At 62.8% G+C, this 113730-nt stretch carries 107 protein-coding genes, 1 tRNA gene and 4 pseudogenes (1 of these 112 cut by a window edge); 65 read left to right on the forward strand and 47 right to left on the reverse strand.

The genetic code is table 11. From position 1 onward, the window contains the following. Together CQ14_RS46195 and CQ14_RS13705 are read right to left on the reverse strand one after the other, a co-directional pair. A partial coding sequence (locus CQ14_RS46195; protein ID WP_245320343.1) for a transporter occupies positions 1-613 on the reverse strand: 613 nt, incomplete at its 3' end. A gap of 388 nt (positions 614-1001) precedes the next feature. Beyond that, positions 1002-2459: a DUF1254 domain-containing protein gene (locus CQ14_RS13705; RefSeq protein ID WP_057858531.1), complete on the reverse strand. Its 1458-nt coding sequence runs from the start codon at positions 2457-2459 to the stop codon at positions 1002-1004. Between the two features lie 488 nt (positions 2460-2947). On the opposite strand from CQ14_RS13705, the gene CQ14_RS13710 reads away from it, so the two are divergent. Continuing rightward, complete coding sequence (locus tag CQ14_RS13710; protein ID WP_057858401.1) at positions 2948-3286, forward strand: hypothetical protein; 339 nt, start codon at positions 2948-2950, stop codon at positions 3284-3286. 12 nt (positions 3287-3298) lie between these two features. On the opposite strand, the gene CQ14_RS13715 is transcribed toward CQ14_RS13710, so the two are convergent. The 3 genes from CQ14_RS13715 to CQ14_RS13725 all read right to left on the reverse strand — a co-directional run bounded on the left by CQ14_RS13715 (position 3299) and on the right by CQ14_RS13725 (position 5000). Then, positions 3299-3832 (reverse strand): cupin domain-containing protein, encoded by a 534-nt coding sequence (locus tag CQ14_RS13715; RefSeq protein WP_057858402.1) that lies wholly within the window; start codon positions 3830-3832, stop codon positions 3299-3301. Positions 3833-3981: 149 nt separating this feature from the next. Continuing rightward, positions 3982-4479: a PaaI family thioesterase gene (locus CQ14_RS13720; protein WP_057858403.1), complete on the reverse strand. Its 498-nt coding sequence runs from the start codon at positions 4477-4479 to the stop codon at positions 3982-3984. 113 nt (positions 4480-4592) lie between these two features. Then, positions 4593-5000, reverse strand: a complete 408-nt coding sequence (locus CQ14_RS13725) for a tautomerase family protein (protein ID WP_057858404.1) — start codon at positions 4998-5000, stop codon at positions 4593-4595. A gap of 114 nt (positions 5001-5114) precedes the next feature. Here CQ14_RS13725 and CQ14_RS13730 point away from each other — a divergent pair, with 114 nt between their 5' ends. Further along, positions 5115-6071: an AraC family transcriptional regulator gene (locus CQ14_RS13730; RefSeq protein ID WP_057858405.1), complete on the forward strand. Its 957-nt coding sequence runs from the start codon at positions 5115-5117 to the stop codon at positions 6069-6071. Here CQ14_RS13730 and carA read toward each other — a convergent pair. Continuing rightward, the gene (gene carA, locus CQ14_RS13735) at positions 6028-7218 is read right to left on the reverse strand and encodes a glutamine-hydrolyzing carbamoyl-phosphate synthase small subunit (protein WP_057858406.1); all 1191 of its coding nucleotides are present in this window, start codon (positions 7216-7218) and stop codon (positions 6028-6030) included. The genes CQ14_RS13730 and carA overlap by 44 nt on opposite strands. A gap of 306 nt (positions 7219-7524) precedes the next feature. On the opposite strand from carA, the gene CQ14_RS13740 reads away from it, so the two are divergent. The 9 genes from CQ14_RS13740 to CQ14_RS13785 all read left to right on the forward strand — a co-directional run bounded on the left by CQ14_RS13740 (position 7525) and on the right by CQ14_RS13785 (position 15852). Continuing rightward, complete coding sequence (locus tag CQ14_RS13740) at positions 7525-7980, forward strand: GatB/YqeY domain-containing protein (RefSeq protein ID WP_057858407.1); 456 nt, start codon at positions 7525-7527, stop codon at positions 7978-7980. Positions 7981-8125: 145 nt separating this feature from the next. Continuing rightward, positions 8126-8551 carry a hypothetical protein gene (locus tag CQ14_RS13745; protein WP_199805525.1) on the forward strand — a complete coding sequence of 142 codons (426 nt, stop codon included), beginning with the start codon at positions 8126-8128 and terminating at the stop codon, positions 8549-8551. 874 nt (positions 8552-9425) lie between these two features. Continuing rightward, positions 9426-10043, forward strand: coding sequence for a GTP cyclohydrolase I FolE (gene folE / locus CQ14_RS13755; protein WP_057858532.1), 618 nt, complete (start codon positions 9426-9428; stop codon positions 10041-10043). A 22-nt stretch (positions 10044-10065) separates the two neighbouring features. Next, positions 10066-11592 carry an FAD-dependent oxidoreductase gene (locus CQ14_RS13760; protein ID WP_057858409.1) on the forward strand — a complete coding sequence of 509 codons (1527 nt, stop codon included), beginning with the start codon at positions 10066-10068 and terminating at the stop codon, positions 11590-11592. Between the two features lie 330 nt (positions 11593-11922). Next, positions 11923-13533: an acyl-CoA synthetase gene (locus tag CQ14_RS13765; RefSeq protein WP_057858533.1), complete on the forward strand. Its 1611-nt coding sequence runs from the start codon at positions 11923-11925 to the stop codon at positions 13531-13533. A gap of 31 nt (positions 13534-13564) precedes the next feature. Then, the gene (locus CQ14_RS13770) at positions 13565-14035 is read left to right on the forward strand and encodes a MarR family winged helix-turn-helix transcriptional regulator (protein ID WP_057858410.1); all 471 of its coding nucleotides are present in this window, start codon (positions 13565-13567) and stop codon (positions 14033-14035) included. A gap of 84 nt (positions 14036-14119) precedes the next feature. Further along, on the forward strand, positions 14120-14488 hold the full coding sequence (locus CQ14_RS13775; RefSeq protein ID WP_057858411.1) for a Cif family virulence factor: 369 nt from the start codon (positions 14120-14122) through the stop codon (positions 14486-14488). 2 nt (positions 14489-14490) lie between these two features. Continuing rightward, entirely contained in the window at positions 14491-14934 is a 444-nt protein-coding gene (locus CQ14_RS13780; RefSeq protein ID WP_057858412.1) for a hypothetical protein, read from the forward strand. A gap of 141 nt (positions 14935-15075) precedes the next feature. After that, on the forward strand, positions 15076-15852 hold the full coding sequence (locus CQ14_RS13785) for a DUF2189 domain-containing protein (protein WP_057858413.1): 777 nt from the start codon (positions 15076-15078) through the stop codon (positions 15850-15852). A gap of 8 nt (positions 15853-15860) precedes the next feature. Here the strand turns inward: CQ14_RS13785 and CQ14_RS13790 are convergent, their stop codons facing one another. From CQ14_RS13790 to CQ14_RS13805, 4 genes are all read right to left on the reverse strand, one after another. Continuing rightward, on the reverse strand, positions 15861-18089 hold the full coding sequence (locus tag CQ14_RS13790) for an ATP-binding protein (protein WP_057858414.1): 2229 nt from the start codon (positions 18087-18089) through the stop codon (positions 15861-15863). A 295-nt stretch (positions 18090-18384) separates the two neighbouring features. Continuing rightward, positions 18385-18897, reverse strand: a complete 513-nt coding sequence (locus CQ14_RS13795; RefSeq protein WP_057858534.1) for an SRPBCC family protein — start codon at positions 18895-18897, stop codon at positions 18385-18387. Between the two features lie 26 nt (positions 18898-18923). Next, positions 18924-19394, reverse strand: a complete 471-nt coding sequence (locus CQ14_RS13800) for an SRPBCC family protein (protein WP_057858415.1) — start codon at positions 19392-19394, stop codon at positions 18924-18926. Continuing rightward, positions 19387-19701 (reverse strand): ArsR/SmtB family transcription factor, encoded by a 315-nt coding sequence (locus tag CQ14_RS13805; RefSeq protein ID WP_057858416.1) that lies wholly within the window; start codon positions 19699-19701, stop codon positions 19387-19389. Before CQ14_RS13805 ends, CQ14_RS13800 begins: the two co-directional genes overlap by 8 nt. Before the next feature lie 168 nt (positions 19702-19869). On the opposite strand from CQ14_RS13805, the pseudogene CQ14_RS47820 reads away from it, so the two are divergent. The 4 genes and pseudogenes from CQ14_RS47820 to CQ14_RS13825 all read left to right on the forward strand — a co-directional run. Next, a pseudogene (locus CQ14_RS47820) lies at positions 19870-21266 on the forward strand (LVIVD repeat-containing protein); the annotation flags it as partial. A gap of 12 nt (positions 21267-21278) precedes the next feature. Then, positions 21279-21821: a hypothetical protein gene (locus tag CQ14_RS13815; RefSeq protein WP_057858417.1), complete on the forward strand. Its 543-nt coding sequence runs from the start codon at positions 21279-21281 to the stop codon at positions 21819-21821. Positions 21822-22094: 273 nt separating this feature from the next. Further along, on the forward strand, positions 22095-22712 hold the full coding sequence (locus tag CQ14_RS13820) for a LysE family translocator (protein WP_057858418.1): 618 nt from the start codon (positions 22095-22097) through the stop codon (positions 22710-22712). Between the two features lie 69 nt (positions 22713-22781). Continuing rightward, the gene (locus tag CQ14_RS13825) at positions 22782-23759 is read left to right on the forward strand and encodes a DUF3592 domain-containing protein (protein WP_057858419.1); all 978 of its coding nucleotides are present in this window, start codon (positions 22782-22784) and stop codon (positions 23757-23759) included. Positions 23760-23788: 29 nt separating this feature from the next. On the opposite strand, the gene CQ14_RS42210 is transcribed toward CQ14_RS13825, so the two are convergent. Together CQ14_RS42210 and CQ14_RS13830 are read right to left on the reverse strand one after the other, a co-directional pair. Next, positions 23789-24010 (reverse strand): DUF3551 domain-containing protein, encoded by a 222-nt coding sequence (locus CQ14_RS42210; protein WP_245320333.1) that lies wholly within the window; start codon positions 24008-24010, stop codon positions 23789-23791. An 827-nt stretch (positions 24011-24837) separates the two neighbouring features. Beyond that, entirely contained in the window at positions 24838-25635 is a 798-nt protein-coding gene (locus CQ14_RS13830) for an N-formylglutamate amidohydrolase (RefSeq protein WP_057858420.1), read from the reverse strand. Positions 25636-25737: 102 nt separating this feature from the next. Between CQ14_RS13830 and CQ14_RS13835 the strand changes: the two genes are divergently transcribed. From CQ14_RS13835 to CQ14_RS13845, 3 genes are all read left to right on the forward strand, one after another. Beyond that, positions 25738-26658 carry a transglutaminase family protein gene (locus CQ14_RS13835; protein WP_057858421.1) on the forward strand — a complete coding sequence of 307 codons (921 nt, stop codon included), beginning with the start codon at positions 25738-25740 and terminating at the stop codon, positions 26656-26658. 3 nt (positions 26659-26661) lie between these two features. After that, entirely contained in the window at positions 26662-27474 is an 813-nt protein-coding gene (locus CQ14_RS13840; RefSeq protein ID WP_057858422.1) for a transglutaminase-like domain-containing protein, read from the forward strand. A 130-nt stretch (positions 27475-27604) separates the two neighbouring features. Beyond that, positions 27605-28003 (forward strand): gamma-glutamylcyclotransferase family protein, encoded by a 399-nt coding sequence (locus CQ14_RS13845; RefSeq protein ID WP_057858423.1) that lies wholly within the window; start codon positions 27605-27607, stop codon positions 28001-28003. Between the two features lie 170 nt (positions 28004-28173). Here CQ14_RS13845 and CQ14_RS13850 read toward each other — a convergent pair whose 3' ends face one another. Continuing rightward, a complete protein-coding gene (locus CQ14_RS13850) occupies positions 28174-28740 on the reverse strand; it encodes a chlorite dismutase family protein (RefSeq protein WP_057858536.1) in 567 nt (188 codons plus the stop codon). Between the two features lie 252 nt (positions 28741-28992). Here CQ14_RS13850 and dnaG point away from each other — a divergent pair, with 252 nt between their 5' ends. Further along, positions 28993-30993: a DNA primase gene (gene dnaG / locus CQ14_RS13855; protein WP_057858424.1), complete on the forward strand. Its 2001-nt coding sequence runs from the start codon at positions 28993-28995 to the stop codon at positions 30991-30993. 341 nt (positions 30994-31334) lie between these two features. Then, positions 31335-33443, forward strand: a complete 2109-nt coding sequence (rpoD, locus tag CQ14_RS13860; protein ID WP_057858425.1) for an RNA polymerase sigma factor RpoD — start codon at positions 31335-31337, stop codon at positions 33441-33443. Between the two features lie 175 nt (positions 33444-33618). Here the strand turns inward: rpoD and CQ14_RS13865 are convergent, their stop codons facing one another. Continuing rightward, on the reverse strand, positions 33619-33855 hold the full coding sequence (locus tag CQ14_RS13865) for a hypothetical protein (RefSeq protein ID WP_057858426.1): 237 nt from the start codon (positions 33853-33855) through the stop codon (positions 33619-33621). Between the two features lie 162 nt (positions 33856-34017). Between CQ14_RS13865 and CQ14_RS13870 the strand changes: the two genes are divergently transcribed. From CQ14_RS13870 to CQ14_RS13885, 4 genes are all read left to right on the forward strand, one after another. After that, entirely contained in the window at positions 34018-34398 is a 381-nt protein-coding gene (locus CQ14_RS13870; RefSeq protein WP_057858427.1) for a thiol-disulfide oxidoreductase DCC family protein, read from the forward strand. After that, the gene (locus tag CQ14_RS13875) at positions 34398-35744 is read left to right on the forward strand and encodes an MFS transporter (protein WP_057858428.1); all 1347 of its coding nucleotides are present in this window, start codon (positions 34398-34400) and stop codon (positions 35742-35744) included. The genes CQ14_RS13870 and CQ14_RS13875 overlap by 1 nt, the downstream gene beginning before the upstream one ends. 75 nt (positions 35745-35819) lie before the next feature. Next, positions 35820-36791 (forward strand): DUF817 domain-containing protein, encoded by a 972-nt coding sequence (locus CQ14_RS13880; RefSeq protein ID WP_245320334.1) that lies wholly within the window; start codon positions 35820-35822, stop codon positions 36789-36791. 245 nt (positions 36792-37036) lie between these two features. Beyond that, on the forward strand, positions 37037-37345 hold the full coding sequence (locus CQ14_RS13885; RefSeq protein ID WP_156434957.1) for a hypothetical protein: 309 nt from the start codon (positions 37037-37039) through the stop codon (positions 37343-37345). A 71-nt stretch (positions 37346-37416) separates the two neighbouring features. On the opposite strand, the gene CQ14_RS13890 is transcribed toward CQ14_RS13885, so the two are convergent. Then, positions 37417-39000 (reverse strand): glycosyl hydrolase family 79 N-terminal domain-containing protein, encoded by a 1584-nt coding sequence (locus tag CQ14_RS13890; protein ID WP_245320335.1) that lies wholly within the window; start codon positions 38998-39000, stop codon positions 37417-37419. 42 nt (positions 39001-39042) lie between these two features. Next, entirely contained in the window at positions 39043-39987 is a 945-nt protein-coding gene (locus CQ14_RS13895) for an OmpA family protein (RefSeq protein WP_057858431.1), read from the reverse strand. Positions 39988-40245: 258 nt separating this feature from the next. On the opposite strand from CQ14_RS13895, the gene CQ14_RS13900 reads away from it, so the two are divergent. Beyond that, complete coding sequence (locus tag CQ14_RS13900; RefSeq protein WP_245320344.1) at positions 40246-40998, forward strand: lytic murein transglycosylase; 753 nt, start codon at positions 40246-40248, stop codon at positions 40996-40998. Positions 40999-41050: 52 nt separating this feature from the next. Here the strand turns inward: CQ14_RS13900 and CQ14_RS13905 are convergent, their stop codons facing one another. The 3 genes from CQ14_RS13905 to CQ14_RS43560 are packed head-to-tail and all read right to left on the reverse strand — an operon-like array spanning position 41051 to position 44413. Beyond that, a complete protein-coding gene (locus CQ14_RS13905) occupies positions 41051-42895 on the reverse strand; it encodes an antitoxin Xre/MbcA/ParS toxin-binding domain-containing protein (protein WP_199805526.1) in 1845 nt (614 codons plus the stop codon). A gap of 19 nt (positions 42896-42914) precedes the next feature. Continuing rightward, the gene (grrM, locus tag CQ14_RS13910) at positions 42915-44066 is read right to left on the reverse strand and encodes a cyclophane-forming radical SAM/SPASM peptide maturase GrrM/OscB (RefSeq protein WP_199805527.1); all 1152 of its coding nucleotides are present in this window, start codon (positions 44064-44066) and stop codon (positions 42915-42917) included. Positions 44067-44077: 11 nt separating this feature from the next. Beyond that, positions 44078-44413 carry a hypothetical protein gene (locus CQ14_RS43560; protein ID WP_156434959.1) on the reverse strand — a complete coding sequence of 112 codons (336 nt, stop codon included), beginning with the start codon at positions 44411-44413 and terminating at the stop codon, positions 44078-44080. 140 nt (positions 44414-44553) lie between these two features. Between CQ14_RS43560 and CQ14_RS13915 the strand changes: the two genes are divergently transcribed. Beyond that, on the forward strand, positions 44554-45375 hold the full coding sequence (locus tag CQ14_RS13915) for a lytic murein transglycosylase (protein WP_057858435.1): 822 nt from the start codon (positions 44554-44556) through the stop codon (positions 45373-45375). Between the two features lie 129 nt (positions 45376-45504). On the opposite strand, the gene CQ14_RS13920 is transcribed toward CQ14_RS13915, so the two are convergent. From CQ14_RS13920 to CQ14_RS13930, 3 genes are all read right to left on the reverse strand, one after another. Continuing rightward, positions 45505-46428, reverse strand: a complete 924-nt coding sequence (locus CQ14_RS13920; protein WP_057858436.1) for a YwqG family protein — start codon at positions 46426-46428, stop codon at positions 45505-45507. 320 nt (positions 46429-46748) lie between these two features. Then, the gene (locus tag CQ14_RS13925; RefSeq protein ID WP_245320336.1) at positions 46749-47177 is read right to left on the reverse strand and encodes a hypothetical protein; all 429 of its coding nucleotides are present in this window, start codon (positions 47175-47177) and stop codon (positions 46749-46751) included. A 1077-nt stretch (positions 47178-48254) separates the two neighbouring features. Continuing rightward, positions 48255-49106: an SDR family NAD(P)-dependent oxidoreductase gene (locus tag CQ14_RS13930; RefSeq protein ID WP_057858438.1), complete on the reverse strand. Its 852-nt coding sequence runs from the start codon at positions 49104-49106 to the stop codon at positions 48255-48257. 149 nt (positions 49107-49255) lie between these two features. On the opposite strand from CQ14_RS13930, the gene CQ14_RS13935 reads away from it, so the two are divergent. From CQ14_RS13935 to CQ14_RS13950, 5 genes are all read left to right on the forward strand, one after another. Further along, positions 49256-49678, forward strand: a complete 423-nt coding sequence (locus tag CQ14_RS13935) for a response regulator (protein ID WP_057858439.1) — start codon at positions 49256-49258, stop codon at positions 49676-49678. 51 nt (positions 49679-49729) lie between these two features. Next, complete coding sequence (locus CQ14_RS13940) at positions 49730-50347, forward strand: LysE family translocator (RefSeq protein ID WP_057858440.1); 618 nt, start codon at positions 49730-49732, stop codon at positions 50345-50347. 357 nt (positions 50348-50704) lie between these two features. Beyond that, the gene (locus tag CQ14_RS43565) at positions 50705-50974 is read left to right on the forward strand and encodes a hypothetical protein (protein WP_156434962.1); all 270 of its coding nucleotides are present in this window, start codon (positions 50705-50707) and stop codon (positions 50972-50974) included. A gap of 50 nt (positions 50975-51024) precedes the next feature. Further along, positions 51025-52248, forward strand: a complete 1224-nt coding sequence (locus CQ14_RS13945) for a GGDEF domain-containing protein (protein WP_057858441.1) — start codon at positions 51025-51027, stop codon at positions 52246-52248. A 37-nt stretch (positions 52249-52285) separates the two neighbouring features. Then, positions 52286-52909, forward strand: coding sequence for a peptidoglycan recognition protein family protein (locus CQ14_RS13950; RefSeq protein WP_057858442.1), 624 nt, complete (start codon positions 52286-52288; stop codon positions 52907-52909). Between the two features lie 231 nt (positions 52910-53140). Here the strand turns inward: CQ14_RS13950 and rpoH are convergent, their stop codons facing one another. Next, positions 53141-54037 carry an RNA polymerase sigma factor RpoH gene (gene rpoH / locus CQ14_RS13955; protein WP_057858443.1) on the reverse strand — a complete coding sequence of 299 codons (897 nt, stop codon included), beginning with the start codon at positions 54035-54037 and terminating at the stop codon, positions 53141-53143. A gap of 214 nt (positions 54038-54251) precedes the next feature. Further along, entirely contained in the window at positions 54252-55265 is a 1014-nt protein-coding gene (locus CQ14_RS13960) for an RluA family pseudouridine synthase (RefSeq protein WP_057858537.1), read from the reverse strand. Between the two features lie 70 nt (positions 55266-55335). On the opposite strand from CQ14_RS13960, the gene CQ14_RS13965 reads away from it, so the two are divergent. From CQ14_RS13965 to CQ14_RS14000, 9 genes and pseudogenes are all read left to right on the forward strand, one after another. Further along, complete coding sequence (locus tag CQ14_RS13965) at positions 55336-55674, forward strand: hypothetical protein (RefSeq protein ID WP_057858444.1); 339 nt, start codon at positions 55336-55338, stop codon at positions 55672-55674. A gap of 127 nt (positions 55675-55801) precedes the next feature. Further along, a tRNA-Glu gene (locus CQ14_RS13970) sits at positions 55802-55876 on the forward strand. 14 nt (positions 55877-55890) lie between these two features. Continuing rightward, positions 55891-56703 (forward strand): class I SAM-dependent methyltransferase, encoded by an 813-nt coding sequence (locus CQ14_RS13975; RefSeq protein WP_245320337.1) that lies wholly within the window; start codon positions 55891-55893, stop codon positions 56701-56703. 209 nt (positions 56704-56912) lie between these two features. Next, positions 56913-57206 (forward strand): annotated as a pseudogene (locus CQ14_RS13980) (GtrA family protein); the annotation flags it as partial. Then, positions 57203-57406, forward strand: a pseudogene (locus tag CQ14_RS47825) (class I SAM-dependent methyltransferase); the annotation flags it as partial. The pseudogenes CQ14_RS13980 and CQ14_RS47825, both read left to right, overlap by 4 nt. Beyond that, positions 57330-57830 (forward strand): methyltransferase, encoded by a 501-nt coding sequence (locus CQ14_RS13985; protein ID WP_347337131.1) that lies wholly within the window; start codon positions 57330-57332, stop codon positions 57828-57830. The pseudogene CQ14_RS47825 and the gene CQ14_RS13985, both read left to right, overlap by 77 nt. Before the next feature lie 69 nt (positions 57831-57899). Further along, on the forward strand, positions 57900-60032 hold the full coding sequence (locus CQ14_RS13990; RefSeq protein ID WP_156434963.1) for a hypothetical protein: 2133 nt from the start codon (positions 57900-57902) through the stop codon (positions 60030-60032). 589 nt (positions 60033-60621) lie between these two features. Beyond that, positions 60622-61635 (forward strand): glycosyltransferase, encoded by a 1014-nt coding sequence (locus CQ14_RS13995; RefSeq protein ID WP_057858447.1) that lies wholly within the window; start codon positions 60622-60624, stop codon positions 61633-61635. Further along, on the forward strand, positions 61632-62594 hold the full coding sequence (locus CQ14_RS14000; protein ID WP_057858448.1) for an NAD-dependent epimerase/dehydratase family protein: 963 nt from the start codon (positions 61632-61634) through the stop codon (positions 62592-62594). Before CQ14_RS13995 ends, CQ14_RS14000 begins: the two co-directional genes overlap by 4 nt. Before the next feature lie 79 nt (positions 62595-62673). On the opposite strand, the gene CQ14_RS14005 is transcribed toward CQ14_RS14000, so the two are convergent. The 6 genes from CQ14_RS14005 to CQ14_RS14030 all read right to left on the reverse strand — a co-directional run bounded on the left by CQ14_RS14005 (position 62674) and on the right by CQ14_RS14030 (position 67237). Further along, positions 62674-62940, reverse strand: coding sequence for an HGGxSTG domain-containing protein (locus CQ14_RS14005; protein WP_057858449.1), 267 nt, complete (start codon positions 62938-62940; stop codon positions 62674-62676). After that, positions 62937-63284: a hypothetical protein gene (locus tag CQ14_RS14010; protein WP_199805528.1), complete on the reverse strand. Its 348-nt coding sequence runs from the start codon at positions 63282-63284 to the stop codon at positions 62937-62939. Before CQ14_RS14010 ends, CQ14_RS14005 begins: the two co-directional genes overlap by 4 nt. A 300-nt stretch (positions 63285-63584) precedes the next feature. After that, the gene (locus tag CQ14_RS14015) at positions 63585-64448 is read right to left on the reverse strand and encodes a hypothetical protein (RefSeq protein ID WP_156434965.1); all 864 of its coding nucleotides are present in this window, start codon (positions 64446-64448) and stop codon (positions 63585-63587) included. Positions 64449-65149: 701 nt separating this feature from the next. Beyond that, positions 65150-66115 (reverse strand): hypothetical protein, encoded by a 966-nt coding sequence (locus CQ14_RS14020; protein WP_057858450.1) that lies wholly within the window; start codon positions 66113-66115, stop codon positions 65150-65152. Between the two features lie 196 nt (positions 66116-66311). Continuing rightward, positions 66312-66578, reverse strand: a complete 267-nt coding sequence (locus CQ14_RS14025; RefSeq protein ID WP_057858451.1) for an HGGxSTG domain-containing protein — start codon at positions 66576-66578, stop codon at positions 66312-66314. After that, positions 66575-67237: a hypothetical protein gene (locus CQ14_RS14030; protein WP_057858452.1), complete on the reverse strand. Its 663-nt coding sequence runs from the start codon at positions 67235-67237 to the stop codon at positions 66575-66577. Before CQ14_RS14030 ends, CQ14_RS14025 begins: the two co-directional genes overlap by 4 nt. A gap of 421 nt (positions 67238-67658) precedes the next feature. Here CQ14_RS14030 and CQ14_RS14035 point away from each other — a divergent pair, with 421 nt between their 5' ends. Continuing rightward, positions 67659-68762: a mandelate racemase/muconate lactonizing enzyme family protein gene (locus CQ14_RS14035; protein ID WP_057858453.1), complete on the forward strand. Its 1104-nt coding sequence runs from the start codon at positions 67659-67661 to the stop codon at positions 68760-68762. Positions 68763-68833: 71 nt separating this feature from the next. Here the strand turns inward: CQ14_RS14035 and CQ14_RS14040 are convergent, their stop codons facing one another. Further along, entirely contained in the window at positions 68834-71050 is a 2217-nt protein-coding gene (locus tag CQ14_RS14040) for a bifunctional class I SAM-dependent methyltransferase/NUDIX hydrolase (RefSeq protein ID WP_057858454.1), read from the reverse strand. An 11-nt stretch (positions 71051-71061) separates the two neighbouring features. Continuing rightward, positions 71062-71721 (reverse strand): NUDIX hydrolase, encoded by a 660-nt coding sequence (locus CQ14_RS14045; protein WP_347337132.1) that lies wholly within the window; start codon positions 71719-71721, stop codon positions 71062-71064. Between the two features lie 155 nt (positions 71722-71876). On the opposite strand from CQ14_RS14045, the gene CQ14_RS14050 reads away from it, so the two are divergent. Both CQ14_RS14050 and CQ14_RS14055 read left to right on the forward strand, forming a co-directional pair. Next, the gene (locus tag CQ14_RS14050) at positions 71877-72896 is read left to right on the forward strand and encodes an SPFH domain-containing protein (protein WP_057858456.1); all 1020 of its coding nucleotides are present in this window, start codon (positions 71877-71879) and stop codon (positions 72894-72896) included. A gap of 2 nt (positions 72897-72898) precedes the next feature. Further along, on the forward strand, positions 72899-73837 hold the full coding sequence (locus CQ14_RS14055) for a diacylglycerol kinase catalytic domain-containing protein (protein ID WP_057858457.1): 939 nt from the start codon (positions 72899-72901) through the stop codon (positions 73835-73837). Between the two features lie 117 nt (positions 73838-73954). On the opposite strand, the gene CQ14_RS14060 is transcribed toward CQ14_RS14055, so the two are convergent. Then, entirely contained in the window at positions 73955-74863 is a 909-nt protein-coding gene (locus CQ14_RS14060; protein WP_057858458.1) for a PaaI family thioesterase, read from the reverse strand. 863 nt (positions 74864-75726) lie between these two features. On the opposite strand from CQ14_RS14060, the gene CQ14_RS14065 reads away from it, so the two are divergent. Continuing rightward, the gene (locus CQ14_RS14065) at positions 75727-77217 is read left to right on the forward strand and encodes an amidohydrolase family protein (RefSeq protein ID WP_057858459.1); all 1491 of its coding nucleotides are present in this window, start codon (positions 75727-75729) and stop codon (positions 77215-77217) included. Between the two features lie 2 nt (positions 77218-77219). Beyond that, complete coding sequence (locus CQ14_RS14070; protein WP_057858460.1) at positions 77220-78155, forward strand: CobW family GTP-binding protein; 936 nt, start codon at positions 77220-77222, stop codon at positions 78153-78155. Positions 78156-78181: 26 nt separating this feature from the next. On the opposite strand, the gene CQ14_RS14075 is transcribed toward CQ14_RS14070, so the two are convergent. Then, positions 78182-78961 carry a DNA-binding transcriptional regulator gene (locus CQ14_RS14075; protein WP_057858461.1) on the reverse strand — a complete coding sequence of 260 codons (780 nt, stop codon included), beginning with the start codon at positions 78959-78961 and terminating at the stop codon, positions 78182-78184. Between the two features lie 139 nt (positions 78962-79100). On the opposite strand from CQ14_RS14075, the gene CQ14_RS14080 reads away from it, so the two are divergent. The 7 genes and pseudogenes from CQ14_RS14080 (at position 79101) to CQ14_RS14110 (ending at position 86217) form a co-directional block, all read left to right on the forward strand. Beyond that, positions 79101-79919: an HpcH/HpaI aldolase family protein gene (locus CQ14_RS14080; protein ID WP_245320338.1), complete on the forward strand. Its 819-nt coding sequence runs from the start codon at positions 79101-79103 to the stop codon at positions 79917-79919. Beyond that, positions 79903-80832 (forward strand): cupin domain-containing protein, encoded by a 930-nt coding sequence (locus CQ14_RS14085; RefSeq protein WP_057858462.1) that lies wholly within the window; start codon positions 79903-79905, stop codon positions 80830-80832. The genes CQ14_RS14080 and CQ14_RS14085 overlap by 17 nt, the downstream gene beginning before the upstream one ends. A 29-nt stretch (positions 80833-80861) precedes the next feature. Next, on the forward strand, positions 80862-81833 hold the full coding sequence (locus CQ14_RS14090) for a DUF6282 family protein (protein WP_057858463.1): 972 nt from the start codon (positions 80862-80864) through the stop codon (positions 81831-81833). A 57-nt stretch (positions 81834-81890) separates the two neighbouring features. Next, positions 81891-82130, forward strand: a pseudogene (locus CQ14_RS45270) (hypothetical protein); the annotation flags it as partial. A gap of 888 nt (positions 82131-83018) precedes the next feature. After that, entirely contained in the window at positions 83019-83990 is a 972-nt protein-coding gene (locus tag CQ14_RS14100) for a Bug family tripartite tricarboxylate transporter substrate binding protein (protein WP_057858465.1), read from the forward strand. A gap of 16 nt (positions 83991-84006) precedes the next feature. Then, positions 84007-84768: an SDR family NAD(P)-dependent oxidoreductase gene (locus CQ14_RS14105; RefSeq protein ID WP_057858466.1), complete on the forward strand. Its 762-nt coding sequence runs from the start codon at positions 84007-84009 to the stop codon at positions 84766-84768. A gap of 30 nt (positions 84769-84798) precedes the next feature. Beyond that, positions 84799-86217: an aldehyde dehydrogenase family protein gene (locus CQ14_RS14110; protein WP_057858467.1), complete on the forward strand. Its 1419-nt coding sequence runs from the start codon at positions 84799-84801 to the stop codon at positions 86215-86217. A gap of 2 nt (positions 86218-86219) precedes the next feature. Here CQ14_RS14110 and CQ14_RS14115 read toward each other — a convergent pair whose 3' ends face one another. Then, positions 86220-87149 (reverse strand): GlxA family transcriptional regulator, encoded by a 930-nt coding sequence (locus CQ14_RS14115; protein ID WP_057858468.1) that lies wholly within the window; start codon positions 87147-87149, stop codon positions 86220-86222. Between the two features lie 104 nt (positions 87150-87253). Between CQ14_RS14115 and CQ14_RS14120 the strand changes: the two genes are divergently transcribed. After that, a complete protein-coding gene (locus tag CQ14_RS14120; protein WP_057858469.1) occupies positions 87254-88093 on the forward strand; it encodes a dienelactone hydrolase family protein in 840 nt (279 codons plus the stop codon). Between the two features lie 1456 nt (positions 88094-89549). Here the strand turns inward: CQ14_RS14120 and CQ14_RS14130 are convergent. Beyond that, positions 89550-90296: a helix-turn-helix transcriptional regulator gene (locus tag CQ14_RS14130; protein ID WP_057858471.1), complete on the reverse strand. Its 747-nt coding sequence runs from the start codon at positions 90294-90296 to the stop codon at positions 89550-89552. 229 nt (positions 90297-90525) lie between these two features. Here CQ14_RS14130 and CQ14_RS14140 point away from each other — a divergent pair, with 229 nt between their 5' ends. After that, positions 90526-91572, forward strand: coding sequence for an alpha/beta hydrolase (locus tag CQ14_RS14140; RefSeq protein WP_057858473.1), 1047 nt, complete (start codon positions 90526-90528; stop codon positions 91570-91572). A 26-nt stretch (positions 91573-91598) separates the two neighbouring features. Here the strand turns inward: CQ14_RS14140 and CQ14_RS14145 are convergent, their stop codons facing one another. From CQ14_RS14145 to CQ14_RS14175, 7 genes are read right to left on the reverse strand one after another with little or no spacing between them, the layout of a single operon-like run. After that, a complete protein-coding gene (locus tag CQ14_RS14145) occupies positions 91599-92126 on the reverse strand; it encodes a MarR family winged helix-turn-helix transcriptional regulator (protein WP_082649849.1) in 528 nt (175 codons plus the stop codon). A gap of 18 nt (positions 92127-92144) precedes the next feature. Next, positions 92145-92879, reverse strand: a complete 735-nt coding sequence (locus CQ14_RS14150; RefSeq protein ID WP_057858475.1) for an SDR family NAD(P)-dependent oxidoreductase — start codon at positions 92877-92879, stop codon at positions 92145-92147. A 6-nt stretch (positions 92880-92885) separates the two neighbouring features. After that, positions 92886-93398: an aromatic-ring-hydroxylating dioxygenase subunit beta gene (locus CQ14_RS14155; RefSeq protein ID WP_082649850.1), complete on the reverse strand. Its 513-nt coding sequence runs from the start codon at positions 93396-93398 to the stop codon at positions 92886-92888. Position 93399: 1 nt separating this feature from the next. Next, positions 93400-94713 carry an aromatic ring-hydroxylating dioxygenase subunit alpha gene (locus CQ14_RS14160; protein WP_057858542.1) on the reverse strand — a complete coding sequence of 438 codons (1314 nt, stop codon included), beginning with the start codon at positions 94711-94713 and terminating at the stop codon, positions 93400-93402. Positions 94714-94724: 11 nt separating this feature from the next. Beyond that, entirely contained in the window at positions 94725-95687 is a 963-nt protein-coding gene (locus CQ14_RS14165) for a PDR/VanB family oxidoreductase (RefSeq protein WP_057858476.1), read from the reverse strand. A 2-nt stretch (positions 95688-95689) separates the two neighbouring features. Further along, positions 95690-97234, reverse strand: a complete 1545-nt coding sequence (locus tag CQ14_RS14170; RefSeq protein ID WP_057858477.1) for an indolepyruvate oxidoreductase subunit beta family protein — start codon at positions 97232-97234, stop codon at positions 95690-95692. Continuing rightward, entirely contained in the window at positions 97231-99393 is a 2163-nt protein-coding gene (locus CQ14_RS14175; RefSeq protein WP_057858543.1) for a thiamine pyrophosphate-dependent enzyme, read from the reverse strand. Before CQ14_RS14175 ends, CQ14_RS14170 begins: the two co-directional genes overlap by 4 nt. A gap of 281 nt (positions 99394-99674) precedes the next feature. Here CQ14_RS14175 and CQ14_RS14180 point away from each other — a divergent pair, with 281 nt between their 5' ends. The 7 genes from CQ14_RS14180 to CQ14_RS14210 all read left to right on the forward strand — a co-directional run bounded on the left by CQ14_RS14180 (position 99675) and on the right by CQ14_RS14210 (position 106179). Beyond that, a complete protein-coding gene (locus tag CQ14_RS14180; protein ID WP_057858478.1) occupies positions 99675-100850 on the forward strand; it encodes an acyl-CoA dehydrogenase family protein in 1176 nt (391 codons plus the stop codon). Between the two features lie 41 nt (positions 100851-100891). After that, positions 100892-101287, forward strand: coding sequence for a RidA family protein (locus CQ14_RS14185; protein WP_057858479.1), 396 nt, complete (start codon positions 100892-100894; stop codon positions 101285-101287). Positions 101288-101336: 49 nt separating this feature from the next. After that, on the forward strand, positions 101337-102464 hold the full coding sequence (locus tag CQ14_RS14190) for a cupin domain-containing protein (protein WP_057858480.1): 1128 nt from the start codon (positions 101337-101339) through the stop codon (positions 102462-102464). Between the two features lie 10 nt (positions 102465-102474). Continuing rightward, positions 102475-103386 carry a fumarylacetoacetate hydrolase family protein gene (locus CQ14_RS14195; protein WP_057858481.1) on the forward strand — a complete coding sequence of 304 codons (912 nt, stop codon included), beginning with the start codon at positions 102475-102477 and terminating at the stop codon, positions 103384-103386. 9 nt (positions 103387-103395) lie between these two features. Continuing rightward, entirely contained in the window at positions 103396-104043 is a 648-nt protein-coding gene (locus tag CQ14_RS14200; protein WP_057858482.1) for a flavin reductase family protein, read from the forward strand. Between the two features lie 70 nt (positions 104044-104113). Beyond that, positions 104114-105205 carry an NAD/NADP-dependent octopine/nopaline dehydrogenase family protein gene (locus CQ14_RS14205; protein ID WP_057858483.1) on the forward strand — a complete coding sequence of 364 codons (1092 nt, stop codon included), beginning with the start codon at positions 104114-104116 and terminating at the stop codon, positions 105203-105205. Further along, positions 105202-106179: a 3-hydroxybutyryl-CoA dehydrogenase gene (locus CQ14_RS14210; RefSeq protein ID WP_082649851.1), complete on the forward strand. Its 978-nt coding sequence runs from the start codon at positions 105202-105204 to the stop codon at positions 106177-106179. Before CQ14_RS14205 ends, CQ14_RS14210 begins: the two co-directional genes overlap by 4 nt. 108 nt (positions 106180-106287) lie before the next feature. Here the strand turns inward: CQ14_RS14210 and CQ14_RS14215 are convergent, their stop codons facing one another. The 4 genes from CQ14_RS14215 to CQ14_RS14230 are packed head-to-tail and all read right to left on the reverse strand — an operon-like array spanning position 106288 to position 110994. Further along, positions 106288-107001 (reverse strand): ABC transporter ATP-binding protein, encoded by a 714-nt coding sequence (locus tag CQ14_RS14215; protein WP_156434967.1) that lies wholly within the window; start codon positions 106999-107001, stop codon positions 106288-106290. Continuing rightward, a complete protein-coding gene (locus CQ14_RS14220; RefSeq protein ID WP_057858484.1) occupies positions 106998-108767 on the reverse strand; it encodes a branched-chain amino acid ABC transporter ATP-binding protein/permease in 1770 nt (589 codons plus the stop codon). The genes CQ14_RS14215 and CQ14_RS14220 overlap by 4 nt, the downstream gene beginning before the upstream one ends. Beyond that, on the reverse strand, positions 108764-109807 hold the full coding sequence (locus CQ14_RS14225) for a branched-chain amino acid ABC transporter permease (protein ID WP_057858485.1): 1044 nt from the start codon (positions 109805-109807) through the stop codon (positions 108764-108766). The genes CQ14_RS14220 and CQ14_RS14225 overlap by 4 nt, the downstream gene beginning before the upstream one ends. Positions 109808-109845: 38 nt before the next feature. After that, positions 109846-110994, reverse strand: coding sequence for an ABC transporter substrate-binding protein (locus tag CQ14_RS14230; protein ID WP_057858486.1), 1149 nt, complete (start codon positions 110992-110994; stop codon positions 109846-109848). Positions 110995-111136: 142 nt separating this feature from the next. Here CQ14_RS14230 and CQ14_RS14235 point away from each other — a divergent pair, with 142 nt between their 5' ends. The 4 genes from CQ14_RS14235 to CQ14_RS14250 form a co-directional block, all read left to right on the forward strand. Then, a complete protein-coding gene (locus CQ14_RS14235; protein WP_057858487.1) occupies positions 111137-111958 on the forward strand; it encodes an alpha/beta fold hydrolase in 822 nt (273 codons plus the stop codon). 510 nt (positions 111959-112468) lie between these two features. Further along, positions 112469-113266: an aspartate/glutamate racemase family protein gene (locus CQ14_RS14240; RefSeq protein WP_057858488.1), complete on the forward strand. Its 798-nt coding sequence runs from the start codon at positions 112469-112471 to the stop codon at positions 113264-113266. Positions 113267-113269: 3 nt separating this feature from the next. Next, on the forward strand, positions 113270-113698 hold the full coding sequence (locus tag CQ14_RS14245) for an organic hydroperoxide resistance protein (RefSeq protein WP_156434969.1): 429 nt from the start codon (positions 113270-113272) through the stop codon (positions 113696-113698). Positions 113699-113723: 25 nt separating this feature from the next. After that, positions 113724-113730: the 5' portion of a thiolase family protein gene (locus CQ14_RS14250; RefSeq protein WP_057858489.1), read on the forward strand. Its footprint extends 1172 nt past the window's final position; the window shows 7 of its 1179 coding nt (coding positions 1-7); it begins with the start codon at positions 113724-113726; the stop codon falls past the right edge of the window.

Raw genomic sequence — 113730 nt, forward strand, 5'->3', positions numbered from 1 at the left:
TTGGATCGAAATAGGTGTAGCCGCCGCCGGCGTCGATTACCCAATGTCCGAGCCCCATATTTGCAAGACGATCCGACTGATACGCCCCGACCGGGATGTCCCCGGTGATGTAGGTCATGTAGTTGTGCACACCGGCATTCCATTTGAGCTGGAACATCGGGAGCAGATCGCCAAATGCAATGATCGAGCTGTCGATGCTGTCGAAGCGCGAGAATGGGAATACTCCGCCGCCTGGTCCCGTCAGTGTCCCCACCAGCGATCCCGCCAGCGACGTGGAGTTGGCGCCGTAGGACGCTAACAGGCTAGCAGAGGCCTGGCCGCCCAGCACGGGTGTCGCAAAGGTGTAGGTCCCGGCAACAAGGCCAAGAGGCACATTCGCATGAACGTTCGCGTTCACGTTGACGTTCAGATTCGCGGGAATGCGACCGAGCGTGATCTCTCGTGCCCGCGCCACGTCGGCGCCGGCGGAAACCGAGGTGTGATAAAAAAACGAGGTCACCGACCAGCCCGGCGCCTGCGCGGGGACGGCGGCGAGGCTGCCAAAGAAGCCGGGTACCCAAAAGCTGACACCGCCTTCATCGGCGTGTGCCACGCCGGTAAGGGCGGACAGCATCGCAATCGACAGGCCGGCACCTGTATATTTGAGAAGGGCGTTGAGTCCTCGATCGGTTGGTTTGTACGCCATCTGCTCGCTCCCAATACTGGAGATCACAGTGATCAATTCGAGATTGACATAGATTGAATGTCTCGTCGTAGGCGATCGGCGTGGGAAAACCATGCAAGTCGAAAATCCGTCGCGGCTGTTGCGCCAATGCCNACGAGACAACGTCTGCTATGCACTTCAACGGGCATTGCGAGGGTGTCGAGGGNAGTTTGCACCACGAGGGACGACGCATGGAGCGCGGTGACGCTGCACAGGCCGCACCGCGCGGCAGGTTCATACCGACAGGTTCATACCGACAGGCTACGCCGGCGCTGAGGCGCCGGCATGCCGTCAACGTTCATTGCGCCGACAAGCCGACCGTTGTTTGCGACTTCGTGACCGGCGGCGGATTCCATTTGCCGGTCAGCGCGTCGGACTTCGGTGCGTACAGGCGCATCGTCAGATTGAATGGCCCTTTCGGCGCGGGAAGCCAGTTGGCTTCGAGCTCCTTGCCGGGGCTGGCGTTCTGGAAATAAAGGTCGAGCGAGCCGTCCGCATTGTATTTGAACGGCATCCAGCTGCTCACCGCAAAGCGGTTCAGCACGTTGCCGACCTGGAAGCCTTCCTGATCGTAGAGCGTGATCGACCAGAACGCGTTGACCGGCGGGGCTGCGCCTTTCTCGAAGGTGATGGTGTATTTGTTCGCGCCATCGAGCGGCTTGCCGGATTCGTCGGCGAGGTTGAGCGGATAGATGGCGTCCTCGGGCAGGTTAGCGCCGAGCCCGACCTGCGAGACGATCGCCCGCTTCAAATAGTAGTTGCCGTAGACGCCCATCGTGTCGGTGTTCATCGACCAGCCATTGGCGACGCGGGCCAGCGTCGGCACTTTCCAGGCCATCAGCTTCTGTCCGTCCTGTGGTGCGGTCTCCATGGCTCGCTGCACCACCGGATCGAGTTTGCCGATGTCAAAGCTCTTGCCGGGCTCGATACCGATTTTCTTCATCTGCGCGATGATCGGCTCGTCGGTGATATGAGGCGGGTGAAGCTTGAGCAACTCGGCGGCATTGGCGAAATACACGCCTGCCGTCATGCTGTCGACCTGCACCTTCGGCGGCGTCTTCATGTCGACGCTTGGGTCCGGCTTGAATTCAACCGACCTGGGCGTCTTGCCATATTCGGAAAGCAGGGCGATCTTGTAGCCGGCCTGGATTTTGCGGACCGCATCGTAGTCCGGCGGGCCATCGGTCTTGGTCCGGCCGATCACCCAGACGTAAGACGTTGGCGCTTCGATCCGTTGGGTGTCTTTCGGAAGCTTGAACTCCTCCGCAAACCTGTCGCGCAGGTCCGGCCGCCAGCCGGGCGGCGTGATCAGGAACGTGCCGGCCTTGGTGCCCGTCGTTCGCCAACCGGGAGAAGCAAACACGTCGGTCCACATATCGAGCATCGGCAGCAGATAATAGCGTCCATCTGTATCTGGCGCGGATATCACCACGGGCTCTTTCGACATGTCCAGCCATGCGCTGGAGTATAAAGTGTCGAAGTTCGAACGAACGACACCCCTGAAATCCGCGGGTGGATATTCGGGTACGTTGTTGAACATGTTCATCGGTCCCTTCCCCATTTCCTTGTCTGGACCGATGTTGGAAAATTGCTTTCGTGTGATTTCCATCGACAGCAGCGGATAGAAATAAACGTAGGCATCGACGGCGATGGCGTGCGCTTCCTGTTCGGTAATGGGCGCCGCCGTTTGCGCTAGTGCAACGGGCGCAGCGCACAGGCAAAGAGACAAAGTCAGGGGCAGGATTCGTCTAAACATGTCGAACCTCGTTTTCTGATATCGCTTGTTGCTTGAAATTTCGCATGGCTTGACGCTCAGGCATCTGGCGCGGTCAGTGCTGATGATCTGCATTGCTTTCGCAGAAGTGCAGCAGGGACGGAGGTGCCATGCTATCGGCAACAGAAAGCGCCGCAGCGAATGTTGATGTAAGTCAATGTCTTTGAGGAAGTGATGCCAGAACGCCTAAACCTCAAGGTGTTGAGCTACCGCTACGTGTGCGTGCTTGAACAGTCAGGAAGAGATGGCGAGTCGCGGTCAGGCCGAATGATCAGCCCTCGCGCCCGCTCTTTGCTAAAATGCGCATGAACGTCGCGCGCAAAAATGGCGTGCTGCTGCAAGATTCCGATAATCAATTTAAGCGAGCCTGGGCAGGATCGGCCCTATGTTTCCAAAGCAGCCGGCAATTGGAATGTGCGGCTTTGTAAATGCAACTTTAAAGAGCAATTTATAAAGTTTGGAATCAAGCGATGCAGAAAATTATCGATTTCCCTGATGTGGCATCGTCCGGCCGTGCTACCGGCCGGCCCGCTCTGCCGGTCGGCAACTTGCCAGGCTACCCATCACAGCCGCCGTCGATCGAGCCGATCTATGCGGTGGTCGATTCACTGTCGCGCACGCTGGAATCCATCAAGGCGATGTGCGCGACCACTCCGAACGGGCCGATCCGCGAGAAGCTGGAGATCGAGCGAACCAATCTCGTCATCGGGTTATTCGTCGCGCGGATTGCGTCGATGCGCGTTTCGTCAAATGACTCCGCGTCGGCTGTTTTGGCCGAGCCGGAATTCCCGCTCGCCAGGCGCGGATGACGGCGTCCCGTCTTATCGCGCGCCGCGCCTCCACAGCCTGACCAGCGGCCCGTCTGCGCCGCGCACCGGATCGGTCTTCGGCAGTTTCACCTCGGGGATCGTCTTCAACGCCTTGGCGTGGTTCTCCGGCGTCGGCCGCGTGATCTGCATCGGCGGTCCCGGCGGATAGGCGCCGACCACGCAGAAATCGGGGCTCGCGAACACACATTGATGCCCGGTGCCGGCGGGCAGGATGGCGACGTCGCCGGGCGTGATCTCGAGCTCCTGGCCGCTATTGCCGCCGAAGCGGACGCGCGCGCGGCCACGGGCGACGCCGAGCGCCTCGTGCACGGTGGCGTGGTAATGCACATAGTCATAGACGCCGTTGCGCCACATCGCGCCCCAGCCATTGGCGCCGAACAATCCCTCGATGGTCTTTTCCGGATGATCGTTCGCGACATCGATCGCGCCCTTGTAGACCAGGAATGGCAGCGGACTGTTGGGCACGAGGCCGTCATCGTCGAAGATGAAGGTGAGCGGCTCGATATCGGCGCTGACAACGGACATGGTTGTTCTCCGCTATTAAACCCTCATGGTGAGGAGGCGCATAGCGCCGAGCCACGAGGCCCCGCTGGTGCCATTCATCCTTCGAGACGCGGCTAACGCCGCTCCTCAGGATGAGGTCTGATACTACACTTCAATACATTATCCGCGTCTCACGTTCCCTTTGAAATCTCGAAAACCAGGCACGTCGTCGTCGCATGCGCGAGCAGCTTGCCATTGGCATCGGTGATGCGCGCTTCCGCCGTCGCGGCGCGGCGGCCGACATTGAGCGTCTTGCCCTCGGTGCGGACCGGGCCGGTATCCTTGCTCATGCCCTTGATGAAGGAAATCTTGAACTCCAGCGTGGTGTAGCCGTTGCCGGCGGGAAGCGCGGTTTGCACCGCAAGTCCCATCGCGGAATCCAAGAGGATCGCGGCATAGCCGCCATGCACCGAGCCGATTGGATTATAGTGCCGGAAGCCCGGCACGCTGTGAAACACGACATGGCCCTTCTCGGCGGTGGAATCGAACGGCTCGACATTCTGCATGATCGGCGGCGAGGGCAGCTTGCCCTCGAACATGGCGCGGACGAAGTCGAGGCCCGACATCGAAGCCATCACATGCGTCGGGGTCACGCCGTATTCGACGGTGGCGGTGGCTTTATCGTCCATGGCAATCCCTTTGTCCAATTATGATCATCATATTATGTGATATGAGGGAACGCCAGTGGGACAACTTGCTTGCATGGCCGGGCTTGACCCGGCCATGACCAATGCAGCGGCGTCTACGCTGCCGGACTGGCGCGGTCGTCGATCCCGCTGGCGTTGACGTTCCGCGCGAATGCCCACCAGTTCTCGGGTGCCACTTCGACGATACCGATTAAAATATCCTCCTGCCGAAGGCCGGGAGCATTGCCGAGATTCTTGACGACGAATTCGTAGAAGCTCACCTTCTGCTCGACGGGACGATGGTTGACCACGATTTGTAGGAAGATCGATTTGTCGCTGCGTTCGATCCCGAAGAACGTGCGATCTTGAATCATATGCTCGGGTGAATGTTCCCAAATCAGGATGAACCGATCATCGGCAGGAATTCGGAATGCGTCCATCATGGCTTGGTGGACTCCGTCCGCGATGGCGCGGCGATAGTCTGGTGTCGTGCCTTCACGAAGTGAGATGTTGACGAGGGGCATCGGTTTTCCTGCTCTGAATGTTGACGACCGTCTGACGATGCCGGGCCTTGCCTGGACTATCCATGTCGTAATATCCAATTAAATTGATAGATCGTCCAAACCGGAGCGTCGTCGATGACGGACGTGTTGACTGACCTGCTGGACACCATGCGGCTTGGGACGTTGGTCTACGGTCGTCTCGAGCTGGGAGCGCCATGGGGTTTCCAGCTTCCGGATCGCGGTGCCGCACACATTGTCGTTGTCGGCCGTGGAAGCGCTCGGCTGGAAGTGGATGGACGCCGGGCACCACTCAATCTTTCCGCGGGCGACGTCGTTTTCGTTCCCCGCGGCGGATCGCATATTCTGCGCGACTCCAAGGGAAGCGCGCTATTTGCATTCGGCGAGTCCGAATGCCGTAGTTTCCGCGATACCCGATCGGTCAAATTGAGCAGGGGCGGCCTGCAGACGGTGCTTGTTGTGTGTGCCTTCCAGTTTCGTGCCGCTCATAGCACGTTCTCCATGCAAAGGCTTGCGCGGTCAATTCATGTGCCCGCCACGCATGCAGCGCGGCCGCCATGGTTCGCTTCCACCGTTGAGCAATTCGTAGCGGAGAGTTCTTCGCAGGAGCCGGGAGCCATGGTGGTCATGAGTCGGCTGGCGGACGTCCTGCTGGTGCAGACGATCCGCTTCTATATTGCCGGCAACGAATGCGCGGCGCACGGCTTGCGTGCTCTTTCGGACCGGTCGATCGCAAGGGCGCTGGCGCTGATCCATGAACGACCGGCCGATGGTTGGACCGTCGAGAAACTGGCGCAGTCTGCCGGACTGTCCCGTTCCGGCTTTGCCGAACGCTTCCGCGCGCTGGTTGGCGATCCTCCGTTGGAGTATCTCGCCCGCTGGCGCATGACCAAGGCAGCCGAACTGCTTCGCGACAGTGATCTTGCAATGATCGACGTCGCCGAACGTGTCGGTTACCGAAGCGAAGCGTCGTTCCACCGGGCGTTCAAGCGTCTTGAAGGGGTGACGCCGGGGGCATTCCGACGCAGGTTTACCCGTGCTTCTTCTCCCGCATCAGGTCCGCGAACCGCTTGAACAAATAATGCGAGTCGCGCGGGCCGGGCGAGGCTTCCGGGTGGTACTGCACCGAGAATACCGGCTTGTCCTTGAGCTCGATGCCGCAATTGGAGCCGTCGAACAGCGAGATATGGGTCTGCGTGGCGCCCTCGGGCAGGGTGTCCTGATCCACCGCAAAGCCGTGGTTCATGGAGGTGATCTCCACCTTGCCCGTGGTCTCGTCCTTCACCGGATGATTGGCGCCGTGGTGGCCCTGATGCATCTTCTTGGTCTTGGCGCCGACGGCCAGTCCCAGCATCTGGTGGCCGAGGCAGATGCCGAAGGTCGGCGTGCCCGACGCGATCACCTCGCGGATCACGGGTACCGCATATTTGCCGGTGGCCGCCGGGTCGCCCGGGCCGTTCGACAGGAACACGCCGTCAGGCTTCATCGCCAGAATGTCTTCGGCCGATGTCGTCGCCGGCACCACCGTGACCTTGCAGCCTTCACCGGCCAAGAGCCGCAGAATGTTGCGCTTGATGCCGTAGTCGATCGCGACCACGTTGAATTCCGGCTTGGTCTGCTGGCCAAAACCCTGCTGCCAAGCCCACGGCGTCTCGTCCCAGGTGAAGCGCTGGCCCGAGGTGACCATGGGCACCAGGTCCATGCCTTCGAGGCCGGGCCATTCCCGCGCCTCTTCCTTCAGCCCGTGCAGGTCGAACGTGCCGCTCTTCGAATGCGCGATCACCGCGTTCGGCATGCCCTTGGAGCGGATCAGCGCGGTCAGCGCGCGGGTGTCGATGCCGGACAACCCGATGATGCCGCGGGCGCGCAGCCACTGATCGAGATGTTTGGTGGCGCGGTAGTTCGAGGGATCGGTAATCGCCGAGCGCAGGATCACGCCGCGCGCGCCGGGCGTTGCCGCCATGTTCACCGTCTCGATATCCTCGTCGTTGGTGCCGACATTGCCGATATGCGGGAAAGTGAAGGTGATGAGCTGGCCGGCATAGGAGGGATCGGTGAGGATCTCCTCATAGCCGGTCATCGCGGTGTTGAAGCAGACTTCGCCGACAGCGTGGCCTTCCGCGCCGAGGCCAAAACCCTCCAGCACGGTACCGTCGGCAAGCACGAGGAGCGCGGTCGGTTTGTGGTCCGGCCAAGCTGAGGAATTATCGGATGTTGTCATGAGCGCACTTCATAGTCGCAAGCGCCCCCGCGCGTCAAAGCCGGAAGGCAAGAAAACAGCGGGATTCACATGCGTTTGCTGCATATTTGACCGCCAGTTCCGTCGGTCCCGCAGCTTTTGGGCCAAATCCGCCTGAAACGGACCGCTTGGGCTTAACCAATTCGAGCCGATTCCGCTCGTTCCCGTCCCGCCGGCCGGCCCGCAGGCCACCCCCACAGTGGCGCGGCTCGCCCAGCCCCTATATAGACGCGGAATCATCAGATAGACCCAAGGCCCTTCCAGCGGCGCTATTTTCAGTGAGGCACCATGCTGCGCGACGACATCAACAATGCGGTCAAGGAGGCCATGAAGGCGAAGGAGGAGCGCAAGCTCTCCACCCTGCGCATGGTCAATTCGGCGATCAAGAACGCCGATATCGACGCGCGCGGGCAGGGAAAGCCGCCGCTCTCCGATGCCGACCTGCTCGGCCTCCTGCAGAAGATGATCAAGCAGCGCCAGGAATCGGTCGAGCTCTACGACAAGGGCGGCCGCGCCGAGCTCGCCGCGCAGGAGCGCGAGGAGATCGCGGTCATTTCCGCCTATCTGCCCAAGCAGATGTCGGACGACGAGGTGAAGGCCGCGATCTCGGCCGCCATCGCCGAGACGGGCGCCGCCGGCATGAAGGACATGGGCAAGGTGATCGGCGTGCTGCGCGCCAAGTTCGCCGGACAAATGGATTTCGGCAAGGCCAGCGGCATGGTGAAGGCGGCGCTGGCCGGATAGTTTTGGCCAGGGCATGTACTCAAAAATGGCCGGATGGGAGTCCGCTTTCCGGGGGCGCAGCAGACCGATTGTGCTCAACGTGAGCCCCTCGGATTTTGACCCAAAGCGGGAGTCGTGAAAGTTCGACGGCTAAAGCTCTCCCAATTTGGCTGATGTTTTCGCCATCTCTTTAAGGTTGAGACAATCAATTTACGCTATTTCCTCGCCTGTTGCCCTCAAGATGGCGATGGTTGATCAAGGAAAACGTCTAATGTTCCTCACGGCCTGTCTGATTATGTTGGTCTTGAGCGCCGTAGTGTCGTTTCGTCGATCCAGGCTTCTATCACGCAACTTTCAGGGGCGGCTCGCGGCGGTCTGGCCCTCTCTCTGCGCAGGCATTTGCGCGTTGGGGCTAATCGGATTTGATCGCATTCAAGACAAGCAAGAATTTGCCCCCTCCACCACGATCCATCTCATGATGCTCATTGGTGCTTTCGCTGTCGGTTGGTTTGCTGGCGTCTTTGCCGAACAATACGTTCAAGAGCAGGCTTCCCCGCGCGGAAATTCTGCACGGATTGTCGGGCCAGATTGAGGGCGCTGCGATCAATGCAAAGCTAAAAAGCGCATAGGACTAAGACAGCCGACAAGCTGCCATTACTCTGGCATCGTCCTGTTGATGTCTGGTGTGGCGCCCCTGGCGGACCCTATACGCCATCGTCGCCGAGGCCAGCTTTTACCCAAAGCAGTCGTCAAGTGGCAATGTCAATTGCTGGCATTCGACTTATGCGCCCGGAGTTAGGATAGCAGCAATGACAAAGGCTCGCGCGATTCTCGTATGAGTTTGAACCATCTGCCTCGTGTTCACAACCAAGGGGGAGCGCTATCATAGAAAGCCAATCGGGCAGAGATCATGTTCGACGTTGTGGTAAACCTCTTGGTCATTCTGTCTTTCGGCTTTCCCGCCATGCCATGGTTCTTTGGTGCGCGATGGGGGGCGAGAGGAGTTTGGCTCAGTTCAGGATTTGCCGTAGTCATCCTGCTATGTTTTTTTCCAATAGTGTTTTGGGTTGCATGCGGTGCCTGTGGGCAAGGCGTGCTAGCCATCTTCTTGCTGGGGCCGATCTGGCTTGCTTCGGCATTGCTTACGGTCGCTTCGGCGGCGTTCGCTTACTACAAATTTGCGCGTTAATTTCCGCAAGATAGCGAAGGTGCTGGGGGTAACGATACCGCCCACACTGGGCATCGCAGACGAAGTGATTGAGTAAAGCATCAGCGATGCCGGCTTTTGGGCCCGTAGCCGACCTTCCGGCATTTCTGCTTCTGAGCCACAACTGGGGCACAAGCGGACATCAAACGCCGGCCGACTTCTCTCAGTGCGCGCCCTGGTTTTTCTCGGGAACCTTTCCTCCGACGCGGCATCCAACCGGCACAAGCTCCGTTGGCAAGCGTCGTGGAAAGGCATCTCGATGAATCCGAATGTACAGGCACTTAATCGCGCAAGAGCATCGCTGTCAGATATCCAGAGGCCCGGTCGAGCCGAGGTCGAGGCGGCTGTTCGCACCATCATTCGGTGGACGGGTGAAGACCCTGACCGGGACGGCCTGCGCGAGACGCCGGCGCGGGTGACGCGCGCGTTCGAGGAGTTCTTCTCAGGCTACGGTCAGGACCCCGTCGAAATCCTGAGGAAGACCTTCGAAGAGATCGAAGGCTATGACGAGATGATCGTGCTGCGCGGCATCCGCTTCGAGAGCCATTGCGAGCACCATATGGCGCCGATCGTCGGCCAGGCCTGGGTGGCCTACATTCCGAATGGCCGCGTGGTCGGCATCAGCAAGCTGGCGCGCGTCGTCGACGTCTATGCCAGGCGTCTGCAGATCCAGGAAAAGATGACCGCGCAGATCGCCAACACCATCAATGACGTCCTGGAACCGCAAGGCGTCGGCGTCATTATCAAGGCGTCGCATCACTGCATGACGACGCGCGGCGTGCACAAGCCGGACTCCGATCTCGTGACCAGCCGCATGCTCGGCTGCTTTCGCGACAACGCGCTGACCCGTCAGGAATTTTTGGGAATGGCGACCTGACGCAACCCAAGCGGAGGACGACATGGCCGATCAGCAAGCTCCGCCCGCCGGTCCCGATCTGTCAAAGGGCATCCTGTTGTCCGAATTCGCGGGCGAGACCTTGCTTGGCTATGTCGGCGACGAAGAAGTCGTGCTGGTGCGGCGGGAAGCGGAGATTTTCGCGGTCGGCGCCCATTGCACCCATTATCACGGGCCGCTCGCGGAGGGCCTGGTGACCGGCGGGGGCATCCGTTGTCCCTGGCATCACGCCTGTTTCGACCTGCGCACTGGCGAAGCCACAAGGGCGCCGGCGCTCAGTCCGATCGCGGTCTGGAAGGTCGAGCAGCAAGACGGTCGCATCTTCGTTCGGGAGAAGCGTGAACAGCCCAAGCCGCAGGTGATTGGTATCACCGATGCGCCCGGCCGGATCGTTATCATAGGCGGTGGCGCGGCAGGCTTTGCCACAGCCGAGATGCTGCGGCGGCAGGAGTATCCCGGCAGCATCGTGATGCTGAGCCATGAGGCGGCAGCCCCGGTAGACCGGCCCAATTTGTCCAAGGATTATCTCGCCGGCAGCGCGCCGGAGGACTGGGTGCCGTTGCGGCCGGATGATTTCTACGCCGAAGCGAAGATCGACCTGCGCCTCAACACCGAGGTCACGGCCATCGACACCGACGCGCGCCATGTCGTCACATCAGGCGGGGAGACCATCCCCTACGACCGGTTGCTGCTGGCGACCGGCGCCGAGCCGGTGCGCCTGCCGATACCGGGCATGGATCAGCCCCATGTCCACGTGCTGCGCTCGCTCGTCGATTCCCGCGCGATCATTGCACTGGCCGACGGCGCGCGGCGTGCGGTCGTGATCGGCGCGAGCTTCATCGGGCTGGAAGCCGCGGCCTCGTTGCGCGCCAGAAATGTCGAGGTCCATGTCGTAGGCCTCGAGCAGCGGCCGATGGAGCGCGTGCTGGGGCCCGAATTGGGCGACTTCGTCCGCGCCCTTCATGAAGAGCACGGCGTCATCTTCCATCTCGGCGACACCGTAACCGCGATCGAGGGCAAGCGCGCCACGCTAAAGAGCGGCGGCGCGATCGAGGCCGATGTCGTGGTGGTCGGCGTCGGCGTGCGTCCGCGCCTTGAATTGGCCCAGAAGGCGGGGCTGGCGATCGACCGCGGCGTCACCGTCAATGCCTATCTGGAAACCAGCATCCCCGGCATCTACGCCGCGGGCGATATTGCGCGCTGGCCCGATCCGCATTCCCTTCAGACCATCCGCGTCGAGCATTGGGTGGTAGCCCAGCGTCAGGGCCAGACGGCCGCGCGAAACATGCTTGGGCAGCGCGAGCCGTTCCATGCGGTGCCGTTTTTCTGGAGCCAGCACTACGATGTGCCGATCAACTATGTCGGTCACGCCGAGAAATGGGACGAGATCACCGTCGACGGCGACATCTCCGGCAAGGATTGCCTGCTGCAGTACAAGAGCAATGGCCGCGTGCTGGCCGTCGCCTCGATCTATCGGGACATCGCAAGCCTCGAGGCAGAGCTGGCGATGGAGCGAGCGCGGGCGCCTTAACTCCAGTGCGTCATAAGCCCCTCATGGTGAGGAGCGCGAAGCGCGTCTCGAACCATGAGGCCCGCGGCCCATCCTTCGAGACGGCGCTTCGCGCCTCCTCAGGATGAGGGTTTGAACGGATGTAACGCAGCAAGTAAGATTAAGTCGCGGCTACAAAACGCCGCTCCACGTCATGCCCGGGCTTGTCCCGGGCATCCACGTCTCTAAAACTAGTAGCAAGAAAGACGTGGATGGCCGGGAGCGCAGACAAGTGTACGTAGTCTGCGCAAAAACAGACTACTATGCCCGGCCATGACGGAAGGAAAGACGGAAACGACCAAGGCCGCCACCATGCTTACCGAAGCCTCAACCTACGACGAGCTCTACCGCAACTTCCGCTGGGACGTCCCGGATCGCTTCAACATGGCGACGGCGTGTTGCGATCGACATGCTGACGGCAGCAACCGGCTGGCGCTGATTTATGTCGACGAGGACGGCGTCACCACGCGCACCTCGTTCGACGAGGTCGCGGAGATGTCGCGCCGGTTTGCCAACGTGTTGAAGGGCGACGGCCTCTCGCGCGGCGACCGCATCGCCGTGTTCCTGTCGCAATCCCTTGAATTGCCGATTGCGCATCTCGCGGCGTTCCGTTCCGGCATGATTTCGCTTCCGCTGTTCGCGCTGTTCGGTGAGGACGCGCTGGAATTCCGGCTGTCGAATTCCGGCGCACGGGCCATCATTACCGACGAAAGCGGATGGGAGAAGCTCTCGAAGATCCGCGACCGGCTGCCCTATCTTCAGGCTATCTATGTCACGACCAGCATCGCGCACGCTGGCGCCAAGCCGTTCTGGCCGGCGATCGAGGAGGCGGACGATGTATTCCCTACCGTTGATACCTCGGCGGACGATCCGGCTCTAATCATCTACACGTCAGGCACCACGGGGAATCCGAAAGGCGCATTGCATGCGCATCGCGTCGTGCTCGGCCATCTCCCCAATGTCGAGATGTGCCATAACTTCCTGCCGCGGCCGGGCGACCTGATGTGGACGCCGGCGGACTGGGCCTGGATCGGCGGGCTGATCAATTGCCTCTTTGCGTTCTGGTATCACGGCATTCCGCTCGTTGGCCATCGCGCGCGCAAATTCGAGCCGCAGGCGGCGATGACGATGATGGCCGAGCTTGGCATCCGCAACACCTTCCTGCCGCCGACCGCGCTGAAACTGATGCGGCAGGCCGGCGTGAAGAATCCCGGCCTGAACCTGCGCAGCATCTTCACCGGCGGTGAATCGCTTGGCGGCGAATTGCACGGCTGGGTGCGCGAAACCTTTGGCATCGACGCGCATGAAGTATTCGGCCAGACCGAATGCAATCTCGTGATCGGCAGTAATTCGAACCTGTTTCCGATCCGTCCCGGCTCGATGGGCAAGGCGACGCCGGGCTTCGACGTCCGCATCGTCAACGACAGGGGCGAGGAATTGCCGCGGGGCGCGCGCGGCATCATCGGCGTGCGCCAGCCGTGCCCCTGCACGATGATCGAGTACTGGAAGAACCCGGAAGCGACCGCGAAGAAATATGCCGGAGAGTTCCTGCTGACCGGCGATCTCGGCGTGCAGGATGAGGACGGCTATTTCTGGTACGTCAGCCGCGAGGACGACGTCATCACCACCGCCGGCTATCGCGTCGGCCCGGCAGAGATTGAGCATACCCTGATGAAGCATCCGGCAGTCGCGATGTCGGCGGTGGTCGGCATTCCCGATCCGATCCGCACCGAATCCATCAAGGCCTGGATCGTGCTGCGCCCCGGCTTTACGGCGAGCGACGCACTGGCGCGCGAGATCCAGGAGTTCGTAAAAGTTCAGCTGGCCGCCCACGAATACCCGCGCTTCGTGCAGTTTGCCGAGACGCTGCCGATGACGGCGACGGGGAAGGTGCTGCGGCGGGAACTGCGGGCGCTGGGTTAGGGCTCTTCGGTCAATTCGACGCGGTACAAAAATGCAAAAGAAAACGTCTCACGCCGCGGGCCTGCACCGCGCCTCGCTCAAGAAGCTCCATGATTTGGACGCTGCGCTGGAGCTCATGTATTACGGCTGGCGCGGCATGACGCTTTCGGCCGACGAGTATCTCGCCACGCTTGGCCTGTCGCGCCCGCATCACCGCATTCTCTATGTGGTTGCGCGGCAGCCAGACATCTCGATCGGGTCGCTGATCGAGATCCTCGGCATATCCAAGCAAGCCGTGAACCGGCCGCTTGGCCTGTTGCTGGAGCGTAAGCTGCTGATTTCGAAGCGATCGCCCGAGCAGCATCGCTCCAAATTGCTGCGGCTGACGGAAGCCGGTCAGCGCATCGAGCAGCGGGCATCTGGCTACGAGCGCAAGGTCCTGCGCGAGGCGTTTGATCGTGTCGGTCCGCCCGGCGCCGCTGCCTGGATGGCGGTCATGGGGGCCATTGCAGACAGCAACTGACCGCTTTTTCATGTCAACATAGTTGACGTTAGGATTGCCCCGTGTCATCTCTTCCTGGCAGTTGCACCGAGGGAGGGCGCGAGCATGAGCGAACAGATAATGGATCGCGCGGCGGCCGGACGCTTTGTCGAGGCGTGGTGCGTGAACTGGTGCAAGGTCGATATCGACGCCGTCGTTTCGCACTTTGCCGAAAACGCCGAGATGCGCAGCCCATTGGCGCTCAAATTGACGGAGTCCCCCGTCGTTGCAGGCGCCGAGAACATCCGTGCCTACTGGCAGAAGGCCTACGGCCACATCGAGAGCGCGGACCTGAAGATCCTGAACTGGAGCTGGGACGACACGATCGCGCGCCTGACGGTGTGGTGGCAGCTGGGCGACGCGCGCGCCAGCGAGTTCATGGACTTCGACGGTGCTGGCCGTGTGGTGCGCAGCGAGGCCTTCTACGGAAAGTAGCCATGCGATTTTCGGACATTGTTCTGCTTCTCAATACGCTCTGGTTCGGCGGCGCGTTCATCCAGTTCAGCATTGCCCAGGGCAATACGCTGAAGATACTGGTCCCTCGGGAGGAGCGCGGAAATCCGATCGCGCCGACCTTGTCGGCCAGCGTGGCGTTTCTGGGCGGGATGAATCTGCCGATCGGCCTCCTGTCGCTGTATCTCCTGTTGTTCCGGCCACCCTTCTTTCAGACGTATGACGCGCAGCTCGCGTTGTTCCTGTTTTTCTCTGCGTGTCACTTCAGCCAGTTCGCCTACAACCTTCCGGTCCTGATGCGCGGCGGACGGGTCGGGGTGGCGTATTGGCCCGTGTTGAAGGGGCCGATGCTCCGGATTTTCGTGATCGATGCGGCGCTGTTTGTCGCGAACCTCGTTGTGGCACTCCTGCTGCTGCCCCGTTCCTGACAAGCGTTGTTCGCGTTTCCAGCCGCCGAAGCGGTGAGGGCAGCCCTCGGGCGGCAATGCCGGCGCCCGAAGGTTTGACGAAGATCAATATGCGTCGGCGTGGATCGGCTCCAATACCTCCGATCATGGAGGAGGAGCACGATGTCGATCTCCGGCAAGGCCGATCCGGTGGTGCGGCCGATTACGGCGGCCGACATCGCGGAGGCGCTGAGCCAGGGCTTGCGGGATTTTCAGGCGATGCCGCTCTACGGGCTCGCCTTCGGCGCGTTTTATGCCGCCGGCGGGATCGCGATCCTGCTCTGCTTGACGGCGTTCGGCATGGTCTATCTGGTTTATCCGCTCGCCGCGGGCTTTGCGATGCTCGGCCCGTTCGTCGCCATCGGGCTCTACGAGGTGAGCCGGCGGCGCGAAGCCGGGCAGGCGGTTTCGTTCGGCGCGATCTGGGCCACGATAAGGTCACGCAGCGAGATCGGCTGGATGGCCTTCGTCACGCTGTTCGTGTTCGTGATCTGGATGTACCAGGTCCGGCTCTTGATCGCTCTGCTGCTCGGGCTCAACGCCTCGTTCGCCAGCCTGCGCGAATTCATTACGGTGGTGCTCACCACCAATGAGGGGCTGCTGTTCCTCGCCATCGGCAATGCGGTCGGCGCCGCGCTGTCGCTGATCCTGTTTTCGCTGACCGTGGTGTCGTTTCCGCTGCTGCTCGACCGCGACGTCGATTTCGTCACCGCGATGATCACGAGCGTCCGTGCGGTGGTGACGAGTCCGCTGCCGATGATCGGCTGGGCGGCGCTGATCGTGATCCTGCTCGCGGTTTCGGCGATGCCCTACTTCCTCGGCCTGTTGGTGACGCTGCCGGTGCTTGGCCACACCACCTGGCACCTCTACCGCCGGATCATCGCGCCGGTGGCGGCGTAGACCGGCGGTCAATTCGCCTTCAGGACCGCGCGCAGCATCGATGCCAGATCATGCCGGCGGTAGGGCTTGTTCAGGATCCGCACGTCGCGGCCGGCCCCGTCGATCGCCTCGGCGGGATGCTCGGTATGGCCGGAGGTGAGGAGAATCTTCAACTGAGGCCGCAGCCGGGCGGCTTGCTTCGCGAGCTCGGTCCCGAACATGCCGCCGGGCATCGCGACGTCCGTGAACAGGAGATGGATGTTCTCGGGGCCGCGCAGAATTTCGAGCGCCGCTGATGCGTTGGGCGTGACGATGACCCGATAGCCGAGCGCTCTCAATTCGCCTTCGACATAGCCGCGCACCATGTCGTCGTCCTCGACAACGAGAATGGTTTCGCTGCCAGTTGGGGTGGCCGGCTGATCGCTGGACGGCGCGGCGCTTGGCTGAGATGTTCCGACGCGGGGAAAGAAAAGCCTGACGGCGGTGCCATGTCCCGGTTCGGAACGGATCTGCATCGCTCCGCCGGATTGCTGGGCGAAGCCGTAGACCATGCTCAGGCCGAGGCCGGTGCCTTTGCCGACCTCCTTGGTGGTGAAAAACGGCTCGAAGGCGCGGCCGGCGACCTCGGCCGTCATGCCGGTGCCGGTATCGGTCACGGCGACCATGACATAGTCGCCGGGCCGCGCTTCGCCGTTGACGTCGACGTCGGTTTCACCGAGCGACGTATTCTTCACCTCGACCGTCAGCTTGCCTCCTGATGGCATGGCGTCCCGTGCATTCAGCACCAGGTTGAGCAGTGCCGAGGCCAGTTGGCCGGGATCGACGCTTGCCTGCCACAAGTCCTGATCGAGGTGGAATTCACATTCGACATGTTCGCCGAGCGTCCGGCGCAGCAATTGCTCCATGCCGAGAATTTTCTGGCCGATGTCGATGCGCTTCGGCATCAAGGGCTGCTTGCGCGCGAACGCGAGCAGGCTTCGGGTCAGATCCGAGCCACGCTCGGCGGCGGTCGCGATGCTCTCGGCGATGTTGCTCAGCTCCTTGTGCGGCGCCAGCCGTTCGGCGAGGTGCTCGGCATTGCCGAGAATCACAGTCAGCAGATTGTTGAAATCATGCGCCACGCCGCCGGTGAGCTGACCCATCGCCTCCATTTTCTGGGATTGGGTGAGCTTCTGGTTGAGCTCGTCAATGGCGGAGCGCTGACGCTCGAGCGATTCAGCGGTGCTGTTGAACTGTGTCATCAGCCCGCCGAGCTCGCCGCCCGGATGGGGTTGGGCAATTCGTGCGCTCAGGTCGCCCAGCCCGAGCTTCGTCGCCATCGCGGCCAAACGTCCGACCTGACGTCCGATGCTCATCGTCGCCAGAAGCCAGACGCCCGCGAGCAGCAGCAGCGAGGCCACCGCAAGGATCGCCAGGTCCTCGTAAAGCCGGCGGTTGGCCGCGGCCACCAGGCTGTCCTTGGGCCGCCCGACCATGATGTGAAGCCCGGCATCGCGTGCCGAGGGCGAGCGAGCCGCAGCCCAGACACGGGTTCGGCCCTCGCGCCCGGCCGCTTCATGGAATGGCTCGCGGTTCGGCGAGGCCGCAAACCGGAACAACTCCGCATTTGCAATCGATGCGCCGGCCGGCTCAGTCCAGTCCTTGCTGTCGGGCGCGACGAGAACCGTGCCCTTCCTGTCAACAAGCAGAATCTCGCTGTCGTCAGACAGGCGCCTGTCATGGTCCTCGGCGAATTTCTTCAGATTGAACGAGGCGAGCAGGATGAATTTCAATTCGCCGGTATCGGCGCGAACGGGATAGGCGATCTGCAGCACGGAGATTCCCGTCAGCCGGCCGAACACGGGCTCGAGCGTGACGATGCCGTGGGCTGTCAGCGCCTGCTTGAAATATTCGCGGTCTCTCAGATCCAGCGTCCGGTTGGTTCTAAGCGAGTCGCAGAACAGGCTGCCGTCCGGATTGATGGTCAGAATGCCGGTGTAGCGCGTGTATTCCTCGCGCACGGCGGACAGGAACGCCGAACAGGCCGCCTTGTCGCTGGTATGGAGATCGCGGGCGCGGGCGAGGCCGTAGTGAAGCTGGGCCGTGCCCTGAATTTTCTCGTCGAGATCGGCGAGAATGTCGTTGGCCGCGGCCGACAGGCCGGCCAGCGCCGCGTCGATATCGCTGGTGCGGTTCTGGATAAAGCGCAATCCCACAAGGATGGCCGGCACCAGCATCGCGGCAATAACAAGAATTAATAGCCGGGTACGCAGGCTCATCGGTGCGTGGTTCCGCGCTCAAATCAACGGTTTTGTTGTAAATTAGAGTGACGTCGGCCTCTACCCGCGAGGCAGCCATCTCATCTACTGATGCTGGAATATCCCCTAGACCGGCCTAAGTCCACTTGTGCGCGACGCTTCCAGCGCGTCGTTCCCGCTTTTTCATCCGTCATCACCCGCCTTGTGCGCAATTGCGCACTGGGGCGGGTGATCCAGTATNGCAGTGATGAATCGAGAAGTTCCGGCCCCGCTTTCGCGGGGATGACAGCGGTGGCTGTGTCGCGAAGGACGCCGCCTACGGCGTCCCGATCCCCATTTCCTTCAGCGCGGCCAGCATCCGTTCCGGCGGCTGCATCTTGATGGCCAGTGCGTTGCCGGTCTCCAGGAGGCTCTTCAGGCTGGACAGGATCGCGGGCCAGCCGGCACGGCCGCCGGACAGGATGTCGTCGCTGATGTCGCGGTCGTGCGACTGCAGCATCGTCAGCTTCACCGCGTCGCCGGCCTGCTCGATCTCGTAAGTGACGAGCGTCGGCCCGAGCTTCTCCACCAGCGCGGGCCAGTTCACGTTCCAGGTGACGGTCAGCTTTTTCGGCGGATCGCATTCGATCACCTCGCCGTCGATATGGACCGAGCCGTCGGGCGCGCGGGAGATGAAGGCGCCGCCTGGTTTCAGATCGGCCTCGATCGCAAAGCCGAAAAAATATTTGCGGCTGAACTCGGCCGTGGTCAGCGCTTCCCACACCTTCTCGGGCGTGGAGGCGATATAGATCGTGTAGACGATCGCCGGCTTGAACTGCTCGATCTTCATGTCGGGTCTGGTCCTTCGATAGATCTTCATGACCGGGTGAGTTCTTCCTTGCCGAGCGCCGCCCGCGGGATCGCAAGCGGCCTTCCGGTTTCAAGCATGCTCTTCAGGCCGGACAGGATCGCCGGCCATCCGGTCGAGATGGCGCCGATCAGCTTGCTGCCCTCGACGAAGCCTTCATGCGTCACCGTCAGCTTCACGAGATTGCCATAAGGCTCGATCGTGAAGGCGACCTTCGTCGCGGGCTCGCGCATGGTCTCGTACAGCTCATGCTTGAACGTGTAGGACAGTCGTCGCGGGCGATCGACTTCGAGGATCGTACCGGTATCGGTGGTCTTGCCGTCGGTGACCAGCGCAAAGGGCGAACCGACCTTCCAGTCCGACCTTACTTCAGTGCCAAACCAGTAGCTCTTGGAGAACTCGCTGGACGTCAGTGCCTCCCACAATTTCTCCGGCGTGGTCTCGATATAGGTGACGTAGACGAATTCCGGCTTACTCATCACGCTTCTCCAACTGCCGTTTCAACTCGCTGAGCGCGGCAAGTTTCCCGCGCTCGAATTTCTTGATCCAGCGTTCGCCGATCTGATGGATCGGGACGGGATTGATGTAGTGCAGCTTCTCGCGGCCATGCCGGAGCGTGGTGACGAGGTTGGCTGCTTCGAGAATGCCAAGATGCTTGGTCACGGCCTGCCGCGTCATGTCGAGGCCGTCGCAAAGCTCGTTCAGCGTCTGTCCGTTGTTGGCGTGAAGCCGATCCAGCAGCGAGCGCCGCGACGCGTCGGCGAGCGCTTTGAAGACTTCATCCATGCCGGAGATAATAGGCAACCAAAAGGTTGCATGTCAAGGGCGTGTGTTGGGCGCAGCCGAAGGCTGTGTTACGTTGCGCTCAGCCAACGCAGATTGGCCTTGAACAGTCAGGGGNTGGAACATGGGCGATCGCCTCAAACTCGCAGCCTGGTGCGCGATCTATTTCCNTCGCATGCTCGGCCGCTTGCGCGCAGCAACAGGTGATTGGCGCGCCACCCGAAGCTTCAAACATGAAGCTGGTGGGAACCAGCGACCTGCAGGCGCGCAGCAGCTACCAGCCGACCATCCACCATCAAGGCGACCGCTGGATCGCCTATATCGGCCATCACGGCGGCAGCGACGAGATTCCGGCGCCGGTCAATCCGCAGACCGGCAAGGCGGAGCCGAACGGCACCTCGATCGTCGACGTCACCAATCCCTCGCAGCCGAAATATCTCCGGCACCTGCCGGGACAGGAAGGCAAATATGAAGCGGGCGGCGCGCAGATGGTGCGGATCTGTGACGGCAAGGCGCTGCCGAAGGGCGATCGCAACGCGGTCTATATGCTCAGGACGTTCGGCGGCGAGGCGCATGAGATCTGGAACGTCGCCGATCCCGCCAATCCCGTGCTGATCACGCGGATCGCGGGCTTGAAGGACACGCACAAGAACTGGTGGGAGTGCGACACCGGCATTGCCTTCCTGGTGTCGGGCGCGCCGGACTGGCGAACCCGCCGCATGACGCAGGTCTATGATCTGTCCGATCCGGCGCATCCGCAAAAAATCCGCGATTTCGGCCTTCCCGGCCAGGAGCCCGGCTCGACCGGCGCGGTGCCGACCGAACTGCATGGGCCGATCTCGACGGGGCCATCCGGCAACCGGGTCTATTTCGGCTACGGGACCAACAAGGGCGGCATTCTGCAGATCGTCGATCGCGACAAACTGCTCAACGGTCCGAAGGAGCCGACCGCGGACAATCTGCGGCTCCCGGAAATTGCGCGGCTGCCGATGTCGGCCTTCAACGGCGCGCACACGACCTTTCCGATGTTGGGCATGCCGATTGCGGAATTCGCGCGCGACAAGGACGGCAAGACCCGCGACATCGTCATGATCGTCGATGAGGCGATCCTCAACGAATGCAACGAGCCGCGGCAGATGGTGTGGTTCGCCGACGTTACCGTCGAAAACCGTCCCATGATGATCTCGAGCTACACTGTGCCGGAAGCGAGCGGCACGTTCTGCGAGCGGGGCGGGCGGTTCGGCGCGCATTCCTCCAACGAGAGCATGGCGCCGGTGTTCTACAAGAAGATGGCGTTCATCGCCTTCTTCAATGCCGGCGTCCGCGCGCTCGATATTCGCGATCCCTTTCATCCCGTCGAGGTCGGCTATTTCATTCCGGCGATCACGGCGGCGACCGACAAGCGCTGCGTCAAGATCGACGACAAGAACCGCTGCAAGGTCGCGATCCAGACCAATAACGTCGAAACCGACGAGCGCGGCTATGTCTACATCGTCGACCGCGCCAATACCGGCCTGCACATTCTGGAACTGACCGGCCCGGCGCGCGCCGTCGCCGGCCTGCCGTAGGGTGCGCCGACGATGCGCCGCTGGCCGCTCATTGCGTTCGGCATCACGCTGCTTGGCGCGCTGTCGGGCGCGGCGGCCTACCAGCAAGCAGGACCGCGCCAGGGCGAACAGAGAACATGGCGAGAAATCGCCTGGCCGTTCCCGCGCGATGGCTGGCCTGCCGGCAAGGCGTTTCGCTGCGATGGATGCGGCAGCGATGTCGCGATCTCTGTGCGGCCGAAGATCGGTTTCTGCAATTGCGACCGTGGCGTCGCCGACGACGATGAGGTCGATCGTGTCGCCGATGTCGATTTGATGAGCGAGCATTTCGTGCCGCTCGCGCCGGGTGAAGTCGTCCGGGTAGCCGATATGGTCGGGCGGATCAGGACGTACGAGTTGCCGCCGGCTGCCGGCGCAAGACATGCGGTAGGTATTGCCGTTTCGCGCCGCTGCGATCTACTCGTTGCGGTCGCGCACGGTAATGGCGACGCATCGGAGATACGGCGCGCCGCGCTGGCGTTCTTGGCGACCAGTGAAATGACGCGTTGGACGATGGCCGCGATGGACGGACGGTGACGCGTGCTTCTTAACCTCGCCCCGCCTGCGGGGAGAGGTCGGATCGCATCGAAGATGCGATCCGGGTGAAGGGGTACAGGTCCTTCGGCGAACACCGCCTCGTGGAGAGAGCCCCTCACCCCGACCCTCTCAGAGCAAGCTTCGCTTGTCCTCAGAGCAAGCTTCGCTTGTCTCGACCCCGTGAAGGACGGGGAGTGGGAGGTAGAGCGTGGCTTCCATCCGCGGCCTCCACATGCATAATGTCCTAACCGCCCTCACAGCCGGAACCTCCACATGTCCCTTCAGGTCTATCTCGCCTTTGTCGCCGCCTGCATCGCGCTCGCGCTGTTGCCGGGTCCTGTCGTCACGCTGTTGATCGCGAACGGTTTGCGATACGGGACGAAGGCGGCGATGATCAATTGCGCCGGGGTGCAGACCGCGATGGCGATCGTGATCGGCACCGTCGCGATCGGTCTGACCTCGCTGATGGCGACCATGGGCTACTGGTTCGACTGGGTGCGTTTCGCCGGCGCGGCCTACCTGATCTGGCTCGGCATCAAGCTGATCCGCGAGCCGGTGGAGGGCGTCAACGCCGACGAGCCGCCGCCACCGCCGCGCGGCGGCTTCTTCCTGCAGGGCTTTGTGGTGCTGCTCTCCAACCCGAAGGTGCTGATCTTCTTCGGCGCGTTCATTCCGCAATTCATGGACATGGAGAAGCCGCATCTGCCGCAGGTGGCACTGCTCGGCATCACCTTCATGGTGATCGCCGCCTCGACGGATGCGATCTATGCGCTGCTCGCCGGCCGTGCGCGAAAGTTCTTCTCCAAGCAGCGGACGCGGCTGGTCTCACGTGTCTCCGGCGGCGTCATGATCGGCGGCGGCATCTGGCTGGCGCTGACAAGGGCGCGGTAGGCCGCACGCGTTGAACCCAAGGCGGCGGCATCGCGTATAATCGCAAGGCCGCCTCTGGGGGAACAAGCCGTGCTGCCCGACCTGCCCTGGTTCGTCTATCTGATACTGCTGGGCCCGCTCGGGCTGCTGCTCGGCGCCGCCGTCTACAAAACGCTGGAGGTGCGCGCCGCGCGCGAATGGCCGTCCACCGCCGGCAACGTGGTGGTCTCGGCAGCCGAACTGCGCGAGGTCAAGGTCATCGACAGCGAGCGCGAAGACGGCTTCCGCATGGAGCAGCGCAACTTCGCCAATGTGGTTTACGAATATTCCGTGGCCGGCAAGAAGCTGCGCAACAACCGCGTCAGCATCGGCGAGGACCGCGGCGATTTCGAGATCGCCGAAACGCTTGCGAAATATCCGGCCGGCGCCATCGTCACCGTCTACTACAACCCGCGGCATCCGAACCAGGCGGTGCTGGAGCGTGACCTGCCGAAGGGCCTGTGGGGTTGTCTCGGCATCGGCACCGCCATCGTGCTGGCGATCGTGTTCGGCTCGGCGATCGGGCTGCACAAGATCACCGAATATGTCTCGACGCAGATTCCTGCCTCCGGCAATCCGGCGGCGGCCGTCGCCTTCGCCACCTTCGGTACGGCGGTGGCGCTGTTCGCGCTCATGCTGCACCGGCAGGCATCGCTGGCGATGAAATGGCCCGTCGTGACGGGCACGATAAAACTGTCCGACATCGAGCAATATCGCGCCGCGCCGACGGACGGACGCTCGCGCGGCCAGACCATGTATCAGCGCCGGGTGTCCTATACCTACAAGTACAACGATCTCACCTACACCAACACGCATGCGACGCTCGCAAGCAGCGTCGCGTCCACCTCGAGCTGGCTGGTGCGCAAATCGACGACCGATTACAGGAACGGCGCCAGCGTGAAGGTATGGGTCAACCCCGGCAATCCGGCGCAGGCCACCCTCGAGCCGCGCGCGCATTTTGTGTGGGTGCTATGGCTTGCCGCCGCGGCGATCTGGGGCGTTGCGTATTACGCCGCGGTGCATGGCTGACCTGACCGGCCGCGCTCGCTTCGAGCGCATCAGCGACGCCGCTTCCCGTAGTACGGGTTGGTAATGCATTGCGCCGAGCGGCCGGATGCGACCGCCTTGCACTGCGCCATCGACCCAAAGCGGCATGAAATGCTGCCTTGAGGCCCGTACGACTGCAGGCAAACCGGGTAAGCCGGATCATACATCTGGGCTCGCGCCGGCAGCGCCGTCAGACCCAGAACCAGCACGACTGAAATGGTCAATGCGCGCACCTTAACTCTCCCTTGTGTGCGTGAGGGGCGCCAGCGGAGCGATCTGCGCATGGCGAGAGCTTATCGGACAAACCGCGCTAAAGCGTGATGACTTTTCTTCGAATCGTCATCTCGCTTTATCTTTTTGTTTGAGCATGATCTCNAGCGCAAACGCGTTCGCGTTTGTCGCGAGGGAAAACCGCTAAGCACTTTTCCGCAGGATCATGCTCTGGCGCCCAGATTTTCGATTAGGGCAACGCTGCTGTTTGATCTAGATCAACCACAGGTGGCTCATGCATGCAATTACACGCTGACGATCGGTAAGGTGGAATGACCGAATACTGCACGTTGGATCAATAGCGAACGCTGTCCATTTCGCGCTTCGATGCGATTGCGACCGCAGCTTGCCGGCACCCACCCGCCAAGCGTGCTTGTGCGCCGACGAGACCCCGGGGGCTCACCCCTCAAACGGCCAAGGCGGTCTTGCCGACAGGTCGCATTTGTGTGGGCAAAAAAGGGGCATCCCTTGGAGACGATACATCCGGACTGTCCGAGATGCGGACGGAAAATGATCCTGGTCACAACGCGCGACGGCAAGAGCCCCGCGGTCTTGCAATGTCCGACATGCGACCGTCCCGACCCGCTGGAATCCGAAAGCCTCAAGAGCTGGATCAGCTCGCTTCGGCCGCCTGCGTAGCCCGCAGCTCGCCGCTGCATTCCGTATCACGCCTCGGTGCATGGCCAAAGCTGCTGAGATGAGTAGCGCCGGCTTGCCGGCACGGGCAGCGCGCTGCCTTCCCGCAAGGGAGGGACGCATCCATCCGCGGCGAGCCTCGCGCCGACCAAATTCAAATCAGCCGCTGCGCCCGCAACACCACTTCGGCCTCGCCCAGGATCCGCGCCAGCCGGTCCGCCCAGGCCGTCTCGCCGGCTACATCGCTGATCAGATCCTGCCGGATCTCGATCCCCGTGTTCATCAGCCCGCGCGCCTCGCCGTGGACGGGGATCGTGTAGTCGGTCTCGTCGCTGACCGCATAGGGCTCGTTGTCGCCGACCACGAGATCGCCCTCGGCGCGCAGCAGCTTTAACAAAAGCGGCGGCAGATGCGTGTCGCGGTGGTAGAGCGTGCCGATATGCCAGGGCCGCGCGATCCCGGCATAGACGGGAGTAAAGCTGTGCAGTGATACCAGCACCGTCGGCAGGCCTGCGCTGCCGCGCTGGTCGATGATCTCGCCGATGCGGCGATGGTAGGGATCGAAGATCTGCGCGCGCCGGATCGCGGCGGCCTCGCGCGAAAGACCTTCATTGCCGGGTATCGTGGTCGCCTCGCTGATGCGCGGGATCGAGCTTGCGACATGGGGCGGGCGGTTGCAGTCGATCACCAGCCGCGAGTAGCGCTGCACGATCAGATGCGCATCGAGATGCGCCGACAGCGCTTCCGCGACGCCGGCAATGCCGATATCCCAGGCGATATGGCGCGTCAGTTCGCTCTCGCTCACGCCGAGATCGCCGAGCAGGCGCGGAATCAGCCTGCCGTAATGGTCACATGTGAGCAGAAACGGCGAGCGGCCCGCCGCATTATATTCATGGACCGGAGGAACATCCTCGGCGCTGAGGAGTAGGGCTGTGCTTGCGGAGTCGTTCAAATCACTTTCCTTACGCCGGTGCCTATCGAAGCGGCAGCCCGATCTACAATTGAGCAGGATTCGGCCTAGATGAGACCTACCAGAATCGACGATTGTTTGACGATGCCGCTCCTGACCATCAATCACAAGACCGTTTATCGCTATACGCGCCCGGTCGCGTTCGGCGAACACCGCATCATGCTGCAGCCCTTGCCGGGGCATGACCTGCGCATCCGCGCCAGCCAGCTCGAGATCGAACCGAAGCCGATGCAGCTCCGCTGGATCCACGACGTGTTCGGCAACAGCGTGGCGATCGCGACCTTCGATGAACGCGCCGACACGCTGTCGTTCACGGCGACCGCGACCGTCGAGCACAGTCCGGCGGAAGAGTTCGCGCTGACGCCGGACGATCCGGCCTATTTCTATCCGTTCCTCTACGACGACGAGGAATTTCCGGACCTGTCGCAGTTCGTCACGCCGCAATATGGCGATCCCAACGGGGAGCTGTCGGCCTGGGCGCGACAATTTCTCGACGCCGAGGCGCCGACGCCGACGTTCAAGATCCTCAGCGGCATGACGCACGGCATCCGCAAGGCCTTCGCCTATCGCAAGCGCCATGAGCAGGGCACCCAGCATCCGCTCGATACGCTGCAGACCGGCTCGGGCACCTGCCGCGACTATGCGCTGTTCATGATCGAGGCGCTGCGCCGGCTCGGCATCGCCGCGCGTTTCGTCTCCGGCTACATCTTCATTCCCGGCGACGGCGCGCATGGTTATGTCGGCGGCGGTTCGACCCATGCCTGGGTGCAAGTCTACCTGCCGAGCGCGGGCTGGATCGAGTTCGATCCGACCAACGGCATCGTCGGTACCCGCGATCTCATCCGCGTCGCGGTGGCCCGCGATCCGCGCCAGGCGATCCCGCTGCACGGGACGTATTTGGGCTCAGCGGATGCATTCGCCGGCATGGAGGTCGATATCAGCGTCGTCGCGGCCGGCGAAGAAGTGGAAGTACGGGACGAGGCCCAGCAGACGGAAGAGGTCTGATCCATGGAGATCAAGGTCGGCTTCGAGATTTCCTATGCGGCCGCGCAGCCGACGCCGATGGTGGTCATGCTCTCGATTCATCCGTCGCGCTTTGCCGACATCGTCGGCACCGAGCGCATCGTCGCCGAGCCCGATGTGCCGATCGGCTTCTACCGCGACAGTTTTGGCAATGTCTGCGGCCGCCTCACAGCTCCCGCTGGCGGCGTCACGCTGCGCGGCGAGGCGCTGGTGCGCGATTCCGGTCTGCCCGATGCGGTAGTGCCGACCGCGCAGCAGGTGCCGATCGATCAATTGCCCGATGATGTGCTGCTCTATCTGATGCCGAGCCGCTATTGCGAGACCGACAAGCTGACCGACATCGCCTGGTCGCTGTTCGGAAATTCGCCGACCGGGTGGCAGCGGGTGCAGGCGATCGTCGACTTCGTGCACAACCACGTCACCTTCGGTTACGAGCATGCCCACCACATGAAGTCGGCGCATGACGTCTACGAGCAGGGCGCCGGCGTGTGCCGCGATTTCGCGCATCTGGCGCTGACCTTCTGCCGCTGCATGAACATCCCGGCGCGCTATTGCACCGGCTATCTCGGCGACATCGGTGTGCCCCGCAACCCCGCGCCGATGGATTTCTCCGGCTGGTTCCAGGTCTATCTCTCCGGCCAGTGGTACACCTTCGACGCCCGCCACAACGTCCCCCGCATCGGCCGCGTCCTGATGGGCACCGGCCGCGATGCCGCCGACGTCGCGCTGACCACGAGCTTCGGCCGGATGGATCTGGTGAAGTTTTTCGTCGTCAGCGACGAGGTGGTGGCGGCTTGAGGCCTGGCTCCGTCATTGCGAGCGAAGCGAACCAATCCATTGCTCCGCGAGTCGGAAAGGAAGTATGGATTGCTTCGTCGCTTCAGCGCAAAATTGCTTTGCAATTTTGTCGCGANCAAGTGCATACCACATGATTTCAGATTGTCTCTTCGTCTACGGCACGCTGATGCGCGGTTTCGACCATCCGATGGCGCAGCTCCTGTCGCGCAGCGCGGATTTCTTGGGCACCGCCACCTGCCGCGGCCGGCTCTATCGCATCAAGCATTATCCGGGGCTGGTGCTGTCGGACGATCCTGCCGACATCGTGTTCGGCGAATTGTACCGCCTGCGCGACCGCGATGCCTTGCTCGGCGAACTCGACATGTATGAAGCCTGCGGCGAGGGCTTTCCGGAGCCGACCGAATACATCCGCCGCATGCTGCCGCTGTCGCTCGAAGACGGCGCCGCGGGTGAGGCATGGACCTACATCTACAACTGGCCCGTCACCGGCCTGCCGCTGATCGCCTCGGGGAAGTTTCTGGGGGATTAGTTCTACTGTGTCACACCCGTTCAAACCCTCATCCTGAGGAGCCCGCAAAAGCGGGCGTCTCGAAGGATGTAGGCCACAGGCGGGGCCTCACGGTTCTCCGAGCGATGCGAAGCATCGTCCGGAGACGCGCTTCGCGCTCCTCACCATGAGGGACTTATGACGCAGTAGGATCAACCCGCATCCAGCCGTTCGCGCTCCATCCTGATATCGATCTCGCGATCGACATATTTCCATTCCTCGGTGGCGCGCAGGGTGCGGACCAGTTCCTCGAATTGGTCCGCATGCGCCGGGGCGTATTCGAACCAGGTCAGGAAGTCGAAGGGCTCGTCGAGATCGCGGCTGTGAAAGAGCTGGCGGGCGATATCAGGCAGGTATTTCAGGCTGCCTGCGATGTGTCGGGATTTGTCCTCAAAAATCTGCCGCCGCTCCTCCTGCGTCAGCTCCCACCACGCCGCCGATTTCTTGATCGGGATCAGCGCGGCATAGGTCGCCTCGGGGCGGCCGATCTCGGCCCGCACGGCATCGAGCTCTGTCTTCTCGGCACGCTCGGTATAGCGCAGATGGCTGGCGACGCCGGCGAGCCGCCAGGCGGTCGGCGAGGGCATGATCGGCAGCGTGATCGAAAGCGAATGCACGACGGACACCGAAGGCGTCGGCGCCAACGACGCTCCCTTGACGGATGCGAACCGCGTCACCCGCCACGCCCCGCTCCTGCCGCCCCGGAAGATCGTGAACATGAACGGGATGGAAGCGCGGAACGGGCAGGGATTCAAGCCGACTCGGCCCCACATTCGCCGTCATGTCCGGACCGGACCCGGGCATCCACGTCTTTCTTAATTCTGGCAGGCCATGACGGCGAGGGACTGTGCCCACTTCCGTCCTGTGAATAGCGGCGAGAAGCCTGATAAACATCGCTTTCGGGGCCCGCCTCCCTATATCCATGCTCGATTGGCAATCGCCCAGGAATGGCCCAGGCAAAAGCTTAACTTATGCGCTTCACCCCCCAATTCCTCGAAGAGCTGCGCGCCCGGCTACCGGTTTCGGAAGTCGTGGGCCGGCGCGTGAAGCTGAAGAAGGCGGGAAGGGAGTTCAAGGGGCTGTCGCCGTTCCAGCAGGAGAAGACGCCCTCGTTCACGGTCAACGACCAGAAGCAGTTTTACCACGACTTCTCGACCGGCAAGCACGGCAACATCTTCGACTTCGTCATGGAGACGGAAGGCGTTTCCTTCCCCGAGGCCGTCGAACGCCTCGCTTCCATGGCCGGCCTGCCCCTGCCGGCGGCGACCCCGGACGCCGCGCGTCATGAGCAGCGCCGCAAGACGTTGCACGACGTGATGGAACTCGCAGCCAAATTCTTTGCCGATACGCTCGCCTCCCGCAACGGCGCCAAGGCCCGCGGCTATCTCGGCGACCGCGCCATTACGCCGGGGACGCAACTGCAATTCCGCCTGGGTTACGCGCCGGCGGATCGCTTTGCGCTGAAGGAGCATCTGGGCGCGCAGGGCATTTCCACCGAGGACATGGTGGAAGCCGGGCTCTTGGTCGGCGGTGACGACATCCCCGTTCCCTACGATCGCTTCCGCGACCGAGTGATGTTTCCGATCACCGATGCCAGAGGCCGCGTCATCGCCTTCGGCGGCCGCGCGCTGGAGAAGGACGTTCCGGCAAAATACCTGAACTCGCCGGAGACACCGCTCTTCCACAAGGGCGACAATCTCTACAACCTCGCTACCGCGCGGCAGGCAACCCATAACGGCGCGCCGCTGATCGTGGTTGAAGGCTATGTCGACGTCATCGCCATGGTCACTGCGGGTTTCGGCGGCGCCGTCGCCCCGCTCGGCACCGCCTTGACCGAAAACCAGCTCGCGTTGTTGTGGCGGATGGCGGACGAGCCGATCCTCTGCTTCGACGGCGACCGCGCGGGGCAGAAGGCCGCCTACCGCGCCGCCGACCTCGCAATGCCCAATCTCGCCCCCGGCAAGAGCCTGCGCTTTGCGCTACTCCCCGAGGGGCAGGACCCTGACGATCTCGCCCGCACCGGCGGACGTGTTGCGATCGAAGAGGTGATTTCTGCGGCGCGCCCGCTCGCCGACATGATTTGGTCGCGCGAGATCGAGGGCGGGACGTTCGCGACGCCGGAACGGCGCGCCGCGCTGGAAGCGCGCATCAACGAACTCAGTAACGGCATCCGCGACGAGGTCGTGCGCCGCTACTATCGCCAGGATCTCGCCGAGCGCCTGCAGCGCACCTTCGCCCCGCAGGGCGGGGGCGGCGGCTACGGAAGGGGTAATTTCCGGTCCGGCCGCAGCGAATCACCCCGCGCGTTTGCCCCGCGCGGAGCGGCTCCGGCCGGCCGATTCGCCCCCCGCGGCGGCCGCCCCGGGGCAGCCCCGGGGATCGCGCCCGGCCCCTACCAGGCGGCCAGCCCCCAGTTGGCGACCAGCCCGATCATGCGGGGACAGCGCAGCGCGATGTCCCGCCGCGAGGCCCTGATCCTGCAATCCCTGATTAACCACCCCTGGCTGTTGCACGATCATCTGGAGGAGGTGGCCGCCCTGGAACTGGCCCATCCCGAGGCCAACAAGCTCCGCGCCGGTATTATCGCAGCCTTTGCCAACGACCATCACCATTCTCCTGACGTCGAGGAGCAGGCCGAGAAAATGCGCGCCGATCTCGATGCGCGTGGATTAAGCGAGGTTCTTCAACGGGTTGAGCGGGCGATCACGACCGCGGCGGTGTGGGCCGCAAGGCCCGGCGCGGCTCGCGAAGATGTTTTGGCAACCTGGCAGCAACTGGTTGTCTTGCATCAGAAAACACATGCCCTACTTAGGGAGAAGAAAGATGCCGAATTGGCACTGGCTGAGGAGACCAGCGAGGCCAATCTGGCATGGCTGAAGGACGTCAGCGCCCGGCTGGACTCCCTCGACGGCACCGAGGCCCTGATCGAGGGTTTTGGGGAGCTTTCGGGCCGGTTCCGTAAAAGCGTTTGACGTTTAAAAAATGATGCGGACTGCCTCGGCCTGGCCCGCGAAAAGACTCGCCAAATCCATGATTTGGCGGCAAAAACAGGGTTAAGCGAAGCTTAAGGGCCTTCGGGCTACGAAAGACAGAAACCGACGAATTGGAATTCGGGGTGGCGACGGTCTGCGCCGCCCTTTGCGCGTCGTAACCATGGTGCGGAAAAGCGGGTGCCGCTTTGCTCTCGTCATGCGAAGGCGAATGAACAGAACGAAGTGACGATCGCACGACGTCACCTCGAACGAATGAGTGAACAAACTTGCGGGCCGGTGCGACGCACGCCCGCATGAAGCGCGTTTCGGGAGCTTGATGAATGGCCACCAAGGCAAAGACGCTGCAGGTTAAGGACAAGGAAAAAGACGACAAGGCAGCGGACGCCCCTGAGAAGGACAGCCCCGACGCACCGTCGCCGTTGCTCGACCTCTCGGATGCCGCGGTCAAGAAGATGATCAAGCAGGCCAAGAAGCGTGGCTTCGTGACCTTCGATCAGCTCAACGAAGTCTTGCCTTCCGACACCACCTCGCCCGAACAGATCGAAGACATCATGTCGATGCTGTCTGACATGGGCATCAACGTCTCCGAGGCCGAGGAAGCCGACGAGGAGGCCGAAAAGGAAGAGGCCGACGACGACACCGACAACGAGCTTGTCGAGGTCACCGCCAAGGCCGTCACCGAGGTCAAGAAGTCCGAGCCCGGCGAGCGCACCGACGATCCCGTCCGCATGTATCTGCGCGAGATGGGCACGGTGGAGCTTCTGTCGCGCGAAGGCGAAATCGCGATTGCCAAGCGCATCGAGGCCGGCCGCGAGGCGATGATCGCGGGCCTCTGCGAGAGCCCGCTGACCTTCCAGGCCATCATCATCTGGCGCGATGAACTGAACGAAGGAAAGATCTTCCTTCGCGACATCATCGATCTCGAAGCCACCTATGCCGGCCCCGACGCCAAGAACAACATGAACCCGGCGATGATCGCCGCTCCCGCCGAAGGCGCTGCCACCAATGGCGAGGCCGCGCCCGCGCATGTCGCGCCGCCGGCTGCTCCGCCGTCGCCGACTCCGTTTCGCACCGCCCCCGCGGGCGATGCCGACGCCGAGGAGAAGGATCCGGCCGAAGCTGCCGCCGAAGGCGACATGGATGACGACGAGTTCGAAAACCAGATGTCGCTGGCGGCCATCGAGGCCGAGCTGAAGCCGAAGGTGGTCGAGACCTTCGACAAGATCGCCTCCGAGTACAAGAAGCTGCGGCGTCTTCAAGAACAGGATATCGCCAACCAGCTTCAGAGCGAGTCGCTCTCGCCCTCGCAGGAGCGCAAGTACAAGAAGCTGAAGGACGAGATCATCGTCGAGGTGAAGTCGCTGCGCCTGAACCAGGCCCGCATCGACTCGCTCGTCGAGCAGCTCTACGACATCAACAAGAAGCTGGTCTCGTTCGAAGGCCGCCTGCTGCGCCTCGGCGACAGCCACGGCGTCGCGCGTGAAGACTTCCTGCGCAACTATCAGGGCTCGGAGCTCGATCCGCGCTGGCTCAACCGTGTCTCGAAGCTCTCCGCCAAAGGCTGGAAGAACTTCGTCCATCACGAGAAGGACCGCATCAAGGAGCTGCGCCACGAGATCCAGTCGCTGGCGGCGCTCACCGGTCTTGAGATCGGCGAGTTCCGCAAGATCGTTCACGGCGTGCAGAAGGGCGAGCGCGAGGCGCGCCAGGCCAAGAAGGAAATGGTCGAGGCCAACCTGCGTCTCGTGATCTCGATCGCCAAGAAGTACACCAACCGCGGCCTGCAGTTCCTCGACCTGATCCAGGAAGGCAACATCGGCCTGATGAAGGCGGTCGATAAGTTCGAGTATCGCCGCGGCTACAAGTTCTCGACCTACGCGACATGGTGGATCCGGCAGGCGATCACGCGCTCGATCGCCGACCAGGCCCGCACCATCCGCATCCCCGTGCACATGATCGAGACGATCAACAAGATCGTGCGCACCTCGCGCCAGATGCTCAACGAGATCGGCCGCGAGCCGACCCCGGAAGAGCTCGCCGAAAAGCTCGGCATGCCCCTGGAGAAGGTCCGCAAGGTCCTCAAGATCGCGAAAGAGCCGCTGTCGCTTGAAACCCCTGTTGGCGACGAGGAAGATTCTCACCTCGGCGATTTCATCGAGGACAAGAACGCGATCCTGCCGATCGACGCGGCGATCCAGTCCAACCTGCGCGAAACCACCACGCGCGTTCTGGCCTCGCTGACGCCGCGCGAAGAGCGCGTGCTGCGCATGCGCTTCGGCATCGGCATGAACACCGACCACACGCTGGAAGAAGTCGGCCAGCAGTTCAGCGTTACCCGCGAACGCATCCGCCAGATCGAAGCCAAGGCGCTGCGCAAGCTGAAGCATCCGTCAAGGAGCCGGAAGCTGCGGAGCTTCCTCGACAACTAGCTTGCGGGATGTCCATCCAAAAAGAAACGGCGGGCCGAGGCCCGCCGTTTTTGTTTTAAGTTCCGCTCTCGCTCCGTCATTGCGAGCGGAGCGAAGCAATCCATCGCGCCGCAAGCGGAGGCATGGATTGCTTCGTCGCTATCGCTCCTCGCAATGACGCGGATGGGCTGACGCCCTACTTCTTCTTCGCGCCCACCCGGCTGATGCTCTTGATCTCGAGCTGCGGCCGGCCGGATTTCTCGGCGATCTCGCGATCCTGCTCCATGATGTAGGTGCGCGCCGGTTCGTCACCGTCGAGCCCGCCGAGCAGTTCGGCAGGCACGCGGCGGTTGGAGCGCTGGGAGTCGTCTTCATAAACGACGTTGAAAAAGGCGAATTCGCCTTTGGGATTGGTTCCGGGTTTTTTGGCCATGGGCGGCCTTGTCCTCGATAGGATCGCCGCTGTCAAAGTAAATCACACGCGCCTCGCGCTGAGCTACCCTGCGCGAAGCGGGCGGACACAGCTCTTGCGAAGCGGAGCCACGCACGGGGCGTCTCGACGCGGAGCCGGCGGGCGACTACGCTTCGCACCGCCATGCCCGCTCGTCATCTCACCGTCTGGTACAACACGCGCTGCCCGGTCTGCGACGCCGGCATCGACTGGCAGCGCAACAAGCTGCTGGCGGCCGTCCGCGCCGGCGCCATCTCCTTCAAGGACATCAACGAGCAGACCGACGCGCTGGCATCCTACGGCGCGTCGCTCGACGACGTGCGCCGCCGCCTGCATGCGACGGATGAGACCGGCCGCCTGATCGTCGGCGCCGATGTCGCGATCGCGATCGGGCAGATAACGCCGGGCGAAGGCTGGTTGGCTGCGCTCGTCGGCAATCGCCTCATGCTGCCGCTGACGCGGTTTGCCTATGACAGGTTTGCCGACGTGCTGTTCGCCTGGAACAGGCGGAAGGGGCGGTGGTGATGCCGGCAGCCTCCGACACGAAGGGCGATCTCACATCGGTGCTGACAGCCTGCTGCCTGGCCATGCTGGCGGTGGGCGACAACAGCACGGCGATCATGGCGGCGCTCCCGGACATGAAAGCCAGCCTGCACCTTGGTCCGGCGGAGGTCGAATGGGTGGTCAACGCCTATCTCCTGACCGCCGCGGTCTTCATCGTCGTCGGTGGCGACGCGGCGGACCAGCTCGGGGCGCGACGGTCGTCGGTCGCCGGCATCGCCCTGTTCGCTCTTGCTTCTCTGCTTATAGCGCTTGCGCCGTCGGGCTTCGTGGTGGTCGGCGCGCGGGCGCTGCAGGGGCTCGGGGCCGCGTTTGCGGTAGCCGGTACGCTCGCGGCGGTGTCCGAAGCCGCGCCCGATTCAAGACGGGCGGAGGCGATCGGCGCCTGGACCGGTTTTCTGATGCTCGGCTTCAGCATCGGCCCGCTCGTCGGCGGGGCCGTGACGCATTACGCCGGTTGGCGCTTCATCTTCTGGCTGAACGTTATTGCCATGGTGCCGGCCGCGCTGATGCTGTCGCGGCATCCCGGCGCGGGCGGCCGGCGCGCGATGTCGATGGACTGGGCGGGGCTTGGCATTCTCGCCGTCTTCATGGTGACGCTGATATCGGGATTGCAGGCGCTGGCGCATGTCCGCGTCGATCCGCTCGCCGCCATCGTCCCGCTCGCGCTGGCCGTGATCGCATTCATCGCATTGCTCCGGACGGAGACACGGCGCCCTCAGCCGCTGGTTGATTTCGCCCTGTTCGCGAACCGCAATTTCGCGATCGCCGCTGGCCTGTTGTTTCTCGTGATGTTCGACATCATGACGCTGCTGCTCTACTACAACCTCTTTGCGCAATCTGCCGATGGGCTGGGCATGTCCGCCATCGCGGCCGGCCTTTCCCTGCTGCCGCTCTCGATTGCGCTGTTTGCGTTTGCGCGCGCGGCTCCCTCCATCGGAATGAGTATCGGCGTGCGGCGCATGCTGACCGGCGGATCGCTGCTGCTTGCGCTCGGCTGCGCCATCATCTTTCTATCGTTCCAGATCGAAGCGAGGTTCGCCGTTCTGATGCCGAGCCTGTTTGTCGCCGGTGTTGGAATCGCGCTCATCTACGCCTCTGCGCCGCGGCTCGGGCTTGCGACGCTGCCGCAACTGCAGGCGGGGAAGGGGTCGGGGATGCTCAATTCGTGCAGCTTTCTCGGCGGCACCGTCGGGGTGACCTTCGGCGGCATCGTATTCGCGTTCGCCGGATTCCCTGGCGTGCTCGTGCTGCTGGGAGTTTCGGCGCTGGCAAGCGCTGCGCTCTGCCTTCGGCTGAAGGCGGAATGAATCTGCGCTTTATCTGAGGGAAATCTGCAAATCTCCGCCCAGCTTTGATCGCGGTCATCAGCCACGCTCCGCGGCGTGCATCACCTCCCCAACCCAAGCGCCGCCGCCATCTGGCCACCGCTTCGCCGTTTCATCGCGGGCGAACACCGGCTCGGCCGCTTCATGGCGCGCCGCCGTTCGACATCCGCATGTTACGAATTCTTCCGCTTCGGCGTGAAGCAGGCCTGGGCCTGTCTGTTCGGCGGCATCGCGGTGTTCCTGATGATCGCCACCTGGCGCTTCTATCCGCAGGACGCGCCGCTTGCGCGCTATGACTTCCTGTTTCTCTGCATGATCGCCGTCCAGATCGCGCTGCTCGCCGGCCGGCTGGAAAGTCTGGAAGAAGCCAAGGTGATCCTGATCTATCACCTCGTCGGCACGGTGATGGAGCTGTTCAAGACCGAGGTCGGCTCCTGGATCTATCCGGAGCCGAACTTTTTCCGGATCGGCGGCGTGCCGCTGTTCTCCGGCTTCATGTATTCCTGCATCGGCAGTTATATCTGCCGCGCCTGGCGTCTGTTCGATTTCGAGTTCACCGCCCACCCGCGCCGCCTCGCGTTCGCCGCGCTCAGCGTCGCGATCTATGTCAACTTCTTCAGCCATCACTACATGCTCGACCTGCGCTGGCTGCTGTTCGCTCTCGCCGGCTGGCTGCTGTTCCGCACCCGCGTCTATTTCAGGGTCTGGCACGAGCACCGTTCGATGCCGCTGTTGCTCGGGCTCGTACTGGTCACGCTGTTCATCTGGCTTTCGGAAAACATCGGCACGTTCACGAAGATCTGGATCTATCCATCGCAGCGGCACGGCTGGTCGATGGTATCCGTCGACAAGATCGGCTCCTGGTTTCTGCTGCTGATCATCAGCTACACGCTGGTGAGCCTGATCAACAAGCCGCGGGAGAGGCGAGTTCGAAGCGGGCGCTTGAGCGCGCGATCGGTGGCGAGCGCCGCCTGGCGGGGTCCTGTCACCGACAATTTATGTCGATTCAAGGCGTTAAAGCCAAAGTAGCTGGCCTCGATGGCGGCGTCTGAAAATGCAGCCAAGGCGGGCCTCTGTTGATCTAGATCAAGAAAGGATTCTCGCGTCGCTTTGTCCTCTGTGCAGGACAGTGCTTCTTTTGCCGCGCTGGCAACTCGATTTCCGGTTCTGGTGCCACGCGGGTGTGCCATTCATGCCGCTTTATGTTTGCGAGCAGGGTAAGGCGGCTGTGGGACAGACAGGAGCAGCTGCTTTCGATCGAGCAGGAGGGCAACATGCCGCTTTCAATTTCGATGATCGCTTTAAGTTCTCAGCTCGTCGTTGCGGTAGCCGATCGGGTGCCGACGTTCGACATTAACCGAAGCTGCAAACTCGACGCTGCCGCCGCGACTGGCCTGACCCTTGATCAGTCGGTGAAGAGCTGCGTGGACGATGAGAACAGGGCGCGGCAGGAGCTCACGAGCCAATGGTCCAGTTTTCCCGCCGCGGGCAAGGCGAACTGCATCCCCCAGGAGAGCATTGGAGGCACGCCAAGTTACGTCAGCTTGCTGACGTGCCTGCAGATGGGGACGTGGGCTCGGTAGTTGCGGCCGGCAGGGAAGCCGTGCAGGGGGACGCGCAATGACGCCGGCCCGAGACGCTGTTCGGGAAAAATTCAATCGCATGCCGGATTTTTGGCGTCCTCGACCCTGAGGAAGGTAATTGTGGCCGGCGCGAGCTCAACCGTATCAGGTGGCGCTGTCACGCCGGCAAGCCGCGGAAGTTCGTCATTCGGGCCAAGCTCCAGGACCGTTCCATTCAGCTTCACGGCTTCGCTTTGCAGATCATCCGCCGACAGCGTGTAACGCTCGCTGGCCACGGGCAATCGCAACGCTGCGGCATTCGTCCTGCTGGTATTGATGGCAAGCAGCGTGACGGCCCCGCGCATGCCGCGCCCGCAATGCACGTAGAGATGCATCCCATCGCGCCTGCCGGCGTCGAGAACAGTTGGGCCCATCAGGGTGCGCCACAGCAGCGCCGCCCAATAGTTCGGCCGCGGGCGGAACGTCCCCTCGTCGAGCAGGCCGTAGTCGCTGGCAGCCAGCGTGTTGTGCGCAACCATTTGAACGCCGGCTCGGGCAAGCCGGCCGAGTTGATCGAGATACCGGAACGTATCGAGGAAAGTCGAAGCCCAGGGATTGCCACCGCAGGCCGCCTCGGCGGTCTCAGACAGCCACATCGGCTTGCCAGGCGCAAACTCGTCCCTGAGCGACTGGTAGAATGCGCGCGTCCGGTCGGTGCTCTCGAGCCAGTCTTCCGAAAGCGCAGCCTCCGGCGTGGTCTGGCCGGGAATGCCGGAGCATCGTTGCGAGAGCGCGCCGTAATGGTGATAGGAAAAAGCGTCGATGCCGGGTCCGGACGCCGCCAGCAAGTCTCGCGTGATGATGAAATCGGCGCTGGATTGTCTGGACGATTGCTGCGCCGTCTCGCCGATCGAACCGGGACCGAGAACGATCACGTCCGGTTCGCTTGCCTTGATGAACGCAACAAAGGCCTTGAAGTCCCGCCCGTAAGCCGCCGCGTCGTATCCCCCGGGTGCGCCGCCCATCGCGGCCAGTGTCGGCTCATTCATGAACTCGGCGGCGGCAATTTTGCCGCCGGCGGATCTGGTATAGGCGAACAGGCGGCGCGCCTGGTCGCTCTGCCACAGACCCGACGCGTCGCGGACGCCGGGGCTTGTGGCCATCGAGGTCACGATATCTGCGCTGACAGCGCGGGCAAAGTCGATGACACCCTTCCAGCGCTCGCGGCTCAGCACCGCGCGGAAACCGTCGGGCGGCGTCGAGGGCGCCTTGTCGCTATCGGCAAAGTATGTGGTGTTGGCCCAGGTGCCACTGACGCGCACGTAAGCCGGCGCAAGCGCCGCAGCCAATGTGCGCAGCCGCGGATTCGATAGGTCGATGGGCTCTCGATATTCGTAGAGGTCGGGATTGCCGCCCCTTGGCATGTTTGCGGCGTTGACGGCGCCGCGATCCGGTGGCGCCGAGGCACTTGCGCGATAAGGCTTCCAGAAGCGTCCCCCGGTCACCTCGACCATTTCTAAATTGTACGATTGAAAGCGCGCGTCGATGGTACCGAGGCGAGGCAATAGTGAAGGGTCTACGGAAAGCGTCGGCGCCTGCGCGGCTGCCCTCTCGCTTCCCGCAAACGCGGCGATCGCAATTCCCATTACGACCTTGAAGCCACTGGACCTGGTCATGGCCATTGTCCTTGGCAGCGGGCCTAAGCCCGCGCATTGAAGCTACGGTGCCACCAGCTCCACCCGCCGGTTCAGCGCGCGCCCGGCCTCGGTGGCATTGGAGCCGGCCGGGGCCAGCAGCCCGACACCCGCGGTGCGCAGCCGCGGCGCGCTGATGCCGTAGTTCTTCACCAGCTCGGCGGCGATCGCCTCGGCGCGGCGTCGCGACAGATCAAGATTGTAGGCGAATGGCCCCTGGCTGTCGGTGTGGCCGACGATGAAGACGCTGAGCCCGACCTGGGCGGTCAGCAGCTTCGCGATCTGCTCGAGGGTAGGGCGGCTTTCGGGCTTCACCTCGGCCCTGTCGGTATCGAAATAGATCCCGTAGAGCGCGATGCGGCCGGTCTCGCGGAGGCCCTTGGCCATCACAGCCGCGTCCACCATCTTGTTCTCGATCGCGACTGGCACGGCGATGACGAGCTGCGCGTAGATGTCGTGGTTGTTCTCGCTGACGATGAGGCTGACAAAAGTCTCGCGGCCGCCATCCACCTTGCGTCCGTAAAAATAGCGGTAGTTGAACCCGTCCACCCACATCTGCGGGATCGGCAGCGCGTCGACGGCTTCTGAGAAGGGAATGCCGCCGCAGGCGTCGACGTCGCAATTGAGCAGCGTTTCGAATCCAGCCTTGGCCAGTTGCGCTTCGAAATTGCGTGACACCTCCAAAATCGAGGGGCCGGGATTGGTGCGATAGGCGATGCGGGTGATGCGGCCTTCCAGCCGCCGCGCGTCAGTGGGCTGGCCGTCCTTGAACGCGGCCCCTTGCATCCGCGCCGCATCAAAATCCTTCACCTCGTATCCCGTGATGACGCTGCCGCCGAAACGGCCGATGCCGGGATAATCCTTCGCGCCGACCACGTCGCGCGTCTGCGCGGAAGCGTTCGTCGTCGCGCCAAGCGACAGGGCAACCAGCAGGAGGATCGGCCTGAACGGTGTGCGCGGCAAGCCCATGGGAAATCCATTGGTTCGAGGAACGGTCGAGGGAAGGGGCGGGACGAGGTATGACGTGTAAAGGTCGCGGCGGCAGTTCAACCGGTTCAAATTAGTCGCAATCATGGCCGTTTTCGGGGAGATTCTGTCCCCTGCGTTCCGCCGCACCCTCGAAGCGTGGCCAAGGACGTGCTAGAAGCCGATGCTTATTTGCAGCGCTCTCTCAGGAATGGCTTTTCCATGCTCCGCATCGCATTTGCTTTCAGCGCCACCCTGGCAATGTTCGCATGCTTCAACTCCCACGCCCACGCCGCCCAGTGCGGCAGCTCCGCCGGCGGCTACGAGGCCTGGAAACAGCAATTCGCCGGCGAGGCCCGCGCCAAGGGCATCGGCGCCTCGACCATCTCCGCGCTGATGGCGACCAACTACGCCCAGGCCACCATCAATGCCGACCGCGGCCAGCGCAGTTTCAATCTCTCGCTCGATGCGTTTCTGGCCAAGCGCGGGGCTACCACCATCGTCGCGAAGGGGCGGCAGCTCAAGCGCTCGCAGGGCGCGCTGTTCGCCTCTATCCAGGAGCGCTACGGCGTGCCGCCCGGGCCGCTGCTGGCGATCTGGGGCATGGAGACCGGCTTCGGCAGCCAGCGCGGCAATCAGAACATGCTCGCCTCGATCGCGACGCTCGCCTATGACTGCCGGCGCTCGGCCTATTTCACCGAGCACCTTTACGCGGCGCTGCAATTGATCGATCGCGGCGCGCTCTCGCCCAGCCAGCGCGGCTCGATGCATGGCGAGGTCGGGCAGACACAGTTCATGCCAAAGGCCATTCTGGCCTACGGCACCGGCAATCTCGAAAACTCGGCCAATGCGCTGATGTCGACCGCGGCCTTTTTGAAGGCGCATGGCTGGCGCGCCGGCGCGGGCTATCAGCCGGGCGAGCCGAACTTTGCCGCGATCCAGGCCTGGAATGCGGCGGGCGTCTATCAGAAGGCGATCGCGCTGATGGGCCGCCAGATCGACGGCGGAGAATAAGCTTGCAAATCCGGCCATGTCAGGCCGGCTGGCCTGACATGGCTTTGCACGCTCATCGCATCGCGCCGGCGACTCTCTGCCTCGTGCTGCTCACAAATACCGTGAGCTGCTGCAGTCCGTTGTCCTCGGCAAGCACATCCAGCGGGCGCTTGCCGTCGAGCCTTTCACTGCGTGCATTGAGCCATTCACTGAACTGCTGGATATCATAGAAATACTGGCGGACAGCGTTTCGCAGCACAGTGATCTTGTCCGGCATGTATGATTCCTGGGCATCCCAATGCCGCCGGATGCCTTTGGGCAACATGGCGCCAAGCACGAAGCCGAGCCCGCCATAGAGGACAATGAGAAACTCCCGGTATTCGATACTGACCTTTAACGTCAACTCGGCCGCAAGAATGGCTGCTATTGCCATCGCGGAGGCCTGCAGCCCGCCGGAAAATGCCTGCTCGAGGCGGGTGCCCGCGGGACGATCAAGCGTATAGGACGTCATGACGCCACAGATCGCCGGAACGGTCGCCCACGCCAATTGCGGGGAGAAATAATCCCAGAGCAACTGCGCCTGCGTGACCTTTGAATCGCCGTCGATTGTGGATAGCGCCGCGATGAGGTTGGGACTGTACAGTACGAGATTCAGGAGCAGAGACGTAATCCAGCACTTGGCGAAGATCTGCACATAGGCCTCCGCGCGGCCACTACCGGATTCGGCATAGTATGCATTTCGGCCGACGAGTTTCGCGCGCAAGGCGAGTGACTGACCGATTGCAAACATATGGACGACAAGGATCACCATCAGCAACTGCAGCATATTGGCTGTGGTGGTCGGAATTTGCGTCTGCGCGGTCTTGCCCAAAAACGTGTTGATCGCAAGCAGGCAGGCCACGACAACCACCAGCGCCGCAGCGCCGGTGGCCTTGAGGATCGGATCCCACGGGATTCTCTGCGCCGGCGGATAGGGAGAGACAAAGCCGGCGGCGCTCAAGCGATCGAAAGTCCGTCCGACGCCCCTCGCTGCGCTAACGGCGCCGGCGAATATGACGTAGAGCCATTCCAGATTCTTGATCAGGTCGCGCTGGATGGTGAGAACAGCCCGCCGTCTGTCCAGCGCCTCGGGCGCCGGCAGGTCGGACAAGCGTGCGTGAATCGCCAGCAACTGGGTGCCGACGTTCTGTATCTCGGCGCGGTATTTCCGGAATATTTCCAGGTCGAGATTGCCAGCCAGATCTTTCGTGTCGTCGAAATCGGCATCGCCTGCCATGGTCGCCGCACGGGCATACAGCAGCACCACCCGGTCGAACGTGGCGCAAGCGCTTTTCAGATCCGGAGCGGGCGACACCGGCCGGTCCAGGTCGATCGCATTCCATGCGTCGGCAAGCTTGTCCGGCTGCAAATCCATGTCGGAGAATCGCATGTAGTTCAGGAGCCGATCGATATTTTTCGGGATGTAGGCCATTCGGTGCGCGAAGCCGCGAATACTGATTTCGAAATCCAGGGCCTTCGGCAAATTGGGGTTGAGCCCCACGATGTAGAAAGCGACCAGAATCGGAAATGTCGGATAGTTCTGCAATGACGTATCGGCCGCCGGTGATGCCGTCGGCATTTCGCTCTGCGTGGCGGCTGCGGTGACTGCTTTCAGTATCTGAAAGAATGGTCCCGGCCCAATGATCGAGGTGGCCAGGAAGATCAACATCATCAGGCTGAAATAAATGGAGTAACCGGTCAGATACTCGCTCGGTGTGGTCTGATAGCGCAGAACGACGAATTTCCATGGGCAATTGTCGTCATTGCCGGCAATCGATTTTTCAAACTGATCCAGACAGAACTTGTGGATCACAAAAGTACCAACGATAAGGCACAATATAAATACCAGTAGGGCGTTGCCTGTCGGAATGGTCGGCAAATAAGCGTTCATGGCACCCTCACATCTTCAAAGACACCTCAAATTGATTGTCCCGTGCGTTCGCGAACTGCAGACACACGTCCACCCAGGCTTTCTTGGTGAATACGCAATAACTTGTTGCGGTCGCCCGCAGCGAACCTTTCTCGGATAGTTTATTGACCGGCGCACCGCCGCCGCAGTACTCGAAATACTCACACTCGCTGGCGCAACTCGCCACGCCGTCGCTGATTTCCCGATACGCCGAAATGAAGCGATCGTCGGAAAGGATGTCTCCCAGTTCCTTGCAGTGATGAACGTTGCCAAAGATGAATCGCTGCCGTTGCGGGACGTTCAGCGCCAACAGCTCGGGAGAAAAGGTGCTGATATCGCCGTTATACGCGATATTCAGCATGCGCAGCGGGATGACCTGGTCGTTGTCCTCGGGTACCCCCGCAATCAGGGATGCCATGGTGCGCTGAAAGTCTCGCAGCACAACCGGCCTGTCGCCCTGTTGCGCAGCCGCTCGCAGCACGTCGCCGATGAAGCGTTCAAAGGTCTCGCGAGTGCAGTCCTCGTAAAGCGAAGAATGCGTGTTCTGTGCTTCCAGCTCCTCGATGTTCAGTCCGATCGCTGTGGGGCCGAACCCCTGATAGTAGTCGATCAGTTCCGATCCGCGTGAAAGGGTCGGTGCTGTCACCACTCCGATGAAGTGAAACGGATATCCTCGTGCCTGCAATTTCGCGATTCCGGCGAGGGCGCGTTCGTGGCTGCCGGATCCGTTCCGGTATTTCCGGTTTCGGTCGTGCAGGTCGCGCGGCCCGTCAAGGCTGATCCCGACGGTGATGTTCCGCTGTTCGAACAGATCGATCCACGCATCGTCGATCAACGTTCCGTTGGTCTGAATCCCGTAGTGGACCGCGACGTCTTGCGGACGCTGCCGCTCGATGATCTCTATCGCTTGCTTATAGTAGGCCGGCGGCATCGTCAGGGGCTCGCCGGCATGCCAGACGATATCGAGCTCGTGCTTGAGCAGCGGACGGTCGAAGATCAGTCGTGCAACTTCCGCGACCGTTGCAAGCGTCATCGTGTGGCGAGGATTGGCGCGATCCGGCAAGTAACAATAGGCGCAATCGATGTTACAAAATCCCGTCGATTGCAGCACTACCAGACCAATGGGACCAGCCGCCAGCATTGGAGCCTCGCCTAACATCTCCCACGCATGCAATTATTGAAGTTGAAGAACTGGACAATGTTGTCGATCTTGCCGCTCGTCACATCATGACCGCCCGGCGAGGTCGCGCGAAGCTTTTCCCGCAATCGTTCAACACGAAGCGAAAGCTGCTCGGGGAACGGATTGGTTGATTCAGCAGCATCACGATAGACGCTGCCATCGGCCGAAACGGAAAGGCACAAAACCGCTCCAGAAGCGGTGACGGCCGCCAGTAGTCTTCGTCTCGATTTCATGGCAACCCCCAGCACGTTGAGGTTGCTTGACACGCTATCTCGGATTGCGCGCAGCGCGCAAGTGACGTATTTCACACTTGCGCATTTCCCTGTCGTCTTTTCTTGTCGCCGCTGACGTCGGTATCGGCTTACGTTTCGAGCATGGTGTCTCGAACACGGGCGATGCTACAGTTGAGTCGGGATCAAATCTGCTCCTCGGAAGGAAACTGTCTTATATGCCCATCGGCCGCATCACCTTCGCGCTCTGCGCTCCCGTCCTCGCCTTGCTGGTTTCTTCCATCCCGACCTACGCCGCCCGCTGCGGCGGCGATTTCAACACCTTCATGTCGGCGATGTCGCAGGAGGCGGCAGCCGCAGGCGTCTCGCAGGCGGTGATCAGCCAGGCCTTCGCCGGCATCACGCAGGATCCGGCGGTGCTCGCCTTCGACCGCCGCCAGCGTGGCACCTTCAACAAGTCGTTCGAGCAATATGTCGCGACCCGCGTCGGTCCCGGGCGCATCAACATCGGCCGGCAGATGCTGCTGCGGCACGGCTCGCTGCTGGCGCGCATCGAGCAGAAGTTTGGCGTGCCGCCGGAGATCGTGGTTGCGATCTGGGGGCTGGAGAGCGATTTCGGCAAGGGCGATGTCGGCAAGCTGCCGGTGATCCGCACGCTCGCCACCATGGCGCATGATTGCCGCCGCACCGAACTGTTCCAGGGCGAGCTGCTCGCCGCGCTCAAGATCGTGCAGCGCGGCGATCTGCCATTGCGCGACCTGATCGGCGCCTTCGCCGGCGAGATCGGCCAGACGCAATTTCTGCCGTCGTCCTACATCAAATACGGCGTCGATTTCGACGGCAACGGCCACGTCGATTTGCGCCACAGCGTGCCCGACGTGCTCGCCTCCACCGCGAATTTGCTGCATGTGTCGGGCTTCAAGGGCGGCGCGCCCTACGGCGAAGGCACCGCGAATTTCGAAGCGATGCGCGAGTGGAACAGGGCCACGATCTATCGCAAGACCATCGGGTATTTTGCGGACAGGCTGGCCGGGCGCTAGTCATCGCCGGTCAGGCAGCTTCGTAGGGTGGGTTAGCGAAGCGTAACCCAGCATCCTTCCGCGACGGCGGCGGATTACGACGCAGGCTCGTTGGTGGAAAAACCACTGCATCGGCAGATGGTTTCGTCATCAGACAAATTGCATTTCAACCCAGACACGATCGAAATCCCGCCGGGAGAGTGCCTCCTTGGGAATGCAGAAATGAAGGACGCCGCTCGCCGCCCAAATCATCTGTGCCTCCTCGTTGGTATATACCTGCAGCAGCAGCCGCCACTCCATATCCGCCTTGTCCCGCAAATCCTGTTCATCCTCCCACTTGTGCGGCAGGTTCAGCAGTTGCAGCCGATGCTGCAACTCCTCATTCGAGAGGCCGAGGAAAATCGCATACGGGTCGGCGACGCCGTGAGCCTTCAAGTATCCGGCGATGAACGGTAAGTCATTGAGAGTGTATGGATAGCCGAGCAGGTGATGATTAAACACGCCCAGGAAGTTCACATCCACGCCTGTCATGACGTCGATGTAGGCATTACGCTCCGGCTCGGAGAGCCCAAGGTTCAGAATCCCCCGGGATCGCACGTCAGGCAGCGTCGGTTCCCGTGAGAAGCTTGTCTCACAGCCGCGGAATTGCAGGCGCTTGGGCAAATCAGGTGGGAGGGGAAGCTGGACGAGCGTGGCTGGATCGCCGTCGAAGTGCGACACCGTCCAGCAGGACGGATCTCCGAGCGATTGTATGAGCCCCATCTCGTTGATCGCGCAAAAGAACGAGAGCAGGCCCGAGTGCGGGAGATGCCCTTCCTGGTCATGGGCAGCAATATCAGCAAGGTTCACCTGACCCACGAAGGCCATGGGAGAGCCCTGCCAGGCCGGCCAGTTCTTGCCGGACGGCAGATCCGGTCTTCCTCCGAGCCTGGAGTTGCCGAGCGGCAGCTCTGCTTGATCGGTTGTTTGCCTGCAGTGCAGCCGGATCGAGGGCATGGAGAGCTGGATGATGTCATTCGCAACGCGCCCGAGCCCGGCGGCGGTCAAGCGCGCCGACAAGCTTTCAGTCTCCATTCCAGCACTCCCGGTGGTCCCTGTTTTGGCGTCGCTTACGCACTCCGTCGACGATGCGCTCGAACGGTGCAAAGAACTCCGTCCCTCAAATCCGTCAGGCCGGACGGATTTTGCTGCCGACCGCGCCGGCATTGCAAGGCTGGAATTCGAGAGAGCAGATATCTTGAAGCCGTGCCGTCGCGCGGTATCCGCTTTTCCTACGCGCCCCAGAGGACCCGGAACAGGATTGCGCTGGTCCGCCATCTCCGGGCCGATTCGCGCACCATCGCAAGGCGCGAGGATCGGGCGCACACCACAACCTGGCGCGTCGTCAATTGCCGCTAGCGCGGGTTAGTCGAAGCTACAACCTTGGAGCTGCTCGAGGCAAAAGCGTTTCTAACGGTGGACGCCAACTTGGTCCAAGTACACGACAGCGAGCCTTTGATCGCGCACCGCTCCGATTTCGATGGTGTTGCAGTTGGACGGCGCAAGCTGACGGGCAGCGTCGACAACTCGGGAACCTGGGGCTTTTCGGCGGCCAGCTGCTGAACCTCGGCCAACGCTGCCTCCCGCCGCTGTAATTCAAGGAAGCGCTGATATTGCGAATAGATCTGTGCGTACTCGTTCGCTGTCGGGTTCGGACCAGCTATATCGAAGCTGCGGTTCTGCAACAAATCATAGTAGGCATAACCTCCGCCCACCTTTCGTCGCCCGGCAAAACGAGCGCCGCAATCCATAATTCGCGCAACGCGCTCGTCGTCCCGAAACATCTTTCGGGTCCACTCCGCGCATTCCTCAAAGTCCCGCGCCGCTGGAGACGAAAGGACGCTGAGCTTAACAGCGGTAATCACGAGTACCACGACTGCAACAACAGTTGCAGGAAGCTTTTCTGGGACAGCCCTTGCCGCAGACATGCCAAAATATATTCCCCACTACGCCGCAGATGCGACATCTAAGGAATTTTTCGCCGCAATCCTATGGCATGCCAGTCACAGCACGGCTTTTTTTTGACGCGACTGAGGCGCGGCTGGTTAGGAATCCTTATACCCACCTCCTTAGTCATCGTTCGCCTGCATGGCGGCGGTCGTGCCCTCGGCTGGAGCGCTCATCGCGGCACTAAAGTTGGTCCGAGCGTTCGCTTGAGATGGCGCACGCACCACAACGGGCCGTCGGAAGGTCGTCCAGCGCGCCGGAGCGCGGCCTTCAGCCTTCCAGCCAAAGTCGATAAATTCGTTTATTTTCCAACGCTTCCGCCTTTTTCAACAGGCCGAAGAAGCAGCTCGACATCAGGTCGTGCGGTCCTGGCCTCGTGGTGCTGGCGTTAAGTTGGCGGGAAGTGTCCCGCCGAACGGAGGCAAGAAAGCCGTTCTCCGGGGAGAGCTCGTTATGAGCCGTTTAGCTATTGCGCAGGCAAGGCCGGAGTGTTTTCGCCGAACCTGTATGCTCATGTGCCCGTTCCTATGCATATGCACACGAGACCGCGGCTGCAGCGCCACCCGGTCTTCCCTTGTCGCGGGGTCGCGAATCCATGTCCACATCATTGCGAGCGCAGCGAAGCAATCCATCTGTCCCCGAGCCGGGCTATGGATTGCTTCGATGCGCTCGCAATGACGCTGAAAGGCCGCAGTGGGTCCATCGTAGGATGGATATCGCTTCGCTCCACCCATCCTGCGAGACTGTAGCGAGATCGCGCACACAGTCAGTCGTCATCGACCGGGCGACCCAGTAATCCAGAGACCGCAGTGATTGAACCGATAGGCCGCGGCGTACTGGATCCCCGCCGGAGCCTGTCATCGGGCGCGCATTCGCGCGACCCGTTGGCGGGGATGACGAGTTGCGGCGCAACGCTACGCCTGCTTTCCTTCTTGCCCTGACATCCGCTGGATCCGCTTCGCCAGCACCTTCCAATACGTCGCCGGCCGAAACCGCTGCAAGAGATCCATGAGCCATGCATCGTTGCCGATCAGAATTCGCGGCTGGTTTTTCTCGATGCCGGCGATGATGCGTTGCGCCGCGATCGGCGGCGTGGTTTTGGCGATCGCATCGAAACGGTCGATCGATTCCGCGCGGCGCGCATTGTCGGTGATCCCGCTTCCGGTGCGGGAGTTGCGCACGATGTTGGTCAGCACGCCGCCGGGATGAACCACCGACAATTTCACCGGGCTGTCGGCCATCGAAAGTTCATGCCGCAGGCTTTCGGAAAAACCGCGCACCGCGAATTTCGCGGCCGCATAGGCGGTCTGGCCGGGCGGGGCGATGATGCCGAAGATCGAGGACAGGTTGACGATATGCGCCTCGCGCTGCTTCGACAGGTGCGGCAGGAACGCGCGGGTGCCGTGCACGACGCCCCAGAAATTGATGTTGAACAGCCATTCCATCTGCGCTTGGTCGACCTCGTTGAAGCTGCCCATCAGCGCGACGCCGGCATTGTTGATGACGATGTTGAGCGAGGGATGCGCAGCGATCGCCGCGTTGGCAAATTCCTGGATCTGGGCGGGCTCGCCGACATCGACACGATGGGTCGTGATGTTGCGCTTGCCGGCCGTGCCGATCTCGGCAGCGACCGCAATCAAGCCGGCCTCGTCGCGGTCGGCGAGCGCGAGGTCGCAGCCGCGCGCGGCGAGCTCGAACGCGAGGGCGCGGCCGATGCCGCTGGCGGCGCCGGTTATCGCGGCTGCGCTTCCCAGTATCGCAGTCATCGGTATCTCACTCCATCGAATGAAAAAAATCGCGGGTTCCCGCAACTTTTGCAAATTGGAACCGAACCATAAAGCGGTTTCCGCTCTTAGTGTCGAGTACCCGACAGAGTGATGCTCTCGACCGATGCGACCCTTTGAATGAGGCTGACATGGGACAATCAAAGCCCTTCGAACGATCAAAACCCTCTCGCGCGACCGCCCTCATCGTTGAAGACGATCCGATGCAGCGGGACATGATCTGCCTGCTGCTGGAGGAAAGCGAGCTCGATGTCATCGAATGCGAAAGTGCGGAGGCTGCCGAACTGGTGCTGGAGCGCGCCGCCGGCAGCCTGGTCTTGATGATGACCGACGTGCAGCTTGCCGGCAATATGGACGGCGTCGAGCTCGCGCATATCGCCCGGAAATACAATCCCGAGATGGGCGTCATCGTCACCTCGGGCAAGCCGTTGCATCAGGAATTGCCTGACGGCGTGGAGTTCTGGGCCAAGCCGTGGGCTCCGCTCGACGTGATCCGCACTGCGGAACGCATGGTGTATGAACGGCGTCACCACCATGAGGCGCGCGCGCGTTAGTGAACAGGCGTCCCGCTTCCACGGCGGATGCCGCCGTGATAATGGCAGGGCATGACGCTGTCGTTCCTGTTGACCTCCCTGATCGTGGTCGCCTCGCCCGGCACCGGCGTGCTCTACACGCTGGCAGTAGCGCTGACATCGGGCGCGCGCCCTTCCGTCGCCGCGGCGTTCGGCTGCACGCTCGGCATCGTGCCGCACATGGTGGCCGCCATGCTCGGGCTGGCCGCAGTGCTGCACACCAGCGCCCTGGCGTTCGCCGCGCTGAAATGGTGCGGCGTGCTCTATCTGCTCTACATGGCCTGGCAGGCGCTGCGCGAGACGGGTGCGCTCGCGGTCGATACGGGCGCGGCCGCGAAGGCGCGCTCCAGCCGGCGCGTCATCGTCACCGCCGTGCTGGTGAACATCCTCAATCCGAAACTGTCGATCTTCTTCCTCGCCTTCCTGCCGCAATTCGTCGCCGCCGACGAGCCGCAGCCGCTGGCCCGGATGCTGGAATTGAGCGCGGCCTTCATGGCGATGACCTTTGCGGTGTTCGCAATCTACGGCCTGTTCGCTGCCGCGCTGCGCGACCGCGTCATCACGCGGCCCAGGGCAATGGCCTGGCTGCGCCGCAGCTTTGCCGCCGGATTTGCCGCGCTCGGCGCCAAGCTCGCATTCGCGGAGCGATAGATTTTTCCCGCAGCCGTCGTTGTGGGCGCAGCGACGCAATCCATATCCGGGCTACGGGCCCGTCGCTTTGCATTGGCCACCGCCGGAATCAAAAAAGGCGGACCCTTGGCCCGCCATTCTCCAAAATTCACCCGGAGTTGGGAGCCCGGGCGGAGCTGAGCACTCCACCCGGGCCTAAATTCACTTCTTCTTGGCTTTCTTGGCCTTCTTGGCCTTCTTCGCCTTCGCCTTCTTCGCTTTCTTAGCCATAGTATCCTCTCAAGGTTTTCATGGATTGAAACGCGACACCGAGGCATGCTTGGCGGAGGGCCAGCCTCGCAACATCCTCGATCGTGATCCCAGCAGATTCGCAGGCTGATGCCGCGTGCCGTCATGGCGTTGTCATCACGTTATCCACAGTTGTTATGCATTTTGATGCGATTTTCGGTCGAAATGCGCGCCGCCACCGCCATCCGCATCGCGCGCATCATGCTTAACGATGCCCGAACACGCGCGATCTTCATCAATTCAAAACCAAGGATTGGATTGGCCGATGGCGGTCAGGGTCCGTTAAGCGGCGCGGATGCACCTTGTTCCGCAAGACGACGGGGATCGCAGGCTAAGGGAAGTCTCGGGCGGATGTCTTGAGCGGTCGTTAGACAAGAGGGGAGACGGGGCGTGCGCGTCCTGAGTTCGCGATGCTGAGCGTTCCGACGCTGTGGACGGTGTTCGTCATCAATTTTCTGGCGCTGGGCTTGATCTGGGCCTACGTCATGCGCTGCTATCCGTCGTTCGAGGCCGCACGGTTCTGGACCGGCTCGGCATTCACGGCGGCAGCTGGCGCGGCGATGGCGACGCTGCGCGTGATCTTTCCCGATACCTTGGTGCCGCTGCTGTTCGCCGGCTCCGCGCTGATCCTGGCGATCTGCCTTGCCTCGATGGGCGTGCAGAAGTTCTTCGACCGCCCCCTGTCATGGCGCAACACCCTGCTGATCACCGGCCTCGGCACGGTCGGCCTGTGGTTCTTCAGCTTCGTCCACGACAGCGTGCCTGCGCGCATGACGGTCTTTACGATCGCCCAGACCTTGCCGATGGCGCTGAGCCTGAAGCTGTTGCTGGGCCGGCATGAGGGCCGGGTCAATCCAGGTGCCCAGCTCGCGGGCATCGTCACGATTCTCGTCATGGCCTTGCTCGCCGTCAGGCTGGCCGGCGCGATCGCCGGCGCCGGCTTCTCCTACATGCATTTCAGCCCGGTCCAGTCGGTCGTGGTGCTGGTGCTGGTGTTCCTGTCGATGGCGCTGAATTTCGGCTTCCTGCTGATGGCGATGGACCATCTGCGCAACGAGGTTGCCGATCTCGCGCTGCTCGACGATCTCACCGGCGTCGGCAACCGCCGCTATCTGCTGCAGCGGCTGACGGAAGAATGCGTGCGCTCGGAGCGCAGCGGCCAGCCGTTCGCGCTCTTGGTAATCGATCTCGACGGCTTCAAGGGCATCAACGATACCCATGGCCACGCGGCCGGCGACGCCTGCCTGCAGCACTTCACCCTGATGGCGCAAACCCGGCTGCGGCCCGGCGACATGCTGGCGCGGACCGGCGGCGACGAGTTCTGCATCGTGCTGCCGTCCTCGACGCTGCGCGAGGGCGCCATGATCGCGCGCCGCGTGCTGGAAGTCTGCCGCGCCGACGCCGAACAATGCACCGGCAACGACATTCCGATCGCGGTATCGATCGGCGTCGCGCAATGGAGCCGCGAGATGGGCGCCTATCCCGACCGCCTGATCGCGGCCGCCGACCATGCGCTCTACGACGCCAAGAAGGCCGGCCGCAACGGCTTTGCCACCTACGACCCGGCGCCGCCGCTGGCGCCCGAACCGGCAAGCGCACCGATGCCTGATGTGGCCCTGCGCAAGCGGGCCTGAGGCATGCTACTTAAGGGTCCGTCACCGGACCTCGCACATGAATCTCCGTCTCGTCGCGGCTTCACTGTTCGTCCTCGCACTTCCCGCGTGCGCCTCCGCGCAAACGCCGGACCTCGCCGCCATCGCACGCACATCCGGCACGCCTGACATTCCCGGCCTGAAGATGGTCTGGCTGGCGCCGTGGGGCGACCTCGCCAAGTCCCATCCGTGGCGCAACATCATCGTGCACCAGACCGAAGGCCCGGCCGGCTCGGCGCGCGGCGGCGCGCAGGCGCAGTCGAAGAACCCGACGCGGCGCGGCGTGATGGTCTGGGTGGAAACCGACGGCACGGTGTACTGGGCGGTCGGCGAACATCTCGTCCCGACCCATGGCGACGGCGCCAACCGCAACGACAACAAGTATATCGACAACGGCCCGACCTATCGGCAGGTGGTCGGCAACAATTCCGTCGGCGTCGAATTCGCCGGCAACTATCCCGACGTGACCCGTGGCCCAACTGATGCACAAATTGCGGCGTGGAAAATCCTGGCGAAGGTGCTGCGCGCGCGCTACGGCATCCCGCTCGATCGCGTCTACGCGCACAACTGGATCGACTACAAGGATGCCCGCTATTGCGAGGGGTGTGAGCTTGCAAAGATGGCGCGGGAGTGGGGAGAGTAGGTTGGGGCGTGATGTTGGGCGCTCAGCCACCCGGTTGTCGTCGCCCGGCTTGACCGGGCGATCCAGTATTCCAGAGACCGCAATTATTGCGCGGTCACTTACGACGGCCTCGGCGTACTGGGTCCCCCGCTTTCGCGGAGGACGACAGCAGGGGTGGTGAGACAGCTTCCCTCAAAAACAAAAAAGCCGGCGTTGCCGCCGGCTTTCATTATTCGATACCTCTACCGCGAATTAGTGCGCGGCTTCGAGTTCGGCTTCCTGCCGGGCGATCGTGCCCTTGACGGCCGATTGCACCTTCTCGAAAGCGCGGACCTCGATCTGCCGCACGCGTTCGCGCGACACGCCGAATTCGGCGGCGAGGTCTTCCAGCGTCATCGGCTCTTCCGCCAGGCGCCGCGCCTCGAAGATGCGGCGTTCGCGCGGGTTGAGCACGCCGATGGCGCCGTTCAGCGCCTTGCGGCGGTGATCGAACTCCTCATGCTCGGCCATCACGGCTTCCTGGTTGGGCGAGTTGTCGACCAGCCAGTCCTGCCATTCGCCGGCTTCACCGTCGTCGCGGATCGGCGCGTTGAGCGACGCGTCGCCGCCGAGGCGGCGGTTCATGTCGACCACGTCCTGATCCGTCACGCCGAGGCGCTTGGCAATCAGCTTCACCTGGTCGGGGTGGAGATCACCCTCGTCCAGCGCGGAGATCTTGCTCTTCGCCTTGCGCAGGTTGAAGAACAGCTTCTTCTGGTTCGCCGTGGTTCCCATTTTCACGAGCGACCAGGAACGCAGGATGTACTCTTGAATCGAGGCCTTGATCCACCACATGGCGTAGGTGGCGAGACGAAAACCCTTCTCGGGCTCGAACCGCTTGACCGCCTGCATCAGGCCGACATTGCCTTCCGACACGACTTCGGAGATCGGCAAGCCGTAGCCGCGATAGCCCATGGCGATCTTGGCCACGAGCCGGAGATGGCTGGTGACAAGGTGATGTGCCGCGTCGCGATCGTCATGCTCGCGCCAGCGTTTGGCGAGCATGTATTCCTGCTGGGGCTCCAGCATTGGGAATTTGCGGATCTCGGCGAGGTATCTCGAAAGACCGGATTCTCCATTGAGAACCGGCAGCGTAGCTGTACGGGCCATTGAGCGCCCTCCAGTGGTTCAGGCCCCCGATAGCGGCGGGCCCGGCAGGTGATCGCTGTGTTAAAGCCGACCAGGCTGCGATGTTCCGCGCTGGATATTCAGCGCAGGTGCAACATACTCGAAAACGAACAAATAGGGAAGGAATGCTGACGTCACGTCCCCGTGTGCCAGCTATAACCTGTTGTCATAACTAAGCTTTTCTGAAGGGCCTGCGTCATAGGGCCGCTTCCAGCGCGCTTTTGAGAAGGAGCAAATCCTCCGGCAGGGGCGCCTCCCAATGCAAAAATTCCCCGGTCCGGGGGTGTTCCAGGGCGAGCAGATAGGCGTGCAGGGCCTGCCGGCCGAGGGCGGTGAGCGCTTCCTTACCTTGGGTACCGAGCTGCCCGGCCTTGGTCTTGAAGTGCGGGCCATAGACGGCATCGCCCATCAGGGGGTGGCCGATATGGGCGAGGTGCACCCGGATCTGATGGGTCCGCCCGGTCTCGAGCTGGCAGGCGAGAAGCGATGCAACCGGCTTGCCGCCGCGCCCCTGATACGCTGCTTGCAGCTCCCAGTGGGTGACGGCCTCGCGGCCGCCTTCGCGCACCGCCATCTTCTCGCGGGCGTGGGGATGTCGGTCGATCGGCGCATCGACCGTGCCGCGCTGGCGGTTGGGCACGCCCCAGATGAAGGCCACGTAGCCGCGCTGCATCGCCCCGGTGCGGCCGTGATCGGCGAATTGCGCGGTCAGCGATTGATGCGCGTGGTCGTTCTTGGCGACCACCATCAGGCCGGTCGTGTCCTTGTCCAGCCGGTGCACGATGCCCGGCCGCCGTACGCCGCCGATACCGGAAAGGCTGGCGCCGCAATGGGCGATCAGCGCGTTCACCAGCGTGCCGGTCTCGTGCCCCGCGGCGGGATGCACGACGAGGCCCTTCGGCTTGTCGATGACGATGATGTCGTCATCCTCATAGACGATATCGAGCGCGATATCTTCGCCCAAAGGCTCCGGCGGTGCGGCTTCGGGCACGTCGATTGTGATCGTATCCCCGGCTGCGACATGATAAGCGGGGTCGCGGATGGGGGCGCCCCTAGCGGTGACGGAACCGGCCAGGATCAGCGCTTTCAGCCGCGAACGCGACAGTTCCGGGCGGAGCACCGCGAGCACGCGGTCGAGGCGGGGCGATCCTTCGTCGCCGCCGACAGTAACCTCCAGCCGTTGACCGCCGTTCGTTGATCTCTGTTCCATCACGTTTGACGCATGATCCTCATCGAGAACCGGTTTCCACTTTTCCGGATCATGCTCTAGAGAGCCTTGCATGACCGATACCGTTGCGCCCGAACCGACCCCCGAACAGGCCGCGCTGATCGCGCGGGTGCGGCGGATGATGCTGATCGCGGGCCTGACCTCGGCGCTTGCGGTGGCCGTGGTCCTGATCGCCGTCGGGTACCGCCTTTACCGCGGCGAGGGAAGCCCCGCGGCGGCCACGACGGATATCATTGCAAGCCTGCCCAAGGGCGCCCTCATCGTCTCGACGGCCGTGGCCGGCGAGCGGCTGGTGCTGACCCTGGACATCGGCGGGGTCACCGAAATCCGCACGTTTGACGCCAAAACGCTGAAACCGGCCGGAACGCTCAAATTCGTCAACGAACCCTGAGGCCTGCGATCGGCCGAAAGTGCCCGGACCAACCGGCGGATGAAGGGCAACAGGTTTACCGAACTGTGCGAGAGGGGCAGACTTGCCTTGCCCCCCGCACATTTCGCGGCTATTCCCTCTGACACACGCTCCCTTCGTCTAGCGGTTAGGACGCGGCCCTCTCAAGGCTGAAACAGGGGTTCGATTCCCCTAGGGAGCGCCAATACGAATAATAACTTGATCGAGTTGTTGCTAAGGCCATCGGCCTGCGGCCATATATCGGCAGCCCATAGTAGCGCTATAGTGCCACGACAACCAACAACGCCGCAATTGTATCTGAAAGCTCTCAACGAGATGAATGATCAAACAAAAGCGGAATTTGACGCCTATTCCAGCACCTACGACGCCGCGGTGAACGATGCAATCGCGTTTTCCGGCCTGAAGGTCGATTATTTTACGCGCGTCAAGGCGGACTATTTAACGGACCTGATCACTGATCATTTCGGCGACGCTCTCCCATCAATCCTTGATGTCGGCTGCGGAGTTGGCAATTTCCACCCATTGCTGTCAGATCGGGTTGGCTCCATCGCGGGCGTTGATGTTTCAAAGGCTAGCATCGACCAGGCGCGCGAGCGCAATCCCGGCGTTTGCTACAAATCCTATTCCGGCGAGCGTCTTCCTTTCGACGACAAAACTTTCGATGTCGTTTTCACCGTCTGCGTGATGCATCATGTGCCACCCGCTCAATGGCCTCTGTTTGCCGCCGAGATGAAAAGGGTGTTGAAACCCGGCGGTATGGTAGCCGTGTTCGAGCACAATCCGCGCAATCCGCTGACGCAGCGGATAGTGTCGAATTGCGTGTTTGACAAGAACGCCGTGCTGCTGCGGTCGGAGAAGACCAGATCTTTGATCCAGCAAGCAGGTTTTACGGATCTGATTGAGCGTTTCATTCTCTCAATTCCGCCCTCAGGCAGATTCCTTCGTTCGGTCGATCTCTTATTGGGGCGGCTTCCCTTCGGAGCCCAATACTTCATCAAAGCGACCGCATGAGCGCGCCTGAGCATGCCTCAAGCTCGTCCGGCTTAGAGCGTCGATCTCTTATGGGAGGTTGGAATGACAGTCCGCGTAACGTGATACGCTGGTCCCTCCGGATCCCTCGCTTATCGCCAAGGGCTTGCGCTCCGCATTGGTAGGGCGCCAGCGGACTCGCTTTCGCTGCGGCTACAGCTTTTCTCACCTCCTGAGTTGGAGTCGATGAAAGAGTGGCGAGTATGGCCGATTACCTCGTTCCAATGCCGATCAATTTCTTTGCGGACCGGACATTTGCGTTCCAATCCCGAGAACGTGCGTGGGCGGATGCGCTGCTTTTTGTCGCTTTGCATATTTTTAACGTGGTAGCTGCGGCGCTGGCTATGGCAACGTCTATCAAGGCTCTGGGCCTGCACTACGCCTTCGGCATCGTTGGAGTGATCGTCTACGTGCCTCTCACCAATTTTATCCTGATGAACCTTTGGGTATTTCACCATTCGTGCTCAATCAAGGTGCCAGAATGAAATCAATCTTGCAGTCGCCAGTGCTGTATCAGGCATTTCAGGAAGCCGGCGGTTTCTTCGGCGCCCGCGTCAGAGCGATCAACGACTACGTCATGCTACGTCCCGGCATGCGGATTATCGATATTGGCTGCGGGCCCGGCCATATCCTCCGCCATCTGCCGGACAGTATCAATTACGTCGGTTTCGATATCGACCAATCCTATATCGATCACGCGAAACAAGATTTTCGGCAACCGCGGCAAATTTCTTTGTCGCTATTTCGATGCAGCTGCAGCACAGGAGTTCGCCGGCGTCGATCTTGTGATGATGAACGGCGTTCTTCATCACATTCCCGATGCCGAGCTGCAAACGACCTTGACGAACATCCGCGACGTTCTCAAGGACGATGGCGTCCTATTCACGCTCGACGGATGCTACCGAGACGGTCAGTCCCGCTTCGCGAGGAGGATGCTTGATAACGATCGAGGTGAATATGTCCGCACGGAAGATGGATATCGGACCATCCTGTCTCGAATCTTCGGAGGTGTCCAAATGGCAATTCGGGAAGAGCTCGCCCGTGTGTCATACACCTTCGTCATCGGTTTGGCCGCGAAAGAGCGCGTTCACCAGCCGTTCCAACACTAATTTTTCTGCACGATCCTCGCGGACAGAGCCTGTAAAACGCTCGACATGATATCGAGATCGAAGGACCGTTTGTTTTTTGTCTGCGCCACGCTATGCGCAGCAATAGCGGTTGCGCTGATCTGGGCGCCGTTTGGCTTCGCGATGGGCGGCCTCATCGAAGAATGGGGCCTGCTCGGTCTAGCGAACAATGGTACAAATCTCTGGTGGATCTCGCCAGCAAGCGCGCTGGGCGCTCTTGCAACACGCCCGCTCTCGATTTTTCCTTTCGCGCTGGCTCATGTCCTGAGCCCGAACAGTTTTTCTGCCTGGCACGTTCTCACAATCTTTGAGCTGATCATCAAGGGTGTCGCGGCTGCCTATCTGATACGTCAAGCCGTTCGATCCGATCTCCTCGCTGTGCTTGGCGGCGTGATCGCAATCGTCTACCCGGCGGACACGATGACGATCGCGCTCCGTAACCTACACATCAATTTCGCGATGATGTTGGTTCTTGTAGGCGCATCTTTAAACATCGCGGACTTAACTTGCGATAGATCACGACGTCTTCTGTCGATGCTGGGTGCCGCTTCAGCCCTTGCGGCATTTCTAATGTATGAAGCGGCTCTTCCGTTGATCATTCTTCCCTTGATGGTCGTTTTCATCCGCTTCGGCACAAGGGGGGCGCTCCGGAATCTGCGGGCGAAAGCTGCGTCCCACGTGATCTGGTTTCTGCCCGCAGTGACCTATGTTGTTTACGTCCTGATCATCAAGAATTACATTCCGCAGTCCTATCAAGCGAGCATATTTCCCTCCTCGGCCGATGCCCTCGCGACGATTGTAAATGCCCTGAAGGCGGTCTTTTCCATCGCCTATCCCCGCCTGCTATGGGACGGCTGGCGTGACGGTGTGTCGATGTTGCTTGTGGAAATGAGCCTGCACACCGCCGTGCCGCTGCTCTTCGCGTTGACGACCGTGATCTGGCTCGTCGCGTGGCGATGTTGCGCGGCATCCGACCCGGGCGGCGGGCGCATGGTCCGGGCACTGATCGCCGGCCTGATCATCATGATCGCCGGTTACCTGCCATTCGCGCTTCTGCCAAGCCATCAGGCCATCAGCCAACGAACTTTTCTCTGGGCCGCAATCGGGGCGAGCTTCTTTACCGTCGGCATATTGGGATTGTTCGTCTGGCGCCAGCGCCTCGTTGCCGCTTATCTTGTTTTCCTCACTTTCATGGTGCCGTCGCTGGCCTTTATGTTGGTCCAGCACGATCACTATGTCGAACTGTCGAACAATTCGAAGCGCGCGTTGCGTAGCATCCTCGCGCAGGTTGATCCGGCCAAGACCAATGTGGTGATAGATAAAACCAACAGCATTGGTCACACATGGAATCTGCTCGATGGCAATATGCAACTAGCCATTGCCTATTTGCGCGATACGCCGCAGCAGATCTACCTGTTCGAAGTCTGTCGCGCGACGGGCATGGAATGGGCACGCTCTTTCCCGCTCGCCCGTCACGGCGACTGCCGCGAGGAAGCAATCGACTGGCGATTTGTGGCGCCCGTACCGGTGAGCGGCCCAGGCATGCCGGCGCTGGCTTCGTCCGACGATCTGGTACTGCCTAAGGATCAGACCCACACCGTCATCGTGGAGCGCGCACCACCTCCCATCGAAGCCGTCGTCAATCATGATCCGACGACTCCGGCATCTCGCAAACGAGTCACCAATATTCTGGAGATCGATCCGCCGAGCCAGTTGTGGCGCTCACTAAAATCTGATCGTGGGGAGTTCTTCCGCTGGAGCTTTGGTGACTGGTGGAGCTTGGAGAAGCCTACGCCCGGCACGGGCTGGCGCGAAGCCGAATGGGGCTATCGAGGTAGCTCACACACATCGTCCGCGTGGGCGAACCGTGACGAGGCGATGATCGATTTCGAATTTCATCCGGTCAAACCGTCATATCCGTTCCGGATCCGGTTCAGTTTTATCAATCCAAATGGGTCCTATCAGTTCGAAGTTTTCATCAACGGCCGAAAGGTCGACTTGCTGGCCTCGGACGGGGTCTACTCGGGCGTCATACCGCCCTCCGTGCTGCGCGACGGCATGAATGAATTCCGGCTGAAGGCTCCTGTTGATCCGCAGAATTATGGACTGTCGGTCATGGTCGACTGGTTCGAGATCGGCGAACGCCCCGTCGTGGCGTTAATCAAGAGCTTGCCTCTGCCATAGGCGATGTTGCAACTATCGCGCATGCATGGGGGCTGCGGTCATAGCTCTCTTGGTGACTTCACCAAGCATCTCTTGCCGACGGTCGGGTCGGCGACGAGCTTGTGACGCCGGGCAATCTCTCCCTCGGATACTCAGCTTGCGCACCCCGGACGGCAACAGGCCACCGTAAACATTCTTCAGCGCAGGAAGGTCGACGGTAGGGCACCCAGCTCACGGCACACCTCATCCACTGGCGTGCCATCCTCCGTCTGTTGGCGCGCAATACTTTGAGGTCGGCTTCAATAATGTTGATTGCGGATTGCTGTGGCGAGTCAGGCGCAGTGGGGTTGCAATATCGCGCATGTCTCTGCGACTGGCGATATATGTTAGATGATCTGACTCTCCGATAATCCGGCCGTTGGCTTCTGTTCAGCAGACCGATCGGGTTCTCAGTTACGGATTGTAGGTGGGTCGAAGTCTCGGATTCAAGGAGCTCTTGCGTGAGATCCTCCCGGTTGATGGCGATCATAGACGATTGACGCGAAGCTCAAAGAGGGCCTATTAGTGGTTGGCTTAGCTGTGGTTTTGCAACCAGGATCGCGCTGCGAGCATGACACCTGAAAGCTGGATCTCGGTTTCGGTTGTTGTTCCCGTTTATTCCGGCGAGAAGTTTCTGCGCGAGCTCGTCCAGCAGCTCGATCGAGTGCGCACGGAGTGGGTCGAGCAACAGGCGCCGATGAGGCTTGCCGAGCTCATTCTGATTGACGATGCGGCGGTCGATGCATCACCCGCCATTGTCGACGATCTGGAGGCCAATCACGAGTGGGTCACCGCGCTCCACCTGATGCGCAATTTCGGGCAGCATGCCGCCACAATCGCCGGTGCCTTGCACAGCTCCGGCGACTGGGTCGTCACTATGGACGAAGACCTTCAGCACCCGCCGGCCGAGATCGAGCGATTGCTCAGAAAGGCGGTGTTGTCCGGCGCCGACGTCGTCTATGCACGGCCAAGCAGTTCTGTGCATCAGGCGCGGATACGAGACTGGACCTCTCGCGGCTTTAAACGCATGATGGCAGTGCTCACCGGCAACGCCAGCGTCGTGCATTTCAACAGTTTTCGGCTCCTGCGAGGATCGCTGGCCCGAGCGGCCTCGAGCGCATGTGGCCACGAAACATACTTCGACGTCGCTCTGTCCTGGTTTACCAATCGGGTCGAGTTTGTCTTGCTCGAACTCAAGGACCAGCGTTTCATCTCGAGCGGAAAGAGTGGCTACAGCTTTTCTCATCTACTGACTCACGCTCGGCGAATGCTGATGACCAGTAGGGTCAAGTTCATCAGTCTTCTCGCGCTCATCGGTGTCTTGATTACCGTTGTAAGTATCATCGGGGGGACCGCAGTTCTGCTTCAAAAATTGATAGTGCCGTCTTCGATCGCCGTCAGGGGCTGGCCATCGCTGATAGTGGTCAACCTTTTTTTTGGAGGAGTCATTACCTTCATGATCGCGGCCGTTCTCGAATACATTTCCATCCTGGTCTTGTCGGCTCACGGAAAGCCCCTCTTCTTCGTCGTGGATCGTTCGTCCGATAAGAAGCTCGTCGAGTATTTCGAAAGCCGGATTCCGTGATTCTCATCAAGCGTCAGGCCCCGGATCTTGCCGGAGAGGAACAATTGATCGCTCTGTTCGGAGTGGGCCTCATCGGCTCCGCCGTCGCACGCGCCATCATGCAGGAAGGGGTAAGGAGCGCCATTACATTGCCCTTCAGCTGGAAGGACGCTGATTGCAGGGAGGCTGATCTCGCCTCGCTGAGCGAGACGATGATCAGGATGATGGCAGGTTCAGTTCGTCATGTCGAAGTGGTATGGACGGCTGGGCGAGCGGGCTTTGCCGCTGGCTGGGCCGATGTTGAGGAGGAACTCGCCGCCTTCGAGAGTGTGAATCGCCTCTGCGTGCAGTTGCGCGATGCCCTCCCGGTTGCGCGACACCGCATTCACATAATGAGCTCTGCGGGAGGCCTTTTCGAAGGGCAGCGATTCGTTGGGGAGCAGGCGGTCCCTGCGCCACGTCGGCCCTATGGTCATTTGAAGTTGGAGCAGGAGCAGCGCGCGAACCGGATTTCGGCAGGCATAATCCCCTTCATTTATCGGCCGAGCTCAGTCTACGGGGTGGGCGTCTTCGGTGGCCGGGCCGGGCTCATCGCCACGCTGATCCAGAATGCAAAGGGGTACAGACCATCGCGCATCGTCGGGCGATTGGACACGATCCGTGATTATGTGCTGGTGAATGACATCGGAAAATTCGTCGTGCAGTGCATAAATAAGACAGCCGAGCGACCGGAAAGCTTCCTGCTCGCAAGCGGCAGGCCGACTGCGATGTGCGAGGTGCTCGACATCGTCGGCAAGGTAATTGGACGGCCCCTATATCTCAAGCTGGATACCGCGCCCTCGAATGCGAGCCATTTCAGTTACAGGCAGTCTGCGCTCCCCGACAATTGGTTCCCGACCGACCTGGAAACGGGGATCAAACAGGTCGCGAGGCAACTCGCCTCCTCGTTTGAAACTAGGTCGCGTGGACATTTACCTTAGCAGCAAGGTCGCGGCACGATCAGGCAGCGTGGCGTTGCCAAGGTGTCACGCCTGACGGCGGCTAATCCTTGCAAGCAACTCAGTTCATCTCCTCCAGCAGCCTCCGCGCGTCCCCCAACACCACCTGAATCCGCCTTCGCTCGGCGATCGCGTCCCTGGTGAACAGGCCGTGCTTGCGCGCGTTCTGGTTTGCTCTTGGCGCGCCGGATCCCGGTGCGCCACCGTGCATGCGGCAGCGCTTCTTGCCGTGCACCGCCGGCGAGCGGCACGCGTCGCCGGAACGGGTTTTGGCGCCACAACGTGGGCTCGCCAGCATCGGGCCGGTATTTCTGATGTGATTGCTCATGCCTGTGCTTCTCGTTTGGCATCAGCGGAATCGCGTCCTCGCCTGGAGCGCGCGGCCTTCGGCACCTTCCGCGCCACGGATGCCGGGTTCTTGTCCGATACGATCACGCTGGAGTGCTGCATGACGTTGCCGACAATGGCCTTGCCGCCATCGCCGATCGACACGTTCTGCACGGTGTTGGCAGGCTCGCCATGGCTCCGGTAGCGGTTGAGCGCCTCGATCTGGGCGGGAAACGTGCGGGCGAGCCGGCCCAATGCGCGCGCAGCGCTGTCGTGCTGGGCGAGGTCATCGGCATTCGCTAGGTGATGGGCACATCGCATTGCCATCACATGAACCGAAACCATCTGCGCCCCCAGCAAGCGTAGCCCGGATGAGCGCAGCGATATCCGGGGGATGGTCCATCCCCGCATATCGCTACGCTCATGCAGGCTGCTCGCTGCGCGAGATCCATCTCGGCTTGAAACCGAAGCCTCGAACCGGCCCAATCGGAGGCGAACGGCTGCAGGCGGCCTATGAGAAGGCGATGGCGAAGAGGGCCAAGGGCTGACGTCAGCGAGGCGCAACCCGCGATTGCCTGACGAACGTCGCGGGACAAGCGGCCTCACGCATACGCAAAAACGGCAACTGTCCGCTTCATAGGAAAGCTATTGAGCCGCCGTCACCCGCAACGATTTCCTCGGAGCCCGTTCGGGGCTCGATTCCGGATCCGCGATCGGGCGGCGGTAGGTCGCGATGCGGCGCAGCCAGCCGACCTCGAAGACACGGTTGGATGGAAGGTTGCGAACCCGCTGCTGCAGGACGAACTGCGCCGCATCGGCGAATTCGGCCCGCACGGCCTTCGGATCGCCGGTCACACCGTTCATCTTGAGCAGCACCTGCTTGAGACCCCAACCCTGCCGCCGTCCGGTCTCCCGGTTCATTGCGGCTTCGTTCGGGTTGGTGCCTTCGCCCTTGAAATTGATGTAGTCGATCAGCGGATAGAAATTCTCGGAGGCACGAACGACGCGCGTGAACTGGAAGACGATATGGTCGCGCTCCGCGCCCTCGGGCGTCGTCTTGAGGATCTTCTCCATCGCACCTTGCGCCCGCGCCATCATGAATTGCGTCTGCTCCGCCACGGTGTCGAGCAGAAACTGCCTCAACTCATTCATCTGCGGTGAGTTGGCGTTCTTCCTGAACTCGGCCCGGCTGGTCCACGGGTTGGCCGGAATTTGCGTCTGGTCCAGCCAGGCGGGCAAACGCACGTTCTTCTTGCGCATGGATTCGAGCAGGGCCGGAAAGCTCTCCTCGAAAGGCAGCCATTTGCCGACGGGAAACCAGATGAAATGGCCGATGCCTAAGGAAGCGAATTCCTCGTTCGCATTCCATGACGTGATCGCATCGCGTTTTCCACCGGTTTCATTCAGCCAGATCTTCTGGCCGATCTTCTTCGCCAGATCGTCCGGCAAGACGAGCTGTGGTACAGGTAAATCCTTCGCCTCGTGGCTCGATTTCCGTGCTTCCGGCATTTGAACGGCAGCTTCCGGCGCTGGCTTCTGCAGCTCAGGCCGTCGCGAGACTGTTTCGGGTTCTGGCTTCTGCGTGCGGGATGCTTGCGCGGCGCCAGGCCCACTTTGCTCTTTTTCGCTATCAGCGACGCCTGTCGCCTCCGGCGCGGCTGTTTCCGCCCATGCCGTTTGCGTCGCCATGCCGGCGACGATGACACACGAAAGCAGCCATGAGCCGCAAGCAAGCGCCTTCGCGCTGCACTGTCCGCCTTTCGCTGGCCGTGCCGTTCGCCTGCCGCTACCCGCACGCCAGCGGCCAATGAAATCACCGCCCATGTCCATGTTTCCGAAGGCTAGCCTGACGGGAAGGGTCGTACGGTCGAACAACACGATGCGTATGGCGAAATCGTGGGGCCATCGTGGCGGCCCGGTGCCGGCGCCACATGGGCGACAATCCCGCACATCGCGCCGACGATGGGGGCGAGAAAGCGGTCCCTGAGAACATCCCGAGAATGCTGATGCGCGTTCGACCGACACTTCCCGCACATCGGCGCGCAGCAAGCGTAGCCCGGATGAGCGCAGCGACATAAGGGGATGGTCCATCCCCGCATATCGCTGCGCTCACGCGGGCTACTTGCTGGGCGAGGTCTTCCGCATTTGCGCGGTGACGAATCGGAGAGTTGGCCTCCGGCGAACCGCCGCGTGTACAGCGGATTGAGAATCTACGGCTTGCAAACCGCCGCGCGGCTGGGGGCCGGTTCCGGATCCCTGTGGTATCGAGCGAGGATCGGTTCGAGGAGTTCTCTTGACCAGAATTTCGGAGCGCCGATTTGCTTCAGGCAGACAGCGTTCCAATAAGGGCTGTTGGACAAATGCGGCCGGCGAGCCGAGACGGCTTGCGCAACCGCCTTGATGTCCTGCGATTCCGGGTAGATGTAGACCGTCGTCGGATCCTTGAGCAATGGAATGATTTGTTCTGCGTCTGAGCGCGACCAGCTTGTGCACCCGTTGCTGCGTCCGCCAGCGTAGTCCTCGAGAGTGCCGACCGGAACACACCCGTTTTCATTCGCGTATGGACTGCGCGGCATCCATCGAAAACGTATCTGCCTCAGCAAAACGGCCGCATGCCCGCCGATGTCACGCTCTCTGGCATTGGCGGTCTCTCCCTCGCCGTCAAACTGAACGAACGAGCGCATCAGGACGGCATCCTGTTTCGCGGAGTTGCGATAATAGCCCTTGAACAAGGTTCTCGTCTCGGCCGTCACGTAGGCGCCGCCGGTCGTCAGATACGAATCCAGCGCATTGCCGAAATTCTTCGCACATTCTTTTCCGTTCGCGAAGTTCGCGACACCCTTGATGTTGCGACCACTGCCATGACCCGTGGAGACTGCACGAAACGACCGGTCAGCTTCGCAGATCGTGTAAAATCGCTTCCCCAATCTGCCACCGTTGGGGCGCGTCGCGTCCATGGCAAAATAGCAGGGATTCTTGACGACGCCTGTGGCCACCTTTTTCAGATAAAGTGCGCGTGCCCTCTGCAAGACCACCCGGGCGATCTGACCCTCGCCTTCGCCAATGCGGCTCCGCAACCAGGCCGGAATGTCGGACGGTTGCTCCGTTGCAAGGGATGCAGCCGTCCCCCAAACGGCAATTGTGCCGATGAGACAAAGGCTCCTGATAAGGTGCATTCCTGACTGCAGCAACGGAACATCCCCATCTGCTTTGACACTTCCCGGTTCAGTTGCTGCTCCGGCAATGATCCGGCAGTCGCGGATTCGATGGCCGCATTCGGCCAGTCTACGCCAATGATAGTCGATTATCTCCCGCTTTGCAGTCCTGAAAGGCAATTTGGCGGGCAAGCACGCGATCCGCAGCGCAGCGCCTTCACTTCATCTCTTCCAGCAGCCTCCGCGCTTCACCCAACAACGTCTGAATCTGCCTTCGCTCGGCGATCGCATTCCTGGTGAACTGGCCGTGCTTGCGCGCGTTCTGGTTTGCCCTTGGCGCGCCGGATCCCGGTGCATCGCCGTGCATGCGGCAGCGCTTTTTGCCGTGCACCGCCGGCGAGCGGCACGTGCCACTGGTGCGGGTTTTGGCGTCGCAACGTGGGCTCGCCAGCATCGGGCCGGTATTTCTGATGTGATCGCTCATGCCTGTGCTTCCCGCTTGTCGGCAGCGGAAGCGCGGTTTCGCCTGGAGCCCGCGGCCTTCGGCGTCTTGCGCGCCGCGGAGGCCGGGTTCTTATCCGATACGATCACGCGCGCATGCTGCGTGACGTTGCCGACAATGGCCTTGCCGCCATCGCCGACCGATACGTTCTGCACGGTGATGGCAGGCTCGCCATGGCTGCGGTAGCGGTTGAGCGCCTCGATCTGGGCGGGAAACGTGCGGGCGAGCCTGCCCAAGGCGCGCGCGGCGCTGTCGTGCTGGGCGAGATCGTCCGCATTCGCGAGGTGATGGGCACATCGCATCGCCATCACATGAACCGAAACCATCTGCGCCACCAGCATGGCCTCGACGGAATCCCGGGGGCGAATGCTCTTCACCATCGAAATCATGAAAGAGAGGTTGACCTCGTCGGGGCTCTCGCCGCTCACGCTGGCCTTTACCAATTGCCTGACAATGCCATGCATCGCTTCGCGGTCAGTGACCCCCATTGCGTTGGCCATGAGCTGTTCGCCGAGCTCAGGGTCTGGATGGTCGATGGAGAATCCGTGCGACAGAAGCTTTATCCGCGGGGAGGGGGCAGCTTTGGTCTGGTCAGTTGCAGCGATCGTCGTTGGCACAGTGAGGTCCGGAGCGGTGTTCATGTCGAGATTCCTTCGGCCACGCGCGCGTGGCAAGCGCGCGGTTCGGCCACGCGCAGGCGATCGTTCGCCGCGGCGGTCCGGTGCAATTTCAATGGTGGGTGAGGATTTTTCGGCTGCAGTCGCGACGGACGCGCCCGCTGTTGCGGGGCGACGGGCGCATGCAGGATTTCGGAATGATGGAAAAATGCCCCTGATTTGCCCGACGCGTCAAGTTGCTTTGTCGGATGGCGGCGGCCGCCTGTTACTTTGCATGGGGTTGTTTTCGATATTTTGGGAGCGCGTTCCTTCGAAGGGGAGTTATGCTGGCAAAGGCACGGTGCGATATGCGTATGGTCGCGCGTGCTCGAGTTGCGTGGCCGACCTGCATATGAATATTCCGCAGGGCGCGCGCGCCTGACAGGGCAAGCCAGGGAGGTTCGACATGGCGAAGATCACCGCGGTTGAGACGCTTCAGGTCAATCTCAAACCCAAGGTGAAGCGGACCGACGCCGTGCAGAGCTTCGAAGCCCAGGAAACCCCGATCGTCAAAATCCGCGATGCGGACGGCGTCGAAGGCATCGGCTACTCCTATACGATCGGCACCGGCGGGTCCTCGGTCATGAAGCTGCTCGATGATCATCTGGTGCCGCTGCTGATCGGCCGCGAGGCGGAGGAGATCGAGAGGATCTGGCGCGACCTGTTCTATCGTGTCCACGCCACCACGGTCGGCGCGCTCACCTCGATTGCCCTGGCCGCGATCGACACGGCCCTGTGGGACCTCCGGTCAAAGCGCGCGAAGCTGCCGCTCCATAAAGCGGCCGGGGGCGCCAAGGACCGCATCAAGCTCTACTACACCGAGGGCGGCTGGCTCCACATCGACGAGGGCGAACTGGTTGAGGAAGCGCTGAAGGCCAGGGAAAGCGGCTTCGGTGGCACCAAGATCAAGGTCGGCCGGGCGCATGTGGCGGAAGATGTTCGCCGCCTGCGCGCGGTGCGCAAGGCCGTCGGCGACGACTTTGACGTCATGACCGATGCGAACCAGGGCTTCATGGTCGACGAAGCCATCCGCCGCGCCCGCCATTATGAGGAATGCGATATCGCCTGGTTCGAGGAGCCGATCCATGCCGATGACGTCATGGCCCACAAGCGGCTATGCGCGTCGACGCAGATTCCGATTGCCGTCGGCGAGTCCATGTACTCCTTGTCGCAATTCAAGGATTATCTTCAGAACGATGCCTGCTCGATCGTCCAGGTCGATGTCGGCCGCATCGGCGGCATCACCCCCTGGCTGAAGGTCGCTCACATGGCGGAAGCCTTCAACATTCCGGTTTGCCCTCACTTCCTGATGGAGCTTCACCTGCCGCTTTGCTGTGCCGTGCCCAACAGCCGCTGGCTTGAATTCATTCCCCAGCTCGATCTCGTGACCAGAACAGGCATGAAAGTCGAGAACGGCTATGGCGTGCCTTCGGAGGAGCCGGGCCTCGGCATCGATTGGGACTGGAGCGCGCTCGACAAACTGGTGGTGCATCGTAAGGCGCATGGCTGAAGCCGAGCCGCATGGTGAGGTCGAGACTTTCGCGGCAGGCGAGGGGAACGTACGCTATCGTGTGACGCCGCTCAGCCCCACAGACCGAGTGCGTGAATGAGGCGCATCACCGCGATCAGCAAATGCCCGTCGCGCAATCGGTGGAGATTGCGCTTCACCTGTTTCAAAGGGACATAATCGTAAGACGCGCCTGCCGCCGTCTCGGACAGGCGGACGATGAATGGGTACACCCGTTCCGGCGTGATGCCGGCGCTCGGAAAGTAGGCGGCGCCGAGCGGTGTGATGGCGCCGGCCGAGACGCCGAACTGGGCTGCGAGCACTGATTTTGCCTGGTCCAACGTCTCGATTTGCCGATCGAGCCGCCACGCCGGTGCGGTCAAAATCCGGGCGTCGCCCTCATGAATCTGCGGCACCGGCAAATGGCGCGTCTCAAGTCCGATCAGCACCTCTTCGGCATGGATGACGGGCAAGCCTATGATCGTGTTGCAGCTTCGCTCGCGCGGCAGCACGAACTCCAGTTCCTGCTCCGCCAACGTTTTTGTTCGCCCCTCTTCCTCCGTTTGGTCGGCGAAAACCGATCGAACCAGCCGCAGATATCCGCTTCCCTTGTCGACCCGCACATAGGGCGAAGAGGCCGGCCGCGCCAGCAGATCGTCGAGGTCGGCGCGTCGCAGCCAGACGGGTGCCTCCGCCACCGGCAGCACGATCTCCTCTCCGATGAACGGGTCCGGTCGAATGCCGAGCTTGTCCATCAGCGTATAGAGATTCATTTCCAGCCGCGCTTCAGGCAGCGCACCCACATGGGCCGCGCGGAGAAGGTCCTGGGCGTCGAACTCACGCAACTCCCCCGCCGTGCTGAAGCCCGACAAGGTCGTTGATAGCGATTGATGCGGCAGCGGTGTGAGAGTTTCGACGAACAGCGATGTGACAACTTCGTCGATGCCGCCTGGCGACGGGTAATAGGTCAGACCGGTATCGACGCTGCCGAGCGTTTCCGCTGAAATCATCGCTCGCTCCGCGATGATCCTGCCGATGGCTTCGGGAGCAGCGTCCTGCTGCACCATCCCGGCCAGAGGCTCGATCAGATAGCCGCCCCATTTGCTGCCGTCGATCATGGCGGGGCCGCGCGGCACGGCGCAGGTGATTGGACGCGGATAGCCGTAGCGCGCCGCCACACGCAGCCGCTCTCGCTCGCGCCGCCATGGGATGAGATCGCAGACCGGATTGGGCCGCTTGACGAGATCGTAAACCTGCCCGCTTGCGCTCGACGTGTCGCGCATCGCGGCCATGGTCAGGAATGAGGGGCGCGATTGCGACGCGCGGCGTTCGCCGAGCCGCACGCTAGCTCCCCTCGCCACGCGCTGGGTGACGGCGACAAAGTTGGTCGGTGGCCAGCCGAGCTGATTGCCGCTTTCGTCAAGAAGCCGAAACTTGCCCTCGAAGCGATTCCTGACGATCCAGGGATTCCAATACGGCTCTGCGCAGAGCAGGCGGCCGCCCGCCGCGTTGAGTTCCTCTATGAACTCGTCTGCCGTGAAGTAGCTGTATTCCTCCAGCAGCTCGACGTCCCAATCACGGTGATAATCCTTGCGCAGCACGAACTCGGTCGCCCATTTGTGCGACAGGCGGAACAGCCGCGTTCCAGCCACGTGCGCATCGAGCTCTTCGAGAAAGAATCCGGGACCGTTGGCTTTGTCCAGCGGCCGCGCTGTGTTCGCGAACCTCACCAGCAGGTCCGCGTCGGACAAATCGGCGATCGCGTCGCCCCGGCTCGGCTGGTCGGGGATTTCCAGCAGGACATAGGCATCGCGCGGAGGACTGACGAAGTCCCGCAGCACGAAGACGCCATTGTCCCGCAGGCATGCCAGATGGCTGGCGATGGCTCGCCGCACCGCGGCGCGACTGTAGCCGTTGAAAGTGTAGACGTGATGCAGCGTGGACGAACTGAGGATGCCGTCGAGCGGATCGGCTGCGAAGACAGGCTCGGCAGCGTCGCCGACGATGAAGCGCAGGTTCGGCAGGCGATACTTCTCCGTCGCAAATCGCACGGATTCCGGATTGATGTCGACGCCGATCACCTCGATGTCCGGGTTGAGGAGCGCAAGCTGGTGAGTGCCGGAGCCTGATCCGCAGCCCATGTCGGCGATGCGCGCGCCGGGATCGAGCAGGAAATGCGCCCCGACAAAGGCCAGCTTCTGGCTCATCGTCCGGTCCATGCCGGCGAAATATGCTTCATAGGCGCCAGCCGTGCCGCGATGCTGGGCATCGTAGGAAGAGGGTGCAGACATCGGCTGGGCCTTCAGATGGTTCGGTCGAAAAAGATAGTGCCGCGCCCACGCTTGATTCGGTAGAGCTGCGCCGGCCGGTTGCTTGCGGGGCGCTTTTCGCCGGTCACCGGCTCCAGAAACGCCGCCTCTGCCATCCGCTTGCGAAAGGCAGACTTGTCCATCTGCCGCCCGAGGATCTGCTCATAGACCTTTTGCAGATCGGGCAGCGTGAATTTGGGCGGCAGCAAATGGGCAGGCAGTGAAGTGTATTCCACCTTGCTGCGCAGCCGCGACACTGCGGCCGCAACAATCCTCGCATGGTCGAAAGCCAGTGGCGTCTCCACCTGCTTGCCCTTGATCTGCCACCACGCAACCTCCTCTGCGTTGGCGCCTTCCTTGAGCACCATGGCATCGGACGCGACCAGCGCAAAATAGGCGAAGGTGGCCGTCCAGCCGCGCGGATCGCGCTGCCCATCGCCGAAGGCCTGCAGCTGCTCCATGAAAGGCGTGCGGACTCCGGTTTTCGCATGCAGCACGCGCCGCGCTGCCGCGTCGAGATCGGCATCCTCCTCGGGATGGATATAGCCGCCGGGCAGCGCCCACGATCCGGCGAACGGCTCGGCGCCGCGCCGCATCAGCAGCACCTGCAGGTGCCCTTCGCGCAGGGTCAGGATGACGACGTCGATCGTCACGAGCGGCGATAGAAATTCGGCCATGCGTCCTCGGCTCAACTAACATTTTGAAATCTATCGGAATTCCTACTTAGATGCAATCGACATCTAACTTAGTTGACAAATGAAACTAAGTGGCCCATATTTCTCGCAAGAGACTGACAGAGGAGAATGCGATGTTTGGTCTGCGTTTCATCAAGGCCCAGCCCACCGACTACGTCATCCAGTTCCGCAATGGCAGGCCGTTGCGCGAGGGTGCCGGGCTTTCGATGTTCTATTTCGCGCCGACCAGTTCGCTGGTGGTGATTCCGACCGCCAGCGTGAACGAGCCCTTCATGTTCGAAGAGGTGACCGCCGACTATCAGGATGTCACCATCCAGGGGCAGGTGACCTACCGGATCGCCGATCCGCGACGCACCGCTGCGCTGCTGAACTTCGCTCTCAATGCCAAAGGACGCTACGCGTCCGATGACCCCGAGAAGCTGTCCCAGCGCCTGATCAATCAGGTTCAGGTCGCCATGCGCGCCAAGATCCAGGCGACGCCATTGAAAGATGTGCTTGGCGCGGGCGAAGGCCTGGTCGCCGAAGTCAGGACGAATTTGCAAGAGGCGCAGACGGTCGCGGCGCTCGGCCTCGAGGTGCTGGGCCTGTCTGTGCTGGCGATCAAGCCCAAGCCGGAAACGGCGCGCGCGCTGGAGGCGGAAGCGCGCGAGGCGTTGCTGCGGCGGGCCGATGAAGCGATCTATGCGCGCCGCAATGCGGCGGTCGAGCAGGAGCGCGCCATCAAGGAGAATGAGCTCAACACGGAGGTCGCCGTCGAGAACAAGAAGCGCCAGATCAAGGAAGCGCAGATGGACGCCGACCGTGCTCTCCGTGAACGGCGACGGCAGATCGAGCAGGAAGAGATCACCGGGAAGATCAGCCTGGAGGAACGCAATGGCGAACTCGTCGGGCTCGCGACCGCCAACGCGCGCCAGGAAGCCGACGCCAAGGCCTACGGCATCGATGCCATGATGAAGGCCTTCGCTGCCAGCGATGCCAAGGTCCTGCAGGCGCTGGCCAGCGTCGGGATGCAGCCCGGGCAGTTGCTTGCGCTCGCCTTCCGCGATCTTGCCGACAATGCCGCAAAGATCGGCCAGCTCAACGTATCGCCCGACCTGCTGCGCGAGATCATGGGCGCGAAAGGAGCGAAATAGCCATGACCGGGGCGTCCGACAGAAAGATCGTCCTCATCGTGCGGCCGACGCGCCTCGACGATCTCGTCACGCGCTTCAATACGGTGCAGCAGGCGCAGTTCTACGTGGAGCATCTCGGCGCCGACTTTTCCGATTACCTGATCGAGCACAAGCACTACCGTGCGGCGGTCCATCGTGCCGAGGACGTGCTGCGCGGATTCGGCCGGGTGCAGCGCCTGGAGCGCCGCTATGTGCCGAACTTCGTGTTCGGCGCGGATGACGGCGTGGTCGTGCTGGGCCAGGATGGCCTGGTCGCCAACACGCTCAAATATCTCGATGGTCAGCGCGTCGTCGCCATCAATCCGGACCCGGCGCGCTGGAACGGCGTGCTCCTGCCCTTCACCATCAATGATCTGCCGCGCATCATGGAAGAGGAGACGAAGAGCCAGCGCCCGGTCAAACTGGTGACGATGGCCAAAGCGACGCTCAACACCGGACAGACCCTGCATGCCGTGAACGATTTCTTCATCGGCCAGCGCTCCCACGTTTCGGCGCGCTATCGGATCTCCGTCGACGGACAGGAGGAGCGGCAATCGTCAAGCGGCATCATCGTCTCCACCGGTCTCGGGTCGACCGGCTGGCTCAAGAGCGTCTATGCCGGCTGGGCCACGGCGACGCGTTGCCTGCTGGGCGGCGAGGTGGTGCCGGTCGGCGATGGCTCGTTCCCGTGGGATGCCCGCTACCTGCACTATTTCGTGCGCGAACCCTATCCGAGCCGCACCACACAGGCCGACCTCGTGATGGGCAAGATCGCCGAGGGCGGGCGAATGCGTGTGACTTCAGAGATGCCGGACAACGGCGTCGTGTTCAGCGACGGCATCGAAGCGGACTGCCTGGAGTTCAATAGCGGGACAGAGGCGACGATTGGCGTCGCGGAGAAGCAGGGCATCCTGGTGATGTGACATGCACGACAGCGAATGCCTTGCTTGCGAGACGGCGATCTTGCGGACGAGGAGCAAGCTGCAATCGTCACTCCTTCATAGCCGAGCTGGTTAGGGGCGGCTCAGCGGCGCACGATCCTAATCCTTGTCCGCCACCCGCCTCAGCTTGAAATGCCCGAACGCCGTTGCGATCGGCTTTGCGGGGTCGTCCTGCCAGGCCTGTGCCTGGAAGGCCACGATGCGCAGGCCTTGCTTGACGATCGAGACATTTGCAAAACTGTCCAGCGCGCGTCCCGAACGCAGATAGTTGATGGTCAGGCCGATCGGCTTGGGCGGCGTTGCAATGCCGAGTTCGCGCGCCACACCGACGATCGCCGTCGTCTCCAGAAAGGCGCCGGTGATGCCGCCGTGGATGGCCGGCAGCACGGGATTGCCGATGATCTTCGGCGAGAACGGCATGTGCAGCACGCCGTCCTCAGTGAGATGCATGCCGAGGCAGCGGGCGAACGGGCTCTTGGCGAACGGTCCTGCCTCGTCTTCAGGCGCGTCGAGGGCCGGCACCCCATACGCTTCCCTGTTCTGCAGCATGTTGGTGCGGTTGGCGCCGATCATGAAGCAGGCGGCGGCGGTTGCGACCGGGTCCTGCTCGGTTTCCTGATAGGCGGTCGCGCGCACGAAGGCGATCGAACGCGTGACGTGATAGCAGATCGAATGCGCCTTGATGTCGAGACCGGGTTTGGCGGGCTTCTGGTAATCGATGCGCAGGTCGAGCGTCGCGATCGCGCGGCTGCCGTCGAGCGCCAGCTGAACGGCCATGCCGCAGCTTTCGTCGAGCATGGCGGTGACCACGCCGCCGTGGATCACGCCGGACTCCGTGTCGCCGGCGAAGACGGATTGGTAGGGCAGGCTGGACCAGGCTTCGCCGCGTTCGGCGCGATCGATGCGAAGTCCGCTGGCGCGGCCATAGGTAGACCGGCGTTCCGCGATCGCTTTCGCGAGTTGTTCGAACGGCAGCGATTGCCCGTCATACGTCGAGATTTCAGACATGCCGGCAGTTTAGCACGCCGCCGCGATCAATGGGGCAGCAATGCGCGCGAAGTGCCCGTATCGACGGAGGTGGTAAATCTGCTGGGAGGGGCGCCATCGCCAGGTGGCGGTGCCGGATGGCCAGATCGGCGCCTACGCGGACGAGCTTCGCGAACAAATGGACAAAGGTCTACTTCGCTTCACGCCGATTGATTGGTCGGCAGAGCTGCCTTGGCTGTATCGCGACGCGCTACTGTCGCTTGGCCCCGGGGCGGCCTCGACGCTCGTTCGATGCACTCAATGTCTTCTCGTAATTTCTGCAGCTCGAAATACGCTTTGATGAAGTCGCAGTTTGCAGAACTGGCTGCAGCGGGACGTTTGCTCATTTAAATTGCTCCGTTCTCTCAAAAAAACCTAAGGATGTCGCGCATGCGCTCGAAAAATGGAGCGCGCGGACTCGTCTAAGTCAAAACCGTGTGGCCCCCAGACGAGTCCGCCAACCACCGCGCCGCTTTGGTTGCCCCCATCGCGCACACTTGCTGATGTTTGCCGCAGAGTCTGTAGCGCGGCGAACACAACAACATTGAACTCGCGAATGTGGTAATGGAGTTACTTTCGGTGTGCGCTGTTGGACCGCGCACTTTCAAATCTTCTCGTCCCCGTCCTGGCAAAGCGATGCCGCGCAATATCGGCGATCGATCCGAAGCGGATGCCTTCGCGATCAATGCCAGGGATGTGGAGCCATACGCATGATGCGCCAGCGTCAGCGGAGGTGGTCGTCGGTCCGAAAATCTGCCTCTATTGGGGCGAGACGGCCCGCATTTTGCCTGCAGAGCCGTTGCGGCCTTGGCGGGCCTGAAGCATTTACGTGGGAGAGTGGCGATATGGGTGGCTTGGTGATCAGCGGCGGCCGGGTGGTGGATCCCGCCAGCGGGATGGACGCCATTGGCGATGTGGCGGTGCTGGATGGTCGGATCTCCGCTGTTGGCACCGGGCTCGGCAGCGCCGAGCGGGTGATCGACGCGACCGGCCTGGTTGTGGCGCCCGGCTTCATCGACCTGCACGCGCACGGCCAGTCGATTCCGGCCGACCGAATGCAGGCGTTCGACGGGGTGACGACGACGCTCGACCTTGAGGCGGGCGTGTTGCCGGTCGCGTCCTGGTATCGGCGCCAGGCCGATAAGGGACGCGTGCTGAACTACGGCGCCGCCGCCAACTGGGCGTTCGCGCGCATCGGCGCGATGACCGGCTCCAACACGGAAAGCTCGCTGGAGGCGTTCGGCAATGCCATGCGCGATCGCCGCTGGATCGACAACGTGGCCAGCGATACGGAGGTGGCCGGCATCCTCGACCGCCTGGCGATTGGCCTGAACGAGGGCGGCATCGGCATCGGCATCCTCAATGCCTATGCTCCGGGCGCCGGCGTGCAGGAGTTGACCGCGGTGTGCCAACTGGCGGCGGCGCATGATGTCGCAACCTTCACCCACATCGCCTACATGTCCCGGATCGATCCGGAAAGCGCTGCGGAAGCCTATATCCGCCTGATCGGCTATGCCGGCGCCACCGGCGCGCACATGCACATCTGCCACTTCAACTCTTCCAGCAAGACCGACGTCGAGCGTTGCGCCGTGCTGGTGGCCAAGGCGCAGGCGCAGGGCCTGCCGATCACGGTGGAGGCCTATCCATACGGCACCGGTTCGACGGTGCTGGCAGCGGCGTTCTTCAGCGACCCCGAATTCGTGGAGCGCAACGGCACCGGCTACGATTCGGTGCAGCGGGTGACCGACGGGCGGCGCTTCCGCGATCGCAAGGAATTGCTGGCGGCGCAGGCGGAGGAGCCCTCCACGCTGGTGCTGTGGCATATCCTGGATACCGAGAACAATCCGCACCATCGCGATCTCCTGGATATTTCGGTGCTGTATCCCGGCGGCGCGATCGCGTCCGACGCGATGCCCTGGACGCTGTCGGACGGCAGCGTCTACACCGGCGACGCCTGGCCGCTGCCAAAGGACGCCACCTCGCATCCGCGCTCGGCGGGCTGCTTCACCCGCTTCATCCGCGAGTGGGTGCGCGAGCGCCGGGCGGTGTCGCTGCTCGAGGGCATCCGCAAATGCGCGCTGATCCCGGCGGAGATCCTGTCCCGCAGCACGCCCGCGATGCGCGCCAAGGGAAGGCTGCAGCCGGGCGCCGATGCAGACATTGTCGTGTTCGATTTCGATGATCTGACCGACCGCGCGACGTTCTCGGCGATGAACCGCCCGTCGGAAGGCGTGCGGCATCTGGTGGTCAGTGGCCAGCCGCTGATATCAGATGGTGTGCTGGATGTGGCGGCAAGGCCCGGCCGGCCAGTGCGCCGGCCTGTGGTCGAGATCTGATCGTGCCGGTCCCGGTCCTGCTGATCACCGGCTTTCTCGGGGCGGGCAAGACCACGGTCGTGAACCATCTGCTGGCGCATGCGGCGGGGCGGCGTATCGCCGCCGTGGTCAACGATTTCGGTGCTGTTAACATCGATGCGGAGCTGATCGCGGGCGCCAGCGACGGGGTGGTCAGCCTGAGCAACGGCTGCATCTGCTGCTCGCTGGAAGGCGATCTCCTGCGCACGCTCGCCACGCTGCTGCGGCGTGATCCGCGGCCGGAGTACATCGTGATCGAAACCAGCGGGGTCGCCGATCCCGCCGATATCGTCCGCAACCTGATGGACCCCGTGATCTGGCGCGAGGCGCCGCTGGAAACCGTGCTGTGCGTGATGGACGCGACGACACCACCGGAGAAATTGAACGACGACGCGCTGTTGCGGTCACAGCTCCGGGCGGCAGACGTGGTCGCGCTCAGCAAGGTAGATCTGGTGGACGCAGCTTGTAGCGCGCATCTGCGTGAGGTCATTCGCGCGCTGCGCCCGGCGGCGGTGGTGGTCGATGCTCAGCATGGCGAAGTTTCCCCTGCGCTGCTTTTTCCTGTCGACGTGGACCGCGCTCCGGCGCCGCGCGAGCCAGGGCCGCGACGACCGGCGACTGACCGGTTCGAGACGCTGAGCTTCACATCGGAGCGGCCCGTGTCGCTCCCCCGATTGCAGCAAGCGATCGGCCGGCTGGCGCCAAAACTCGCCCGCGCGAAGGGATTGTTCGAGACAGTAGAGCAGCCCGGGCGGTTGATGGTGTTTCAACTCGCCGGCGGACGCGCGACGCTGGCGCCGGGCGAAGCGCCGGCCGCCGGGGTGCCGCGGACGCGAATCGTATTCATTGCCGAGATCGGGGTTCTCTCGAAGGCCGAGATCGATGGGATCATGGAAGCGTGCATCTTGCGCGATGACTGATTGATCGCGGCGGCCTACGCCTGCATCTACTCCTGCAGCGACGAGACGCTTGCGGCGATATTGTCGGCTAGCGCTTTCACCAGCGGCACGTAGCGCTGGACGATGTCGCCGCGGTCGAGCGCCGAAGTGAAGTAGGTCATGCCGACGGTGGCGAGCACGCGGCTGTTGACGATGATGGGAACGGCGATCGTGTTCGATGAGCGCGGTTCGACCATGGGGTCGCGTTCGGCAAAGCCTTGCTTGCGGATCGCGGTCAGCAACGCCAGCGCGCGTTTGCGCTCGGTGGCGAGCTTGTCTTCGGCCTCCTGCGACCGCGCCAGCATGTCGAGCAGCATCGAGCGCTCGCTGATGGGACAGAACGCCAGATAGGCACGCCCCAGCGCCCGCCCGAGCAGGCTGAGATGGGTGTTGAGGGTGCCGTGAAACGGCGAGACCGGGCTGTCGGGAATGGTGCTAAATCGGACCACGACCGAACTCCTGTCGAGCACGGCGATGGCAATCGGCCAGTGATATTGCCGCGTGAAGGCGATCGCCCATGGGCGCGCGGCTTCCACCACCAGCGGATCGCCGTGAAAGCCGTTGCTCAGCGATTTGACCCGCGAGGCGACGGCATAACCGCCTTGTCGCCGGTCGTTGGCGGCATAGCCCATCGCGCATAGCGACTTCATCAGTCGCACCACCGTCGATTTCGGCAGGCCGGTCGCCTTGTGCAGGCGATCGATCGAGGTGACGCGGTGGCGGTTGAGTTCCTCCAGCAAGAGGAGGCTGCGCGAGGCGGCTTCGACGGTGTCGGATTTGAGGGGCATCTCAAGAATTCCACCTGGTGGAACGCGGCCGAATAGCTATGGCCGACCGGCGTCCGCCCTGCAATGGTTTTCGCCAAGCGCCACGCCGGGGCCTGCCTCCTGAAGGCAGCCCCGTGCAGATGGCCGGGGAGGAACAGCCGTGTCCGGAGACATCGTCAGGCCGCATTTTTCGTCATTCCGCCGCCGCTTCGCGGCGCGGCAGCCCGTGGTCGGCTCGTTCATCAAGACGCCGACAACGCATGCGACCGAGATTTTTGGTGCGCTCGGCTATGATTTTGTCGTGATCGACGAGGAGCACGCGCCGATCGATCGCGCGATGACCGATGTCATGCTGCTGGCCGCGCGCGCCAGCAACCTCGCCGGCATTGTGCGGGTGTCGTCGGACGATCCCGCCAAGATCCTGTCGTGCCTCGACTGCGGCGCAACCGGTGTGCTGGTGCCCCATGTCGCGACGGTCGAGAAGGCGCGCGCTGTCGCCGCCGCTGCGCGCTACCGCGGCGGACGGCGCGGTTATTCCGGCTCGTCCCGCGCCGGCGCCTATGGCGGCACGCCGGTGTGGTCTCTCGTCGATGAACAGGATGCATCGGTCTGCGCGATCGCGATGATCGAGGACCCGGAAGCGCTGGATCATATCGACGCTATCGCCGCCGTCGACGGCATCCACGGCTTCTTCATCGGCCGCGGCGATCTCACCGTTGCCCTCGGCGCCAAATCGTCGGCCGATGCCTCCGTGAAGGACGCGGTTATCAGGATCATCGCCGCGGCGAAGAAGGTCGCCAAGCCGGTCTGCGTGATGGTCGCGGGCGCGGCGGAAGCAAAGGAATTCGCCGATCTCGGCGCCAGCGCCTTCATCATCTCGTCGGATCAGGGCCAGATGCGCCGGGCCGCGGCGCAAACGCTCACCGATTTCAAGACCCTCGTCAAAACCACGGATGGTTCGCATGTATCACAGCTCTGATCCACGCGCTGCGCTCGCCGCCACGCCGGCCGGCACCAAGCCCGCAGCCACTCACTTCGCAGGCGCCGAATACGCCAAATTCTACGAAACGGCGCCGGCTGAAAATCACAATGGCGCGCGCACCTGGTACGCCCGCGGCCAGAACTTCATCATCGCCTATAGCGAGGCCGAGGAGGGCGCGGTGCTGAGCCGCAATAACCAGCCCGACGAATATGTCGTGCTGCTCCCCGATCCCGGCGCGGGCGCCGAGATCGTGTGGGGTAACGAGCGCAAGGTCGTCAGCGGCCACTCCATCAGCTTCGTACCGGCTGGCGCAAGCTCTGTCACGCTGCGCGGCGCTGCAAAAGTGGTGCGCATGGTGACGACGCGATCGGAAGATCTCGCAAGATTGTGCTCCAACGCCGCGTCCTATGCAACGCCGCATCCCAATCTGCCGGCGTTCGAGCCGTGGCCGGAAGCTTCGGGCGGGGCGAAGATCCGGACCTACAGTCTCGACGTCGCGGCGACGCCGGGCCGGTTTGGCCGGATCTTCCGCTGCTCGACCTTCATGGTGAATTTCCTCGAGCCGAAGAACGGCCCGCGCGACCCGAGCAAGATGTCGCCGCATCACCATGACGATTTCGAGCAATGCTCGCTGGCGCTGGCCGGCACCTTCATCCATCACCTGCGCTGGCCATGGACAACTGACATGGCGCAGTGGCGCGCCGACGATCACGAGAGCTGCGGGTCGCCCTCCATCGCGGTGATTCCGCCACCCTCCATCCACACCTCGCAGGCCGTCGATCCCAAGCTCAATGTTCTCGTCGATATCTTCTGCCCGCCGCGGCTGGATTTTTCGGCCAAACCGGGCTGGGTGCTGAACGAGGATGATTATCCGATGCCCGCGCAAGCCGCCAGCAAATCCGCTGCCTGACGCGTTCACGTAGAAAGAGGGCCCTGATCATGGCCGACACGCAAGCTTCCTATCCGACCACCGTTCCGCTGCCGCCGCTATCGCGGGCGGCAGAAGTCGCCGAGCTTCTGGTCGGCGCGATCGATCTGCACTGCCACAGCGGCCCGGCCGCCATGCCGCGCATCCTCGACCATCACGAGGAACTGCTGGATGCGGCGGAAGCGAAATTTCGCGCCGTGCTATTCAAGGATCATTTCTATGCCGGCATGCCACATGCGATCCTGCTGGAGAAGCTGTTTCCCGAAACCAATGTAAAGCTGTTCTCCGGCATCGTGCTGAACAACGCGTCCGGCGGCATCAATCCGCATGCCGTCGATCACACGATCAAGCTCGGCGGCAAGATCGTCTGGATGCCGACGCTGTCGGCGGCGAACCATATCGAGGCGATGGCGGCCGGAAACAAAACCTTTCCGAAGACCTCGCAGAAGATGCTGGATCCGATCCCGCTGTCCGCGCTCGACGCCAATGGCAAGCTTACGGATGACACCCGGAAGGTGATCGATCTCATCGCCGAGGCTGATATCATCCTGGCTGGCGGTCACCTGCCGGCCAGCGAGTTGCACATTCTGTTCGACGAGGCGGCGCGGCGCGGCGTCAAGAAGATGATAGTGAACCATCCGACCTATATCGTTGGCTGCAACGATACCGATATCCGCCAGCTTGTCGCCATCGGCGTCAAGATGGAGCATTCGATCTGCATGTTCATCGAGGGCAAATCGTTGAAGTACAGCCCGGATGATCTTGCGCATCTGATCGAGGTAGCCGGCGTCGACAATACGATCCTGTCGTCCGATCTCGGCCTGCAGGGTTCGCAGCGTCCGGTCGATGGTTTTCGTAGCATCACGCAGATCTTGCTCGATCTGCAGATGCCGCGGCCTGCGATCAGGAAACTCATCAGTGACAACGCCGCGCGGTTCCTGAATCTTCCGGAGATGCAGTCGGCTGCGCAAGACGCCGCCTAGCGAGCACAGGCGCAAAGACCGCGAAGAAGCGGCGCGCGCCAAGGGGAGGAAGTTACCATGGGTCGATCAGATCGTGACGGCGGCGTGCTGATGTACCGCATCGGGTCGAAGGCGATTTTGGTAGTCGTGGCGTTGTTATCCGCTGGTGCAGTCCATACGGCCTTCGCCCAGGAGAACCGCAAGCCGCCGATCATCCTTGAATCAACCGGCGCGTATGAAGTGGGCGGCAAGGTCATTGCCAAGCCGGGTGACCCCAGCCAGACGCTCTCCTGCGATCACGGCTATGTCGAATACTTCNACCCCCGCGAAACGGCGCAGCGTCGGCCTGATCATGTGGCACAGCTCCAGCANCCAAGGTGTGGGAGAACCGCTGGGACGGCGGCGAGGGCTACAAGAGCATTTTCCTGCGCAAGGGGTATCCGGTTTACCTCTGGGACGGCCCGCGCGTCGGCCGCGCGAATTGGAGCTGCGAGCCGATCACCTACACGCCTGACTATTTCGATCAGCGCAACTTTGCTGCCTGGCGTTTTGGCGTGAACTATCTCGGCTGGCATCCCGGCCTGCAGTTTCCGACGGCCGACAAGGAAGCCTGGAATCAGGCGACGCGGGCGCGGTACGACGAGTTCGACACGCTCGAGAATGCCTTGCTGCAGGCGGAGGCCGGCGGCCAGGCCATCGACAAGATCGGTCCCGTCGTGGCGCTCACCAATTCGGCGGGCGGCTGGCGTGCGCTGCTGTCGGCGCTCAAGGCCAAGAGCGACAACATGAAGGGCATCGTCGCCTATGAAACGCCGGGCTTCGTCTTTCCGGAAGGGGAGGGGCCCGAGCCGAAGCCGGATGCGCCGTTCGGTCCCAATGCCGTGCCGCTCGCCGAGTTCAAGAAGCTGACCAAGTTTCCGATCCAGATGGTGTTCGGCGACTACACCGACACGCGCCCGATCTGGGCGACGTCGATCAAGGTGGCGCGGACCTTCTGCGATATCGTCAATCGCCATGGCGGGGATTGCGAAGTTCTGCTGCTCCCCGATGCGGGGCTGCGCGGCAACACGCATATCGCGTTTGCCGATCTCAATAACGAAGCGGTTGCGGACGAATTGTCCAAATGGCTGGGCCGCAAGGGCCTCGACAGGTTTGCCGGAGAATAAGTGCCCGCGTGAACGGGACGCGACATAGCTTGGAGGAAACATGCGCCTGCTGGCTTTCGGCCTTCTCGGCCTTGCACTTGCCATTACGCCATCTCACCGTGGGTTCGCGCAGGAATGGCCGAACCGTCCGGTCACCATGATCGTGCCGTTCCCGGCCGGCGCCGCCGTCGATACGCTGGCGCGCGCCGTTGCGCACGCGCTGAGCGAGGATTTCGGCAAGCAGTTCATCGTTGACAATCGCGCCGGCGCCGGCGGCAATCTCGGCGGCACCGCGGCCGCCAAGTCGGCTGCCGACGGCTACACATGGTTGTTCGGGACGCCGGCGCCGATCGCGCTCAACAAGCTGATGTATAAGGGCCTGGCTTACGACTCCGAGCGGGACTTCACGCCGGTCATCCTCGTCGCCAAATCCCCGATGATCATCGCAGCGACCTCAGGCTTTCCGGCAAAGACCCTCCCCGAGCTGATCGTCTATGCCAGGCAGAACCCCGGCAAGGTCAATGTCGGCCATCCCGGCAACGGTACGCTCGGACATATCACCTCGGCGTTGATCCAGCAGTTCGCCGGCGTGGAGATGACACATGTGCCGTATCGCGGCTCGGCGCCGCTGATCACGGACCTGCTGTCGGGACAGGTCGACGTCGCCATGGATTTCATGCCGACCTATCTGCCGCTGGTCGCCGACCGCAAGATCCGCGCGCTGGCAGTGACGACCAGCCGCCGCGTGGCGCAATTGCCCGATGTGCCGACCGTGCAGGAAGCGGGATTCAGGAATTTCGAGGCGACCGCATGGTACGCGATCGTGGCGCCGACCGGCACGCCGCCCGATATCATGAGCAAGGTGAACAAGGCGGTGAATGCCTTCCTGAACAGCGACAAGGGCAAGGCCATCCTCGAGCAGAATTCGCTGCAGGGCGTCGGAGGCTCTCCGGAAGACCTCAAGGCGTTCATCGATGGCGAACGCGACAAATGGCGTCCGGTGATCGAGGCGGCAAAGATCGCGATGCAGTGAAACGAGATCGCTGCACATGACGGGCATTGAAATTCCTGCGCTTTCGGTCCCGAAGGTTGCGCTGGTCACGGGCGGCAATAGCGGTATCGGGAAAGCCACGGCCGCGCGTCTTGCTGCCATGGGGGCCACCGTCGTGGTCGGCTACAACAGTCGCCGCGCGCAGGCCGAAGAGGTGGTCGGCGGGCTGCAAGGCGAGGGGCATCTCGCCATGCGTATCGCGATCGACGATCCGGCTTCCATCGCCGAGGCCGCAGCGGCCGTGGATAAGCAATACGGGCGGCTCGATGTGCTGGTGAATTGCGGGGGCGCCACGACGCCAGTGCCTGCCGCTGATCTCCAGGGATTGACGGACAAGATCTTCGACAAGACCGTTACGCTCAATCTGCGTGGGCCATTCGCGATGGTCCGTGCCTTCCGTCCCTTGCTCGAACGCGGCAGCGGCGCGGCCATCGTGAACATCTCGTCCATCGCGGCGCGGACGGGTCTCGGCAGCAGCCTGGCCTATCTGGCCGCAAAGGCCGGTGTCGATGCGCTCACGATCGCGCTGGCAAAGGTTCTGGCGCCGCGCATTCGCGTGTTCTCCGTCTCGCCGGCCGGTGTGGATACGGATTTTGTCCCCGGCCGTACCCGAGAGCAGTTGCAGAAGACCGCCGAAAGACTGCCGCTGGCGCACGTCACCACATCAGACGATGTCGCAAGGGCGGTGGTGGCCTGCATCGTCAACCTGACCAGTTCGACGGGAATTGTGCTGCCGGTGGATGAGGGCAGGCACCTCTAGGGCGCGAATGGTGGTCACGGAAAAGGAACGATGGAAAAACTGAAACTCTACATCGATGGCGCCTGGGTCGATCCGGCTGCATCGTCGACCCTCGGAATAGCCAACCCTGCGACGGAGGAGGTTTTTGCGCAGATCAGCCTGGGCTCGCCGCAGGATGTGGATCGTGCCGTCAAGGCCGCGCGCCGCGCGTTCGCGACATATTCGGTAACGAGCGTCGAAGAACGCCTGACATGGCTTCAGAAGATCATCGAAGGCTTCAGGGTGCGCCTGCCGGAACTGGCGCGGATGATGACGCTCGAAATGGGCGCGCCCATCACGTTTGCGACCGAGCGTCAGGCGACGGTTGCACTGTTTCATTTCGAGGAAGCGGCGCGCGTGCTTGCCAACTACCGGTTTGAGGAGCGAATGGGGAACGGCATCGTCCGCCGCGAGCCGATCGGCGTCTGCGGGCTGATCACGCCGTGGAACTGGCCGCTGAACCAGGTTGCGTCCAAGGTCGCGCCGGCGCTTGCGACCGGCTGCACCGTCGTCCTGAAACCCAGCGAGATCGCGCCGCTCAGCGCGATGTTGTTCGCCGAGATCGTCGACGACGCCGGTGTCCCGGCAGGCGTCTTCAATCTCGTCAATGGCGACGGGCCCACGGTGGGCGAGGCGATCGCCGCCCATCCCGGGATCGACATGGTGTCTTTCACCGGATCGACGGCGGCTGGAATCAGGGTGGCCAAGCTTGCGGCGGATACGGTGAAGCGCGTCGCGCAGGAACTGGGCGGCAAGTCCGCCAACATCATCCTGGCCGATGCCGACCTGAAAGCCGCCGTGATGCAGGGCGTTCACGCCTGCTACACCAACGCCGGCCAGAACTGCCAGTCTCCCACGCGCATGCTGATCCCGCGCGCGCAGAGGGATGCGGCATTCGCAGCGGCGCGTGAGGCCGTCGACACGATTCGCCTGGGAGACCCGCTCGACCCCGCATCTACCATGGGGCCGCTGGTGAGCCTGGCGCAGTTTCGGAAAGTCCAGGATCTGATCCAGTCGGGCGTCGACGAGGGCGCAACGCTGGTGGCCGGAGGAACCGGGCGGCCCGCCGAAGTCAACCGAGGATACTATGTTCGTCCGACCGTCTTCGGCGACGTGACGCCGCAGATGAAGATTGCGCGGGAGGAGATATTCGGGCCGGTGCTGTCGATCATGAGCTATGACAGCGAGGACGAGGCGATCGAAATCGCCAATGACACGCCGTTCGGATTGGCGGGCTTCGTTCAGTCCAGAGACGCCGCCCGCGCCCGCAGCGTCGCCGACCGCATCCGCGCCGGGCGTGTTTACCTCAACGGTGCTCCCTTCGACCGCAGTCTGCCGTTCGGTGGCTACAAGCAGTCCGGCAACGGGCGCGAGTTCGGCGTTTTTGGATTTGAAGAATATCTCGAAGTGAAGGCCATCCTCGGCCACTAGGATCAGGTGACGGGGCGGAAATGTCCGGGTGGATGTTTGGTGTCGCGCCGGATCAACCGGCGCAGCGTGGAAGGCTCCGCATACCCGACCCTCCGCGCGATCTCTTCGACGGATAGCCGCGTAGTCTCCAGCAGCAATCGCGCGGTCTCCAGCCTGATCCGCTGCACGAACTGAATCGGCGAGACGCCGCAGGTCGCGGCCATTCGCCGGGCGAATGTCCGCGGCGCCAGCGCGACGGCCGCGGCAAGCTCCTCGATCGCAAAGTCGCGCGCGATGTTGTCGCGCACCCATTTCTCCGCCTTCGCAATTTTGGGATCCTGGCCCGCCAGGTAGGTCATCGCCATGAATGGCGCCTGCGAGTGTCGTTCATCCAGCAGGAGAAAGTTGGCGCAGGCTTTCGCTAAGCGCGGTCCGGCGAACCGGGTAACGACTTCAAGCATCAGATCCATCTGCGCCATGGCCGCGCCGGCGGTTGCGATCGGCCAATCGGCGACAACCATCTGCTCCGTCATGAGTTCGACGCGGGGATAGCGCTGTCGGAACAGCGGCGCGAACCACCACGTCGTGGTTGCTCGCCGTCCGTCGAGCAAGCCGGTCTCCGCCAGCAGGAAGGTGCTGGCACAGGGCGCGGCGAGCGCGGCGCCGTTGCCAAACGCGCGGGTCAGCATGTCGCCCGCGCGCCGGCATGCCGGGCTTTTCAACTTGCTCTCCAGCTCGTCCGCCGACGGAGTGCCGAGACCGGGGACGATCACGAGTTCTATCCCTCGCAGATTGACGTCGCTGCGGCGGGAGCCGCAACGCACCGTCGTCACCTTGAATGGCGGAACGCGTTTCGCACCGCTGATCCGGTTGGCGGTTGCCATGACGTCGTGGGTGATGGCGGCGCTTGAGGCCATGCATCCCTCGATCTCGAGAATCGCGACCTTGGTCATGTCAAAAAATGCCCGATAAATGTCATTTTTGACACTAGCCCGCCGGCCGCGAAATCGCAACGATGCACCCGAAAACGTCCTCTCGTGAGTAAGGAATTGCGCCGATGCCGAAACGGTCCATGAAGCAGGACGACCCGCTCGAGGATTTCACGCGGCGTGACATCACGCTGGATGGTGTCACCAAAGCCGTCTACGTCGCCGGCACGGGGCCGGCCGTGATCGTGATGACGGAGATGCCGGGTATCAGCCCGCATGTCGCGCGGTTTGCGCGCTGGGTCCGCGACGCCGGCTTCACCGTCTACATGCCGTCGCTGTTCGGCCGCGACGGCGCCGTTCCAGGGGCGGAGGAGGGGGCCGCGATCTTTCAGCGCGCCTGCGTGAGCGCGGAGTTTCGCGCTCTGTCCTCCAACCAATCCAGCCCGGTGACGAAGTGGCTTCGGTCGCTGGCGCGGCTTGCGCATGGCGAGTGTGGCGGTCCCGGCGTCGGCGCCATCGGGATGTGCTTTACCGGAAATTTCGCGCTGACCATGATGCTCGAGCCGTCGATGCTGGCGCCGGTGCTCTCGCAGCCGTCGCTCCCGCTGAACGATCCGGCTGGCATCGAAATCGCGCCTGACGAAGTTAGGCGCGTCCGCGAGCGGCTCGAACGGGAAGATCTGACGGTCATGGCGTATCGCTTCGAGGGCGACAAGTTCTGCATGGCGCAACGCTTCGCGGCCTACACAGAAGCGCTCGGTGACCGCTTCATCGGCCGGGTGCTGCCGGACAGCGCGGCGAATGCCGATCTCGCGCCGTTCTTCGCGCGCCACGTGACCACGCCGCACAGCGTCGTCACCGCGCACCTGATCGACGAGGCCGGCCAGCCGACGATCGCGGCACGCGACGAGATACTGGCGTTCTTCAAACACAGGCTCGCAACGCCGCGAGGCGGGCGCGGTTCATAGATCTCCAAGTGCGAAACGCGACGGCGCGATTGGCAGCCATTGCGGGATACGGCGCTTGGCGAGCCAGTATGGCCGCCAAAGTGATAGCCAGGTCGTACGATCGAGCGGCGCGGTGTCCCAATTGCGCCGCTCGATGTTAATCTGCGACAGATCATGCATGTGAAGCCACTGGCGCGCCACCCACCACAGCTCACGCGATACAGCCGTATTTCCGGCGGCTTCGAGTTCGATGATACCAGGTAGTGGATTGCGAGAGCGGCAGCCAACGCTCAGCGTAGCTACGCGTTCGCCATTTCGCCGTACGCTCCACAGCCGCAAGCGATTGTACGCCAGCCGGTAGCCATAGGTGCGGAGGCAATTTCGCATGGCGTCCGCCTCTTCAATGATAGCGGATATCGAGTTCAAAGGAAGGAAATCGTAGCCAGCCATCCGACCGCCCTGGAGCCACATGTCGTCGATCGGCTGAGGGCCGAGGTTCACATGCAAATCGATCGTCGTTCGCCAGTCGTCCGCAGCCTCAAGGGCAGCGCCAATGCGCATGTCTGGCGTCCATGGACGGTTGATCAATTCGCGTCCGAATGTTGCCGGTTGGACCGAAAACCACGCCCAGAGGCTGACGAGCCGCAACCGCGCGGGGTTTACCCGGCGCGGCTCCCCGGCAAACNCGCGCGCGATCCACAGCGTTGCCGGCTCATGCGCAAGCTCGGCAACATCGGCCACGACCTGAAGCCAGGTCGACGCAAGCTTTGGAGAGCGCGGCAAGTGGTTCGCGATCTGCCGGCGAAACAGCTCACCGTCGGGCAGTCGCGCGATCGGACGCGCGAACGCCTCGGGGGATAGCTTCCGTAGCCACATCGGTAGCTGGGCGGCCGCGGCCGCTTCGGCGAGGCCGGCACCGTCGATCACGCGCGCAAGCGCGAACGCCGGATCGAATCCGGGTCGCGGGACGGCCAGCGCAAAGAGCAGCGCAGGAAAGCTCGCGGCGAGGTCCGCAATGCGCGAGTGCCGCATCGCCAGCGCACGCACCGCGGCCTGGAAGCGGGGATGATAGCGCCGAAGCCGACGTTCCAGCAGATCGGAACGCCCGGCCCTCCGGCGAGGGGCCAGCACGAGAATCGAGGTCATGACAAAAATTCCGCAAGCGCGGACCAAAGACCCGCGGCAGACTGGATTCAGTTGAAAATTTTTAGGATCTCATCCGGGATCGTGTCCCGGAGCCGGCGCTAAATATCGCGCGTCGAACCCGGGAAGCGCGTTGTCGTAAACATGGTCGCCTCCAGTCATGCAGTTGCGGTGCAGCCCTGTAGCCCGGTTTCCGCCTATATGCAACCCGAGACTGCATCTTGTTGGCGCGTCATCGCTGGGATTTGCAGTGCCGCTACCGGGCATCCGCGTCAGGCGTGCTTGTCGCGGTGACGCTTAAGCGGGGGCAGATGCCGACGTCTGCGGGTTTTCCTCATGCCTGCTCGCGGTGAACACGCGCGATCAGGGCTGCCCGATTGGGTATCTCGAGCTTCTCGAAAATATGATCCAGATGAGTCCGGACGGTCCAATAGCTGATCCCGAGATCATGAGCGATGGTGCGGTCCGTCGAGCCGCGGGCGACGAGCGTGACGATCTGGTTTTCCCGGCTCGTGAGTTGCGGAAAGCCGCAGCTCACCGCTGTGCTGGTCCGATTATACAGACTTCTGGTCGCGCACAGCAGAACCGGCTGCAGCAACGTGAGCAAGGCCACCTCGCGAGACCCGACCGGGATGCCGCCCGGCGCGCGCCAGAAGCGAAAGTCGCCGACATTGGTCTCACCGTCATAGAGGTGGAGATCGATGCCGTCCGTCGTCTGGTAGACCCGCAGGAATTCATTGAAATACCGCGTGCGCTCGAGCTCGGCGCGATTGATGACTGAATAAATCGGCGTCGGACCGCGGCGCGGACGCAGGCGCGGTGAGATCGGATCGCAGCGCTGGAATTCCTCGACGTAAACGCGCGCCATGTCCGGCCCTCGTCCGGTGCATGCTGCATTCTCATAATGGCCGGTGCGCGGATTCCATCGCGTCGTGCCGATGAAATCCATCGACAGCAGGCGCTGCAAGTCCGAAGCGAGGTCCGGTGCGGTCTGCAGCCAGTCGGCGCGCAACGGCTGCAGCAGCCCTTCGCTGACCCGCCTCAGCAGCGTCACTTCTCGATCGGAAAGCGAGATCGCCATCACCGCCTCATGCCATCAACGAGACACCGGGTATCCCTGAAAACAGGGATAGGCGGCGAATAGCTTGGAACATACGGTCCAAAGCGTCAAGCACGGCGCACATCGCTGACATCGCAGCGCCTGACAGATGCGCCTCGCATGCGGGGGCGCAAGGGGAGAGCACGTCCATCATCGCCGCAACAAGCGGGATGATGAAGTTCATTCGTAACTGGATCGAAAGGGCGACCTCATGGCGGGTTCAAAGCAGTTGGCCAACGGCCTTCGCGGCCAGGGACATGACGACGATGTCAGGTCGGATGATGGCTTTTTCCGCTGGGGTGATGCCGATCACCACTGGGATTTCCGCGGCCACGGCGACCACTGCGCCGTTCACAAGGACCTGGTTCTTTCGGTTTCTCCGACGGCAACGTCCGGCGACTTCAACATGCATGCGGTGCTGGATTCGCCCGGGCCGACCCAGGGACGGCCGTTGCTGATCCTGGTGTCCGGGTTTTCCTACGACCACGAATATTGGGATCCTCCGGTCGGCGACGGCAAATATTCATTCGTCGATGCGGCCAACCGCGCCGGATATGCGACCTTGAACCTCGACCGGCTGGGACAGGGGTCGAGCGACAATCCGCCGGCGGATCTGACATCGATACAGAACCAGGCCGACGAGCTGCATCAGATCATTCAGTCGATCAAGAGCGGTGCGTTGAGCAGCTACGGGTTCTCCGAGGTCATTCTTGTCGGCCATTCCGTGGGATCGGCCATCGTGCAAACCGAGGCCGGCATCTACAACGACGCGGATGCCCTGGTGCTCACGGGCTTTCGGCACGAGGTCAACCCGGCCGGTGCAGGTGAATTCATCAACAGCATCCACCCGGCGGCGGGGGAGCCCGATGGATACCTGACCGTCGACAACCGGAACATGTTCTATGATGTCGGCCATACCTCGCGCGACATCCTTGGCTGGGATGCTTCGCACATTGGCACCGGCACCGGCGCCGAGCTGAATTTTCAGTTCGCGCTCGATCCCGCGCGCTCAGTCGGAATAACGGCCCCGGTGTTGGAAGTCGTCGGCGATCACGACCTCCTGTTTCAGACTGATCCGTCAACCCTTGCAGCCGAACGCGCGTTCTATTCCAATTCGTCGGATTTCGAGCAGCTTATCGTCAAGAATGCCGGTCACGACGTTACGCTGGCGAAGAACGCGCATCAGACATTCGACCAGATCCTCGATTTCGTCGAGAAGGTCGCGCCGGTCAATCATCATCACGATTTTCTGGTGTAATCCGGCTCCGGCGCGGAGCGTCCGCCTCAGGTGTGCTTGTCGAGGCGGCGCTTCAGCAGGGTCAGATGTTGCAGCAGGTCCGACTGTGCGACCGGCGACAATTCGCCGATCAGGGCAATTACCCATTCCTCGTGCCGGCGCGCCATCCGACCGAATTCCTTGGCGCCTTCCTGCGACAGGCGCAAACGGAACGTGCGGCGGTCCTCGGAATCGACCTCGCGATGGATGAAGCCGTCGGCTTCCAGCTTCTGCACCAGCGCGGTGATGGCGCCGTTTGAGACCATCAGAAGTTCGGAGACCTCGGACATGGTCGCGCCTTCCGGCTTGCGCGTGAGCTGCGCCAACAGGTCGAAGCGGGCCAGCGTGGTGTTGAACTCCTTGCGTAGCCGCGCGTTCAGCGCCTTCTCGATCCGGGTGGCGCAGGAGAGCAGCCGCAGCCAGATGCGCAGTTCGAGATGCGCGCCGTCGGATTCATGCGCCGGCTCGACCGGCCGCAAAGGCTGCACGCGAGCGCCCTTCGGGGATCTGGCCTTTCGTTTGACTGTGGCATCCATGGCTGGCGTCTCGCGATGCTAGATGGAAATCGACCCGATGCTGGCTCCGCCGCAGACATAAAGGGTCTGTCCGGTGATGAAGTCGGCATCCGGTGAACTGAAGAAACTGACGGCACGCGCGACGTCGCCGGACTCGCCGAGACGGCCGACCGGGATCGATTGCGCGAGCTTTTTTGCGCGCTCGGAGTCCGGCGACATCACGCTTCCGAACATCTCGGTGTCCGCGATCGGGCCGGGGGCCACGACGTTGACGGTGATGCCGTATGGAGCAAGCTCCAGCGCCCAGGTCCGCGCCATGCCGATGATGCCTGCCTTGGTCGCCGAATAGACAGTGCGTGTGGTGGCTCCCAGTGCGGCGCGGGAGGACAGCAGCACAATGCGGCCGAAGCGGGCCAGCTTCATGCTCGGCAGCGCCGCCTGCACCAGCGCAATCCCTGCCCCGAAATGCAGTTGCGCCAATGCGCCGACATCCTCGTCAACAACCTCTTCCAGCGGCTTCGCTCGGATCGCACCAGCATTATGTACGACATGGGTGATCGCAGCCTTCGCCGCGATTTCCGACGCCACCTGCCGCGTCGCCGCCGCATCGAGCAAATCGACTTCGTACGACATGAATTGGGGATGGCTCCAGTCGGGTTTGCGCCGTGACAGCGAGATCACGTCGTAGCCGTCGGCGAGGAAGCCGCGGGCGATCGCAGCACCAATGCCGGTATTGCCGCCGCTGACGATTGCCGTGTAGGGAAGCGCGGGCATCTCACCTCACATGAAGAGCTGGATGTTGCCGAAGGCAGCATCGCAATTGATCAGGTCGACACGCTTCAGCTTGATCTTCAGCTTGCCGTTCTCGACGCTGAGATGATGCGTGGCCCAGGCCGCATAGAGCGTCTGCTCTTCCAGTCGCGTCTCGACATAATGCATCGGGGTCCAGGTGACATAACTGTTGGCGGCGGCGTCGCGTGAGTCCACCTGCGGTGTCTGCAGCACGTGATGGCAGCGGCTCTTCGGCTTCTGGCTGAAGGTGCGCGCGCCCTTGAGCCGCTCGACCCGGATCGAAAGCAGCAGCTTGTCCTCGTACATCAGCGAGCAGGTCAGCCGCGGATCGGTCTGATTCCATTCCAGCGGCATCCAGTAGTAGGCGTCGTCGGCGTAGAGATCGAGCCATTCGTCGAAACGCTGCTGGTCGATCAGCCGCGCCTCGCGGACCACGAAGTCGATCAATTCCTGATCAGTGGGAACCGCATTTTTCAGGGGAGCTTCAGCGACCATGCTCATGTCACATCCCCATCGTCATGAATTTGGTCCAGGCCCGGAACTGGTGGCGCATCGGCCACTCGCTGGTGCCGTTGACCGCCACGTTGGTCTGCCCGGCTTCATCGGGACTGTAGAGGCGCTGGAGGTTCACCCATTCATTGGCATTCGAGTGCAGGCCCTCCTGCGCGCGTTCGTACATTTCGAGATCGTCATGGCCGACGATGGAGGTCGGCGCGTTGATGAGGCGGTTGTACATCAGCGTGCGCTCCAGCAGCATGTCCGGGGCATCGACGAGCTGGAATGTCCAGGATTCCACCAGCGTCTTGTTGGCCGCGATCGGCTTGAAGTGCCGCAATAACTGGATCGGACCCTTGATCATGATGTTGGGGAAATAGACGGTGTTGTGCCGGTTTTCGCCGAGGATCGCCTTGGCGCGTTTCTCGCCATAGGCCGCCGTCATCTTCTCGAAATAGCCCGGTATGGCCGAATAGTCGGAATGGATCGAGTGGTGCACGCCGGTGTGGCCGTGGCCGTTATCCCAGATCCGGATACCCATGTTCTCGAAGAACTCGTACGGGCTCATGAAGGGCGCGATGATCTCGACCGCCATCGGCTTCTTGGTGCCGGGCGGTGCCTTCTTCCAGACCTCGACCACGGTACCGGCGGAGGATTCATGCGCCACCATCGGATGGCAGGTGTCAGTCTGGTTTTCGACCAGCATCTTCCAATTGCAATTGTGCATGTAGCGCAGCACGCCGCCGGCGACCTTGAGCTGGCCGACTGGGGAGCGATCGATCATGTTGTCGAAACTCGACAGGCTTTCGCCAAAGAACTCCTCGAAGTCGAGGCCGCCGTCGTTGATCTTGGCGAACACGAAGCCGCGGTAGTTTCTGACATGGCGCACCGGCGCCATTCCGGTCGCGGCGTGGCTCTGCTCGAAGCCGGTGTTCTCGTAGCCCTTCTTCAGGGGGATCGCGAGCAGCGAGCCGTCGGTCTTGAAGCTCCAGGCGTGGTAGGGGCAGCGGAAGAATTTTCCGGTGTTGCCGCAGGTCTCGGAGGTGATGCGCGTGCCCTTGTGGGGGCAGCGGTTGTGCAGCACCTTCACCGTGCCGTCGGTGTGGCGGACCAGCAGGATCGGCTGCGTGCCGATCGTGGTACCGTAATAGTCGCCCGCGTTGGGGACCTGGCTGTCGTGGCCGACATAGACCCAGCTATTCGGGAACATGTGCTCCATCTCGAGCTGGAACACCTCCTCGCTGACATAGACGTCGCGGTGAACCTCCTGGTCGCGGACCAGGGCGCGGAGCGCCGCGGCATCGCCGGCATATCGGGGCATGCGTTCCTCCTTCACAGGTCGAGCACGAGTCGCTTGGTCTTCGCGCGCGATATACAGATCTGCATCACCTTGTTCGACGCCTTCTCGCTGTCGCTCAGGATGTAGTCGCGATGATCGGGGATGCCCTCGATCACAGCGGTCTGGCAGATGCCGCAATCGCCGCGCCTGCAGTCATGGATCGGGTCTTCGCCGGCCTCGATCAGCACATCGAGGATGGTCTTGCCGGCCGGAATCTCATAGACGCGCCCGCTGCTCTTGAGTTCGACCTCGAAACTGGCATCGCCGGATTTTTCTTCCGGGGCGCTGAAGATTTCGAAATGCAGCCGTCCCTGCGGCCAGTTCATCCGCTTGGCCAGCGCGATTGCGGCTTCGATCATCGGCAACGGGCCGCAGAGATAGAGCGGCACCTCGGGGGCGAGTCGGTTCATCAGGCCTTCGAGATCGAAAAAGCCGCCGGCTTCCTCGTCGGCATGGATGGTCGCGCCGGCGCCGGTCAGCCGCTCGATGTCGCCGAGAAAGGCGAGTTCGCTGCGGCTGCGTCCGGCGTAATAGAACGAGAACGGTCGCTTTGCCGCGCTCAATTCGCAGGCCATGGTGAGCAGCGGCGTCACGCCGATGCCGCCAGCGACCAGTGCGACTTCGCCGGCGCTCGCATGAAGCGGAAAATTGTTCGCCGGCGGCGAGATCGTCAGGCGATCGCCGGCCTTGAGGCCGTGCATGAAGGTGGAGCCGCCGTGGCTCTTGCTTTCCTGCAACACGGCAATGCGATAGGCGGTCGGATGTTCGGAGGCGCGGGGCGATGCGGTCTCGATCAGCGAATAGGAGCGCCGGCCGACATCGGGCAGGTGGATGTCGATATGGGCGCCAGCGGCCCAGCCCGGCATCGGCGCGCCGTTGGCGCGCGCCAGCACGAACTCACGGATGCGCGGCGTGAGCGCCTCGGCCTTCGACACCACGACTTCGAATTGATCCATCCTCAGGCGTCCTCAAACAGTGTCTCGACGGTGCGCAGCGCGCCGTCGAGCTCGGTGCCGTCGGCGTCCTTCAGTGCGACCTTGATCAGCCGTTGCACCCATTCGGCGGCGTCGGGCCGGCCGGCTAGGCGTTCTGATGCAAGCATGACCTTGTCGAACTTCGATTCGCCGCGGGAATGCGTGTCCGAGTAGCCGCCGACGAGACGGCGCGCCTCGCACACGGCGGTTGCGAGCGCGACATCGCTTGATGCGAATTTTCTGACGCGCTGTGCCCATTGGTCGAGATGGCGCATCTCGCGGGCGTGGCGCAGCGTGCGGCGGCGGAAGCGGCGCAGGCCGGCGACGCCGTACAGCATAAGGAACGCCAACGGCGAGGTCGTGCGCAGTTTCCGCCCCCGATCGATCAGCCGGGCGAGCCGTTCGCTGCGCTCGACCTTCTCACCGAGAAACGGCGGCAGCAGCCCCGCCATTTCCTCGATCCGCGGATGGAAGAACTCGGTGATGGCGAGAACCTGGCTATCGCCGACCCGCACCTCGCGGCGCACCCGGTCGAACCGTCCCGCGCGCGTTTTGAGATCCGCCACGCGGATCACATCGTCATAGGCCATCGCGACAGCGAGATATTTGGCAAACGCCTGCATCAACCCGGTGGCCTCGCGCGGCATCGCTTCCAGCCGGTCGAGATATTCGCCGCCATAGGCGACGTCCTGATAGTCGACGACGCGCTGCAGGCCGGCGGCGACGATACCATGCAGTTCCGGCGGCAATTGCCACGCCCGCGCGACCAGTGGATCATAGCCGGCATGGCCGATCGGTTCGAGGCGCGGAAAGCGTTTGGCGAGCGGCGGCTTCGCGGCGGGTTTGATCTTCGGATCCTGCTTGAGCGTGGCGACGGCCCGTTCGCGGCCGGCAGTGAAGGCGCGCAGGCTGGCATCGACGCCGACACCGGCAGCCCGGATCGTTTCTTCGAAATCCTCGGTGGCAAAGGGCAGGGCGTTCGAGCCGGCAAGGGCGCCGAACAGCACCGAGGAGACCACGCTGCCGGTGGCCTCGGCGATCTCGGCCATGTCGAACGCGATGAAGCGGTTGGCGGCGACATTGGCCGCCTCGTAGACCTGCGATGCATCGGCGGTGCCGTCGCCGGGCGCGGTCTTCTCGATCACCGCCAACGAGCGATGCGAGGAGCCGATCAGCAGCGTGCGGTCGGGCGAGACCAATCCGCGCAGGATGGCGCGGCCGGCTTCCATCAATTCGGCGCCGATCACGATGTCGACCTTACCCGGCGCCGGCATTAGCGACAGCACGGGGTGACGGTCGGGCTTGCCGGCGTCAGGCGCGATCATCTCGATGTAATAGATCGTGGCGCCGGTGCGCTGGGCGACGCCGGGCACCGAGGTCGACTGCGCGAACCAGCCGCGCCGTTCGGCCAGTGCCACGATCCAGTCGACCAGCACGCCGCCGCCCTGGCCGCCCATCGCTAGCACCGCGACGGTGATGGGGCGAGCCTGGCTGAGGCCGACGGAGGAGGGCGCGACCGAGACGTTCATGCCGCCTCCTGCTCGAACATGATCCGCCGTCCCGCCCGCCAGCGCTGCAACGCGCCGATCATCCGCTGCCAGAGCCGGTCGAGCCGGGCTTCGAATGCGGTCGGGTTAGAAACGACGTCGGCACGATAGAAGGAGGGACACAGGACGGCTGCGTCCGCGACCTCGCCGCAATGGCCGCAGCCAACGCAGCTATTGTCGACGACGGCGACCGGATTGTCCTTCAGCGGATCGCTGGTCGGCTTCACCGACAGCGAGGGGCAGCCGGACAGGCGGATGCAGGCGTGGTCGCCGGAGCAGACGTCTTCATCGACGCCGAAGCGCTCGCGTACGATGCGCTCGCCGCGCTTGGCGGCCGCCGCCACCAGCGGCTTCACGCGCCGCTGCTTGTTCAGCATGCACTCCGACGAGGCGACGATGATCTTGGGGCCCTTCTCCTCCGTCGTCAGCGCCTCACGCAGCGTGTCGCGCATGCGCGAGACGTCGTAGGTGCGATCGATCTGGCGCACCCATTTGGCGCCGACGCCCTTTACCGCCTCGACGATCGGATGCTTGGTCGAGCGCGAACGGTTGTCGGCGCGCGAGGAGGGGATGTCCTGACCGCCGGTCGCCGCGGAATAGTAATTGTCGACCACGACGATCACGCCGTCGTGCTGGTTGAAGACGGCGTTGCCGACGCCGCTGGTCAGCCCGTTGTGCCAGAAGCCGCCGTCGCCCATCATCGAGATCGGGCGCTTGCCCGCGGGCACGTTGAAGGCGGAGGCCGACGCCGGGCCGAGCCCGTAGCCCATGGTGGTGGCGCCGATATTGAACGGAGGCAGGATCGAGAACAGATGGCAGCCGATATCGGCGGCGACGTGGTGCGGGCCGAGCTCCTTTTCCACCAGCTTCATCGCGGAAAAGATCGGCCGCTCCGGACAGCCGGTGCAGAAGCCCGGCGGACGCGGCGGCACCACGGTCGCCAGTGCGCGGATTTTCTCATCGACCTCGGTGCGGTCGAGGTTCGGTGCGCGCGCGGCATCCGACAAGGCATCCGGCCGCCAGCGGCGGATGAAGGCGCCAATCGCTTCGCCCATCACCTGCGCGGTGTACTCGCCGGCCATCGGGAACAGGTCCTTGCCGTGCAGCTTGGCGGGAATGTCCGCGTTGCGCAGGATCTTGTGCAGCGCCTGCTCGATGAATTCGGGCTGGCCTTCCTCGACCATCAGCACGGCCTTCTTGTCGCGGCAGAAGTCGATCACCTCGCGGTCGACGATTGGGTAGGTCACGTTCATCACATAGAGCGGCACCCGCGTCTCGCCCCAGATGTCGGCAAGGCCGGCCTCGCGCAGCGCGGTGATGACGCCATTGTACATGCCGCCCTGCATGATGATGCCGATATCGTCGATGTCGCCGTCGAACGTCTCGTTCATGCCGCGCGCGTGAATGAATTCGACCGCGGCGGGCCAGCGCTGCTCGATCTTCTCCTTCTCGTGCAGGAACGAGGCCGGCGGCAGCACGATGCGGTTGGTGTCGCGCGACGGCTGATCCAGCGCGCGGGAAAGCGGAAAGGCAGGGCGGACGTTGTCGCGGGTGGCGAAGCGGCCATGGACATGGCAGGCGCGTATCCGCACCTCCAGCATCACGGGCGTATTCGACGCTTCCGACAGCTCAAATGAATCGTGCACGGCCTTGACGATGGAGGCCACGTTGGGCCGCGGATCGACCAGCCAGAGCTGCGACTTCATCGCAAAGGCGTGCGAGCGCTCCTGCATGATGGAGGAGCCTTCGCCGTAATCCTCGCCGATGATGATGAGCGCGCCGCCGGTCACGCCGCCCGACGTCAGGTTGGCGAGCGCGTCGGACGCGACGTTGATGCCGACGGGGGCCTTGAAGGTGACCGCGCCACGAACCGGATACATCACCGAGGCGGCCAGCGTCGCAGCGGCGGTCGCCTCGCTGGCGCTGGATTCGAAATGCACGCCGAGGTCGGACAGGATATCCTGGGCGTCCGACAGCACGTCCATCAGATGCGAGATCGGCGCGCCCTGGTAGCCGGCGACATAGCTGACGCCGCATTCGAGCAAGGCCTTGGTGATGGCGAGGATGCCTTCACCGCGAAATTCCTGGCCGGCGCCGAGCTTGAGGTCCTCGACCTCGCGCGCGAAAGAGCGTTCTGCCATGCTCGCCTCCAAGGCCTCGGTCCGGAACTCCCGGATGACCGAATATAATTTTAGACATCAAACAAAAATGATGTCAATCGGGCTTGCGGGTTCACAGGCCGCAAAAGCGCCGCTCAAGCATTTTTGCGCGGTTTTCAGCCTGTTTCGCAGGCTTCGTGCACAGCTATCGCGCTTCCGATAGGTGAGCGGCTCGCTTGACAGGATATTTTAGCCATGAAACATTATTGGGGCGCGCTGCTTCTGGCGGCGTGCGCGAAAAGCGGCCTTTGCGGGAGACAAGTATGACTCCGGTTTCGCCATTACGCGGGCCGTCGCGCGAACATCTCGCGTGGCCATTCTTCGATTCCCGCCACAGCGAATACGCCGCCGCGCTCGATGCATTTGCCGCCGACCTTGGCGATACGCACGGCCATGACGTCGACGGAACCTGCCGTTCGCTGGTCCGCAGGCTTGGCGCCGCCGGATTGCTGGAAGCGTCCGTGGCGGGCGACCAGCCCGATGCGGTGATCGATTCCCGGCTGATTTGCATCGCCCGCGAGACGCTGGCCTGGCACAGCGGGCTCGCCGATTTCGCCTTTGCGATGCAGGGGCTCGGCACGGGGGCGGTGGCGATTGCCGGCTCGCCCGAACTGCGCGCGCTGGTGTTGCCGAAGGCGCGGCGCGGCGAATGGGTCGCTGCCTTTGCCTTGTCGGAGAAAGAGGCCGGTTCCGACGTCGCGGCCATGGCCTGCAGCGCCCGACGCGAAGGCGACCGCTACATCCTGGATGGCGAGAAGACCTGGATTTCCAACGGCGGCATCGCCGATGTCTATACGCTATTCGCGCGAACCGGCGAGGCGCCGGGTGCGCGCGGCATTTCGGCCTTTGTGGTGCTGCCGGACGATCCCGGTTTCTCGATTGCTGATCGCATCGACGTGATGGCGCCGCACCCGCTGGCGACGTTGCGCTTTGAAGGTTGCCGGATCCCGGCGGGCCGGCTGCTGGGCTCGCCGGGCGAAGGTTTCAAGATCGCGATGCGCACGCTCGACATCTTCCGTGCATCGGTCGCAGCCGCCGCGCTGGGCTTTGCCCGCCGCGCGCTCGATGAGGCCGTGGCGCATGCGAAGACCCGGCGGATGTTCGGTGGCGTGCTGGGCGACCAGCAATTGACGCAAGCTACCCTCGGCGACATGGCCGCCGATGTCGATGCCAGCGCGCTTCTGACCTATCGGGCGGCATGGCGGCGCGACGTGCAGAAGGCGTCTACGACGCGCGAAGCGGCGATGGCCAAGATGGTTGCGACCGAAGCCGCGCAGGCGGTGATCGACCGCGCCGTGCAGATGTTCGGCAGCCGCGGCGTGCGCTCGGGCGAGATCGTCGAGCAGCTCTATCGCGAAATTCGCGCGTTGCGCATCTATGAAGGCGCGACCGAAGTCCAGAAACTGATCATCGGGCGCGACGTCCTGAAGGCGATCTAGCCGCACGGCGGTTCGGTCGCGTCCTGCTACGGGAGTTAAGAATGTTCGAAGTCTTGCAGCCGCCCGGTTGGGCCAAGCCGAGCGGTTACGCAAACGGCATCGCTGCGCGCGGCAAGATGATCTTCATCGCCGGCCAGATCGGCTGGAACGAGCAATGCCAGTTCGAGTCGGACGATCTGGTGGCGCAGATCGGCCAGACGCTGAAGAACGTCGATGCGGTCGTGCGCGCCGGCGGCGCCGCGCCCGAGCATATCGTGTCGATGACCTGGTTCCTGCTCGACCGCAAGGAATATTCGGCACGCCTGAAGGAAATCGGCGTGGTCTACCGCAACGTCATGGGCCGTCACTTTCCGACCATGACGGCGCTGCAGGTATCGGGGCTGGTCGAGGATCGCGCCAAGGTCGAGATACAGGCGATTGCGATGATACCTGACTAGATGAATTGACAGGCAAAGCCGGATACGGCGCCAGCTGCAGGAGGGCGACATGGCAACGAAAGCTCGTGAAAACCACCGGGAAGACGTGGCCGGGCGGGCCAATGTCGAGGATACGCCGGAGCTGCTCGCCTATTACGACGAACTTGAAAGGCTGGAAGCGGGCGCGCTGTGGACAGTCGCGAACAAGATCGAGCCCTGGCAGCCAAAATCATCCTCCGTGCCGGTCTTGTGGCGCTATGAGGATCTCCGCGCGCACGTGTTACGCTCCGTTGAACTGGTGTCGCCCGAAAAGGCCGGGCGTCGCGTCATCTATCTGAACAATCCTGGCCGGCGTGACCACGCTGCCGCGGTCGGCTGGCTCTATTCCGGCCTGCAGGTGATGCACCCGGGCGAGGTCGCTTCCGCCCACGCCCATTCGGCCTCCGCGCTTCGCTTCATCATGGAAGGCGAGGGCGCCTATACCATCGTCGACGGGCACAAGATGACGCTCGGCGCCAACGATTTCGTGCTGACGCCGAACGGCACCTGGCACGAGCACGGCGTCTCCAGCGACGGCACGCCCTGCATCTGGCAGGACGGCCTCGACATTCCCCTGGTGAACATGCTCGAAGCCAACTTCTATGTGGTTCACCCCGACCTGCAGCAGAGTGTCGGATATCCCGTCGACGATATGACGCACGCCTGGGGAAGCCCCGGCCTGCGTCCGGCCGGCGCCGAATGGTCGAAGGGATACTCGCCGTTGCTGAAATATGAGTGGGGCCCGACGTACGAGGCGCTGCAGCGCTACGGCAAGGCCACCGATGGTTCGCCGTATGACGGCGTGCTCATGAACTATGTGAATCCGGTGACCGGGGGGCCGGTGATGCAGACGATCGGCGCATCGATGCAGATGCTGCGGCCGGGCGAGAGCACCCGCGCGCACCGTCACACCGGCAGTTTCATCTATCAGGTCGCCAGGGGACGCGGTCACTCGATCATCGACGGCAAGCGATTCGACTGGAAGGAGCGGGACATTTTCTGTGTTCCGTCCTGGGCCTGGCACGAGCATGTGAATGGCTCAGCCAGCGAGGATGCCTGCCTCTTCACCTTCAATGACCTGCCGGTGATGCAGGCGCTCGGCCTCTACCGCGAGGAAGCGTTCGGTGACAATGGCGGCCGCCAGCCGCTCGTATCCTAGGAGAGCAGCAGTGCGTCTTGTTACCTATCGCAGCACGATCGAGGCTGCTGCCCGTCTTGGCGCGGTTGTCGACGATCTGGTCGTGGACGTCGAGGACGCCGGGCAGCATGCCGGGGTTTCCCTTCCGTCATCGATGCTCGATTTCATCGATCTCGGACCGCCGGCGTTGGCGGCGCTCAAGAAGGTATTGAACGAAGGCAAGGATGGCTGGCCGGTCGGCGCCGCATTGCCGCTGGCGAATGTCAGGCTGCTGGCGCCGATCCCGCGTCCGCGCAAGAACATCTTTGGCATTGGCCTGAACTACGTCGAGCACGTCGCGGAATCGTCGCGCGCCCTCGACACGGCGAAGGACCTGCCGAAACAGCCCGTCATCTTCTCGAAGCCGCCGACCAGCGTCATCGGACCGGACGAAGCCATCCATCACAACAAGGCGATCACGCAGCAACTCGACTGGGAAGTCGAGCTTGCGGTGGTGATGGGACGGACGGCGCGGCGCGTGTCGGAGGCGGATGCGCTCGGCTTCGTGTTCGGCTACAGCGTGATGATCGACGTCAGCGCCCGCGACAATCGCCGCGCCGGCCAATGGATCTATTCCAAGGGGCAGGACACCTACGCGCCGTTCGGGCCGTGTATCGTCACCGCAGACGAAATCACCGATCCGCACGCGCTCGACCTCTGGCTGACGGTGAACGGCGTCGAGAAGCAGCGCTCCAACACCCGTCACATGCTGTTCAAGGTACCGCTGCTGATCGCCGACATTTCAGCCGCGATGACGCTGGAGCCGGGCGACATCATCGCGACAGGCACGCCCGAAGGCGTCGGCGCCGGGCGCTCTCCGCAGGAATGGCTGTGGCCGGGCGACATCGTGGAAGCCGAAGTGACCGGCATCGGCCGGCTCCGCCATCCGGTGGTGGCGATCTGAGAGGCCGCCATGATCTACGACATGGAGACGCTGGAAGCGCAGAATCGCTACAAGATCCTGACGGCCACGGTGACGCCGCGGCCGATCGCCTGGATCACCACGCTCTCCGCAAGCGGCGTGATCAATGCCGCGCCTTTCAGCTTCTTCAACGTGATGGGGCATGAGCCGCCTACCGTCGCGATCGGGCTTCTTGCGGGCTCGGAACGCTTCAAGGACACGGCGGCGAACATCCTCGATACCGGGGAATTCGTCGTGAACCTCGTCGCCGAGAGCAACGCCGAGGCGATGAACATCACCTGCATCGATGCGCCGCCGGAGATCGACGAACTGAAGCTCGCCGGATTGACGCCGGCTGCCTCGCAGGCCGTGCGTCCGCCACGCATCGCGGAATCGCCCGTGTCGTTCGAATGCCGCGTCCTCACGTCGCTGGTGACGGGGCCCCGGCAAACCGCCGTCATCGGCCGCGTGCTCCGTGCCCATATCGACGATGCCGTGATCCTGGACAAAGAGCGTTGCCATATCGATACGCAGGCGCTGCACCTGATCGCGCGTATGCACGGCAGCGGCTGGTACGCGCGCTCCAGCGACCTGTTCCAGATTGATCGGCCGACCTGGGCGGCGTGGCAGGAGAAGAACCTCAAGGTGAATCCCGCATAACGATTTCCGATGCACGTCGAGAGATGGCGCATCGATACCGAACCGGGCGACAACGAAGCTGGAGGTCATTTTGAAAATCGCAGTGTTGGGTGGGGGGAACGGTTCGTTCGCGGCGGCCGGCGACTTTGCGTTGGCCGGTCACGAAGTCCGGCTGTGGCGGCGAAATCCTGCCGACGTCGAGGCGCATCGGGCGGAGGGCGGTACGATAACGGTGATCGACCGGTCCGGCCGCCGTGATGCCAGGCTCGCGGCGATCACGTCGTCGATCGCGGAAGCCATCGAAGCCGCGGATCTCATCCTGTGTCCGGCGCCAGCCTTCGCGCAAGGATCGATCGCCAAGCTGGCCGCGCCGCGCTTGCGCGACGGCCAGGTCGTGTTTCTGCCGCCCGGCACGTTCGGCTCCTACATCTTCGCGCGTGCCGCCCGCGACGCAGGCAACCGCGCGGAGATCGCAACCGCCGAGACCGGGACCTTGCCGTGGCTCGCGCGCAAGCAGGGCCCCTATGCGGTCCGCATCTCGGGCCGGGGCGCGCGGCTGCCGACCGGGGTGTTTCCACAGCGTCTGGCCGAACATGCGCTCAGCGTGATCGAACGCGCATTTCCGAACGCCATCGAGCCATGCGGCGATGCGTTGTCGGGCGCGCTGATGAATGCGGGCCCGATCATTCATCCGCCGCTGATCACCATGAACGCCGGCCCGATTGAACATTTCGAGAAGTGGGACATCCACAAGGAAGGCACCCAGCCGGCGATCCGCCGCGTCACGGACGCGCTCGATGCCGAACGCATCGCCATTCGCGAGGCGCTTGGCTATGGAGCGCCGCATTTCCCTCTTGCCAACCACTATTCGAAGGACGGCGAACCCTGGATGTATGCGCGCGACGCGCACGACCAGCTTACCGATTCCGGCGATTGGTCCGAGCGGCTCATTCTTGTCGAGCACCGTTATATGCTGGAAGATTTGCGTCTCGGCCTGTCGTTCCTCGCTTCAGTAGCAGGTCTCGTCGGCGTGCAGACGCCGCTCGTCAAGGCGTTCCTCGCGATCGGCTCTGCGATTACCGGCGAAGACTTTGCGGTGACGGGCCGCAGCCTGTCCTCGCTCGGCCTCGGCGATCTCGATCGGGCCGCACTGCAAAATCTCCTGGTCGAGGGCTTCAGATGAAACCGATGATCGGGTGTCTTGGCGCCGGGCGGATGGGGCGCGGCATTGCCGTCGTATTCGCGTTCGCCGGCCATCAGGTTGTCGTCGTCGACTTCAAGGAACGGGAAGCGGCAGCATTCGAGGCGTTAGCGGCGGAGGCCAAGGCGGAGATCCGCTCGACGCTCGAAATTCTCTCGCGGATCGATCTGCTGCCGCCGGAGCTTGTGCCCACAATCGCCGACCGGGTCACGATCGTGCCCCGGCAAGAGGCGGCTGCGGCGCTGCCACGATGTGATGTCATCTTCGAGGGGATGCCGGAGATTCTTGAGTTGAAGCAGGCGGCACTGGCGGAGGCCTCGCGGTTAGCAGGCGAGCGCCCGATCATTGCCTCGACCACCTCGACGATACTGGTCGACGATCTCTCCGGATCGATTGAGCACCCCGGCCGCTTCCTCAACGCGCATTGGCTCAATCCGGCCTATCTGGTGCCGCTGATCGAATTGTCGCCGGGGCGGCTCACCGCGCCGGAAGTTACGGCGCGGATGAAGGCGCTGCTCGAAGGCATCGGCAAGGTGCCGGTGGTTTGCGCGGCGCGGCCGGGCTTCATCGTTCCCAGAATTCAGTCGCTGGCCATGAACGAAGCCGCCCGTATGGTGGAGGAGGGCGTCGCCTCGGCGGAGGATATCGATAAGGCCGTCATCTATGGCTTCGGCTTCCGCTTCGCCGTGCTGGGCCTGCTCGAATTCATCGACTGGGGCGGCGGCGATATCCTGCATCATGCCAGCCGCTATCTGGTCGAGGCGCTCGGCGACAGCCGTTACGCCGCACCTGCTATCATCGCGACGAATATGCGCGAGGGGCGCATCGGCATGAAGACCGGGCAGGGGTTCATGAATTACGAAGGCGTCGACCTCGCCGCCTATCGCGAGCAGCGGCTGGCCGCCTTTGCCTCGGCGCTGCGCGCCATGGGTCTCGCCCGCGAACCCGTCGCGTAACGTGTGCGCTGTCCCGGCTACTAGATTTCGTGCGTTCGGATGATGCGAGGCCCCATTTCTACTTTGCATGGGGTTGTTTTCGCAATTTTGGTCCCGCCCTTGGTCGCTCTAATGCCCGCCGAGATAGGCCGCGATCAGTTTCGGGTCGTGGATCAGGGTATCCGCCGGGCCGGACTGAATGATCTCGCCGGTTTCCAGCACATAGCCGTAATCCGCGGTCTCCAGCGCGGCGCGGGCGTTCTGCTCGACCAGAAGCACCGATACGCCGAGGCTCCGTAGCGAGGCGATGGTTCGGAAGATTTCGCGAACGATCAGCGGCGCCAGCCCGAGGCTGGGTTCATCGAGCACGAGCAGTTTCGGCTTCGCCATCAGCGCGCGGCCGAGCGCCAGCATCTGCCGCTCGCCGCCCGAGAGCGTGCCGGCGGCCTGCTTGCTGCGCTCCTTCAGCCGTGGAAAACGGTCGAACACATCGTCGAGGCTTTTGCGAGTCGTCGAGCGGTCGCGCAGGCTGTAGGTGCCGAGCAGCAGATTGTCGGCGACCGACATGTCGGCGAACAGCTCGCGCTTTTCCGGCACGAGGCACAGGCCGCGCTCGACGCGGCCCTCGACGTCGATCCTCGCGAGATCGGCGCCCTGAAACACCATGCGCCCCGTCGATTTCAGTAGACCAATGGCAGCCATCAGCAGCGTGGTCTTGCCGGCGCCGTTGGGGCCGATCACGGTCACGATCTGTCCTTGCTCGACGGACAGCGAAACGTTCCGCACCGCCTCCACCTTGCCGTAGGCGACCGACACATTCTCGACCGAGAGCATCTGCGTCACGCGACACCTCCGAGATAGGCTTCCTGGACACGGGCGTCGCTGCGGATCGCCGCCGGTTCGCCTTCGCAGAGCTTTGAGCCGAAATCGAGCACGACGATACGGTCGACCAGCGACATCACGAATTCCATGTCGTGCTCGACCAGCAGGATGGTCAGGTGTTCCGCGCGCAGCGACCGCAACAGTTCCGCAAGCTTCAGCTTCTCCTGCCGACGCAGGCCGGCCGCCGGCTCGTCGAGGACGAGCAGCGTCGGGTCGGCGGCGAGCGCGCGGGCGATTTCGAGCACACGCTGATTGCCGAGCGGCAAATTGCCGGCTAGCTCGAACGGCTTGTCGCCGAGCCCGACCCGCTCGAGCTGCATCAGCGCCTCATAGCGGGCGCTGGCTTCTTCCGCCTGGTTCAGGCGCAGCGCGCCCGCGAACAGGCCGGTCCTGGTGCGCGAATAGGTGCCGAGCAGCACGTTGTCGAGCAGCGTCATGCGCGGGCGCAGCTTGACGTGCTGGAAGGTGCGGGAGATGCCGGCGCGGGCGATGTGGAATTGCTGATCGCGGGTGATCGAGCGGCCTGCGAACGCGATCTCGCCGCTGTTGGTGCGCAGCGCCCCCGTCAGCAGGTTGAACATCGTGGTCTTGCCGGCGCCGTTCGGCCCGATCAGCCCGAGGATTTCGCCGGATTTAACTTCGAAGCTGACATTGTTGACGGCGACGAGGCCGCCAAATCGCCGCTGCGCTTCGCGCACCTTAAGAAGAAGTGTGCCGGGCTCCGGTTTGTCGCGGAGCGGCAACGGCTCGGCCACCTCCGGACGCGACTGCTTCAGATCAGGTAGAAAGCCTGCGAGGAACGGGACGATGCCTTGCCGTGCCCGTTGCAGGAACAGGATGAACAGCGCCGAGAACGCCACGATCTCGAGTTGGCCGGACGCACCCTTGGCGATCAGCGGCAGGTAATCCTGCACGGTATTTTTCAGGAGTGTGACGATCGCGGCACCCACCACGCCGCCCAGTACGCTGCCGGCGCCGCCGACCATCGCCATCATCAGATATTCGATACCCATGCCGGCTTCGAACGGACCGGGGCTGACGAAGCGGCCGAGATGCGCATAGAGCCAGCCCGACAGTGCGCCAAGAAACGCGGCGATCACGAATGTCACCAGCTTGATCTGGAACGCGCTGATCCCGAGGCTTTCGACCAGCGTATTGCCGCCGCGCAGCGCACGCATCGCGCGGCCGATGCGGGAGTCGAGCAGGTTGTAGCAGAGCAGGAGGACCGCGACGACGATGGCCCAGATCAGGAAATAGATTTGTTTGCTCTCGACCAGAGCGATCGGGCCGATAGAGATCGGCGGAATCCCCGAGATGCCGTTGTGCTGACCTAGCCCATTGATGTTGCCGAACAGGAACGCGATTGCCAGACCCCAGGCGACCGTGCTCAGCGACAGGAAATGGCCGCCCAGCCGCAGGGTCACGAAGCCGAGGATTGCCGCGATGCTGCAGGTCAGGACGACAGCCAGCACCAGCCCGAGCCAGGGCGAATAGCCGTTCAGCGCGGTGACCCACGCGGTCGAGTAGGCGGCGACGCCGACGAAAGCGGCCTGGCCGAACGACACGATACCGCCGACGCCAGTCAATAGCGCGAGTCCGATGGCCGCCAGCGAGTAGATGCCGATATAGTTCAGCAAGGTGATGCTGAATGGATTGAGCACGAACGGCGCCGCGACGAGGCAGGCGATTGCCGCGGCGATGACGAGACGGATCTGCTGCAGGGTCATTCCTCGACTTCCTCTTCGGAATGCTGCGAGGCGAGCGAGCGCCAGAGCAGGACGGGGATCAGCAGCGAGAAGACGATGACGTCCTTTAACGTACTGCTCTGGAATGAGGCGAAGCTTTCGAGAAGGCCAACGCCGAATGCGCCGAGTGCAGCGCCCGGATAGCTCGTCATGCCGCCAATGATGGCGCCGACGAAGGCTTTCAGGCCGAGCAGGAATCCGGAATCATAGAAGATCGTGTTGACCGGCGCGATCAGGACGCCGGATACGCCCGCCATAAGCGATCCCAGCAGATAGGCGATGGTCCCGGCGCGTGCCGGCCTGATACCCATCAGCCGGGCGCCGGTCCGGTTCAGCGCGGTGGCGCGCAGCGCCTTGCCGATCAGCGTGAAGTCGAAGAAGGCAAACAGCAGGCCGCTGAACACCAGCGCGGCGGTGAGGATCAGCACCGTCTGTCCGGAAACGTGCACGCCGGCGATCTCTATCGCCATCGACGTCAGCGGCTCGGTCCTGACGCCTTCGGGGCCGAAGAACAGCAGGCCGAGTCCGACCAGTGCGAAATGCAGCGCGACCGAGACCGTCAGGAGCAGGAGTACCGAGGCGTCCGCGATCGGGCGAAATACGATCCGGTCGAGCAGCGGCGAGATCGGCATGATCAGGAGCAGCGCCAGCACGATCCGGACCGGCATCGGCGGATTGAAGCGCATCGTCAGCCAGACGATGCCGACGACGATCAGCGGCAACACGAGATAGCCGAGCACCGCCTTCGGAACGGAGCGAAGCTCGCCGGCACGCGCCAGCGAGACGACGTCCATGATGGTAGCCATGCACGCCAGCACGACAACCAGCCCGACCGTGCCGGGAAGCTGCTTGGCGTCGAGCGCCGCCAGCGTCAGCGCCGTGAAGGCGGCAATGTCGCCGAACGGAATGAAAATCACCCGCGTCACGGTGAAGATCAGCACGGTGCCGATCGCGACGAGGGCGTAGACCGCCCCGGTCGCTATTCCGTCGATCGCAAGGATCGCTGCGATGTCTGCCGTCATGCCGTCGGCCGTCCTTCCGTATTACGCCTCGATATCGCTCAGGGCTCGTAGGTCCAGGCACCGTTGTTGAGGCGGACGATCACCAGCGCGCGTTCGTCCACGCCGTGATAGGCGCCGGGCTTGAAGTTGTAGACCGCGTGCACGCCGGAGAGCTCCTTGGTGGCGAGGATCTCGTCGCGCAGGGCTTTTCGGAATTCGACGGTGCCGGGCTTGGCGGTCTTCAGCGCACGCTCGGCGGCAGAAGTAAAGATTCTCCAGCCGTCGAAGGAGTAGGCCGAGAAGCCGTCCGTGGTCGGGACATTGTTGGCCTTCAGGAAGGCGGCGCGGAATTCAAGCGCCAGCTTCTTGGCAAAGTGGCTGTCGGGAAGCTGCTCGGCGACGATGACAGGACCGGCAGAAACCTGGATGCCTTCCGCGGACTTGCCGCCGACGCGCACGAAATCGGGATTGACCAGCGCAACGGTGCCGTAGGTTTTGCCCTTGAAGCCGCGCTCGCCGAGCGCCAGCAGCGGCAGCGCGCCCTGCGTGCCCGATCCGCCGATCAGCACGGCATCCGGACGCACGGCGAGAACCTTAAGGATCTGGCCGGTGACCGAGGTATCGACGCGCGCATAACGCTCGTTGGTCAGCACCTTGATGCCGTCCTCGGCTTCCACCGCCTTGGCGCCGTTATAGACGAGATCGCCCCAGGCATCGGAGAAGCCGATATAGCCGATGTTCTTCATCGCATCGCGCTTCATCCGGTCGGCAACGACCTTGACCAGAAGCGAAGCGGGTTGCGGAACGGAAATGCCCCATTGATCGGCCGGATTCGGCTGCCCGATCACGGGAGAGACGGCGATCATCGGCACCTTCAATTCGGTCGCGACCGCGAGCATCGCGATGGTCGATGGGGCGGTTGCGGTGCCGATCAGGAGGTCGACCTTCTCTTCCTCGATCAGCTTGCGCGCATTGCGGGTCGCGGCAGAAGGATCGGAGCCGTCGTCGAGCTGGATCAGCTTGATCTTCTCGCCATTGACCTCGTTCTTGTATTCCATCGCGGCCTGGATACCGCGGCCATACGGGATGCCGATCGAGGAGCCGGGTCCACTAAGCGAAGTGACGAAGCCGATCGTGATATCGGCCTGTGCGGTCGAGGCCGCGACGAGGCCGCCGATGAGGGCAGTCAAACCTAACATCTTGCGCATTGTATTCCCCTTGGTTGAAAACAGCCGCGACCTGAGCGAGATGTCAGCATGGATCGAGGTCGGACCAGCACGATCGATGCCGCGATTGTCGCCGAAAGCAGGCGTGGACCCCTGGTGCCTGCATCCGGATGGGAGTTACCAAATGAGTGCTACAAGAACCAGTTCCAGCGTCGAGCGTCGCTTTGTTACGATGCCTCTTGGGCGCATCCATGTCGCCATGGCGGGAACCGGCTTTCCCGTTCTCCTGCTGCACCAGACGCCCCGCTCGTGGAATGAATACCGCGACGTGCTGCCGCTGCTCGGCTGCGATTTCCGCGCGATCGCGATGGACACGCTCGGCTTCGGGGATTCCGACCGGCCGGCCGGCGAACCCTCGATCGAATTGTGGGCGCAGGGGGCGTTCGCGCTGCTCGACGCGCTGGATGAGCCGCGCGCCGCAGTCGTCGGTCATCATACCGGCGCGGCGATTGCGGTGGAGATGGCCGCTTCGGCGCCTGCGCGCGTGAGCGCCCTGGTGCTCTCGGCCTGTCCGTTCGTCGATGCGGCGCGCCGGGCCAAACACCACGGTATGCGGGTGATCGATGATGTCGAGACGCGTACCGACGGCTCCCATCTCACCGAGCTCTGGGCGCGCCGGCAGCCGTTCTATCCCGCTGATGATACCGATCTGCTGCAGCGCTTCATGATCGACGCCCTGCGAGCCGGCGAGATGGCGGCGGAAGGCCACCGGGTGGTGAATCGCTATCGGATGGAGGATCGTCTGGGAAGCATCCAGTGTCCCACGCTGGTCATTGCTCCGACAGGCGATCCGCACGTTCATCCGGTGGCTCCAAAGGTTGCTGGAGCGATCAAGGGCAGTGTCTTGCGCGAGCTCTCAGGAGGCATGGTGCCGCTTCCCGATCAGATGCCGGAGGCTTTTGCCGGAATAGTCCGCGACTTCGTCGCCGCGGCGGCCAAGACTTAGACGGCCAAGATCTGAAACGGCGGGGCCAGCCGCGGCGGATGCGAACCCGCCCGTAGCACGCGCTGTCCCGAGGTCGATGATCTCAGCCACGATTGAAGAACCTTTATCAACGCAACCATCAGCGCGACGTGCATCTGTGCACGGCGGCGCCCACTCCCTGTCAATTGTTTAAAGCCTAAAGTATTTCTTGGCGGCAGGTCAATACGCCAGATTCGCGCCCCGCGGAAAAAATTTACGGCACTGCGAGCCTCCGCGAGAGCCGAATTCGCTTATGCAAAAGGGTAAGGCGCAACCTGCCTGTCCTTTCGGCAAACCGATCCTGTCGTGCGCAGCGCGCGCCTGCGCGCGGTTCAATTGACGCCAAAATTATTTTGTGGTTGAAATATTTCAGTCGATGGGATGGCGCCACTCCATGATGCGCCTCTGCAACGACTGGCGTGTGCGTATCGTTACCCTCGTGCCGCGGGGGGCGAGGCTCCGCACACTTCGCCTGTGAACAGGATATCCGCTGTGCGCATCTTCTGGCAGAGCTTCGTCGACCAGGCTACGAGCGCGCCCTATATGGCGCGGCTGGCGGCCTATCTGAACGAGATCGCAGCACCCGGCACCAGTGTTCATGTCGAGGGCATCACGCCCGCCGATCGCGACTTCGGCCGATTGGCCGAATTCCGCTGCGCGATCCAGGCCGTCGATAATGGCCTCGCGGCGCAGGAGAACGGCTTCGATGCCTATGTCATGGGCCACTTCCAGGATCCGGGATTGTACGAACTGCGCTCGGCGCTGACGATCCCGGTGGTCGGCGCCGGCGAGGCGACGCTGCTGGCGGCCTCGCAGCTTGGCCGTCGCCTTGGCCTTGTCACGCTCGATAGCGCTTTCGAGGTTTGGCATTACGAGCAGGCCGATCGTTACGGACTTTCCGGCCGCGTGGTGCATGTCACCGGCATGGGTTGCCGCCCCGAAGATTTCAGCGCAGCGTTCGCGGGCGATGCCGCGGCAAGGGAGCGCATGCTGAGCGACTTTACGGCGTGCGCGCAGCCGCTGGTCGATCGCGGCGCCGATGTCATCATCCCGGCCGGCGTGTTGCCTGGTCTCCTGATTGCGAGCGAGCATGGTTTCAAGATCGGTCATGCACCCGTGGTGAACTGCGCGGCGGTCGCACTGAAGAGCGCCGAGATGTGGGTGCAATTGCAGCGCCTCAACGGCACCGAACCGAGCCGTGGGCCGAGTTTTGCGTTGGCCAATGACCGTGCCCGCCAGGATTTCCGCGCCATCGTCGCGCGCAGGCAAGCCGACAAACCCCAGGGATAGGACATGCTGCAGCCAGACAAGATTCTGTATGAAGCCGAGGTGACGGCAACCGGCGGCCGCGACGGCAAGGCCGCGAGCGACGACGGGCTGTTGTCGGTGGCGCTGTCGCTGCCGAAATCATTGGGTGGTCCGGGCGGGCCGGGCACCAATCCCGAGCAGCTTTTTGCTGCGGGCTATGCCGCGTGCTTCCTCGGCGCCGTAAAGCTCGTCGCGCGCACGCGCAAGATCACGCCGTCGGCGGAACCGACCGTCACCGCCAAGGTCGGTATGGGGCCGGTCGCGGTCGGCTACGCGCTGACGGTCGAGCTCAGGGTGGAACTCCCCGGGCTGGAGAAATCCGTGGCCGAAGAAGTCGTTGCCGGCGCGCATGAGCGCTGCCCTTATTCCAACGCAACGCGCGGCAATATCGACGTCAAGCTGACCGTGCTCTGAACGGCTCACAGGAACCGGCGGTCCGATGCAGA

The organism is Bradyrhizobium lablabi (genome assembly GCF_001440475.1).
GTDB classification, from domain to species: domain Bacteria; phylum Pseudomonadota; class Alphaproteobacteria; order Rhizobiales; family Xanthobacteraceae; genus Bradyrhizobium; species Bradyrhizobium lablabi.

Bases quoted from the DNA above. Each gene is read 5' to 3' on its own strand.
- CQ14_RS14170 (WP_057858477.1), bottom strand. From the start codon at position 97,234: ATGAACGTCTCGGTCGCGCCCTCCTCCGTCGGCCTCAGCCAGGCTCGC.
- CQ14_RS13715 (WP_057858402.1), bottom strand. From the start codon at position 3,832: ATGTCCGTTGTCAGCGCCGATATCGAGCCGCTCACCTTCATCTTCGAC.
- CQ14_RS13895 (WP_057858431.1), bottom strand. From the start codon at position 39,987: ATGGGCTTGCCGCGCACACCGTTCAGGCCGATCCTCCTGCTGGTTGCC.
- CQ14_RS13770 (WP_057858410.1), top strand. From the start codon at position 13,565: ATGCAAAAGAAAACGTCTCACGCCGCGGGCCTGCACCGCGCCTCGCTC.
- CQ14_RS14110 (WP_057858467.1), top strand. From the start codon at position 84,799: ATGGAAAAACTGAAACTCTACATCGATGGCGCCTGGGTCGATCCGGCT.
- CQ14_RS13870 (WP_057858427.1), top strand. From the start codon at position 34,018: ATGCCCGCTCGTCATCTCACCGTCTGGTACAACACGCGCTGCCCGGTC.
- CQ14_RS14160 (WP_057858542.1), bottom strand. From the start codon at position 94,713: ATGCCCCGATATGCCGGCGATGCCGCGGCGCTCCGCGCCCTGGTCCGC.
- CQ14_RS14075 (WP_057858461.1), bottom strand. From the start codon at position 78,961: ATGCCCCTCAAATCCGACACCGTCGAAGCCGCCTCGCGCAGCCTCCTC.
- CQ14_RS14090 (WP_057858463.1), top strand. From the start codon at position 80,862: ATGGCCGACACGCAAGCTTCCTATCCGACCACCGTTCCGCTGCCGCCG.
- CQ14_RS14055 (WP_057858457.1), top strand. From the start codon at position 72,899: ATGACCGGGGCGTCCGACAGAAAGATCGTCCTCATCGTGCGGCCGACG.
- CQ14_RS13845 (WP_057858423.1), top strand. From the start codon at position 27,605: ATGATTTCAGATTGTCTCTTCGTCTACGGCACGCTGATGCGCGGTTTC.
- CQ14_RS13930 (WP_057858438.1), bottom strand. From the start codon at position 49,106: ATGACTGCGATACTGGGAAGCGCAGCCGCGATAACCGGCGCCGCCAGC.
- CQ14_RS14120 (WP_057858469.1), top strand. From the start codon at position 87,254: ATGCCGAAACGGTCCATGAAGCAGGACGACCCGCTCGAGGATTTCACG.
- CQ14_RS14180 (WP_057858478.1), top strand. From the start codon at position 99,675: ATGACTCCGGTTTCGCCATTACGCGGGCCGTCGCGCGAACATCTCGCG.
- CQ14_RS13795 (WP_057858534.1), bottom strand. From the start codon at position 18,897: ATGAAGATCGAGCAGTTCAAGCCGGCGATCGTCTACACGATCTATATC.
- CQ14_RS14020 (WP_057858450.1), bottom strand. From the start codon at position 66,115: ATGCACCTTATCAGGAGCCTTTGTCTCATCGGCACAATTGCCGTTTGG.
- rpoD (WP_057858425.1), top strand. From the start codon at position 31,335: ATGGCCACCAAGGCAAAGACGCTGCAGGTTAAGGACAAGGAAAAAGAC.
- dnaG (WP_057858424.1), top strand. From the start codon at position 28,993: ATGCGCTTCACCCCCCAATTCCTCGAAGAGCTGCGCGCCCGGCTACCG.
- CQ14_RS14105 (WP_057858466.1), top strand. From the start codon at position 84,007: ATGACGGGCATTGAAATTCCTGCGCTTTCGGTCCCGAAGGTTGCGCTG.
- CQ14_RS13820 (WP_057858418.1), top strand. From the start codon at position 22,095: ATGTCCCTTCAGGTCTATCTCGCCTTTGTCGCCGCCTGCATCGCGCTC.
- grrM (WP_199805527.1), bottom strand. From the start codon at position 44,066: ATGCTGGCGGCTGGTCCCATTGGTCTGGTAGTGCTGCAATCGACGGGA.
- CQ14_RS13890 (WP_245320335.1), bottom strand. From the start codon at position 39,000: ATGACCAGGTCCAGTGGCTTCAAGGTCGTAATGGGAATTGCGATCGCC.
- CQ14_RS13950 (WP_057858442.1), top strand. From the start codon at position 52,286: ATGAATCTCCGTCTCGTCGCGGCTTCACTGTTCGTCCTCGCACTTCCC.
- CQ14_RS14030 (WP_057858452.1), bottom strand. From the start codon at position 67,237: ATGAACACCGCTCCGGACCTCACTGTGCCAACGACGATCGCTGCAACT.
- CQ14_RS14230 (WP_057858486.1), bottom strand. From the start codon at position 110,994: ATGCGCAAGATGTTAGGTTTGACTGCCCTCATCGGCGGCCTCGTCGCG.
- CQ14_RS14185 (WP_057858479.1), top strand. From the start codon at position 100,892: ATGTTCGAAGTCTTGCAGCCGCCCGGTTGGGCCAAGCCGAGCGGTTAC.
- CQ14_RS14050 (WP_057858456.1), top strand. From the start codon at position 71,877: ATGTTTGGTCTGCGTTTCATCAAGGCCCAGCCCACCGACTACGTCATC.
- CQ14_RS14060 (WP_057858458.1), bottom strand. From the start codon at position 74,863: ATGTCTGAAATCTCGACGTATGACGGGCAATCGCTGCCGTTCGAACAA.
- CQ14_RS13850 (WP_057858536.1), bottom strand. From the start codon at position 28,740: ATGTTCACGATCTTCCGGGGCGGCAGGAGCGGGGCGTGGCGGGTGACG.
- CQ14_RS14115 (WP_057858468.1), bottom strand. From the start codon at position 87,149: ATGACCAAGGTCGCGATTCTCGAGATCGAGGGATGCATGGCCTCAAGC.
- CQ14_RS14245 (WP_156434969.1), top strand. From the start codon at position 113,270: ATGCTGCAGCCAGACAAGATTCTGTATGAAGCCGAGGTGACGGCAACC.
- CQ14_RS14235 (WP_057858487.1), top strand. From the start codon at position 111,137: ATGAGTGCTACAAGAACCAGTTCCAGCGTCGAGCGTCGCTTTGTTACG.
- CQ14_RS14150 (WP_057858475.1), bottom strand. From the start codon at position 92,879: ATGCCCGCGCTTCCCTACACGGCAATCGTCAGCGGCGGCAATACCGGC.
- CQ14_RS14065 (WP_057858459.1), top strand. From the start codon at position 75,727: ATGGGTGGCTTGGTGATCAGCGGCGGCCGGGTGGTGGATCCCGCCAGC.
- CQ14_RS14005 (WP_057858449.1), bottom strand. From the start codon at position 62,940: ATGAGCAATCACATCAGAAATACCGGCCCGATGCTGGCGAGCCCACGT.
- CQ14_RS13775 (WP_057858411.1), top strand. From the start codon at position 14,120: ATGAGCGAACAGATAATGGATCGCGCGGCGGCCGGACGCTTTGTCGAG.
- CQ14_RS13840 (WP_057858422.1), top strand. From the start codon at position 26,662: ATGGAGATCAAGGTCGGCTTCGAGATTTCCTATGCGGCCGCGCAGCCG.
- CQ14_RS13785 (WP_057858413.1), top strand. From the start codon at position 15,076: ATGTCGATCTCCGGCAAGGCCGATCCGGTGGTGCGGCCGATTACGGCG.
- CQ14_RS13875 (WP_057858428.1), top strand. From the start codon at position 34,398: ATGCCGGCAGCCTCCGACACGAAGGGCGATCTCACATCGGTGCTGACA.
- CQ14_RS13920 (WP_057858436.1), bottom strand. From the start codon at position 46,428: ATGGAGACTGAAAGCTTGTCGGCGCGCTTGACCGCCGCCGGGCTCGGG.
- CQ14_RS13730 (WP_057858405.1), top strand. From the start codon at position 5,115: ATGACGGACGTGTTGACTGACCTGCTGGACACCATGCGGCTTGGGACG.
- CQ14_RS13780 (WP_057858412.1), top strand. From the start codon at position 14,491: ATGCGATTTTCGGACATTGTTCTGCTTCTCAATACGCTCTGGTTCGGC.
- CQ14_RS13790 (WP_057858414.1), bottom strand. From the start codon at position 18,089: ATGAGCCTGCGTACCCGGCTATTAATTCTTGTTATTGCCGCGATGCTG.
- CQ14_RS14200 (WP_057858482.1), top strand. From the start codon at position 103,396: ATGATCTACGACATGGAGACGCTGGAAGCGCAGAATCGCTACAAGATC.
- CQ14_RS13915 (WP_057858435.1), top strand. From the start codon at position 44,554: ATGCCCATCGGCCGCATCACCTTCGCGCTCTGCGCTCCCGTCCTCGCC.
- CQ14_RS13900 (WP_245320344.1), top strand. From the start codon at position 40,246: ATGTTCGCATGCTTCAACTCCCACGCCCACGCCGCCCAGTGCGGCAGC.
- folE (WP_057858532.1), top strand. From the start codon at position 9,426: ATGAATCCGAATGTACAGGCACTTAATCGCGCAAGAGCATCGCTGTCA.
- CQ14_RS14210 (WP_082649851.1), top strand. From the start codon at position 105,202: ATGAAACCGATGATCGGGTGTCTTGGCGCCGGGCGGATGGGGCGCGGC.
- CQ14_RS13800 (WP_057858415.1), bottom strand. From the start codon at position 19,394: ATGAGTAAGCCGGAATTCGTCTACGTCACCTATATCGAGACCACGCCG.
- CQ14_RS13705 (WP_057858531.1), bottom strand. From the start codon at position 2,459: ATGTTTAGACGAATCCTGCCCCTGACTTTGTCTCTTTGCCTGTGCGCT.
- CQ14_RS14035 (WP_057858453.1), top strand. From the start codon at position 67,659: ATGGCGAAGATCACCGCGGTTGAGACGCTTCAGGTCAATCTCAAACCC.
- CQ14_RS13945 (WP_057858441.1), top strand. From the start codon at position 51,025: ATGCTGAGCGTTCCGACGCTGTGGACGGTGTTCGTCATCAATTTTCTG.
- CQ14_RS14040 (WP_057858454.1), bottom strand. From the start codon at position 71,050: ATGTCTGCACCCTCTTCCTACGATGCCCAGCATCGCGGCACGGCTGGC.
- CQ14_RS14140 (WP_057858473.1), top strand. From the start codon at position 90,526: ATGGCGGGTTCAAAGCAGTTGGCCAACGGCCTTCGCGGCCAGGGACAT.
- CQ14_RS13885 (WP_156434957.1), top strand. From the start codon at position 37,037: ATGCCGCTTTCAATTTCGATGATCGCTTTAAGTTCTCAGCTCGTCGTT.
- CQ14_RS14175 (WP_057858543.1), bottom strand. From the start codon at position 99,393: ATGGCAGAACGCTCTTTCGCGCGCGAGGTCGAGGACCTCAAGCTCGGC.
- CQ14_RS13835 (WP_057858421.1), top strand. From the start codon at position 25,738: ATGCCGCTCCTGACCATCAATCACAAGACCGTTTATCGCTATACGCGC.
- CQ14_RS13805 (WP_057858416.1), bottom strand. From the start codon at position 19,701: ATGGATGAAGTCTTCAAAGCGCTCGCCGACGCGTCGCGGCGCTCGCTG.
- CQ14_RS13815 (WP_057858417.1), top strand. From the start codon at position 21,279: ATGCGCCGCTGGCCGCTCATTGCGTTCGGCATCACGCTGCTTGGCGCG.
- CQ14_RS13865 (WP_057858426.1), bottom strand. From the start codon at position 33,855: ATGGCCAAAAAACCCGGAACCAATCCCAAAGGCGAATTCGCCTTTTTC.
- rpoH (WP_057858443.1), bottom strand. From the start codon at position 54,037: ATGGCCCGTACAGCTACGCTGCCGGTTCTCAATGGAGAATCCGGTCTT.
- CQ14_RS14010 (WP_199805528.1), bottom strand. From the start codon at position 63,284: ATGGTTTCGGTTCATGTGATGGCAATGCGATGTGCCCATCACCTAGCG.
- CQ14_RS13765 (WP_057858533.1), top strand. From the start codon at position 11,923: ATGCTTACCGAAGCCTCAACCTACGACGAGCTCTACCGCAACTTCCGC.
- CQ14_RS14025 (WP_057858451.1), bottom strand. From the start codon at position 66,578: ATGAGCGATCACATCAGAAATACCGGCCCGATGCTGGCGAGCCCACGT.
- CQ14_RS13740 (WP_057858407.1), top strand. From the start codon at position 7,525: ATGCTGCGCGACGACATCAACAATGCGGTCAAGGAGGCCATGAAGGCG.
- CQ14_RS14100 (WP_057858465.1), top strand. From the start codon at position 83,019: ATGCGCCTGCTGGCTTTCGGCCTTCTCGGCCTTGCACTTGCCATTACG.
- CQ14_RS14155 (WP_082649850.1), bottom strand. From the start codon at position 93,398: ATGAGCATGGTCGCTGAAGCTCCCCTGAAAAATGCGGTTCCCACTGAT.
- CQ14_RS14130 (WP_057858471.1), bottom strand. From the start codon at position 90,296: ATGGCGATCTCGCTTTCCGATCGAGAAGTGACGCTGCTGAGGCGGGTC.
- CQ14_RS13720 (WP_057858403.1), bottom strand. From the start codon at position 4,479: ATGGACGATAAAGCCACCGCCACCGTCGAATACGGCGTGACCCCGACG.
- CQ14_RS43565 (WP_156434962.1), top strand. From the start codon at position 50,705: ATGCCGCGTGCCGTCATGGCGTTGTCATCACGTTATCCACAGTTGTTA.
- CQ14_RS13995 (WP_057858447.1), top strand. From the start codon at position 60,622: ATGACACCTGAAAGCTGGATCTCGGTTTCGGTTGTTGTTCCCGTTTAT.
- CQ14_RS14085 (WP_057858462.1), top strand. From the start codon at position 79,903: ATGTATCACAGCTCTGATCCACGCGCTGCGCTCGCCGCCACGCCGGCC.
- CQ14_RS13725 (WP_057858404.1), bottom strand. From the start codon at position 5,000: ATGCCCCTCGTCAACATCTCACTTCGTGAAGGCACGACACCAGACTAT.
- CQ14_RS13710 (WP_057858401.1), top strand. From the start codon at position 2,948: ATGCAGAAAATTATCGATTTCCCTGATGTGGCATCGTCCGGCCGTGCT.
- CQ14_RS13960 (WP_057858537.1), bottom strand. From the start codon at position 55,265: ATGGAACAGAGATCAACGAACGGCGGTCAACGGCTGGAGGTTACTGTC.
- CQ14_RS13935 (WP_057858439.1), top strand. From the start codon at position 49,256: ATGGGACAATCAAAGCCCTTCGAACGATCAAAACCCTCTCGCGCGACC.
- CQ14_RS14220 (WP_057858484.1), bottom strand. From the start codon at position 108,767: ATGACCCTGCAGCAGATCCGTCTCGTCATCGCCGCGGCAATCGCCTGC.
- CQ14_RS13940 (WP_057858440.1), top strand. From the start codon at position 49,730: ATGACGCTGTCGTTCCTGTTGACCTCCCTGATCGTGGTCGCCTCGCCC.
- carA (WP_057858406.1), bottom strand. From the start codon at position 7,218: ATGACAACATCCGATAATTCCTCAGCTTGGCCGGACCACAAACCGACC.
- CQ14_RS14225 (WP_057858485.1), bottom strand. From the start codon at position 109,807: ATGACGGCAGACATCGCAGCGATCCTTGCGATCGACGGAATAGCGACC.
- CQ14_RS13760 (WP_057858409.1), top strand. From the start codon at position 10,066: ATGGCCGATCAGCAAGCTCCGCCCGCCGGTCCCGATCTGTCAAAGGGC.
- CQ14_RS13925 (WP_245320336.1), bottom strand. From the start codon at position 47,177: ATGTTTCGGGACGACGAGCGCGTTGCGCGAATTATGGATTGCGGCGCT.
- CQ14_RS14015 (WP_156434965.1), bottom strand. From the start codon at position 64,448: ATGCCGGAAGCACGGAAATCGAGCCACGAGGCGAAGGATTTACCTGTA.
- CQ14_RS14165 (WP_057858476.1), bottom strand. From the start codon at position 95,687: ATGGATCAATTCGAAGTCGTGGTGTCGAAGGCCGAGGCGCTCACGCCG.
- CQ14_RS14190 (WP_057858480.1), top strand. From the start codon at position 101,337: ATGGCAACGAAAGCTCGTGAAAACCACCGGGAAGACGTGGCCGGGCGG.
- CQ14_RS14145 (WP_082649849.1), bottom strand. From the start codon at position 92,126: ATGGATGCCACAGTCAAACGAAAGGCCAGATCCCCGAAGGGCGCTCGC.
- CQ14_RS13965 (WP_057858444.1), top strand. From the start codon at position 55,336: ATGACCGATACCGTTGCGCCCGAACCGACCCCCGAACAGGCCGCGCTG.